This is a genomic window from Mycobacterium sp. UNC410CL29Cvi84, from assembly GCF_000686745.1.
Lineage (GTDB): Bacteria > Actinomycetota > Actinomycetes > Mycobacteriales > Mycobacteriaceae > Mycobacterium > Mycobacterium mucogenicum_B.
Window position 1 is genome coordinate 1 of record NZ_JMLM01000014.1, and the last position, 113,903, is coordinate 113,903.

Below are 113,903 nucleotides of genomic sequence, written 5' to 3' on the forward strand. Positions count from 1 at the left end.
GATCGCTCATGCCGGCAGCGCCGAGTTCGCGGTAGCGGCCGGCCCAGCGAGCCGCCGTGCTCACCGCGACCTGGAATCGCTCGGCAGCTCGCCGCAGCGGCCAACCATCCTCCACGACGCAGCGAGCCAGGCGCAGACGCCCGGTATCGGACAAAGGAGCATTACGGTGGGACATGAAGACCTCCGAGATGAGTTGGTGCGTTCCTCGACAGCTCGCACTTCACTCGGAGGTCTTCTTCATGTCACCACGCCACGCCGTACCTAACGTCCGTGGTCAGTACAGCTAGTCGGGTCGTCGCAGTACGTATCGAAGGAGGGTTGCCTCCGCGTCGCCCGAGCTCAACCCGTACTCGGAATGCACCGTGATACCGCGAAGCGGTTCGTTGATGATGCCGCAGTCGACGATCTCGAAGTCGGCTTGGGTGAAGATCGAATCCCACTGTCGCCGCTGTACCCGGTTCACGTATTGAACGGTGCTGTTGAACCACCGCTCCCAGGTACTCGGTGAATACCGCAGGTAGTTCTTGGCCGGCATCGCCGGATCGAAATACGACAGGTGATCGGCCAGGTCGATCTGGTGAATCGCATACCCACCAGGCCGCAGCAGCCGGTAGGTCTCCCGGATGACTTGCGGCAGTACGCCGCGGTCCACGTGCTCGAGAGTGTCGGCGCTGACCACCAGGCCATAAGACTCCGATGGGAGTGGAGCAAGGGAGGCGTCGCGCTGCAGACAGTACTCGGCCCCCAGCACCTGGTAGGCGCTGTCGAACGACTCCGCAGCCAGCAGATCGTCGATGAGTTCCGCCGCCAGCGGTCGGCGCCCATCCGGTAAGTTCAACCGGGGCAGCACCTTTCGGAGATTGACGAGGTAGTGCCGGAACACCGGCCACAACCTCATGTCATCGACGTCGAACATCGTGGGTCGAACGTCGGCGAGCAATCTGACGAGTACTGACTCGAAATGCACCCAGCCGGTGCCCAACTCGAGAACACGATCACCCGCGACGACGGGTTGGTGCACCGCGATGAGGTCCGACAGGGCGATCGCCCTGTCGAGATAGCGGTCGGGCAGGCCAGAGCGCATCCGCCGCCGGGTCTCGACGGCGTTCCCGAGGCGGCGGTACGCCGTCCGGGTCTGTGGGGTGAGCGAGAATCCCTTGGCCGCCGTGGCAACCAGCGCATACCTGATCATGTCGATGTCCCAACTCTCGCTCTGCGGGATCGCCAACGACTCACGCCATAGGCCAACGGACCGGACAACATGCCGAGCTTCTCCCAGCGAGCCAGTTCGACCGGCCAGTCGTCGGACTGTTTACGGTCGCGCGACGACATCGAGGAAGCGGCAAAGGCGACGCCCGCAGGCAGCTGACGCATCAGCGTTCCGAGCATCCTGGGCTCGTGCACGATCGCACTGGTCATGTACGCACCGAAACCGACGCCATACCGAAAAGCCTGCTGGCTCAAGGCCGACATCTCCCGTGGGTGCCGATGCCACACCACCGCGGCAGGCTGATACACCAGTTGGTGCCGCACGACCACGCGGAAGAACGAGGCCAGGTCGTCTCCGCCCTTGGCTGTCGTTCCGATCCCGATCGCCGGGTCGAAGCCGCCGAGCCGGCGAAGCACATCGGTATCGAAGGCCATATTGGCCCCCGATCCCAGCCGCCCGATCGCGAAGGGAAACAACGGATCGTCGGGGCGGTTGCCCCGCATGTCGTAGGTACGCCGCGCGAAACCCTTTGAGAATCCGCCATGCCATTCCAGATTCAACTGTGCGGGCGTTTCGAGTTCGGACGGCAGGATGAGACCCGTCACGCAGCCGACGTCCTCACCCGAAGCGAATCCCTCAGCGATGGCCGTCAGCCAGCCGGGATCGACGATGACGTCGTCGTCGGCGAAAGCAACGATGTCCGTTGTTGTTTCCTCGAGCCCCCGGTTGTGCGCCCACGACAGGCCGCGTCGATCTTCTCGTACGTAGCGCACTCGGCCGGCGAACTCGCCGGCGATGAGCGTCTGCGTCGCATCGCTGCTGGGGTCGTTGTCGACGACCAACACCTCGAATGTCGGGTAGTCGACCGCCAGCAAGGTCTGCAGGCAGGTTCGGAGCGTGTCCGGGCGGTCCCGAGTGGCCACGATGACGGTGATCGCCGGCGGATCGGCCAGAACGTCGGCGCGATCGCGGAGGCAGCGCGGCACCGCTGAGGTCTGCGCGCCGAGGGCCTCGATAGTGGCCACGCATGGCAGGCCGTCAGCGGCGAGATGAGCGTTGATCTGCTCGTGCAACGATTCCCACACCGCGGCGGTGTGCGCCTGCCAGGCAACGCCTTTCACACCGTCCAGGATCACCGTGCCAAGCGGATGCCCATGCAGACTGATCAGCGCGTAGATATTCTGGTGCGCTCGGCGCACGTTTGCCAGCAAGACCTCCGTCGGGGGATCACTCAGCTCAATCTCGGTGCGTGCCAGTGGAAGCTCGTCGATGCTGACGGCGCGCAGCGGAAGATGGTGGCCCCCCGGCACAGTCCCCGCGCCGTCGCGCCTGTCTTCACGCGTGGTCGCCTCGTCGTCGTCCGGCGACCGCAGCATCGCGTACCCGTAACCGATCGTCGTGACAAGCAGGCCGACCAGCACCACCGCACTGCGCGCACAGGCGGCGCGACGGCTGCCACGCCCGACCAGGGCATCCCGCAATCCGCCGAGGAATGCCGAAGGCAAAACACTTGTGACGTAACGACGTTCGGTGCTCAGCGCATCGGACGACCCGACCATGCCGCTCACCCGATGCTTCGACAGCCCCTCGGAGAAGCAGCGGTCCAGGAAGTATCGGAGTCGGGCGCGTTCCGGCGTGACCGAGTGCCGGACCGATATCGCAGGATCGAACAGCAGCCTTGCCGCGGGTCGTGCCTGCGACAGCCTGATACACAATTCCGTTTCTTCGCAGCCGACCGGACGTGACCCGAGCCGCCCGACGTCCACATTGAACTCCCCGACTTCCGCAAACACGGAATTGCGGAAGGACATGTTGCAGCCGATGAAATTACGGACACGGGTAACCGAGACCGGCAGACCGCGGTGACTGCAACCGACCACCCAGTCGTACTCGACGGGGAACCACTCCGGCCGACCGGCCGCGGGCCACACCGGTTCGGCATAGCCGCCGACGCCCGCGACCTCGGGGTCGCGGTAGTGCGCGCGCAGCTTGTCGGCCCAACCCGGTTGAATCTCGGCGTCATCGTCCACGAAAGCCAGTACGTCGCGGCTCGCACGAGCGATGCCACTATTTCGGGCACCGGACAGCCCGCGCACGCGCGTGTTCACAATGACGCGATCGCCGTATCGATCCGCCATGGTTTCGTACAGTTGAGTGTTGTAATCGATGACCACAATAATTTCATCGTCAGAATGCATCTGAAGCAGCAGCGCATCGACGCAATTGGTGAGTTGAGCAATTCTGTCATTCGTATAGGCGCAAACGATGATGGACAGCGATACGTCACGGACGCGCGAGCCTGCCTCAGATACTGGCAAATCAGGGTCGGCGCTCAGCATCGACGACCACCGCCGTCTTCCATCACAGCCATCCTCAACCGTCGCGCTACCGCTGCGTGCTGATCGGGACCCGTGGCCGTCACAACAACCTGGCTACTACTGCAGATCACATAGTAGCTACAAACAACGATAATCGGGAGATACTGGCAAATGTGACGGAAGATGCTCATGTGCATGTTCCACCGCCGTGCAGCCCTTCGTTACACCCCCTCGCGCGCCACGCTCGATGGTAAGGTCAGCCGCAACGCGATAACGGGGTCGGATGAGCACAGCAAACTCCAGGCAGCATCAGGCGGCACGGCGCCGCGGGACACGTACCGCGAGCGGAATCAGCCGCGGCAAATCGCGTTCATGCAATTTATTTACGGATTGGTTGTAATTAATGACCAGCCTGCGTGTGCAACTTCGCGACGTCGTCCGGCGGATTCCGGATACACACGTGGCCGTCCATTCCGCAGCATTGATCGCGACCTGGATCATTACCGCTGCCACCGGAATCATTTTCTGGTCCATCGCCGCGAGAGTGATGTCGCCCGGGCGACTCGGCGTCGACACCGCGCTGATTTCGTTGATCTCGACCGCTGGGATCGTCGCCGCGACCGGCACCGGAAACTCGTTCGTGGCCCTGCTGCCGACCCCGGGCTGCGACCGGCAGAAACGACTCGCTGACGGCTACTTCATCGTCGGGCTGCTTTCCACGGTGATCGGTGCGGCGATGGGCATCGTCGCCTCCGCGACACTTCATCTCGACCTCGCGACTGCCGTCTGCTGGACAACGATCGGTTCGGTGGCGTCGGCCACCTACATATTGAAGGACTCCGCCCTCGTCGGGCTCGGCGGAACACCGAAACTGCTCGGGCAGAACCTCGGAGCCAGCATCGCCAAGATCGGGTTGGTCATCCTGCTTGCGTCATACGTTTCGCATCCCACCGTCCTCGCAACCGTCGTGTCATCGGCCGTCGTCAGCGCGATGGCCCTGGGCATCGTGATTCCGCGCCTTCTCACGACTCTCACCGCCGACTCACCGGCCACGATGTCGGGTGGCCCGACCCGGAAGGACCTCGCGGTCTTCTCCATTCGGGACGGCGCCGGCAGCGCGATGGCAAACGGGGTGTTCCTGATCTTGCCGTTCCTCACGACGTGGATAGCCGGGGCGACGCAGGGCGCCGTTGTCGCACTGACACTTTCGTTTTCACTGTCACTCGAACTGGTGTCAGGCGGCGTCGGCACCGCGCTGACCGCGGGGCTGTCCGCTTCGCCCGAGCGGTTGTGGGAGCGTGGGCGCCGGGCGTGGCTCATCACACAGGCCATCGCGATCGTCACCGCCCTCGGGCTCATTGTCGCCGGGCCCGCGGTCGTGGCGATCCTCGGCTCGCAGTACCAGCATCTGCCTGTCGTTTCTGTGCTGATCATCCTCGCCGTTGGGTCCGTCGCGCGCGTCCCGTTCGTCATCTGGTCTTCGGTCGTGCGCGCCATGGGCCGCACGGGTTCGATCCTGATCACCAACGCCTTCGGGACCGCCCTGGCGATACCGCTCATCATGTGGTGCACCACGCAATGGGGCGCGGTCGGGGCCGCCGTGGGCTTGACCGTCGCTTCGACCGCAACAGGATTCATCGGCGCCGTCGGCATCCTCACCAACGGGCGGCCGACGTTTCATCCGTCGAAGAACAGCGCATGAAATGGGGCGGCCCGTGACCAAACCCAATCCACTCCGGCGGATGTGGAGCTTCTTCACGAAGCCGGATCCGCCGTGGTGGATCCCCGCCACGGCCACCGCACTTTTCATCGTGGTGGCAGTAGTCGGCGCGATGGCGATCGTCGATGATCGCCGGGCCGACCGCGACAACGTTCAGCACGAAGCCGACCAGAACCAAGCCCAAGTGCTCGAGAACCTCCGGTTCGTCCGCGAGTACGCCAATTCACAACGGCAATCGGCCGCCGCGACGAACGCAGGCGGTGGCCCGTGCCCACCGTCGCGTCATCTGAGTGCCGCTGTCCGACAATCGTTCGAGAGCATCAATCTCTCGGGGCAGAATCTAGCGTTCCTGCAGCTGCCCAATACGAACTTCGCGCGGGCCAACATGGACGGCGGCCGTCTCGTCGGTGTCGTGCTCACACCCAATGTCGACCTCGCCGGCGCCTCCCTGATCGAGGCGATCCTCGTCGATGGCGATCTCAGCGAAGCCAGCCTGGTCAACACTGACCTAACCAACGCCGATCTACACGGCGCGCGGCTGTGCGGGGCCAACCTCGCCGGGGCAAAACTGGCGGGGGCGAATCTGAGCAATGCCGTGCTGACCGGCATCGATTTCAGCGACGCAAACGGCACATGGATTGCGCAGGAGGGCACGCCCGACGTCGGTTTCGTCGTTCACGGGAAGGTGAACCTCAGCCGAGCCGACCTCGCCGGCGCCGATCTCACCGGTGCGTCGAACCTCGACGCCGCGATGCTCTACGACATCTACTACGACAACACGACGAAGTGGCCCGCCGGCTTCTCACCCCAGCCCAGTCGCGAAAAGCGCTGTGTCCGCGCCGATAAGTTCAGCAACCCTGACAGCCCGTGCCTCGAGGGCGAAGAGGGGGCTTCCCGTTAGCGCGGAACCCGACCAGATGCGCCGGCCGTCGTTGCGGCCGGGGCAGGGCCGACACCGCTCCATGCCGGCCGCGGCTCGCCAACCGCAGATACTGGCCCAATTGGCGGTGCTTGCCGGTGCCGCGGGAGCCCTGTCGTCGATACCGACCGCTCCGGTGCTACAGGCGATGCTGCTCACCGTCTTCTCCTTGGCGGGTATCGGGAGCGCGGCACTGTGCTGGCTGGCTCTGCCGGGACCGGCGGCCACCGCCAGCGTGATAGGGCTGAGCATGGCCGGCGTCATCGCGCTGGCGACCTCGATGAACTGGCTGAAGATCTGGGCGCCGACTCCGTCGTGTGTGATGATCTCGGTACTGGTCACCGCGGTCGGTCTGCTGCGCCTGTGGCAGCTGAGAAACGACAGCGACATCCCGACACCATCGAAAACCGTTGCGGCTCAAGATGTGAACTTCGGGCTGGGCGAATCGGTGCGGCCGCCGCGCCTGGGCGGGATCACCGGCCCATTTGTCGTGCCATCGATCTTGATTGTGGCGCTGTGCATTTGGGCGCTGGCACTACCGGGTTTACGCCGCGTGACCGCAGGACAGTGGGGACTCCTGTTTTCCCAGAGTGGCGTGCTGCTCCTGCTCGCGCTCATCCTCACCGTCACCGGCTTTGTCGTCGCGATCGTGGTGCATCGCGAAATCATGGCTGCCGTCGCCATCCTCGTCGCGCTCATCGTGGATCGGGTCACCGTTCCGATGATCACGGAAGTGCCCATCTACACGTGGACGTACAAGCACATCGGGATTGTCGACTACATACTCAAGAACCATGCGCTCCCGCCAACGGGCGTGGACGTCTACAACCAGTGGCCGGGCTTTTTCGCCGGAATGGCGTGGTTCAGTTCGATCACGAAGTCGGACCTGGATGTCACCGCGCACTGGTTCGGCATCGTCAGCGACGCCCTGCTGATCGTCCTGGTGGCAGCGCTGGCATTGAGTTTCAATGCCAGCATCCGCTCGGCGTTGGTTGCCGGGATGCTCGCGCTACTCGTCAACTGGGTTGGGCAGGACTACTACTCGCCGCAAGCCACTGCGATAGTCCTGTGCGCGTCGGTTCTCGTGCTGCTGTCCTGCTCCAGAAGCCTGCCCGCCGCCGGTTACGTGTCGGTGCCCGTCTTCGCGGTATTGGTGCCCACCCATCAACTCACGCCGCTGTGGGTGGTGGCCGTGACGGTTGCTCTTGCGGTGCTCAAACAATTGCGGCCCCGATGGCTCGCGCTCGTCTACCTCGCCATCTTGGCGGCGTACTTGATACCTCGGCACCACGTGATCCTCCAGAATGGTGGCCTCGCCAGCTTCAACCCGTTCAACAACACCAAAGCCGTTGGGCAGGGGCGTGGTTCAGATGGGCGTGTATTCAGCGTGATCATCGAGCAGGGCCTGTCGATGTCGGTCTGGGTGGGTGCCGCCGTCTGCTTCGTGCTGATCTGGCGGCGCGGCCGTCCGCCGTGGGAGTTGGCCCTGGTCGCGTTTTCGCCCCTCGCCTTGATCTTGGGACTCAACTACGGCGGCGAAGCGATTCTCCGGGTGTTCCTCTACTCATTGTTGGGTTCTTGCGCATTGGTCGCACCGTTCATCACCAGAGCGCTGGACTATCGGCCACCGCAGCGAATAGGTGTGCTGATCCTGGCATGGCTGGCAATGACCATTGCAGCAGCAGCCGGCATGCAGGGCTACTACGGCAGCTGGACGTACATCACCATCACCCGCCACCAGCTGGAACAGAGCCGCGAACTACTCGCTCGGAATGAACCCGGCATCACCGTTACAGTCATGGCGCCGCCCGCAGGCTGGCCGGAGCGCAGCAGCGCGGACTACGTCAGGTTCGCACTGGCACAAGGCAATTACGACAATCCGCTGGACGACCTCCGGACTTCACTGCTCAAGGGCCAACCGACTCCGGAGGCAATCGACAATCTCGAGGCAGTACCCACAAACGGTGCGCTCTACATTGTTCTGCCCGAACAGGTTTGGGCCTACAACGCGTACATCGGTCTCTTCCCTCCTGGCGCGCTCGAAAGCCTCGTCGAACAACTTTCCCAACGACCGAACTGGACTCGGGTGATCGAAGACGAAGATACGTTGGCATTCAAATACGCCCCGCCGCGCAGGTGAGCGTGTCCGCCGAGACGCACAAGGAGTCATCGATGAGTGGCAGAATTTCGAGAACCGCCTTGGTATCAACAGTTCTCATGTGGCTGTTGGTTGTGGGTTTCGTAGCGCTCGGCATCTACGACACCATCGTCGGACACTAGACGGCAGGAGACGCCGATGCTCTTTCGCGTTCTGGTGCTCGCCACGGTGACCATGCTGACGTCCTCGTGCCTGGCCGATTCAGCACCCAGCGACCCGAATACCACCAATCCGATCAACACCACAACGCTGTCGAGCCTCCTGCCGATGCTCAAGCTATCCACCGAGGACAATTTCGACGGACCAACGAACGCTCCACCGGATCCACGGGTGTGGAACACCGATGTGGGCAACCGATGGGGATACGGCAAAGAGACGCAGGCATATACGACCGACCCCGCCAACGTCCGTCAGGACGGCCAGGGCCACCTCGTGCTGGAGGCGACCACGACGGATGGGCACGTGACATCCGGTCGAGTGAACACGGAAGGCAAGGTTCAGCTGACGGACGGGTTGATCGCGGCCCGCATCAAAATGCCTGCGGGGCAGGGTCTTCACCCGGCATTCTGGATGCTCGGAAGTTCTCTGCGCAGTGCCGGCTGGCCGGCGTGCGGGGAGATCGACATCGTGGAGTTCGTCAACGACGGTTCGACCGCCTTTTTCACGATCCACGGGCCGCCCGGTGATCCAAAGCAAGCGGGACCGGATGGCGACGTCCAGTTGCAGTCGACGAAATCGACGCCCAACCTGGTCGGCGACTTTCATACGTACTGGCTGTACAAGCAGTCACAACGATTGATCATGGGCATCGATGACAATCAGGTGGCGGCGTTCAGCGCCAACCACCTGCGGCAGGGCTGGAAGTGGGTGTACGACGCCCCGTTCTTCGCCGTCCTCAACCTGGCCGTCGGAGGCGATTGGGCCGGCGCACTCGCACCCGGTGTACTGCCCAAGCAGATGCTCGTTGACTGGATCAAGGTCTATCAGTGAACACTGCCGATGCAAGCTGATCTGAAGTCGTTACACACCAAGCGAATTCAAGGCAGATGACTTCTTCCTGATGACGATGAGAGAATTGTCCCAGAGCGCGATACCGGGGCGGTGCAGCCTGACGATTTGGAAGACGAGGTCCTGACGGCAGTCCGAAAAGTACTCGTCGTAGGCCTGACGATCCCGCAGCGTGACGTCTTCAATGATGTAGACGCCATCGTCTTTCAAGAGATCAAAGGTGTTTTCAAAGAGGCATTTCCCGGCATGGAACTTGTGCAATCCGTCATCGATGATGACATCGACCGAACCGGCCGGGATGGCAGCGGCACTCTTGAATTCCTGAACGCTGCTGGCGTCCGTCTGGTCGCAGTAGTAGGTCCGGATCCGATCCTCGGTGAACAGGATGTCCTTGTCTATGTCGATGCCGACGACATCAGCGTGGGGGAAGTACTCGCGCCAGACCCGGAGGCTGGCACCCGGCGTGCCGGTGACGCCCATGCTGGACTCACGACTCGGGTTGTTTGTACCCAGCCCACATTCGATGACCGAACGGACGGCCTCGCGCTTCTGGCCGAAGAGCATTTCGTAGAAGTCGGTGTAGGTATGGGTCGGCCAGCTCCGCCGACGGGCCTTGCCACCCTTCTGCACTTCGCCCTTGTCGCTGCCATGCAATTCGCACAACCCTGCGAGCACGCTTGCATCGTCCCGCCCGTAGGAGATTTCCATCGCAAAGGGATTGCGCTTCCGGAGACGCGCGTCCTCGATACGCTCACGAATCGGCTCGCCCGCACCAACACGCCAAAAGATGCGGCGGAGTCTGCCCTGCAGCGCCTGATCGACCTTGTCGGCAACTCGCATAACCACTCGAACATCCCCTTACCGATCTAGCTAACCTATCTATGGACATCGCCGACGATTGAATGACCTTGCTGACGACGAGGACATAGCACCAAAAAGCTGGTCCATCGGAGAATTTCTGCATTAGCCTACCGCGACACGCTCCCTTCAGGGAAGAATCATGAGCAAACAACTAGCCAAACAGAATCGATGTTCCAGAATTCCGCCCGCATCAGTCCGGTCCGACTCCTGAAGCAGGCCGAGGGCGATAACATCGGACAGGAAACATCGGTCACCCGTGGCTCATGCAGCACTCCTGCAGAAAAGGGGCTCAATGACTTCCGATCCGCGGGCGCCACTACGAATCGGCATGGTGACCACGCGTGCCCTACCACTGATGGGCGGAATCGAGACCCACGTTCACGAGGTTTCCCGCCGACTGGCGACAGCCGGTTTGGAAGTAACAGTGGTTACGACCGACCCGATCGGGGACCAACTCGCTGACGACAGCCTGTCCGGCTACCGAATCCGGCGCTTCCCCGCGTACCCACGGTCCCGCGACTACTACCTTTCCCCAGGCTTGTACCAACACCTGATGCACGGCGATTACGACATCGTCCATGTGCAAGGCGTGCATTCGCTCGTCGCCCCAACCGCGCTCGCGGCCACCCGTCGCGCCGGTGTCCGCTCCATACTGACTTTCCACACCGGCGGCCACCCGTCGGCCCTGCGCGCGTCACTTCGTCCACTGCAATGGCGCCTGATGGCGCCGCTACTTCGGTCAGCTGCGGCGTTCGCCGCGGTTTCAGAGTATGAGCGTCGGCTCTTCGCGAAAGTTCTTGGTATCGAGGAGAACACGATTCGACTGATCAGAAACGGGTGCGAGCCCTTGCCGGTTGACCCAACGGCGGAAAGCATGACGGGCAGCCCCTTGATCCTGTCGGTCGGCAGGCTTGAGCGTCACAAAGGTCACCAACGCATCCTGCGAGCACTGCCGAACATCCTGGATCAGGCTCCAGACGCTCGACTCGTGCTCGTCGGCAGCGGCCCCTACGAATCGCGGCTGAGGACAATGGCCGGGGAACTCGATGTCGCCGAACGTGTTTCGATCTGTTCGTTTGGTCCCGATCGCCGTTCGTCGATGGGCAAGCTCATCTCTGACGCTGATGTGGTTTGCCTGATGAGCGAATGCGAGGCCCATCCAGTCGCGATCATGGAAGCCGTCGGCGCAGGCACACCTGCACTCGTCGCCGATACCTCTGGGCTCTCGGAGCTCGGCCGTGCGGGTTTGGTGACGACGATCCCGCTCGATGCGCCACCAGCGCAGCTGGCGGCCGCCACACTGGCCGTTGCCGCCACGCCCCGGTCTGACCCGCCCGCACTACCGACCTGGAATGACTGCGCGGACGAGCTACACCGGCTGTACCTGGAAGTCGCGGGTCTCGGATGAACCGCCATACCGACGAACCATTCAGACGGTGGCTTCGAGAATCAGCGACTCGACGCGGTTCGGGAGTTCACCGATCAAAGTGGCGTGGCGATCCCCGCCCAGCAACTCCGCGTGCTCGGATTCATTTGGTAGGCAACGTCGTATCCGCCGGAATCCCGTGAGCTGCAGCGCATGCCTGAGCGTTGTTTCGTCATAAAGATAGCTGTGGCCCCATGACCTCATCACGCGATTCAAGGCATGAACGGGGTTGTCCTCTTCCTTTCGTTCGGCAGGCGAACCGAAAGTGCGGTTGCTCCACCGGACGTACTCTTGCACGTCTGGGTCCTGCGAATCAGGCAGCAGGCGAACAACATCCAAGTCGGGTGTAGAGATGCGCAGAACTCCTGCCGGATGCAGCACACGCCGCGCTTCCGCGAGCAAACGTAGTCCAGCGTCATATGGCACCTGCTCGAACATGTGCTCGCACAGCACATATCGAAACGACGCCGACGGCACCGGCCAGCGCCGCACCGCGTCGAGATACATGACCGACGGTTTCACCGGAACCAGATCGGTGCACAGCCAGCCGGTCGAGGTCATGGCACCGGAGCCCAGTGCCAACTTCCGCTTGTCAGCAGGCGTATCCCGCAGGTAGCGGTTGAGCTGGCCGGCTCGGCGAACCCTCCCGACGGCCTGCAGCCCGACCGCCGCCGACCGATACACAGCCGGGACTCGCCGAAGCGCGTGTCCGGCCCTCTGCACTGCCGTCACCCGACCGTCGGTCGTCATCCGATCACCGTCCCCCGCCGGAGCGTTCGGACCGCGAATCGATCACCGCAAGGCCCGACAGCGGACCACTCAGACGGCGGCTCCAACGCCACAGCGTCGTTTGAATTCTCTCCGGATAGGGAGCTGTTCGCGCCCCTGATCCCGCCAGCCAGCCCTGCAGCTCTTCGGTTGTGGTGGTCGCTTTCACTGTCAATCTTGCGAGTGCGTAGATGTTGTCCGACTCCGAACTGAACGCATTCATGACCGCGCACGCTGAGGTGTGGCCGGCTGCCGCAACGACCTTGCGCGTCCGGTCGCTCTGGAACCCGTGTGGGTAGGCGAAGCTCGGGATCGCTCGACCACACGCCTGCTCGAGCAGTTCTTTCGAGTACCGGAGTTCCGCAGCGACGTCACCGGCCCGCATGGTGTCGAGCTGACGGTGCGTGTGGCTGTGCGCACCGATCTCGACATCGAGTTGCAGCAGGTGATTCAGCTGGGCCCAGCTCAGCATGGGAGCCGACGGGAGAGCCATTTTCGACGGCCGTGGGGCACGCCCCTCTAACGCGCCCGTCGTCACGTACAGCGTGCTTGGCAGGCGGTGCGTAGCCATCGCCTCTGCCGCACCGATGAAGTCGGCGAATCCGTCGTCGAAGGTGATGACCAGCGGTCGTCGTGGTAGCCGCGTCCGTCCTGCCAGCGCAGCAGTCAGGTCGGAAACCGTCAACGCGGTCCGCCCGCTTTCGGTAACAAGCTCCAAGTGGTGAGCGAACACCGTCGGCGAAACCGAGTAGGGCGCGATCCAGGGCGCCGGGTCGTCGGAGATCGAGTGGTACAGCAGGATAGGTATCACCGTCACGGCTCACCCCCGGACCTCTCCAGCAAATTCGGATACATGCGCGATCGTAGCGTGACAGCATGGCTTCTATCGCCGCCTCGGGCAATTGATGCGCCATGTCAACAGGCGCGGGCCACGATGGGAGGTCTTGTGGCACCGAGAGAAAGCCGCAGCGCAGGGCCGTCGGCCGCAGCCGTGCCGGTTATCGCGAGTCCGGCCCAGAACTCGACCGCTCAACGTGCGACGGGCTCCGGCACCTCCTCGTTCCGCAAAGACATCCACGGGATGCGTGCAGTGGCGGTGACACTGGTCGTCCTGAGCCATGCCCACGTTCCCGGTCTCGCGGGCGGCTTCGTCGGTGTCGACATCTTCTTTGTGATCTCAGGCTTCGTCATCACCGGAGTGCTGGTGCGCGACAGCGATTCGGGCGCGCGCACGTTGTTGGCGCGGTTCTATGCCAGGCGTGCACGGCGGATTCTGCCGGCCGCCGGCGTCGTCGCTGTGGTGACGGTGCTCGTCACCTACGGCGTCCTCGGATTCATCCGAGGTTTCGCGACCGGAAGAGATGCGGTATCAGTCGCGTTCTTCGCGGCGAACTACCATTTCATCTCCATCGGCACCGACTATGCCCTCGCACGAACTCCGCCATCTCCCCTGCAGAATTACTGGTCCCTCGCAGTCGAGGAGCAGTTCTACATCGTCTTTCCTGCGTTGTGCCTCATGGCGTTCCGTTTGGGCCGCCACCGCTTCACCAGCACGCTCTTCGGGGTCATGGTCGCGCTAACGTCCGCCTCATACGTATGGTCCATCCATCTGACAGCCGCAAATGGGACCGCGGCATTCTTCTCGAGCGCGACACGCGCTTGCGAGCTGGGCATCGGTTGCCTGACTTTTCTTCTCGGCCCTTGGGTGCGAGCCCGGATCAGCGCCCAGTCGGCTTGCACCGCGGGATGGCTCGGAGTTGGGTTGATCACCTGGGCCGCAATCAAATTCGACCCTGGCACGCACTTTCCGGGGGCTCTCGTCGCTGTACCGGCTCTCGGGACCGCCCTGGCCATCCTCTCTGGCCCGTCACCGGGGCCTCGCGGTGTAGCGGCTCTGCTGCACACCCGTTGTTTCCAGTGGATCGGTTCATTGTCGTACAGCCTCTACCTGATTCATTGGCCTCTGTTCACGATCGCCGAACAATATGCGACCACGCCGCTTTCTGCACTCACACGCGTCGGCTTGACCGGCGCCGCAGTGCTATTGGCGGCGATCAGCTACGTGTCAATCGAGAAGCCCGTGTGGAAATCTCGTTACCTGTCGACTCGCCCATTCCTATCGCTCTGCATCTTCCCGGTTTTCGTCCTCGCGATCCTCGCGGTGGTACTCGCGGAGCAGTCCCACGCAGGATTACCGCTGAGGCTCTTCTGACGCCGCAGCGGGCACAGGTCACCCCATCGCCGGACGCAACGCGCCCTCCAGCACGCCCGAAAGGTAACGGGCATAGTCGTGTGTGGTGTGGTAGATGCCGGCGTACGCGACAACGCCCGCGATCACCGCCGGGCACGTCTGTGCACAGAACCAACGGGTCACGTCGACGTACAAGGCGCCCGTGGCAGCAGCTGCGTCCCTGAGAGCATCATTCGCGTACACCGGAACCACGTCGCTCGCCTTCTGCGCACACCGTGAAATGTCGCCGGAATTCTGGGCTAGGCATTCGCCTGCCGGTTCAGTGATATGCGGAATATCCCCGAGCAACACTGTTTTGGCGTCAGACGGTATCTGCTGGACGGTGGTGACGAGGGCATCCCGCCACATCTCCGGCGTGAACGTTCTTGTGGGACCGGCGATCCCCTTGTCACCGTCGTACCAGCCGGATAACACCACCATGTCGGGTTTCAACAACTTGATCTGATCCATCCGCCACTGCTGCCATGCGTTGCACTCCGTCAAGTCGCGCTTGAGTTGCCACTGGTAGTACGTCATGGTTGCGGGCCCGCAGTTGTCCTTGGCCAGCACGATGATTCGCCAGTCCGTCCTGCGGCCGACGTAGTCCAGCCCACGTGCCCACATCGACGCATTCGAGTCGCCGATCACCACCATCGTATGTGCGCCCGCCGGTGCCCCTACGGTGCACGGATTGAGATCGGTGAGCGAACTGACTTCGTAGTCGGGATTGCAGTCAGGCAGCGCCCACAAACTGCTGTCGTCTTCTGCCGACTTGACGAGTTCGTTCGGCGTGATCCACGCCGGAAGGTGTTTCGAGGTCTCCGCCTCTTTCACCGCTGCGATGACCTGGGCCTCGGTTGCGGGCACGCTGTCGAACTCCAACGCAGGTTTCTCACCGTTGCCACCCGGGTGACCGCAGCCGGCAATCGCGATGATCACGGCGAAGAAGGCGATACACAGCGGCCCGCCCCGTCCTGCCGCACCAGACCTGCTCACGCCGTCCTCCCGTATGCGGATGGGCAGCAACAAATGCACGTGTAGTCATCACTTGTCCTGACGCACACCATCTTGACAGCCGCAGAGCCCGAAGCGAAGATTCCCTTGAGTTGGGGGTGCCTTGAATTCAGCGCAAAGCGGCGTCTGCATTTGCGGACATGACCGCGCCTGCCACGAACACTACCGAGCAGGCTCAGAATGTGCCTTGTGCAGTGACTGCCTCCGGTACCGCTCGACCGATGCCGGGAAGCAGCGGTGGAAGTGGGCGAAAATGCGCTCTCGACCTCGGCGCTGACTGCGCCCGCTTGGACGTCCTCACGCACCACGGACGAAGGCGAGATCACCCGCGTCCGGAGGCTGCACCGCCTGCAATCGCGCATGCCCGGCAGGCACGGAATTACGGATGGTGCGGCGGTTACGAAATTCCGAGCCGATTGTGCTGAGCACACGCAACCCATCAGATACGGCATTGAGATTGCTGATCCCATGGATTCGGCTGTACTCGTGGCTGCAGACTTCGATCACGTTCAGCTTGCTGTCGGCGACGCGCACGTTGATGAGAGTCTCGATCTCGAAACCGTCGCCCCACTGCGCGCATTGGCCGGCGATACTGGGCAACCGCATTGAGTCCAAGCAGCGACGCCAGAATGCGTTGTAGCCGTAGCACAGGTCGGTGTACTTGGTCCCGAACAGCAGGTTGACCAGACCATTGAGTGCCTTGTTACCGAGACGACGGAACCGGGTGATGTCCTCGCTCCCACCGCCCTGGATGAAACGCGAACCCTTCGCGAAGTCTGCTCCTGCGATCAAGGCACCCACATAGCTCGGAATCTCGGCCGGGTCGGTGCTGCCGTCCGCGTCGAGCATCACGATGATGTCGCCGGACGCAGCGGCAAACCCGCACGCCAACGCATTACCCTTGCCGGTCCGCGTTTGATCGATATGTACGGCGCCAGGCCATAATTCACGCGCCACCGCGGCAGTGTTGTCCATCGACCGTCCGTTCACGAAGACGATCTCATCCACGTCGAACGGCATCCGCGCCGCGACGTGCGGCAGGTTCTTCTCTTCGTTCAGCGCCGGTATGACGACCGAAACCGACGGCCGAACCGCGAGGGGTGATGATGCGTCGCGGATGCAGCTGACGTTATCCATCGAGATCTCCTGACCGATGTCGCGGGAACACGTTCCGAGGTGCGTGCATCAGGCCGTGCGGGTCCACAACCGCGCGACCGACCGCAGAGACTCCCACTCCACATGAGTTAGCTGAAGATGCAGTTTCAGTCCCCGCACCCACAGGACGGACCGGGACCACCACACGCCCATCGAATAGCGATGAGAGGAAGTCGATTTCAGTCATCATGAGACCTCTTTTTCCGACCACCCCGATGCAGTCGGTGACTTTATGGTGATCCTTTTATGCAGGTAAGTCAATGTTTGCCAAAACTAGGACGACCGAAAAAGAAGGACGAAGTGGCCGCGAAAATCACACCGGATTACAGGCAAAATATTCGGCAGAAATTTGTCTCACCAGAAGAATAGATCGACCGACAGGCGATGAAAACGCATCAACGAATGCCGATAATTCATCTATCTGAGCACGTCAGACCATATTTTTCTTGCCCAATTGACTACATGGATGCATTTCGACAGGCAACACAGAACCACCCACCTCACGCCGATTCGGCGCGCCAGCACCACCCCTGAACCAACAACGCGATGCCCGTATGTAACTATTTACGCATTTGCTGTATTTGCGGCGTCACAGAAATTCATACCTTCGGACTACCCCGGATTCAAAAAATCACGAGCCGGAAATCGAACCACAGCCGGCTTCGCGATACGGTCGACGCTCAGCGCGTCACCAGCGCCGCAAGCCACCATCCCGACGGCAAGAAAGCTGGCCGAAAGGTTGGCTGTATACGTTTGCTGCTGTTGCGGCTGCGGCAGGCGCGCGGACCGATCAGTCGCGCTGCGGGACCGGGAGGACCACGTTGCCGTTGACTCGATCAGGAGCGGCCGTAGCGTCAGCCGCGGCATGCCGGCCGCCAGACGAGGCATCGTTATTACCTTCGCCCGCAATCGATTCCGTAGGCAACACGGCATCGCCCTCCGGCGCGGCACCGACAGCAGGTTCAGGCGCGCCGGCATCGGCTTTGCGGCGAAGGACGCGTCGCGTCGCCGAACTGAGCCGCCTGTGCACCTCGTCCGCCAGTGCCTTCGACCGTTCCCACGGCACGAACGACAGGTACAGCACGAATATGGCCAGCGAGAAGAATCCCACGACCATGGTCAGGAGGATGGTCAGATGCAGGAACACGCCAGCAATCAAAACTCTTGTGCGCCAACGCTTGTTCCATACAAGAACACCGATGGAGAACTCGACCAACAGGGTGCCCCACGTCATTGCGTTGCCGATCAGTGGGCTGGTCGACACCCACGCAGGGCTCGGCAGCAGCAGCATGTCGTCGAGTCGCAACGTGTACGAAACGGCACTGCCGTTCTGCCACGTGTCACCGTGGAGCTTCGCGATGACCGTGGTGATGTAGATGATCGATATCTGCACCTGCATCAGGCGCAGCGGCCACACCTTGATGTCCTGCGCGGACCAGAAGGATCCGAAGTGACGACGCTGGTCCAGCGACAGCGCCGCACCGCATGGCGACAGCGCCAAATACAGTGACAGGATGCGGATCAACCCGTCTCCCGAGTTGAAGATCCAGGGATTGCGGCGCTCGAACGACATGATCATCAGAAACACCAGGAAGGTTGCCAACTTGGTGTGCCAGCCGACGATCATGACCAGCGACGCCACCATCAGCACGATCCAGCCGGCCAGCAAGGCCGTGTCGCCCGGCCAGCGGTAGAACACGCCCCACAGGAATTCGTACGTCGGTGGCTGCGGCACAATGCCGTTGACGCTGAACTTGTCGTACAGGTCCATCCCGAGCTCGAGTGACCACAGGAAAGCCAAGACGCCGAAGGCAATCCGAATGATCCCCAGCGTGTAGGCAGGCTCCGTACTGAACCAGAAGGTCCGCCAACCCTGCACCGCGCTGCGGCCCGATTCACGCAACATTGCCACCGGAGCGATCATGACGCGGGCCCAAACTTCCAGTCGTACAAGATCTTCTGCTCATGCTCTTCTGGAGCATTGGAACCCGGGGGCCGAAGCTTTCGGCTATCGGCAAAGATGGTCACGCCCACCGGATGCTCCCCCGGCTGCATCAATTTCCGGACGACCCACATCGCATATGCCGGACGGGTAACCGGCTCATTGATCAATGCTTCTTTGAACTTGCGCCACCGGTCCCAGTAGAACTGGCCCACCAGTGACCGGTCGCCTTCGAGTTTCCACACCCGCCGCGCACCACTGTCGTAGAGCACAGCCGTTTCCACTTCCGGCACCGACAGCGGCGGGTTCGGGGAGAACATTCCCCATGTCTGGTCCAGGCCGGTGAAGCGCGCTATCGGCTGCAGCTCCGGCATCATCACGTCCTTGATGGGCGAGGCGGGGATAGTCCAGACCACCGCCACCATCAGCACGATGATGATGCCGAAGCTGGCGAGTGCCTCCCGCAGGTTGGACCTGCGGGAGGCGTGCCGCCCCAGCGACTTTTCTGCCAAACGTCGCGAACGGGACATTCTCAGCATGGTAGAACCGGCAAACCCTAGATCTGGACGTTTCCGCCAGTCAGGATGCCCAAGACGCCGTTACCGACGTTCACCACGAAGTCCAGGATGCTCTGCAGGAGACTGAAGAGGAAGCTGAACAAGTTGCCCCCAGGCGCAGGGGTTCCCGTGGTTGAACTTGCCGTGGTCGAACTCGCGGTGGTCGAACTTGCCGTGGTCGAACTCGCCGTGGTCGTCGACGGGCCGGTGGTTGACGAGTTGCCGTTCGACGAGTTGCCATTCGAACTCGACGACTGACCGTTCGAGCTGGACGACTGACCGTTCGAGCTGGACGACTGACCGTTGGAACTCGACGACTGGCCGTTCGACGACGAGGACTGGCCGTTCGAACTCGACGACTGACCATTCGAGGAGGACGACTGGCCGTTCGAGGACGACGACTGACCATTGGAACTCGATGACTGACCATTCGAGCTGGACGACTGGCCGTTCGAGGACGAGGACTGGCCGTTCGAACTCGATGACTGACCGTTCGAGGACGAGGACTGACCGTTCGAACTCGACGACTGACCGTTCGAGGACGAGGACTGGCCGTTCGAACTCGACGACTGACCATTCGACGACGAGGACTGGCCGTTCGAGGACGACGACTGACCATTCGAGGACGTACCGCCAGTTGAAGTCGACGAAGACGACTGACCGTTCGAGGACGAGGACTGGCCGTTCGAGCTGGACGACTGACCATTCGAGGACGACGACTGACCATTCGTCGACGTACTGCCAGTCGAAGTCGACGAAGACGACTGACCATTCGAGGACGAGGACTGGCCGTTCGAGCTGGACGACTGACCATTCGAGGACGACGACTGACCATTCGTCGTCGACTGACCAGTATTGCCGGTCGTGGTCGACTGACCGTTCGAGCTCGACGACTGCCCGTTCGAAGACGACGACTGACCATTGGTACTCGTCGACGAAGTCGACTGACCACTCGAACCAGTCGAACTCGACGACTGACCGTTCGAAGACGACGACTGACCGTTCGAACTCGACGACTGACCATTGGTACTCGTCGACGAAGTCGACTGACCACTCGAACCAGTCGAACTGGACGACTGACCGTTCGACGAAGACGACTGACCATTCGAACTCGACGACTGACCGTTAGAAGACGACGACTGACCGTTCGTCGTACTCGGAGCCAAGGGAAGGTCGCCGACCGTCCCGTAGCCCACTGATGCAAGCTCCACTCTGTAGTCGTTGGTTGGCAGCTGGCAGTAGACGCCAGCGGTGATTGCTAGAGAGCCGGCGAGCAGCCTGGCTCCCGCTCGGCGAACCGGGTACGTCGGCCGCACCTTGGATCCCGCCGAAGTTGAATCTTTTTCACTCATCATCAGGCTCCTCTCCGGCCGCCCCGATGCCGCCGGAATTCCAATGTTGGACCTGCATTTGCCAATAGTCAACGTTCGCTGAGAAAGCAATGTGATATCTACCATGGTGGAATATTCCTCACGAACAGAGTCGAATTCAACGGTCTCGACTAATCAAGATCGAGAATCAAAAATAATTTACAGCAACAGATAATTAACGTACGAGCAGTATGTTCTGTACTCACTTTCCATCATATGAGCAGGTAGATGGCCCGTTTTTTGGGCTAAATAACACCAAAGAAGCATTTTCAGCAATCCCCCAGCTTCGCCAATGCTGACGCCCAGCCGATCTTGAACCACCCGGACTACGGCTCAGACCGCAGATTTAGAGGCAGTAATTGACCTGATTGCGTAAATGTTTGCCGTTCGCGAGAAATTAACCCGGAGGAGTCAGCTGTTACGTAAATCGGCTACTCGAATACGGGCTCCGGCACCACCGCGCGCCGCGCCGGGGAGACCTCCCGCCCCAAGGCGCCAAACGCCCAGACCCTGCCCATGAACCGATACGGGCCGTACCAAGAAAGAGAATTTGCTGAAACCGGCCGTTGCCTACGGATCGCGGCGGGTTACCGCCACGAGCGCCAGCAAGAACACCGCCGCCGCAACCGCGGCGAAGTAGAGGGCCGCGCCGGCGGGTCCCCACCACAACGAGAACGTCTGGAACCAGGGAGTCTTCGTGAAGGTGTACGCGTTCCCGAAGGGCAGCCACGGCCCGACTCGTGCACCGACCTGAGGCAGCGCACCGAGCACCGGCTCCACGACGAACGGCATCAGCAACACCACCGCGACCACCGCCGCGGCGTGCCGCAACAAGCCGCCCAGACCGACCGCCAGAACGGCTCCCAGCACGGCATACAGGGACATCGCACCGATGGCGCGCCACACCTCGGTGCTCGCGAAGGACAACTCATCCCCCTGCTCGGCGGTCACCAATGACGCCGCGAACGCGATCGAACCCGCCACCATGAGCGCGGTGACGACAGCGGAAAGCGCCGCCATCACAATCGCTTTCGCCGCCAGCGCCCACGCTCTGTTGGGGGTGGCCAGGAACGTCGTGCGGATCATGCCGGAGCGGTATTCACCGGTGACCGACATCGCGGACAGGATCATCAGCACCGGCACCCCGAAGACACTGACGCCGATGGCCGCCCGCTCCGGCTTGAGCACCCCGTGGGGACCCAGCGCGGCCGCCTGGATCGCGGCGAAACCCAGCCCCAGAACCACCACCGTCAGGATGAGCCAGATCGGCGATCGGGTGGTCTGCAGCTTGATCCGTTCGGCGTTGATGGTCATGGCGCACCCACTGCCCGGTAGTCGACGGCGTCGTCGGTCAGTCGCATGTACGCCTCCTCCAACGAGGCCTGCTGGGCGGCCAGTTCGTGCAGCACGATTCCGTGGCCGGCAGCCAACTCCCCCACCTGCTCCGTCGAGATTCCGCGAACCAGCAGCACGCCGTCCGCCAATTGCGCCGACGCGTCCTGCGCCGTCAGCAACTCTTGAAGACGCTCCAGCTGCGGGCTACGCACCCGAATGGTGTCGCTCCCGGAGCTGGTCAGGAACTCCGCCATGGTGCTCGAGCTGATCAACTGTCCCCGCCCGATCACCAGCAGCCGGTCCGCGGTGTTCGCCATCTCGGCCAGCAGATGACTGGACACCAACACCGTCCGGCCCTCAGATGCCAAGTCGCGCATGAGCGTCCGAATCCACCTGATGCCCTCGGGGTCCAGCCCGTTCACCGGTTCGTCGAACAGCAGCACTTCGGGATCACCCAACAGCGCCACGGCGATGCCCAACCGCTGCGACATCCCGAGCGAGAATGTGCCGGCCTGTTTACCCGCGACATCGGTCAATCCGACGATGTTCAGCACTTCATCGACGCGGGCCTTCGGCAGCTTGTTGCTGGCGGCCAGCCACCGCAGGTGAGCGCGCGCCGTGCGGTTGGGATGCACCTGCCGGGCATCGAGCAGGGCACCGACGCTGCGCAGCGGATGCTTCAGGTCGTGATAAGTCTTGCCGAGCACCGTCGCGGTGCCGGAGGTCGGTCTGTCCAGCCCGACGATCATGCGCATCGTGGTGGACTTGCCGGCGCCGTTCGGTCCGAGGAAACCGGTGACGAAACCGGGCTCGACGGAACAGGTCAAATCATCGACGGCACGTTTGCGCCCGAAAACCTTTGTCAATCCCGTCAGCTGGATCATCGCCGGACAACCCCCTTGCCTGATGGCACGGCCATCAGGCGCACGATACGCGTTCGATCACCATCTGCGCGACGGCGCGCATACCCGCGGCATTGGGATGTAATGGCGCCACCCGGCCCGGCAGCGGCAGGTGGAACGCCGTGGTCCAGGGATCGGCCGACCACGCGTGGTGTTCGCGGCTGGCATCGGCGACCGGCACCAGTTCACATCCCGTGTCCGCGGCGGCCACGGCCGTCAGCTCGGCCAGCCGGGCAGCGATGTGCCGGCCCAGATCGGCATCGGCCGCACCGATGGGTGGCGCAGGCACACCGGCCGGCGGCAGCAGCGTCAGGTAGTCGACGAACAGCACCCGGGCCTGCGGTGCACGTCGACGTACTTCTCGCCCAACGGTTTTCAACGACTCACCCACGGCTTCGAGGGCCTGGTCCCGCGCCGTCGCATCGAGTTGCCCGCGCAGCAACGCACCGATGAGGGGCACCGACCGCAGGAACCGGGGCAGGCAGGCGGCCCCGAGCATCGGCACATAACCGGCGTCGTTGCCGCCGATGGTGATGGTGATCAGCGACTCCGATCCGTCGAGCGCGTCCACCTGCGGCGGCTCGCCGAACTGCCGTTCGGTGAGCACGTGGGCGGTGGTGGCACCCGAAAACGTCACGTCGACAAGGTCGTAACCGAGGCGGTCGGCGACCAGGTGCGGGTAGTTGACCGCCGACCTGCCGGATCGCTTCGGCGCCCCGGGAGCGCCCGGCGCGATGCCGGGCCCGGCGGCCATCGAACTACCGAGGGCGACGTACCGCGCGGTCATAGCGCCGGGCTGGATGCCTGTGCCCAGAACCGCTTGGGCACGCGACCGGCCCGCGACGCCAGCCGGCCCGCGGTGACCGCGGCGGCCATGGCGGCGGCCATCATCGGAGGGTCGGCGGCCCGGGTCACCGCGGTCGCGAGAAGCACTGCGTCACAACCCAGTTCCATGGCCAAGGCGGCATCACTTGCCGTGCCGATGCCGGCGTCGAGCACCACCGGCACTCCGGCGGCCGCGACGATCATCTCGATGTTGTGCGGGTTGGAGATACCCAGCCCGGTGCCGATCGGCGCGCCCAACGGCATCACCGCGGCGCAGCCGGTGTCCTCCAGTCGCCGCGCCAACACCGGGTCGTCGTTGGTGTAGGGCAGGACGATGAAGCCGTCGTCCACCAATTGTTCTGCGGCGCGCACCAATTCGATGGCGTCGGGCAACAGGGTGCGCTCGTCGGCGATCACTTCGAGTTTCACCCAGTTGGTCTGCAACGCCTCACGCGCCAGCTGCGCCGTCAGTACCGCTTCGGCCGCACCGCGACAACCGGCGGTGTTGGGCAACGCCGCGATGCCGAGCTTGTTCAGCAGATCGAGTACACCGGTACCGGTTTCGGCGTCGACGCGCCGCATCGCGACCGTGGTCAGCTCGGTACCCGAGGCGACGAGCGCCTCCTCCAGGATCGACAGATTCGCCGCACCGCCGGTACCCATGATGAGCCGGGATGCGAATTCCCGGTCGGCGATACGCAAGACGTCGGCTGACGTACAGACCTCAGCCACCTTGCACCGCCGTCACGACCTCGATCTTGGCACCCTCGGCCAGGACGTCGTCCCATTCCGACCGCGGCAGCACCGTCCAGTCGACGGCGACGGCGATGCCCTTGTCCGGAAAGCCCAGTGTGCCAATCAATTCGGCTACCGTGGTGCCCTCGCGAATCTCCACGCTCTCGTTGTTGACCGTGATCAGCACAGTGCCACCTTCTCTCTCGCATCGCCGGCCAGCAGTTCCGAAACCCGTTGTGCGGTCCACGCGGACAGCAGAAAACCGTTGCGCCCGTGACCGGTGGCCGCCAGGGTGCGGTCATCGAGCCAGCCCACGATCGGCAGGCCGTCCGGGGTCATCGGCCGCAGTCCCGCAGCGCATTCGGCCAGTTCGTATTCGCCGAGCGCGGGTATCACCGCGCAGGCGTCATCAAGAATGTCCCGCACGCCGGTGACCGAAGGCGCGGTGTCGCGGCCGTGCTCGTACTGCGTGGCACCCGCGACCACACCGTCCGCACGGGGCACCAGATACACCTGCCGGCCGTGCACCCGAGCGCGAATCACCCGCTGCGGCACCGGCATACAGCCCTTGCGCCACCGCAGCCGCAGAATCTCGCCCTTCACCGGACGCACCGGCAGGCCGGGCCACAGTGCCGGGGCGTCGATGCCGTTGGCCAGCACGGTGATGTCGGCGTCGCGCGTCTCGTCCAGTGACGCGACCGGCCCGGCCCATTGCACACCCAGGCGGTCGCAGTGCGCGATCAGGCCCTCGACCACCAGCCGGTTGTCGACAGCAAGTTCGGTCTCCGCCCGGAAGCCGTGCCGAATCCCCTGCGCCAGCAGGGGTTCGACGTCACGGGCGGCGGTGGTCACCGTGACGGGATGCCCCTGCGCCGCCAGCCAGTCGGCGACGGTACGCACGTCGCTCGCGTCCGCCCGGTCGACCGCCACCACCAGCGAGTCGCGCGCCGTCACCACGTCGTCGGGCAGGCCGTCGAGAAAGCCGTCATGCCACAGCGCCAGGGAATCCAGTCCCAGCTGCAACTGGTCCTGCTCACCCGGCCAGCCCTCGGAGTGCGGCGCGAGCATGCCGCCGGCCACCCATGAGGCACCGGGCTCCTCGGCGCGGTGCACGCGCACGGACCAGCCGTCGAGTGCCGCGCGGCGCGCCACGGCCAGGCCGATGACGCCGCCTCCAATGACGGCAATGCTCGACGGCACGATCCCTTCCTCCCTTCGCCGGCATGATCCGGATCAGGTGTGACGGTAAGGGCTGGCGACCCCACTCTCAGCCCCCGGTCCTGGGACTCCCGTGTTGCGGCGTCCACGGTAGTCGTTACCGTCGCGCTGTGTCTAAAGCCACCCAGCGTCTGCAGTCCGCGTCCCTCTATCTGTGCACCGACGCCCGCCGGGAGCGTGGTGACCTGGCCGAGTTCGCCGACGCGGCACTCGCCGGTGGCGTGGACATCATCCAGTTGCGGGACAAGGGCTCGGCCGGTGAAGCGCAGTTCGGCCCGCTCGAGGCCAAGCAGGAGCTGGAAGCGCTCGAGGTGCTCGCCGACGCGGCACGGCGGCACGGCGCGCTGTTCGCGGTGAACGACCGGGCCGACATCGCCCGCGGCGCGCACGCCGACGTGCTGCACCTGGGCCAGGACGATCTGCCGCTGCCGCTGGCCCGCGAGATCGTCGGGCCGGATCCGTTGTTCGGCCGCTCGACGCACGACGAGCAGCAGCTGGCGGTCTCGGTGACCGAGGATGTCGACTACTTCTGCGTCGGCCCGTGCTGGCCGACGCCGACCAAGCCGGGCCGCACCGCGCCGGGCCTGGATCTGGTCCGGGCGGCGGCCGCCACCGGCACCGACAAACCGTGGTTCGCCATCGGTGGCATCGACCTTGCGCGTGTCCCCGAGGTGGTGGCCGCCGGTGCGCGGCGCATCGTCGTGGTCCGGGCGATCACCGCTGCCGACGACCCGGCCGCGGCGGCCCGGGCACTCAAGCAGGCGCTGCCTACGAACTGAGCGGGATACCCGCCGTCACGCTGCGCAGCTGTTCCCAGCTGGCGGCGAATCCGGGATGCAGCGGCAGCGACGCGACGTCGTCCTCGGAGACCCACCGCAGCTCGACGCTCTCCCGGTTGGGCACCGTCTCGAGTTGTTCGGGCGCGTCGGCGATCACCGTGGTGTAGGTCCACACCTCACCGAGCGCGATCGCGGTGACGACGGTGGTCCTGACCGTCAGCTGTTCGGCCAGCAGACCGGCCTCTTCGTAGGCCTCGCGGACCGCGGCCTCCTCGACCGTCTCGTGGCTGTCGCGCGCCCCACCCGGCAGTGCCCAGGTACCGCCTTGATGGCTCCACGGCGCGCGGTACTGCAGCAGCACCGCCGCTCCGCCACCCGGCTGCGGCGCCCGCAGCAGAAGTCCGGCCGCGCCGTGGCGACCCCAGAAGTGGGAGCCGTCAGCCGCGAGCACCCATCCGTCACCGTCGCCCTGCACGAAACCCACAATAAGGACTTCGCGGAAGATTTGGGCACCGGGCCGACCGGGAATCCACCCCCTACGCGCCGCAAGCTCTTAGACTTCTATTAAACGAGTTCGGCAGGGTCAACGGGTCAGGAAAGTTGAGGTCGGCGCACACGTGACGGTGGAGTTGGCGCACCCTTCGACCGAGCCCGTGGTGTCTCGGACGCCCGGGACCCCCGCGCACACTCGATGGTGGTTCATGTGGACCACGCCCGGCCGCATCCTGCTGATCGGGTTGATGCTCGCCAGCCTGGTCCTGGCCTGCGCCTTCGCGACCTCGACCACGATCCACGCCCGCCAGCAGGCCCTGACCACGGTGCTCGACCACACCGAGCCACTGGCGTTCGCGGCCGGCCAGCTCTACACCACGCTGTCGGTCGCCGACGCCGCCGCCGCCACCGCCTTCATCGCGGGTTCGGAGCCGGTGGATGTCCGGCAGCGCTACGAGCAGGCCATCACCGACGCCGCGGTCGCGGTCACCGCCGCGTCCAGCGGCCTGACCGACGAACCGATGGTGAAAGTGCTCGGGCACATCAATGCCGAGCTGGCGGTCTACACCGGCCTGGTGGAGACGGCCCGGACCAACAACCGTGCGGGCAACCCGGTGGGTTCGTCGTACCTGTCCGAGGCCTCGTGGCTGATGCAGACGCAGATCCTGCCCGACGCCCAGCGGCTCTACGAGAACACGTCGGCGCGCGTGAACTCGGAGACCAGCGGCTCGTCGCAGGTGCCCGCGCCGGTGATCCTCGTGGTCGCGGCGACGCTGATGTTCGGCTTCTTCTCGAACCGGTGGCTGGCCCAGCACACCCGCCGTCGCGTCAACATCGGTTTCGTCGCCGGCGGCATGGCGGTGCTGATCATGATCATCTGGATCGGGGCGACCCTCATCATCTCGACCACGGACACCCGGCATGCCCGCAACGCCGCCGCGTCGCTGCAAACCGTGACGAGCATGGCCATCACGGCGCAGCAGGCCCGCGCGGACGAGACGCTGTCGCTGATCCGGCGCGGCGACGAGAGCGTCCGCAAGCAGTCCTACTACCACCGCGTCGACGATCTCCAACGGCGGCTGGCGGAGTACATGCGGCGCCCCGACGCGATCGGCAAGAACGACCTGTCGGGCGCCGATCAGCTGATCCGCCGCTGGCGCGCCGCCGACGACCGGATCAACGCCTACATCTCCACCGGCAATTACCAGTCCGCCACCCAAGTGGCCCTGGGCACCAGCGAAGACGATTCGACGCCGGCCTTCGACAAGCTCGACGAAGCCCTTTCGAAGGCCATCGACGAAAGTCGCAAGCAGCTGCGCAGCGACATCCTGAACGGGCGCCAGGCTCTGTCCGGCGCGACGGTCGGCGCGGCGGCATTGAGCCTCGCCGCGGCACTCGCGGTGGCGCTCGGGCTGTGGCCGAGGTTGAGTGAATACCGATGAGTTTCACGATGCGTTCCCGGTTGGTCCTGGCGATGGTCGCGGTGCTGGTGGCCGCCGGCTGCGGCGAGGCCCCACCGCCCGTCGCGCCGCAGAACATCACCATCGCGCCGCCGACACCCGCGGGCATGGAGGTGCAGACCGCGGTTCCGGACCTGGGCCCGGAGGACAAGTCGGACTGCACCGCGAGCCTGCGGCCGTTCCCGACGCCCGAGGCCGCCGCGGCGGCCGTCACCAACATCAAGGAGCGCGGCCGGCTGATCGTCGGCCTCGACATCGGCAGCAATCTGTTCACGTTCCGTGACCCGATCACCGGACAGATCACCGGATTCGACGTCGACATCGCCGGTGAGGTGGCCCGCGACATCTTCGGCACCCCGTCCCAGGTCGAGTACCGGATCCTGTCGGACAACGACCGGATCTCGGCGCTGCAGCACAACCTCGTCGACATCGTGGTGAAGACCATGAGCATCACCTGCGACCGGCGCAAGCTCGTCAACTTCTCGGCCGAGTACTTCTCGGCCAAACAACGGATCCTCACCACCCGCACCTCCGACATCCGCCGAGCCACGGATCTGCCGGGCAAGCGGGTGTGCGTCGTGAAGGCCACCACCTCGAAGGCACGCCTGCAGCGCATCACCCCGCCGCCGGTCCTCGTGGAAGCGGTGACCTGGGCGGACTGCCTGGTGGCGTTGCAGCAGCGGCAGGCCGACGCCGTGTCGACCGATGACGCGATCCTGGCCGGCCTGGTGGCGCAGGACCCGTACCTGCACATCGTCGGCCCCAACATGGCCGAGGAGCCCTACGGCATCGGCATCAACCTCAACAACACCGGGCTGGTGCGGTTCGTCAACGGGACGTTGGAGCGGATTCGCCGCGACGGCACGTGGAACACTTTGTACCGCAAGTGGTTGACCGTGCTGGGCTCGACGCCGAACCCGCCCGTACCGAGGTACAGCGACTGATGTCCGAAAGCGAAGCGACGACAGGCCCGGTGGATTCGGGCCCCGACACCGACCCGGGCACCCAGGCCGTCGAGGTGACGTGGGATTCGCTGGCCACGATGCGGCCGATGGGCACGCAAGCGGTGTTCCGGCCACTGTTCGACGACTCGATCAGCATTCCGGTGGAGGCGCGATCCGTGCCCTCTCAACGGGATTCGGGAGCGACCAGCGTCGTCACCGCGACCACCCGGGTCTCCCCCGTCCGGCGCCTGGGCGGCGGTCTGGTCGAGGTGCCGCGGGTGGTGGACCAGGATCCGCTCGCCGCGTTGATGACCGATCCCGTGGTGGCCGAGGCCAAACGGTTCTGTTGGTCCTGCGGCAAGCCGGTCGGCCGCTCCGAGAACGGCGAACCCGGCCAGTCGGAAGGCTCCTGCCCGCACTGCGGCGCCGCGTATTCGTTTCTGCCGCAACTGAGTCCGGGCACCATGGTGGCCGACCAGTACGAGGTCAAGGGCTGCATCGCCCACGGTGGACTGGGCTGGATCTACCTGGCGCTGGACACCAACGTCAACAACCGACCGGTGGTGCTGAAAGGCCTGGTGCATTCCGGTGACGCCGAGGCGCAGGCCATCGCCATGGCCGAGCGACAGTTCCTGGCCGAGGTCACCCATCCGGCGATCGTGAAGATCTTCAACTTCGTCGAGCACGCCGACAAGCACGGTGACCCGGTGGGCTACATCGTGATGGAGTACGTCGGCGGCACCTCACTGAAGCCATCCAAAGGCGCCAAACTGCCGGTGGCACAGGCCATTGCGTACATGCTGGAGATCCTGCCGGCACTGGGCTACCTGCATTCGGTCGGGCTCGTCTACAACGACCTCAAACCCGAGAACATCATGCTCACCGAGGAGCAACTCAAGCTCATCGACCTCGGCGCGGTGTCGCGCATCAACTCGTTCGGATTCCTCTACGGCACACCGGGTTACCAGGCGCCGGAGATCGTCCGCACCGGGCCGACGGTCGTCACCGACATCTACACCGTCGGCCGCACCCTCGCAGCCCTGACGCTGAACCTCAAGACCGACAAAGGCCGCTACGTCGACGGGCTGCCCGAGGACGATCCGATTCTGCTCCAATACGATTCGTTCGCCCGGTTGTTGCGCCGCGCGATCGACCCGGACCCACGCCGGCGGTTCGGCAGCGCCGAGGAGATGTCCGGGCAGCTGCTCGGCGTGCTGCGCGAGGTCGTCGCCCAGGACACCGGGACGCCGCGGCCGGGGCTGTCGTCGGTGTTCAGCCCGTCCCGGTCGACATTCGGGGTCAACATGCTGGTGGCCCACACCGACGTGTACATCGACGGGCAGCCACACACAGAGAAGATCACGGCGCCAGAGATCGTCCGCGCGCTGCAGGTGCCCCTGGTCGACCCGGCCGACGTCGGTGCGGCCGTGCTGTCGGCCAGTCTGCTGAGCCAGCCGGTGCAAACCCTGGATTCGCTGCGCGCAGCCCGCGAGGGGTCCCTCGATTCGGAAGGTGTGGACCTGTCCACGTCTGTCGAGCTGCCCCTGATGGAGGTGCGCGCACTGCTCGACCTCGGCGATGTGGCCAAGGCCAACCGGAAGCTGGAGAACCTGGCCGACCGGATCGGCTGGCACTGGCGGCTGGTGTGGTTCCGCGCGGTGGGCGAACTGTTGACCGGCAACTACGAGTCCGCGACAAAGGATTTCACCGAGGTACTCAACACGCTGCCGGGCGAACTGGCGCCGAAGGTGGCGTTGGCGGCCACCGCCGAACTGTCCGGATCGGAGGCCGAGCGGGCCTTCTATCAGACGGTGTGGAACACCGACAACGGCATCATCTCAGCCGGTTTCGGCCAGGCCCGGGTACAGGCGCTGGCCGGAGACCGCGAGGCCGCGGTGCACACCCTCGACGAAGTTCCGGCCACCTCACGGCATTTCACCACGGCACGACTGACCAGCGCCGTCACGCTGCTGTCGGCGCCGACCACCGCCGAGATCACCGAACGCCAAATCCGTGATGCCGCACGGCGAGTGGAGGCGTTGCCGGAAACCGAACCGCGCGTGCTGCAGATCCGGACGCTGGTCCTCGGCACGGCTCTGGACTGGCTGGCCGACCACACCGCCAGCACCAATCACATCCTCGGTTTCCCGTTCACCGAGCACGGTCTCCGGCTCGGCGTGGAGGCCTCCCTGCGCGGGCTGGCCCGCGTGGCGCCGACCAAGGCGCACCGCTACGCACTCGTGGACCTGGCCAACAACGTGCGGCCGATCAGTACGTTCTAGCGTGCGAGCGGCGCGGCGGCGTGTCGCCGCGCGGGTGCCGTCTGTCCTGCAACACATTCGAACTGGCGCCGTCAGCTTTCATTGACGGTCAGGGAAAGTTGACGGCTCTGGATCGAACATGCCAAGAGAGGAGAGCCGGGTCAGCGATAGCGGTCCCGCAGCTGCGGATCGTTCTGCCACCAGAGGCCGCTCGACGGCGCCTCGAGTTCCGGCTCGGGAGCGTCCAACTCGGCATCGACCTCCGCCGCCTTGCGCCGCTCGTCAGAACCCAAGGCGCGCATCAGCAGCAGGATGAACGGCACGCCCACGACGTCACCCAGAATCCACAGGATCCCGGCACCGTAGCTCTGGTCCTGGCGAATGCTCGGGCCGAACCCACGATGCAGCCCCGCGTAGTAGTCGTAGGCGATCACCGGGCCCAGCCACAGCACCAGCCCGAGGATGCCATCCCCGAGACCCTCGGCCACACTGATGCCGATGGACAACAGCGGCGGGTACCGCCGCGGCACCGGGTCGACCTGCAGGCGGGCATAGAAGTAGCCGAAACCGATACCCAGCAGGACAATTCGCGTCAGCGACGCGAGCGGGCCGGTCATCGAGGCGACGTACCACGGCGTCAGGTACAGCAGCCATGGCGTCACCAGCATCAGCACGGAGGTCACCGGGGGTGACAGAAGTACGCGCGCGACAACGGAATTCAGCACGGGGTCGAGCGTTGCTCCCATCAGCGAGACCGGCCGGCTCAGCGCGAGGAAGAACGGCACGAGGTACAGCAGGAACAGGACCTGCAGCGCGCGCACCCAGAACAGCAATGGCGCATATAGCGCGATGGCGCTGAGGGTGGCCACCGCCCAGACCGCGATGGCGATGCCGAAGCACCACCGCTGGGCCCGCGACATGCGTCGGCGCAGCCGCACCAGCGCACCGATGCCGAGCAGCATCAGCACCACGGCTACGGGGTCGAACGTCCCGGTCAGTAAGGGCACGAGCGCAAGCTACGCCCCCACCCTGGCAGGTTCCTTCAGTCCACCTGGCAGACGTCGACGCAGGCCCGCGCGATGGCCAGTTCTTCATTGGTGGGAATGACCAGCACACTCACCGGTGAGGTGTCGGTGGAGATCCGCCGGGCACCGCGGTTCGCGGAGAGGTTCCGCTCCTCGTCGACCTCGATGCCGAGCGCCAACAACCCGGCGAGCGCGTCGCGGCGGACGGCGGCGTCGTTCTCCCCCACACCTGCGGTGAAGGTGATGACGTCGGCTCCGCCCAGCAGCGCCAGGTATCCGCCGATGTACTTGCGCAGCCGGTGGATGTAGACGTCGTAGGCCAGCTGGGCCGCTTCGTCACCGTCATCCATGCGCTTGTGCAGCTCGCGGAAATCGGTGGCGCCGCCCAATCCCGATACGCCCGAGCGGCGGTTCAGCAGGACGTCGATGTCCTCGACCGACATCCCGGCGGCGCGTGACAGATACATGATGATGCCGGGGTCGACGTCGCCGGAGCGCGTCCCCATCACCAGACCCTCCATCGGCGTCATCCCCATCGAGGTGTCGATGGGCCGGCCACCGGCGATCGCCGACGCCGACGCCCCGTTACCGAGATGCAGGACAATCTGATTCACCGATTCGAGGGGCAGGCCGAGGAACTGCGCGGCCTGCTCGCTGACGTACTGGTGTGACGTGCCGTGGAAGCCGTACCGGCGAATGTGCCACTTGTCGGCGACATCCCGGTCGATCGCATACTCGGCGGCCGCCGCGGGCAGGTTGTGAAAGAAGGCCGTGTCGAACACCGCGACATGCGGCACATCCGGCAGCAGCTTGCGGGCCGCGTTGATACCCAGCAGTCCCGGCGGATTGTGCAGCGGCGCCAGCGGCGCGAGCTCTTCGAGTTCGGCGATCAGCTCGTCGCCGATCAGAGTCGGCCGGTAGAACCGCCGGCCACCATGCACGACGCGGTGACCGACACACGGGATCTCGCCGGCCGACACCCCGGCCGCACTCACCGCATCGAAGACCTCCTGCAGTGCCTTCGGGTAATCGTCCACCCGCTCGATGACGCCGTCGGCCAACGACTCGCCCGAAGCCGGTTGCACCAGGCGGTATTTCACCGACGACGAGCCGCAGTTGAGTACCAGTACCGGCCCGCTCATTTCGCTCCTTGAGCCTGAATCGCCGTGATGGCAACGGTATTGACGATGTCCTCGACGAGGGCGCCGCGGGACAGATCGTTCACCGGCTTGTTGAGCCCTTGCAGGACCGGGCCGATCGCGATGGCCCCGGCGCTGCGCTGCACGGCCTTGTAGGTGTTGTTGCCGGTGTTCAGGTCCGGGAAGATCAGCACTGTCGCACGGCCGGCGACCGGCGAATCCGGCATCTTGGTCGCGGCCACCGACGGCTCGACCGCGGCGTCGTACTGGATGGGCCCTTCGACCAACAGCTCCGGCGCCCGCTTGCGGACCAATTCCGTTGCCGCCCTGACCTTGTCGACGTCGGCGCCCGTCCCTGAATCGCCCGTCGAGTAGGACAGCATGGCCACGCGCGGCTCGATGCCGAACTGCGCGGCGGTCTGCGCCGAGCTGATCGCGATGTCGGCCAGCTGCTCGGACGTCGGGTCCGGCACGATGGCACAGTCGCCGTAGGCCAGGACCCGGTCCGCCAGGCACATCAGGAAGATGCTCGACACCGTCGAGATGTCGGGTGCGGTGCGGATGATCTCGAATGCCGGGCGGACGGTGTGCGCTGTGGTGTGCGCGGCACCGGACACCATGCCGTCGACCATGTTGTTGTGCACCAGCATGGTGCCGAAATACGAGACGTCGTGGATGATCTCGCGGGCCTGCTCGAGGGTCACGCCCTTCTTCTTACGCAGTTCGGCGTACTGCGCCGCGAACTGGTCGCACAGCTCGCTGGTGCGCGGATCGAGCACCACGGCAGCCGACAGGTCCAGGCCCAGCTCGGCAGCCCGCGCCCGCACCGCCGACTCGTCGCCGAGGATCGTGAGATCGGCGACCGAACGGGCGAGCAGCCGGCTCGCCGCCCGCAGAATCCGGTCATCGTCGCCTTCGGGCAGCACGATGCGGCGGCGGTCCGCGCGGGCCCGGTCCTGAAGCTGGTGCGTGAACATCTGCGGCGTGACGACCGACGGGATCGGAACTGCCAGCTGGGCAAGCAGATCCGCGACATCGACGTGCTCGTCCATCAAGGCCAGCGCGGTGTCGACCTTGCGCAGCGACGCCGCCGTCACCCGGCCCTTCGCCGTCGACGCGGCGCGGGCGGTGTCATAGGTGCCCAGATCGGTGGCCACGATGGGCAGCCGCAGGCCAAGGCCCGCAACCAGTTTGGCGATCGACGGATGCAGCGGCAGGCCGCCGTTGAGGATGAGGCAGGAGATCGACGGAAAACCCTCCGCCGCATGCGCACTGGCGATGGCCAGAACCACATCGGAGCGGTCGCCCGGCGTGATGACGGCCATGGACTCCCGCAGCCGCTCCAGACAGTGTTCGGCCGTCATCCCGGCGACCATCATCCCCATGACCTCGCGGGTCAGCAGCTCCTCGTCACCGCTGATCAACGTGCCCTGCACCGCGTCGCGCAGCTCCGCCACCGTCGGTGCCGCCAGCAGCGGCTCCTCCGGCAGCACATAGCTTTTCGGCGTGAAGCGCTGCAGCGCGGTGGCGACGTCGGCGAGTTCGTCAGGGGCGCACCGGTTGGCGACCACCGCGGCGGTGTGGGCGTGCTGGGCCGCGAGCTCGGCCAGGCACAGCTCGACCACGTGGGCCACCTCGGCGGGTGTGCGATCAGCGGCGCGCACCGAGAGCAACACGGGCGCACCGAGATTCACGGCGATGCGGGCGTTCATCGACAGCTCGCTGGGCGAGGCGACGTCGGTGTAGTCGCTGCCGACGATCACCACCGCTCCGCACTTGTCCGCGACGCGGTGGTAGCGATCGACGATGTCGGCGATCGCCGCATCGGGGTCGTCGTGCAACTGCTGGTAGGTGACGCCGGCACAGTCGTCGTACTCCAAGCCTGCGGTGCTGTGTGCGAGCAACAGGTCCAGGATGTAGTCGCGGTCGGACCCCGCGCGCACGATCGGGCGGAAGACCCCGACATTGGCGACCGTGGCCGCCAGTCGGTGCAACAGCCCTAGCGCGATGGTCGACTTGCCGGTGTCGCCTTCGGGTGAGGCGATGTAGATCGCGGTGGCGTCTGGCACTGCGTCAGCCTATCGAGCCCGGCCGCGCGTCAGCCGAGTTTGCGGAGGCGCGGCTCCAGGTCTGTCTTGAACAGCTCCAGGAAGCGGCGCTGGTCCTGCCGCGGGTCGTGGAACACCAGGTGGTTCAGGCCCCAGTCGACGTACTGCTTGACCTTCTCGACGGCTTCGTCCGGGTCGGAGGCCACGATCCAGCGCTTGGCAACCTGCTCGATGGGCAGCGCATCGGCGGCCGCTTCCATCTCGATGGGGTCGTCGATGGAGTGCTTCTGCTCGGCGGTCAGCGACAGCGGCGCCCAGAACCGGGTGTTCTCGAGAGCCAGTTCGGGATCCGGGTCGTACGAGATCTTGATCTCGATCATCCGGTCGACGTCGTCGGGGTTCTTGCCCGCAGCCTCGGCACCCTCGCGCATGGCGGGGATGAGCTTGTCCTTGTACAGCTCCTCGCCCTTGCCCGAGGTGCAGATGAAGCCGTCGCCGGCGCGGCCGGCGTACTTCGCCACCTGCGGCCCGCCCGCGGCGATGTAGATCGGGATACCGCCCTCGGGCACGTCGTAGATCGAGGCGCCCTTGGTCTTGTAGTACTCGCCCTCGAAGTCGACGCGGTCGCCGAGCCACAGCTCACGCATCAGGCGCACCGACTCACGCAGCCGCGCGTAGCGCTCCTTGAATTCGGGCCATTCGCCTTCGTAGCCGGTGGCGATCTCGTTGAGCGCCTCACCGGTGCCGATACCCAGGAAGATCCGGTCCGGGTACAGGCAGCCCATGGTCGCGAACGCCTGCGCGATGACGGCCGGGTTGTAGCGGAACGTCGGGGTCAGGACCGAGGTGCCCAGGATCAGCCGCTCGGTGCGCTCGCCGACCGCGGTCATCCAGGCCAGGGAGAACGGGGCGTGGCCGCCGGTGTGACGCCAGGGCTGGAAGTGGTCGCTGACGGTGGCGCTGTCCATGCCCGCCGCCTCGGCGGCGACCGCCAGCTCGACGAGTTCACGCGGCGCGAACTGCTCCGCCGACGCCTTGTATCCCAGTCTGAGTTCAGCCATGAGTCCCGTTCCTGTTCGTCGCCTCTGCCGCGGCCCTTTTGCTCCTCGCGGGCGCAATTCCATTTCTACTCTGCCTACACTCGCGTCATGGCGGCAGCCCTGAGCGCGATCTCCGACAATGTCCACTTCGCCCAGACCGACCTCGTGAACTGGACGCTCGTCAGCGACGACAGCGGGGTGATCCTGATCGACGCGGGATTTCCCGGCCAGCGCGACGACGTCCTGCGTTCACTGCGCGACCTGGGCTTCGAGGCCGGCGATGTCCGGGCGATCCTGCTCACCCACGCGCACGTGGACCACCTCGGCGCGGCCATCTGGTTCGCCAAAACCCATGGCACGCCGGTGTTCTGCCACGGTGCCGAGGTCGGCCACGCCAAACGCGAGTATCTGGAACAGGTTTCACCGGCCGACCTGCTGACGCGGGCCTGGAACCCGCGGTACCTGGCGTGGTCGATGCACATCGTCGGCAAGGGCGCGCTGGTGCGCGAGGGCATCCCGACCGCGCAGGCCCTCACCGAGGACGTCGCGGTGACGCTGCCGGGCAGCCCGCAGGTGATCCCGAGCCCGGGGCACACCGGTGGGCACTGCTCGTACGTGTTCGGCGACGTGCTGGTCGCCGGCGACGCCGTGGTCACCGGTCACCCGCTCGTCACCAAGGGCGGCCCGCAGCTGCTGCCGCAGATGTTCAATCACGATCAGGCGGCGTGCGAACGCAGCCTGTCCGCGCTCGGCCTGCTCGATACCCAGGTGCTGCTGCCCGGCCACGGGCCGGCGTGGCGGGGCCCGGTGCGCCAGGCGGCTGAACTGGCGTTGCAGCGACGCTGACACCCGCCGGCGTCAGACGCCGTGTTTGACCAGTTCCAGGAACAGTACGAACAGCCCGGCCAGGAGCAGTCCGCCGGCTACGACGACGGCGGGCAGGAAGAGCATGTGATCGAGCTCTTCGTCGTCAAAGGTGTTGTTGCCCTGGGCATCACGGTTGATGGGACCGTAGAACACCTTGCCGAAAGTGGACCAGCGCACCGCGCGTGCGCGCCGGCGATGCGGGCTATCCCGGGGCGTCTTGGCGACGTACGTGCGCGCCGCCATACCGGCCCCCAACACCAGCACGGCGGCGATCAGCAGCAGACACCCGACGGTCCAACCGGTGAGCACAAATCAAGCGTATCCACCTGATCGCCGGCGCGACCTGGATTCTGCAGCCTCTGGTGAGCCGCTAGTGGATGTCCGGGGTCCGCACGTGCTCGGGACGGAAACCGCGGCCGACCAGCAGCGGCGGAATGTATTGCAGCGGGCCCTTTCCCACGAACGACGGCACCTTGATCGGTGACAGGTCACCGGCCAGGTTGGGTTCGATGAACTGGTCCTGCGCCAGCACCTGGCCGGCCTGGATGATGCGGGTCGGCAACTCGCGGCGGCGTTGCACCTTGGCCAGGTCGGAGTCGGCGAGCAGGCCGTTACGCAGTGGGCCGCACAGGATGTTGGCGGCGGCGACGGCGTCGGCCACCGCCAGGTTGATGCCGACGCCGCCGGCCGGCGACATCGCGTGCGCGGCGTCACCGATGCACAGGAGCCCCGGCCGCCACCAGGTCTTGAGCCGGTCCACGCGGACGTCGAGGTGGCTGGTGTCGTCCCAGGACTTCAGGTCCTCGACGTGCTCACGCAGTTGCGGCCGCACCGACACCAGCCGGGCCTTGAAGTCGTCGAGCGAGCCGCCCTGCGGATTGGTGCCCTTCGGCATGAGGTACGCGACCTGCCAGTAGTCGCCGCGATAGATCATCGCCATCAGCAGACCCTTGCGGATGACGCCGAACAGTTCCTGCGGATCACCCGGGCGCCAGCCCAGCCGGAACCACAGCACGTCCATGGGGCTGTGCGCGCTCGCCATGGCGAGCCCGGATGCCGCGCGCACCGCGGACTTGCGGCCGTCGGCGGCCACCACCAGATCGGCGCGCACCTCCAATTCGGGCGTGCGCACTCCGGCGACGCGGCCGTCCTCGATGATCAGGTCGGTCACCTCGGCGTTGCGGATCAGCGTGAATTCCGGGTAGGCGGAAGCCTTTTCCGCGAGGAAGTCCAGGAAATCCCACTGCGGCATGAGCGCGATGTAGGGCTCGGGGAACCGCAGCACCTTCAGCGCACCGAAACTGCCGAAGGTCCGCAGGGTGCCGTCGGCGTCCATGCAGACGCGGGTGATCTTGGTGTGCGGCAGCTTCAGGAACTCGTCGATGAATCCCAACTCGTGCATGACGCGCAGCGTGGTGGGGTGGACGGTGTCGCCGCGAAAGTCGCGGAGGAAGTCGTTGTGCTTCTCCAGCACGACGACGTCGATCCCGGCGCGGGCCAGCAGTAGTGCGTGCACCAGACCCGCGGGTCCACCACCGGCTACACAAACCTGAGTCCGCAGCACGCGCGTCATGCCCCGACACTAGCCCGCCGAGATGGCCGAATCAGGGCTTCATTTCAAAACTTGACACGTGTAAAGTTTGCGGCCATGGACAACATCCGCGGCAAGACCATCGCGATCACCGGGGCCGCACGAGGTATCGGCTATGCCACCGCCAAGGCCCTTCTCGCCCGCGGCGCGCGCGTCGTCATCGGCGACCGGGACGTCGCAGTACTCGAGTCGGCCGTCTCTGAGCTGGTCAAACTGGGCCCGGCCACGGGATACCCGCTCGACGTCACCGACCGCGAATCCTTCGAGGTGTTCCTGGACAAGGCCCGCAGCGACGGCGCCGGCCACCTCGACGTCCTGATCAACAACGCCGGCGTCATGCCCATCGGCCCGTTCCTCGACGAGACCGAGCAGTCCATCCGATCGGCGATGGAAGTCAATCTGTACGGCGTCCTCACCGGGTGCCAGCTGGCGCTGCCCGAGATGGTCGCGCGCCGGCGCGGTCACATCATCAACATCGCGTCGCTGTCCGGCCTCATCCCGTTGCCGGGGCAGGTCGTCTACAACGCGACCAAGTTCGGCGTCGTCGGATTGACCACCGCGCTGGCCGACGAGGTCGCCCCGCACGGCGTCGAGGTGTCGGTGGTCATGCCGCCGTTCACCCGGACCGAACTCATCTCGGGCACGTCCGAGACCATGGCGGTCAAGCCCGTCGAACCCGAGGAGATCGCCGCGGCGATCGTCAAGACCCTGGACAAGCCCAAGACGCACGTCTCGGTGCCGGCCGCACTCCGATTCACCGCCCAGGCCGCGCAGCTGCTCGGCCCGCGCGGCCGGCGCTGGATGAACAAGAAGCTCGGTCTCGACACCGTCTTCATGACATTCGACGCCGCCAAGCGGCAGAGCTACACCGAACGCGCGCACGCCGCGCAGGGTGTCATCGAGAAAGACTGACCACACCGCCGAGAGTGCGGTTGTGCGCCAATACCCTTGCGGTATTGACACATAACCTCACTTTCGACGTGCGCTGACGCATCCTGGGGCCACGGGGGCCAGGCTCGCCGGAACGAATTCTGCGAACGTGGTGCTCACGGAGCAGAACCCTGCGAGAGGAGCAGTCATGACAGAAACCACCGCACCCGCACCGGCACTCAGCCTGGCGGAGCTGAACAACGGCGGCCCGTTCCTCGCCGCCGCCGGCCTGCACGTGACCGAGGCGACGGGCCAACTCGTCGTCGGCACCATCGAGCTGGGCCCCGAGCACCACACGCCGTGGGGCGTCGTGCACGGCGGCGTCTACACGACCGCGGTGGAATCCGCGGCCAGTATCGGCGCCAGCGCCGCAGTGGCCGATCGCGGCCAGTTCGCGGTCGGGGTGCACAACAGCACAGACTTCGTCCGCTCCGCCACCGGCGGCACCGCCACGGTGCGCGCCGTCCCGGTACAACAGGGCCGCAGCCAGCAGCTGTGGGACGTGACGATCACCGACGCGAACGGCAGCCTCCTCGCGCGCGGCAGCCTGCGCCTGCACAACCTCGACCTGCGCCGCTGAGACCTACAACTCCCTGAGTGTCTCAAGGGCTTTCGCGGATTCGCTACCGGGGTCGGCACGGAATGTGATCACGTGCTGCCCACCGGAATGCGGCAGATTCAACCGATTGCGGCGCAGGAAGAGCTCCCCGACCACCGGGTGGCGCACGTGCGTGACACCGGCCCGGTAACCGACATCGGCCCGCGACCACAGCTCACGGAATCGCGCGCTGGCAGAAGACAGTTCACTGACCATGCGCTGCAGATACGGATCGTCGGGATGACCACCGGTCACCTCGCGCAGACCACCGACCGCGATCTCCGTCGCCTCATCCCAGTCGACGAAGAAATCCTTGGCCGCCGGGTCCAGGAGCCGCCACGCCAAGATGTTCTGTCCCGGACGGAAACCCGGCGCCAGCGCACAGGCGAGTTGGTTGGCGGCGAGCACAACCTGGTAGCGATTGGCCACGAACGCGGGCATCGGGAACTGATCGATCAACTCGTCCAGCTCGTCGGCGACCTGCTCCAATTCTGATTTATCCCAACGGATTCCGGTGGGATTGGCCAGCTTGTGCAGATACTCCGTGCCGTTGATGTCGAGCTGCAGCGCACGGGCCAAGGCATCGAGAACCTGCGGAGACGGGTTTGTGTCGCGGCCCTGTTCGAGTCGCAGATAGTAATCAGAACTGATGCCGGCCAGCAGCGCCAGTTCCTCACGGCGCAGGCCGGCCACCCGGCGGCGGCTGCCGGCGATCAATCCCACATCCTCGGGACGGACCTGTTCCCGCCGAGACCGCAGGTAATCGCCGAGCGCGTTCCCCTTCACCATCGCTCGAGCCTAACCCTGCCAATACCAGGATCACGGCGGCGTTCCCACAGAACTTGTCCCGGCCTGATGGTGGATATCAGCAGACAAGGAGCGTGGACCATGAAACGACAGGACGTCGAATTCACCGCGGCCGACGGAGTGACGCTGCGCGGCTGGCTGTTCGTTCCGCACGGCGCGGGTCCGCACCCCGCGATCACGATGGCCCATGGCTTCGCCGGCGTGAAGGAACACGGCTTGGCGCGGTTCGCCGAATTGTTCGCCGATGCCGGATTCGTCGTCCTGGTGCACGACCACCGGGGTTTCGGCGCCAGTGACGGCATGCCGCGCGGCGACGTCGACCCGTGGGTGCAGATCGCGGATTGGCGGCGCGCCATCTCGTTCCTGGAAAGCCACCCGTGGGTGGACCCGACGCGAATCGGCTTGTGGGGCACCAGCTACGCCGGTGGGCACGCGATCGTGCTGGGCGCCACCGACCGTCGGCTGCGGGCCGTCGTGGCGCAGGTCCCGACCATCAGCGGCTATCAGCAGAGCCTGCGGCGCGTGGCCCCGGAACACGTGGCAGCACTGGAGGCCGCGTTCATCGACGACGACCGCCGCCAGTTCCGCGGCGAAGCGCCCGCGGTGCAGGCCGTCGTCGGTGACGACCCGGCAGTGCCCGCCGCATACCGGTCCGCGGAGGCCATCTCGTTCTACACCCAGCCGGTGCCGGACGGGGTGTGGGACAACACGATGACGGTCCGGTCGTCGCGCGCCGCGCGCATGTACGAGCCGGGTACCTGGATCGCGCGGGTTTCGCCCACGCCGCTGCTCATGGTCGTCGGGCTGCGGGACACCGTCACCATGACCGATCTGGAACTGCAGGCCTACGAGCAGGCACTCGAGCCCAAGAGGCTCGTCACCGTCGCCGGCGGGCACTTCGCCCCCTACCTCGACCAGTTCCCGACGGCCGGCGGCGCCGCCCGCGACTGGTTCACCGAACACCTCGCCTGAAAGGACCTCAGCATGACCACCTTGAACTACAACGTGCTGGTGCACGACGGACTGCGCCGCCACCGCGAGCAGCGCCTGCCCGACGGCAGCCCCATCGTGTCCTCCCCGGTGTCGTCCACGCTCATCTTCGGCGAGCACGACGCCGTCCTCGTCGACCCGCCGTTCACCCACGAGCAGATCAGCCGCGTCGGCGATTGGATCGAGCACTCCGGCAGACGTCTGACCGCGATCTACGCCACGCACGGCCACGGCGACCACTGGTTCGGCACCGATGTTCTGCTGCAACGCTTTCCCGGTGCGGTTGCCTACGCGACCGCGGGCACCATAAGCAAGATGCACGAGCAGGCCGTGGCCGGCCGCGCCCAGATGTGGGACGTCGACTTTCCCGGCATGATCCCGCCCAGCCCCGTTGTCTACCAAGAGGTTCCCGCCGACGGGTTCGAGTTGGAGGGTCAGCGCCTCGTGCCGATCGAGGTGGGCCACACCGATACCGACGACACCACCGTTCTGCATGTGCCGTCGATCGGCCTGGTCGTCGCCGGTGACGTGGTCTACAACGGCGTGCACCAGTACCTGCTGGAAAGCGACCACGGTGGCATCCGCTCCTGGCTGCGCGCGCTCAACACGGTCGCGGCACTGCACCCCCGCGCCGTGGTGGCGGGACACAAGAACAAGAACCTGCCCGATGATCCCGCGGCCATCGACGAGACCCGTGACTACCTGCTCGACGCCCAGCGCCTGCTGGCCGGAAAGCCCAGTCCGCGTGAGTTTTTCGACTACATGATCCGTCTGTATCCGGACCGGCTCAACGTCGGGCCGGTCTGGTACAGCGCCCTGGCCCTCCTGTCCTGAAAGGCATTCCACCATGGTCATCGATCCCGCCGATCTCGATCCCACCTCGAGCTACAAGCTGCTGATCGGCAGCGTCCTGCCCCGGCCGATCGCCTGGGTCAGCACCGCCTCGACCGAAGGCGTGGGCAACATCGCGCCCATCTCGTTCTTCACCGTCGTGGGCCGCTTCCCGCCGGTGCTGTCCATCAGCCTGCAACCACGGTCCGATGGTGTGACGCTGAAAGACACATTCGTCAACATCCGCGACACCGGCGAGTTCGTCGTCAACATCGCGACCATCGACAACGCGGACATCGTGCACCGCTCCGCGTTCGAATTCGACCACGACGTCGACGAATTCGACACCCTCGGCCTGCACAAGGCCGCATCGGAGACCATCGCGGCGCCGCGTATCGCCGAGGCGCCGATCTCGTTCGAGTGTGAGGTGGACCGCATCATCCCGATGCCGCCCCTGCCCGACCACGTCGTGTGGGGACGGGTGACGAAGATCCACATCCGCGACGAGCTCTATCTGCCGAACGGACGCATCGACGTCGGTGCGCTGGGCGCGTTCGGCCGCCTGGCCGCCGAATACTCGCTGATCGACAACATCTTCACGACGCCGCTGCCCGACGACGTCGTGAAGACGCTCAGCACCCGGCGGGCCGCCCGCCTCGACGGGAAGCCGACCGACTTCTCCCCCATCGACACCGCGGCCTGGTCCGCGTCAGGAGCAACGAAATGAGCGGCTGGCAGGACGGTTTCGCGCAGCAGTCCCAGACCACGTTCGCGGCTGAGTTCGCCGACGACATCGTGCTGGACGCCACCGCCTTGGCGGCACCCGTCCAGGGCAGAGACCTCGTCGCCACGGTGATGGCCACCGCGAGCTCGATCTACGAAACCCTGGAGTTCACCGAATCCGCGCAGGCCGGCTCGACGAGCTATCTGCAGTGGCGGGCAACGGCTTTCGGCGGCATGCAGATCCGCGGCGTGACCATTCTGGACCGCGACGCCGCGGGAAAGATCACCAACGCCGCCATCCATCACCGGCCACTGCCGGCCGTGTTGCGGTTCTCCGCGGAGATCCAGGATCGGCTGTCCGGCGTCCTTTCGGCCGAACATTTCATCGGGCAGGCGCCGTTCCCGGCCGGCTGAGCCGTCTGCGAGGCAATTCCTCACAGCTGCAAGGAGACCGGTCCTGGCGAGCAAGAGCCGGAGCCACGCACCATGAGGCATGCCCACGTCCGCCTGGCTCTCGATCGCCCGCGCCGCGGCGGCCCTGGCCGCGGCGATGGGCATCGGCCGGTTCGCCTACACGCCGATTCTCCCGCTGATGACGGGCCACGCCGGCCTCACCGCGCAGGCCGCGGGGCAGTTGGCGACCGCCAACTACGTCGGCTATCTGATCGGCGCGGTGGGCGCCGCCGTCTCGCCGCGGCTGGCCCGGTCCGTCGCCGTGTGTAGGGCGTCCCTCCTGATCCTGGTCGTGACGCTCGCGGCGATGACGCTGAGCACCAACGTCGTCGAGTGGGAAGCCCTGCGGCTGGTGGCCGGCATCGCCAGCGCGCTGGTCTTCGTGATCGCCGTCAACACACTGATGGATCATGGGCATCCCGCCCACCACGCCGGCTGGGCGTTCAGCGGCGTCGGTATCGGCATCGCCTTGTCCGCGGCCCTGCCCGCCACCAAAGACTGGCAGGTCGCCTGGTGGGCGGCGGCGGGCCTGGCCGCACTGCTCAGTGCGTTCGCGTGGAACATGCATCCGGGCACCTCCGGTGACACCCCGAAAGCACCTGCGGGACAGAAGGGCAGCGCCCGCGGCCCCCTGGCGTTGCTGATGGCGAGCTACACCCTCGAAGGTGTCGGCTACATCATCGCCGGCACGTTCCTGGTCGCCGCGGTCGCACAGCAGTCACCCGGCGGACTCGGCAGTGCGGTGTGGCTGTTGGTCGGCCTGGCCGCCGCCCCGTCGGCCGCGCTGTGGGCGCGGTTCACCGGCCGCTTCTCGTATGCCGCACTGCTCGTCGCCGCGTTGCTGCTGCAGGCCGCCGGGATTGCTGGGGCGGGCCTAGGAAACGAGGCAACAGCACTATTCGGCGCCCTCCTGTTCGGTGGCACCTTCATCGGCATCAGCACCCTGGCGCTCGCCGCGGGCCGCGCGCTGCAGTTCCCCGGCGCCGTCGCGCTGCTGACGACGGGTTACTCCGTCGGCCAGATCGTCGGTCCTGTCGCGGTGGCGCCCCTGCTGCACAACGGTTTTCAGCAGGCGCTACTCGCCGGTGCTGCCGTCGTGCTACTGGCCGCCCTGGCCGCGCTGCTGATGTGGATCAGTGGACGGCAGCCACGCCGCGTCATCGATTCCCAGAGCGGCGGCGTCCCGCGTGAGCGCGTCGACGACAGCGTGAACGGCAGGGTTGTCTTCTCCCCGCCGCCACACGAGTGACCACGTCCACAACGGCGTCGGCTGAATCACCGGACGGCGCACCAGGTCTCGCGGCAGGGCATCGGTCTGCCCTCTGGGATTGTTGAGCACCGGACGGCCCAGCTGGCGGACATGCTCGAAGAACGTCGGACCCGTGACGCCGCCGTCGTCGGTGCGCATCACCCGCGCGCCGGTGTCCGCGGCGAACTGCTCGCCGTAGCGGTTCCACGACTCCCAACTCGCGGTGTCCGAATCCACCAGCACCAGGGTGTCTTTCGCGTGCACGGGCGAGTCGTCGGCGCCGACGCACAGCGCGAACAGCCGGTCCACCCCCATCAGCCGGGCTTCCAGTTTGAGGTCGGCCAGATCGTCGGTCTGCACCCAGCAGATGGCCAGATCGAGGATGCCCTCGGCGACCCGGGCGGCCTGCGCGTGCGACGGCATCACCCAGGTGTCCACACGCAACTGCGCGACGCCGGCCGCACGTTCGGCCAGGTCGGTCGGGCACCAGTTGACATAGCCGATGCGGATCGGCTCGGAGTTCGACAAACCGATTGCCCGCCTGCGGAATTCGTCGGCCTCTGCCACCAGGGACCGGGCATGTGGCAACAACGACGCGCCCGCCGCCGTGAGGCGCACCGACCGGCGGTCACGATCGAACAGTTCCACCTTGAGATCGCGTTCGAGCGCCTTGATCTGCTGGGACAGTGACGGACCCGCGATGTGCAGCCGCTCGGCCGCCCGCCCGAAATTCAGCTCATCGGCAACGGCGACGAAGTACCGAAGTTGCCGTAGCTCCATGTCGACAGCGTAGTAGGCAGAACCTCTCAGCAGAAAGCGAATAAGTCCCGCGGCAGCGGCATCGACGCGGGCCGGCCGCGGTTGTGAAGGGCAGCACCATCAACCGAGAGGAACCACCCCGATGAGCACAACAACCCGCGTCGCGATCGTCACCGGCGCGTCCCAGGGCATCGGCGAAGCGCTGGTGGCCGGCTATCGCAAGCTGGGCTACGCCGTCGTCGCCAACTCCCGGACCATCGCCGAGAGTGACGATCCCCTGGTCCTGACCGTCGCCGGCGACATCGGCCGGCCGGGCGTCGGACAGCAGCTCGTCGATGCCGCGGTCGAGCACTTCGGGCGGGTCGACACCGTCGTGAACAACGCCGGCATCTTCATCGCAAAACCGTTCACCGAGTACACCGACGCGGACTATGACGCCATCACCGGCGTGAACTCCCGCGGCTTCTTCGAACTGACCCGCGCCGCCATCAGGACCATGGAAGCCCAGGGCGACGGCGGGCACGTCGTCACCATCTCGACCAGCCTGGTGGATCAGGCCAACTCGCAGGTGCCCTCGGCCCTGGCGTCACTGACCAAGGGCGGCCTCAACGCGGCGACGCGAGCGCTGGCCGTCGAGTACGGCAGCCGTGGAATTCGTGCCAACGCCGTCGCTCTGGGCATCATCCGCACCCCGATGCATGCGCCGGAGACCCATGAGTTCCTGTCGGCGCTGCACCCGGTCGGCCACATGGGCGACATCTCCGACGTCGTCGACGGCGTTCTGTATCTGGAGAACGCCACGTTCGTCACCGGCGAGATCCTGCACGTGGATGGTGGTCAAAGTGCCGGGCATTGAGATGATCGACGCGGTTCATAGCGTTTTGGACCGGTGGCAGGCAGGCATTGCCGCCCACCGGCCGGACCAGGTCGCGGCGGTGTTCACCGAAGATGCGATATTCCAAGGACTTCGGCCCTACAGCGTCGGGCGGCAGGGTGTCTTCGATTACTACGACTCCCAGCCGGTCGGCCTGACGGTCGACTACCGCATCAACGAGATCCGCGAACCCGCGGCAGGTGTGGTGCTGGCCTACACCCGCGCCGACTTCACCCTCCCCGACGGTCAAGTGATCAGCCTGAACCTGAGTGTCCTTGTCACACAAGGTGTCAACGGCTGGCAGATCGCGCACTACCAGGTCTCGCAGATCGGCTGACGCGCAGATCAGAACTGCGGGACCGGCTCCCCGACTCGGTAGGCCTCGATGACATCGAGGTTCGCCATCAACTGCTCGACGGTGAAGCTGTAGATCTCGCCGTCCTCTTCGGTGCCGACGAGGATGAGCTGCGGCTGGTCCGGATCGGAGACCCAGATCCGCGTCACCAGCTCACGCGGATCGTCCTCCGTGGATTCGAACCCTGACGGCGGGTAGTACCAGATCAGGTACTCGTCGTTGGAGTAGTCCGAATCGAAAACCCAACCGCGCGGCAGGATTTCGCCTGCGAGCCGCCCGACGGCCTCGACCTCGGCGTGCACCTCGTCGGGCAGCCAGTTGGCATTACGCGTGGTCTGCCGCTTCTTGCGACGGGCCTTCTTGGCCGCCGTCTGCTTGGACATCTCCCAGCCCCCTAGCTCAGCGCCTGATCCAGGTCGGCGATCAGATCCTCGGTGCCCTCGAGCCCGACGGAAATGCGCACCACGCCGTCGCCCAGACCGATCGCGGCCCGGCCCTCCGGTCCCATCGCGCGGTGCGTGGTGGTGGCCGGGTGGGTGATCAGCGTCTTGGAATCGCCGAGGTTGTTGGAGATGTCGATGACCCGCAGCTTGTCGAGCACCTCGAACGCCCGGTCCTTGCCGCCGTCCAGTTCGAAGGTGACGACGGTGCCGCCGCCGCGCATCTGCCGCTTGGCCAGGTCATGCTGCGGATGGGACTGCAGGAACGGGTATTTCACCCAGTTCACGCCGCGCACGCCTTCCAGGAACTCGGCCACGCGCTGCGCGGAACGGTTCGAGTAGTCGACCCGAACAGCCAGCGTCTCAAGGCCTTTCAGCATCGTCCAGGCGTTGAAGGCGCTCATCGCCGGGCCCGTGTGCCGCATCAGCTGCTGCACCGGGCCGGAGATGAATTCCTTGTCGCCGAGGATCGCCCCGCCGAGCACCCGGCCCTGGCCGTCGATGTGCTTGGTGCCCGAGTACACGACGACGTCGGCGCCCAGCTCCAGCCCCTGCTGCAGCAGCGGTGTCGCGAAGACGTTGTCCAGCACCACCTTTGCGCCGGCGGCGTGCGCCAGCTCGGACACCGCGGCGATGTCCACCAGCGACTGCATCGGGTTGGACGGCGTCTCGAAGAACACCGCGGTGGTCGGCACCGACAGCGCCTCCTCCCACTGCGACAGGTCGTCACCGTCGACGAAGACGGTCTCGACGCCCCAGCGCGGGAGAATCTCGTTGCACACCACGAAGCAGGAGCCGAAGAGGCTGCGCGCCGCGACCAGCCGGTCGCCGGCGGCGAGCAGCGCACCCAGCGCGGTGAACACCGCCGCCATGCCGGTGGCCGTCGCGAAAGCGGCCGGCGCCCCTTCGATGAGCCGCAGCCGTTCCTCGAACATCTGGATGGTCGGGTTGCCGTACCGCGAGTACACGTACCGGTCGATCTCGCCGGTGAACGCCTGCTCCGCGGCCGCCGCCGACTCGTAGACGTACCCCGAGGTCAGGTACATCGCCTCGGCGGTCTCCTCGAACTCGGACCGCAGCAGGCCGCCGCGCACGCCGATGGTCGCCTGGCTGACGCCGTCGGGCAACGGTGCGGGGACCCGGACCGAGGGAACGCCGTCGGCGTTCACGCCTCTCACGACTGCACCCAGGGCAGTCCGATGGCGCGCCAGCCGCTGCCACCGCGGTGGCGGTTTTCGTCGAGGTTGCCCTCGAAGCCGTCGAGCACGTTGTACGACGGGCCGATGCCCGCCGCCGTCGCCGCCTCGGCCGCACCGATCGAACGATTACCCGAGCGACAGAGGAACACCACCGGCCGTTCGCCGGGCGTCACGCCCGCGGCCAGCAGGTCGTCGACGAAGCTGGTATTGCGCTTGCCGTCATTCGACACCCACTCGATGTACACAACGTCACGCCCGAGGCTGGAGATGTCGGGCACGCCCACCCAGCGCCATTCGGCGTCGGTCCGGCAGTCGACAAGCACCGCCTCGGGGTTCTCACTGAGCAGGTCCCAGGCCTGCTGCGGCGTGATATCTCCCGCGTAGCTCACGGATGCGAGTCTGTCACAAACTAGCTCGGGACCGGCGAGCACACCTTCCATGCGCCGTCCTCGTTCACCAGCACCACCGGCGCCGTGGGCTTCTGATCCGGCGTCTTGTCGAAGTGGTACATCAGCACGGCGGTGGCCTTCTGACCGTCGAACTTGATGTCGCGCACCTCGTCGACGTAGCGCTGCCCGTTCTTGGCTGCCGAATCTTCTTGCTTGGCAAGCACATCCGCCTCGGTGCCGGCCTGGGCCTTGCAGGTGTACGTCTGGAAGCGCGCGTAGTCCTTGCGCTGCAGCCCGTCGTTCTGGCCGACGACCGCGGTACGCACCAGCTGCTCCGGCGTCGGATCATTCCGGCCGAAGACCCCGATCGCGTTCAGGACGGCAATTATCACCACGAGGACCACAATCAGCGCCAGCGCGGCCAGGAACGGGCCCAGCGTCTGCCGCGGCTGCGATTCCGATTCGGTCATGGTGCCGTCCCTGTCTGGTTGATCGCGGCCGAGTGGTTGAGCACAGCGGCCACCTGGTGCGCGCGGTCACGCGCCCGCACGACGTCCGGCGCCGTCGCCAATGCCACGCACACCTCGCCGGAGAGCCGCACGTCGCTCTCGGCGATGGCCAGCGCATCCGGCAGTGCGCGCGCGAGCGCCGCGCGGTCCGACGACGGGCGGCTGACCTCACCGGCCGCCGGCGAGATCATGATGGTGTCGACCGGCAGTCCGAGGACCGCCCGCGCATGCAGGTCGAACTGCGACAGCCGCTGCGAGCGCGTCGTCACGAAGCCGGCGCCGGTCAGCATCGGGTGGACCGTCGCGAAGTACACCTCCTCGGCCCCCGACTCCGGGTCGGCGCCGAGCAGCAAGTCGACCGTGAACAGCCCCGTGCCGCCGAGCTTGCCCACGATCCGGGCGGCGATCGAGCGCGCCGCGTCCAGCGCCGACTCCGACAACAGCTGCGGCTGCCACAACTCCAGCGGGCCCCCGTTGTCGCGGCGGTGACCGATCGGCTCACAGAACTGCACCACCGGGCCCGCCTGGCCCTGCGTCCGCACCGTCAGCATCGTGAACTCGGCCGCCACGTCGACGGCCGTCTCGGCCATCACCCGCTCACCGCCCGCGGCCACCGCACGGTGCCACGCGACGTCGACGTCCTCGAGACGCGACAGCACCGAACGGCCCGCGCCCTCGGTTCCCGGATGCGTCACCGGCGTGATGGTCAAGGGCAGCCCCGCGTGCTCGGCCACCGCGGTCAGCTCGTCGACCGATCCGGCGAACCAGAACGGGGGCGTAGGCAGCCCGAGCTCGTCGGCCGCCAGGGTGCGCAGCGCCTCGCGATCGGAGGCGAGCCGCAGGGCAGCCGGCGTCGGGAACACCGCGACTTCATCGAGCCCGGCCAATGCCTGCACGACGTCGGCGCCGAGGTCCGCCGCCGGGGACTGCACCACCACCAGCTGCGGGGTGTGCCGGTCGATCAGGGTCCGCAATGCCTCCCCTCCCGTGGGCGCGGGCACCGCGGTCGCCCGCGTCCCCAGCCGCTGGAAGGACAGCACCAGTTCACTGCTCAGCTCACCGGTGCCGAGAACCAGAACCGTTGTCCGATCCACCAAGTCACCAACCTCCCCCGTCGCTCGCTCGCCCCGTCGACCACTCTCCCCGTCAACCCAACCTGATGTCGACGTAGCACCATCGCCAGCTCTCCCCCGGCTCGACCGACCGCATCACGGGATGGCCCGTGCGGCGATAGTGCTCGTTGGCGTGTTGGTGCGGACTGGAATCACAACAACTGACCTGCCCGCACGTCAGACACATCCGAAGGTGCGCCCACGTATCCTCCCCAAGTGCCGCACAGTCACCACAGCGGCCGGGCGTCTGCGGCTCCGGTTCAGGTTGGCCGACAGCGTCGGCGAGGTGCGTGCAGGTGGTCGGGGAATTTTCTTCACGCGGTCGCGTTGCCCGTGACTGCATCCATTTCCCCAGCATGTTGAACAAGGATAGGGCTGGCTGACCGAGGAGGTTCGAGGACGTGGGTGCCCCACTGCTGGCAGTGCTGGTGGCCTCGGTGTTGTTGGCCGCGCTGGCCCGCCGATACGACGTCTCCGCGCCGCTGGGACTCGTCGTCGCCGGACTGGCCGTCGGGCTGATCCCCGGCGTGCCGGCCATCGAGATGCAGCCGCAGTTGGTCATGTTCGTCGTGCTGCCGCCGCTGCTGTGGTCGGCCGGGCTGGAGAGCAGCTATCTGGCGCTACGCAAGAACGTCCGCCCCATCGGGCTGCTCGCCGTCGGGCTGCCGCTGGCCACCACGCTGGTAGTGGGGTTTGTCGCGTTTCACACCGTCCCGGAGCTGACGGTCGCCGCGGCCCTCACCCTGGGCGCCATCGTCGCGCCGCCCGACGCGGTGTCCGCCGCGGCCATCGGCCGCCGGCTGGGACTGCCGCGCCAGATCATGACGCTGCTCGGCGGCGAGAGCCTGCTCAACGACGCCACGGCACTGACCGCGTACAAGGTCGCGCTGGCCGCTGCCGTCGGCGCGGCCGCGACCTGGCAGGGCGCATTGGGCACCTTCGCGCTCGCCGCGGCGGGCGGTGTCGTGATCGGCGGCCTGATCGGCTGGCTCATCGAGTTCATCCGGACGTGGCTCGACGACCCGTTGGTCGAGAGCGCCATCGGACTCGTCGCACCGTATTTCATCTACTGGCTGGCCGAAGAGGCACACGGCTCCGGGGTGATCGCGGTGGTCGTCGCCGCACTGTTGCTCGGACAGCGCGCGACCCGGGCGTCGTACGCCACCCGGCTGCAGGACGACGCGGTGTGGAAGTCGATCCAGCTGGTACTGGAGTCGTTCGCGTTCCTGATGATCGGCCTGCAGCTGCCGACGGTCATCGACGAGCTGACCGGCATCCGCGCGGTCACCCTGATCGTGGCGTCGGCCGCGGTGCTGGCGACGGTCATCGGCATCCGCATCGTCTGGGTGTACGTCATGGCCTACACGCCGCGGATGCTGTTCCGCGGCGTCCGTGAGCGAGAACCCACGCCGACCCCGTCGCAGGTCTTCATCGTGGCGTGGGCGGGTATGCGCGGCGTCGTGTCACTGGCCGCGGCATTCGGTGTGCCGATGACGACACTGGCCGGTGAACCCTTCCCGGGGCGGCCGCAGCTGGTGTTCCTGACGTTCGTCGTGGTGGTCGGGACGCTGCTGTTGCACGGCCTGACGCTGCCGTGGCTGATCCGCGTGCTGGACGTGCGCAGCGAGGCCGAGGCCCACCAGGACGCCCTGGAACAGGCCGCGGCGTCGAGTCGTGCCGCGCAGGCAGCGGCCGACCGGCTCGATGAATTGCTGGCGCGCAGCAGCGATTCCAGCGCCCAACAGCACGTCGGCGAGATATTGCAGAACTGGAACGACCGGCGCCGCAACGCGGTGTGGGAGCGACTCGGCCGCAGTGACGACGACATCGGCGAGAGTCCGGCGTCGGCCATGCGTCGGCTGCGGCTGGAGATGCTGGCGGCCGAGCGCGAGACGTACATCGCCGAACGCGATGCCGGGAACATCGACGACGAGGTGCTGCGGTCGGTGCTGCACGGGCTGGATTTGGAAGAGGCAGCGCTCAACCGGGAGTAGGGCTCGGGTCCCGCGCCGAGAAGGACCAAATGGCTGCTGATCAGCCTACATAGCCGCCATTTGGTCCCTTTCGATCCACGATGGAGCCGATCAGCCCGCCCACACGTCTAGAAGACATGCTGATTCCCTTCGTCGGGGGCGACGCGATCGCCGCCGGCGTGTTGACCCGAGCGCAATTGCGCCACCGCTACCGACCGATCTTTCATGGCATCTACGTCCCTCGACATCATCAAGTGAAGTTGCGCGACCGGATTCGTGGAGCCGCCCTCGCGGTGCCACTCGGCGTCATAGGCGGGGTCGCTGCATCTGCAGTGCACGGCGCGAAGTGGGTGGATGACGATGTGCCCATCGATGTCGTCGCACTGTGCAAAGGCCAGAGTGGACTCGTCGTCCGGCACGACTCCTTGGCCGACGACGAAGTGGTCACCATCGGTGGCGTGCGCGTCACTTCCCGGGTGCGCACGGCTTTTGACCTGGCTCGCCACCTACCCCGGGACACCGCCGTCGCGCGGCTCGATGCATTGATGAACGCTGCCCCGTTCGGGTTCGAAGGCGTCCACTTGCTCGCGAAGCGGCACCCAGGGGCGCGGGGGTTGGCTCGCCTACGGAAGGCGTTGCCTCTGGTCGACGGCGCCGCTGAATCGCCACGTGAAAGCCGGCTGCGGTTGTTATTCATCGACGCCGGATTGCCCACGCCCACAACTCAGTACGTGGTTCGCAACGAGTTCGGGCGCTACGTCCGCCGGATCGACATGTGCTGGGAGGAATTCAAGGTCGGTGCCGAGTACGACGGCGTCCAGCACCTGACTGATCGACGCCAGTACTCGATAGACGTCTGGGCCAACCGGGAACTGCTGAGGCTGAAGTGGCACGTCATCCATGTCATCAAAGAGGACTCCGGGGTCGAGATTGTCGAAGACGCCCGCACTGCGCTGCTCGAGCGGGGATGGTCCGGGTTGCCCTAGCCCGAGAAGGACCAAATGGTCGCTATTGCAGCCAAAGAGCGACCATTTGGTCCTTCTCGGCGACAGACTCTTGACCCGCCTCACAACATCACCTAACCTACAACCAAATGGTTGTAAATACTTCCCCTGAGGCCTTCACCGATGCGGAGATCGACCGGATCTTCCACGCATTGGCGGACGCCACCCGCCGCGACATCGTCGCCCGCACGATGCGCAGCGACCAGTCGGTGAGCGCGCTCGCCCGCGGCTACGACATGAGCTTCGCCGCGGTGCAGAAACACGTCGCGGTACTGGCCGGTGCCGCGTTGGTGCATAAAGAGCGCCGCGGCCGGGAACAACTCGTACGTGCGGTGCCCGAAACCCTGCACCGCGCGGGCGTGCTCCTGGAGCGGTACGCGGCGCTCTGGCACGACCGTGCCGCGAGCATCGAGGCGATCCTCGCCGAAGACGGTTACCCACCACACGAAAAATCAAGCAGCACAAAACGAAAGGACCACCGATGACGGTGATCAGCAGCGCCGCCGACCCGCAAGCCCTCACCATGACCTTCGTGGCCGAGTTCGCCGCGCCGCCGGCGCGGGTCTGGCAGGTGTGGGAAGATCCGCGGCAGCTGGAACGCTGGTGGGGTCCGCCGACGTGGCCGGCCACCTTCACCCGGCATGAGCTCACCCCGAGCGGGCAGTCGCGCTATCACATGACGGGTCCCGAGGGCGAGAAGGCGCCGGGCTGGTGGACCACGCTCGAGGTCGACGCACCGTCGCGGCTTCTCATCGAAGACGGCTTCTCGCAGCCCGACGGCGAGCCCGACCCCGAAATGCCCACGATGCGCCTCGAGGTGTCGTTCGACGCGATCGGCACCGGCACCCGGATGACGATCGTCACCCGGTTCACCGACCTCGAACAACTCGAGAAGGTGACCGCGATGGGCATGGTCGAGGGCATGACCGGCGCCCTCGGCCAGATCGACGCGCTGCTGGCTGCCTGACCGAAAACGACTGAAAGACAAGGAGAACGACGTGCCGACAGCCATCCAGCCATGTCTCTGGTTCAACGACCAGGCCCGCGAGGCCATGAACTACTACGTCGAGGTGTTTCCGAACTCCCGGGTCATCTCGGTCGAGGAGTACCCGGACGAGGCCCTTGATGAACATTTCAAGGGCATGTCGGGCAAGGTGCTCAACGGCCGATTCAGTTTGAACGGCGTCGATTTCGTCTGCCTCGACGGCGGACCGCTGTTCACTTTCAACGAATCCATCTCGTTCGTCGTCGAATGCGCAGACCAGGACGAGATCGACCACTACTGGTCCAAACTCTCGCACGTGCCCGAATCCGAGCAATGCGGTTGGTGCAAGGACCGATTCGGGATCAGCTGGCAGATCATCCCCGCCAAGATGGATCAGCTACTGGGCCGCCCCGAGCAGATCCAGACGATGATGCGCCAGAAGAAGATCGTGATCGCCGAACTGGAGAACGCCTGACGCGACCCGGCCGCGAGGATCGCGCTATCGTGGAAAGTGCCCGCCGAGAACGAGAATCGAAGCGGGACAATACCTCTACGGTAGAAGGCGAGGATTCGCTATGAACGCGGCGGGCAAACCCGAAGCCCTCGGCGAGGTGTACGAGCAGGCGGGCGCGATCGCCACGGCGACGCACGATGCCGACGGTCGGTTGCAGTGGACGGTGCAGTCGCACGACGGATCCAGCGCCGACACAAAGGCTTTGGCGAGCACGACGAGCTGGACGCCGGTGAATCCGGAGACGGTACTGTGACGCTCTACGGACCGGACACGTCGAACAACAACTTCCGCTCGGCCGCCGATGCCATCGCCTTCGTCTCCCAGCTACCCGGCCAGGGTTTCTCCTGGATCGAGCAGAAGGTGTCCGAAGGCAGTTACTACCGGGATCCGTACTGGCCGGTGATCGCACAGTGGTGCCGGGACAACCACTTTCCGCACATCGGCTATCACTACGTCACCACCAACAGCCCGGCGGCGCAGGCCCAGACGTGGCTCAGCAATAACGGTGGCCAGTATGCGATGCTCGACTTCGAGGCGAATTCCGGTGACATCCACAACTTCTGGGCCGTGGTCAATGCCTTCAATGCCGTCGGGGTGACGATCTCGCTGTCGTACATCCCGCATTGGTACTGGCAACAGATCGGCTCGCCCGACATCTCTCAGGTACCGGGCCTCATCGCGTCGAATTACGTCAACGGCACCGGCTACGCGTCAAACCTCTATCCCGGCAACGACAATCAGCGCTACTGGTTCCCCTACGGTGGTGCCACGCCGCAGATCCTGCAGTTCACCGATGCCGCACTGGTCGGGAATCTGTCGGTTGACTGCAACGCATTCCAGGGCACGCTCGACCAACTCATCGCACTGCTGAACGGAGGAACCGTGACTCAGCCGGACCCGAACACCGCGACCCTCAATCAGATCCTGGCCATCGTGCAGGACATCCAGACCCAGTTGCGCGGCCCGAACCTGAAAGGCTGGCCGCAGCTCGGTCACAACGCTGCCGGGCAGAACCTGACAGTGGTGGACGCACTGGCCGCGCTCAGGGCGGACGTCGACGCCCTCAAGGCCTCGTCGGCCGTGTGATCAGCGCCCGCCGGGGGCGGGTTCGTCGCGGAACGCCCGCATCGCGCCGGTGAGCGCCACGAAGACCCGGTGCGCCGCCTCGAGGTCCGCGTCGGGCAGGTCGGCCAACGCCTGGGTGTTGAGCTGAGCCAGCGGGCTGAAGAAATCCCGGCCGACGGCCAGCCCCTTGTCGTCGTTGCGCAGGATCACCTTGCGCCGATCGGTGGGATCGGGATCGCGGCGCAGATGGCCCGAGCTGATCATCCGCTCGACCAGGTAGGTGATGGCCGCCCCCGAGGTGCCCATCAGCTTGCGCAGCTCGCCCGCAGTCAGCGGTGTGCCCGCGGACTCGGCGACCATGACGTGCAGCAGCGCACGAAAATCATTGGCGCCCAGATCGTTCTGTGCCGCGAACACCCGTCCGATCTGGTCGGATTCGGCCGTCAGTGCCCGCACGTCGACGGCGATCTGCGCCTCCAGGTCGGCACGGTCCAGCGGCGTTGGCACGCGGAGAGCATAGCGCCCATGAAGTTCATTTGCTTAATGTTTAAGTATCTGAAATATTTTGGGAGTGTCCACTCGAGTCGCATGGGCAGTGGCCCTCATCGTCCTGATGCTCTCCGGCGCAGCCATGGCCTTGCTCGGCGCCGGGGATTCGGCGTCACGGTCGCCGGTGGCCGTGCCGGCCGGCGCGGAATCCGCCCGCGCCGACGCATTGCGCGCACAGTTCCCCGGCGGCGAGACCGCGCCGGCGATCATCGTCGTCACCCGCACGGACGGCGCGCCCTTGAGTCCGGCCGACGTCACCGCGGCCGGAGCGGGCGCTCGAGTGTCCGAGGACGGTAAGGCAGCGGTGCGAGTGGCGCCGCTGGCGGCCGACCTGTCCGGCTTCGATCTTCGCGACGCGGTCCATGAGCTGCGATCGCAGGTATCGGCTGCGCTGCCCGACGGATTGCGGGCTCAGGTGACGGGCGGGCCCGCATTCGGCGCCGACATCGCGAATTCCTTTGCCGGAGCCAACTTCACGCTGCTCGCGGTGACCGCCACGGTCGTGGCGCTGCTGCTGATCGTCACGTACCGCTCGCCCATCCTCTGGCTGATCCCGCTGTTGGTCATCGGGTTCGCCGATCAGGTGGGCGCGGTCGTCGGCACCGCGGTGGCCGCGGCGACGGGGCTGAACCCCGACGGTTCGACGGCCGGCATCACGAGCGTGCTGGTGTTCGGCGCGGGGACCAATTACGCGCTGCTGCTGATCTCGCGTTACCGCGAGGAACTGTCCCGGCGCAGCGATCACCGGGACGCGCTGCGGGTGGCATGGCGCGCCGCGGCCCCGGCGATCATCGCCAGCAACGCCACCGTCGTCTTGGCCCTACTGACTCTGCTGCTCGCCTCGGCGCCGAGCAACCGCAGCCTCGGAGTACAGGCCGCGTCCGGCCTCGTGGTCGCCGCGGTGTTCGTCCTGCTGGTGCTGCCGCCGCTGCTCGGATTGTTCGGCCGCCGGCTGTTCTGGCCCTTCATCCCCGAAACCGGTTCGCACGCCATGCCGCTCACCGAGAGCGGCGTCTGGCACCGCGTCGCAGCCGGGGTGTCCCGCAGGCCGGGCCGCGTCGCCACCGTGGCGCTGGCCGGCCTGGCCACGCTGTGCGTCGGTCTGGTGAATCTGCCCATCGGGCTGTCCCAGACCCAGCAGTTCCGGGTGCAGGCCGAGTCCGTCGCCGGCTACGACACGCTGGCAGCGCACTTCCCCAGTGGCCTGACGAATCCCACGACCGTCATCGCATCGGACCCCGCGGTCGCCGACGTCATCACCCACTCCCCTGGCGTGGTGTCGGCGACGCCGGCCGGGCGCTCGGCGTCGGGCCTGACGCAGTGGTCGGTGGTCCTGGCTGCCGCACCCGCCTCGCCGGAAGCATTCAAAATGATTGACGCCCTTCGTGACTCGGTGCACCAGATCGATGCGCAAGCAGTCGTCGGCGGCCCCGACGCGCAGGCCCGCGATGCCGCGGCGGCAGCGCAACACGACCGGAAGATCGTCATCCCGGCGATCCTGCTGGTCGTCCTGGCCGTCCTGTACGTCCTGCTGCGCTCGGCCCTGGCCCCACTCCTGCTGGTGGCGGTGACCGTGCTCAGCGCGCTGGCCGCGCTGGGACTCGGCGGCTGGGCGAGCGTGCACCTGTTCGGTTTCCCCGCGCTCGACAACGGGACCCCCCTGTTCGCGTTCCTGTTCCTCGTCGCGCTGGGCGTGGACTACACGATCTTCCTGGTGACCCGGGCGCGCGAAGAGACGCCCGAGTTCGGCAACCGGCAGGGCATCGTGCGCGCCGTCTCGGCGACGGGCGCGGTGATCACCAGCGCCGGCATCGTGCTGGCCGCGGTGTTCTGCGTGCTCGGCGTCCTGCCACTGATCGTGCTGACGCAGCTGGGCATCATCGTCGGACTGGGCATCCTGTTGGACACCTTCGTGGTGCGCACCGTCATCATCCCGGCGCTGTTCACGCTCATCGGCCCCCGCATCTGGTGGCCCGCGCTGCGCGCCGAGCCCTAGGGCTGGCCGGGCAGCAGGCTGACCATCAGGCCATTGGCCTCGGCCAGCAGGTTGCCCTCGGGGTCGAACAATTCGGCCGCGACGAACGTCTTACGGCCTTCGACCTCGGTGACGTGGGCCTTGGCGGTCAGCACCGTGTCGATCGGCGTGACCTTGCGGTAGTCGACGTGCAGGTACGCCGTGCGACTCATCGGTCGATTGACGGCGTGGATCAGCATGCCGAAGGCCTGGTCGAACAGCAGCGGCAGCACCCCGCCGTGCACGGCGTAGTTGCCGCCCACGTGGTACCGGCTGAACTCGACCTCCATCTCGACGCCCTCGGGCGAGAACTTGGTGACCGTCCACGGCGGCATCAGCAGACTGCCGGCGCCCGGCAGCGACGGCACCCGGATGGCCGGGCCGACACCTTCGGCCGCCTCGAACGGCTTCAGCAGCTTGACGAGTTCCTCGACGCGGTCGGCGGCGTCGTCCCATGTGTCGCTGTCCGGGTTGGCCGAGACGGCCAGGTCCTGCAGCCGCCTCATGCCCTCGAGGAAGCGGCCGAAGCCGGGCCCCGGGTCGGCAACCTCGAATCGTGGGAATCCGCCGTGCTGGTCGATGAAACCTTCGCTTTTCCCCGTCGCTTCGCTCGCCCCTTCTGTCACCCGAGGATGTCCCGGCGCACGATCGTCTGGTCCCGGCCGGGACCGACGCCGATGCACGACACATGGGCGCCGGAGAGCTCCTCGAGCCGCAGCACGTAGTCCTGCGCCTTGGCCGGCAGGTCCGAGAACTCGCGGGCCCCGGAGATGTCCTCCCACCAGCCTGGCAGCTCTTCGTAGATCGGCTCGGCGCGGGCGATGTCGGCCTGCGTCATCGGCATCTCGTCGGTGCGCTTGCCGTCGACGGTGTAGCCGACGCAGATCGGCACCGTCTCCAGGCTGGACAGCACGTCGAGCTTGGTCAGGAAGTAGTCGGTGATGCCGTTGACGCGGGTCGCGTACCGGGCGATGACGGCGTCGAACCAGCCGCAGCGCCGGGCGCGGCCGGTCGTCACGCCGACCTCGCCGCCCGTCTTGGACAGGTAGGCGCCGTACTCGTCGAACAGCTCCGTCGGGAACGGGCCCGAGCCCACGCGGGTCGTGTAGGCCTTCAGGATGCCCAGCACCGTGGTGATGCGGGTGGGGCCGATGCCAGAGCCGACGGCCGCGCCGCCCGCCGTCGGGTTGGACGACGTCACGAACGGGTAGGTGCCGTGGTCGACGTCCAGCAGGGTGCCCTGCGAGCCTTCCAGCAGCACGGTCTCGCCGCGCTCGAGCGCCTGGTTGAGCAGCAGCCGGGCGTCGGCGATGCGGTGCTTGAAGCCCTCGGCCTGCTGCAGCAGGCTCTCGACGACCTCGGCCGGGTCCAGCGCCTTGCGGTTGTAGATCTTGACCAGCACCTGGTTCTTGAACTCCAGTGCGGCCTCGACCTTGGCGGCCAGCTGCTCCTCATCGAGGACGTCGGCCACCCGGATACCGATGCGCGCGATCTTGTCCTGGTAGCAGGGACCGATGCCGCGACCGGTGGTGCCGATCTTCTTGCTGCCCGCGTACCGCTCGGTGACCTTGTCGATGGCCACGTGGTACGGCATGAGCAGGTGCGCGTCAGCCGAGATCATGAGCTTCGAGGTGTCCACGCCGCGGTCCTCGAGCCCGGAGAGCTCACTGAGCAGCACACCAGGGTCGACCACGACACCGTTGCCGATGACGTTGGTGACCCCGGGCGTCAGGATGCCCGAGGGGATGAGGTGGAGCGCGAAGTTCTCCCCCGTGGGCAGTACCACCGTGTGCCCGGCGTTGTTGCCGCCTTGGTAGCGGACCACCCATTGCACACGTCCACCGAGTAGATCGGTGGCCTTACCTTTGCCCTCGTCACCCCATTGGGCCCCGATGAGCACGATTGCCGGCATCGTTTTGCCTCCCGCATTACCTGCCTGAATACAGTGGCAGCCGGTGAGCAACCTTATCCCAGCAGGACGAGAGGAGAGGCCTTGACCGCCAGAGAGGCCTCAGGCGATGTCGTGGCGCTGGTCTTCGGCGACCGTCGGACACCCCGCGCGCTGGCGGATCTGACGGCCATCCCGGTGCCCTCGGCCAGCGCCCCGACGATCCCTGACGGCGCTGTCCGGGTGATTGTCGTCGGCGACCACGCCGATCTGTCTGCCACTCTGGCCCGGCTGCTGCGGGACGACCGGCTCGACGTCGAGGTCGGCTTCGTCCCACCCCTGACGCACGGCGGGCTCGGTGCCGCGCGCCGCGCCAGAGACGGTGTCGCCCAACGCGTTCCACTCATCCGCGACGAGACCGGCGCGGTGATCGTCCGGTCCGCGCGCTGGCTGCCGACGGGCGGCGACGCCATCACCGGCGAGGCCGTCGTCGACGACACCGTGCTGTTCGACGGCGAGTCCGCCGGCGTCGTCATCGAGCCCCTGCCCGGCATGCCGGGGCTGCGCGCGCGGGCGTTCGGGGCCGGGCGTTCGGGGCCGGGACGGGGCTGGGTCGCCGGCCGCGCCGCCCAACTCGGCAGCACCGGAGTTTTGGTTGAGCGCGACGGCGTGGCGGCCGCCCGTCCGGCGCGGCGGTCGGCGTTCTACCGCCATATCCAGGGTTGGCTGCGGGTCGGCTAGTTTGCAGTCATGACCATGCCTGTGCGGCGCGCCGTCCGTCCCAGCCCCGTCTTCTGGGCGATCGTGGCCCTGACCGTCGCCGGTGGTGCCGTCGCGTGGTTCTGCGGCGCCGAGGTCCGGCCGCTGGCCTACGCCGGTGTCTTCGTGTTCGTCATCGCGGGCTGGACCGTGTCGCTGTGCCTGCACGAGTTCGGCCACGCGTACACCGCCTGGCGGTTCGGCGACCGCGATGTCGAGCTGCGCGGCTATCTCACGCTGAACCCCGCGAAGTACGCCAGCCCGCTGCTGTCGCTCGGCCTGCCGGCCCTGTTCATCGCTCTCGGTGGCATCGGCCTGCCCGGCGGCGCGGTGTACGTGCGCACCGAGTACATGACGCCGCGGCAGCGCACGCTGGTCAGCCTGGCCGGCCCGTTCGCCAACCTGGTGCTCGCCGTCATCCTGCTGGTCGCGACCGCGGTGCTGTTCGACAGCGACCATCCGGTGTTCTGGGCGGGCCTGGCCTTCCTGGGATTCCTGCAGGTGACGGCACTGTTCCTGAACCTGCTGCCCATTCCGGGGCTGGACGGCTATGGCGCACTGGAACCGCACCTGAGCGCCGACACGCAGCGCGCGCTGTTGCCCGCCCGGCAGTGGGGCTTCCTGATCCTGATGCTGCTGCTGATCGTCCCCGAGCTCAACCGGTTGTTCTTCAACGTCGTCTACTCGGCCGTCAGCCTGACCGGCGTGCCGCCGCGCCTGGCGATGATCGGCAGCGCCCTGACCCGCTTCTGGTCCGCCTGGTAGCAGGGATTTGTGCACGATTTTCCGCGCTGACCGCGGAAAATCGTGCACAAATCCCGGGGCGTCTTGCGACATATGCAGAGTTCTGCATATATTGCTGGCATGGGTGCCGGACACGACCACAGCCATGGCGCGAACACGCGCGCCAGCCGCATGATCATCGCCGCTGCCGTACTCAGCGTCTTCTTCGTCATCGAGCTGACGACCGCGCTGATGATCAACTCGATCGCGCTGCTGGCCGACGCCGGGCACATGCTGACCGACCTCGTCGCCATCTTCATGGGCCTGGGCGCCGTCATGCTCGCCCGCCGTGGGTCGACGTCCGCGGCCCGCACCTACGGCTGGCACCGCGCCGAGGTCTTCACCGCGGTCGCCAACGCCGCCCTGCTGATGGGTGTCGCGGCGTTCATCCTCTACGAGGCCTATGAGCGACTGGGTGCGGCGCCTTCGATTCCCGGCGTCCCGATGATCGTCGTCGCGGTCGCCGGACTGCTCGCCAACCTGGTCGTGGTGCTCCTCCTGCGCTCCGACGCCGACAGCAGCCTCGCCGTCAAGGGCGCCTACATGGAGGTCGTCGCCGACACCGTCGGCAGCATCGGCGTCCTGATCGCGGGCATCGTCAACGTCACCACCGGCTGGCCGTACGCCGACGTCGTCGTCGCCGTCCTGGTCGCGCTGTGGGTACTGCCGCGCGCCATCGCACTGGCTCGCGCCGCCCTGCGCATCCTGTCGGAGTCCTCACCCCGCCACATCGACGTCGACGAACTGCGTGAAGCGCTGGCCGCCGTCGACGGCGTCACCGACGTGCACGACCTGCACGTGTGGACCCTGGTGCCCGGCAAGGACATGGCCACCGCGCACCTGACGTCCGCCGGGGATTCGGCGCGCGTCCTCGAGTCGGCGCGCGCCGTGCTGGCCGCCCGCGGTCTGGACCACGCCACCGTTCAGGTGGAGCCGCCGGCCGACGGCGGCTGCCACTGCGAGATGGACTAGTCAGAGACCCAGCTCGGCACGCGCCGCGGGATCGCAGTCGTCCAGCAGATCCAGGCAGCGCAGGTACTCGTCCTGCTCGCCGATGGACTCCGCGGCCTTCGCGAGCACCGCAACGCAGCGCAGGAAGCCCTGGTTCGGTTCGTGCGCGAACGGCACCGGGCCGAAGCCCTTCCAGCCGTTGCGACGCAACTGATCCAGACCGCGGTGGTAACCGGTCCGGGCGTAGGCGTAGGCGGTGATGGTCTGACCGTCGGCCAGGGCGGCCTCGGCCAGAGCGGCCCACGCAACAGAGGCCGTCGGCTGCGCCGCAGCAACTTCGGTGGCGGATTTACCCGCGGCGAGAGCGTCCTCGGCCTCGAAGTTGGCAGGCAGCAACACCGGCTCCGGACCCAGCAGATCACCCATTCGCGTCATGGCGCCATTGTGCCGTGCGGCCGCTCGCTGAGATCCCGCAGGCGGGAGATTAAGCTCCAGGTAGGACGTCGCGGCCTGCTCCAGGACGCATCGGCCCCAGTGCGCGATCTGATCTCGGGAGGACAGTCACCCCCATGTCGAACCCAGCCGCCATGTCGAACCCGACGGGACCGGACGGCCGTCGCGATGCCGATCAGCGCGCTGCCTCGACAGGCGACGACGCCGCGGCGGCAACCGAAATCTTCGAGCCCGCCGATCCCGCGACCGACCCGACCATCCCGGTGCGGCGCTTCACCGCGCCGTCGGGCTTCGACGGCAAGACGCAGATCATCACGCCGCTGCCGGACCCGGAAACCGAACTGATGCCGCCGGCCGCGCCGCAGGTGATCCCCGGCGCCGTCAAGCCGCCGAAGGACCGGCGCAGCTGGGGCTGGGTCATCGCGCTGGTCCTGGTGATCGCGGCCATCGCCGCCGTCGCAGTGCTGGGCACGGTGCTTTTGACGCGCGGCCACTCGGCCATGAACGCCGAATGGCCGCTCACGACACAAGGTTTCGCGATTCCTGCGTCATGACCGGCCAGTCGGCGGTGTCCAGCTTCGGCTACTTGCCCAGCCCCGCGGAGACGCTGCGGCCGGTGCTGTGCAGGTCGTTGCACGCTTCGATGACGCGCTGGGTCATCGACGCCTCGGCCTTCTTCAGGTAGCTGCGCGGGTCGTAGACCTTCTTGTTGCCGACCTCGCCGTCGATCTTCAGGACGCCGTCGTAGTTGGTGAACATGTGCGCTGCCACCGGACGGGTGAACGCGTACTGGGTGTCGGTGTCGACGTTCATCTTCACGACGCCGTAGCGCAGCGAGTCCTCGATTTCGGACTTCAGCGAGCCCGAACCGCCGTGGAACACGAAGTCGAACGGCTTGGAGCCGGCGGGCAGGCCGAGCTTGGCGGCGGCCACCTTCTGGCCCTCGGCCAGCACCTCGGGCTTGAGCTTGACGTTGCCCGGCTTGTAGACGCCGTGGACGTTGCCGAAGGTCGCCGCCAGCAGGTACTTGCCGTTCTCGCCGGAGCCCAGCGCGTCGATGGTCTTCTCGAAGTCCTCGGAGCTGGTGTAGAGCTTGTCGTTGATCTCGGCCTCGACGCCGTCTTCCTCGCCGCCGACGACGCCGATCTCGACCTCGAGGATGATCTTCGCGGCGGACGCGAGCTTGAGCAGCTCCTGCCCGATGGTCAGGTTTTCATCGATCGGCACCGCGGAGCCGTCCCACATGTGCGACTGGAACAGCGGGTTCTGGCCGTTGGCCACGCGCTCGGCCGAGATGGCCAGCAGCGGGCGCACGTAGGTGTCGAGCTTGTCCTTGGGGCAGTGGTCGGTGTGCAGCGCGACGGTGATGTCGTATTTGGCAGCGACGACGTGGGCGAACTCGGCCAGCGCGACGGCACCGGTGACCATGTCCTTGACACCCAGGCCCGACGCGAATTCGGCGCCGCCGGTGGAGAATTGGATGATGCCGTCGCTACCGGCGTCGGCGAAACCTTTGATCGCCGCGTTGACGGTTTCCGACGACGTGCAGTTGATGGCCGGGAACGCGAAGGAGTGTTCCTTGGCGCGGGCCAGCATCTCCGCGTAGACCTCGGGCGTGGCGATGGGCATGTTTTTCCTCTCGGCGAACCTGCAGTCTGGGCCAGTATGTCAGTCACGCGAAGCTGAAGTGCGGCACCGGGGGACACCCGTCAGCTCATGTGGTCAGACGGTCAAGACCATCCGGTAGCGCGCGTGGCCGCTGTTCATCCGGTCGAACGCTTCGGCGGCCTGCGCGAGAGGCCGTTCCTCGATGACGGCGCGCACGCCCGTGAGCGCGGCGAAGTGCAACGTCTCCTCGACATCGCGCGCGGTGCCCGACGGATGCCCGACGACCGAGAAGCCGCCGTTGATGAGGTCGAGCGGGCTGATCGGCAGGGGCTCGGGGGTGACGCCGACCGTCACGAGCTGCCCCTCGGGTGCCAGCCCGCCGACCGTGGCGGCCATCGCCGTCGAGCTCGCGGCCGTCGCGAGCACGACGGTCGCCCCGCCGAGGCGCCGCAGTTCGGCGGCGACGTCCGAGGCGTTCGAATCGATGTAGTGGTGGGCGCCGAGTTCCTTGGCAGCGGCCTCACGCTCCGGCCCGCGAGCGATCGCGACGGTCTCGAAGCCCATCGCCCGGGAGAACTGCACGCCGAGGTGGCCGAGGCCACCGATCCCGATCACCGCGACCAGGTCGCCGGCCTTGGCGCGCGTCTTGCGCAACCCGTTGAACGTCGTCACACCCGCGCAGCCCATCGGGGCGGCCTCGGCGAACGAGAACTCGTCCGGGATTCGGGCCAGCGCGGTCGCTGGCGCCGTGACCGATTCGGCGTATCCGCCGGGGTAGTGCCAGCTCGGCACCTCCATGCGTATGCACTGCATGAAATGGCCCTGTCGACATGGGACGCACCGGTTGCAGTTGCCGCCGAACCAGCCCACCGCCACCCGGTCGCCCACGACGAAGTCTTCGACGCCGTCGCCCAGTTCGGCGACGGTGCCGGCGATCTCGTGGCCGAGGGTGATCGGCCACGAAAGTCCCGGGAAGTGCCCCGCGTGGAACTCGCGGTCGGTGCCGCACACCCCGCACGCGGCGACCTCGATGCGGACGTGGTCGCGCGGCGGCGAGACGGTGTCGACGTCCGCGAGTGCGAGCGGGCCGTCGGCTTGCGCAACGTGAACTGCCCTGTGAGTGGCCATGCGCCGACCCTACGAGGGATGTGCGGTTGACGGAACCACCTGCAGACACCGGTATCTTTGGGCCCCATGACGACCACCATCTCCGCCATGCCGGGTTTCCTGGACCCGATGACGCTGATCGGCTACTTCGGGACATGGGCTCTGGTCGGGTTGCTGGTGGTCATCTTCATCGAGTCCGGCGTGCTGTTCCCGGTGCTGCCCGGCGACTCTTTGCTCTTCGTCGCCGGCCTGTTCGCCGCCAAACTGGCCGCCGGCACCGCCGATGACAAGATGCAGGAGGCCAACTTCCAGCTCTGGCAGCTGCTCGTGTTCATCCCGATCGCAGCAGTTCTGGGTGGCCTCGTCGGCTATTTCGTCGGCCGGTTCATCGGCGTCGAGATGTTCAAGCCCGATGCGCGGTTCCTCAAGCAGAAGTATCTCGACGAGGCGCACGCTTTCTTCGAGCGGCGCGGTCCCTTCGCGATCGTCATCGCCCGGTTCGTGCCGATTGTGCGCACGCTGGCACCGCTGACGGCCGGGGCGGCAAAGATGAACTTCGCCGTGTTCACCATCTACACCGTCCTCGGTGCTGTGGTGTGGGGAGTCGGGCTGACGCTGCTCGGCTACTGGCTGGGCCAGTTCGCCATCATTCAGAAGCTCATCGAGCCGATCTTCATCGTCATCGTCGTCGCCTCGGTGACGCCGATGATCTGGCACTGGTACCAGCGTCGCAAGGCCGCCGCCGAGAGCTGATGCGGGCTGAGTGGCCCGGGGTTCGAAAATCTTTGGCCACTTTGTTTGCACTGGTCACGATGGTTAACTAGAGCCTCATTCGTCACGGTGCATTGTCGGTAGCTCGAACTAATGTTCGAATATGACTATCGGCCGTGACACGATCCTCACCGCGCACGCGGTGATCGAGGAAGCCGCGGCCACGCTCAACGGCCTCGACTACACCACCCTGACCGTCCACGAACTGCTGGACCTGCAATCCCAGCGGCACCGCCTCAAATGCGCTGCCGAAGCCGTCGACCACCAGATCCTCGCAGCCCTGAAAACCCAAACCACCCCGCGAGAGATCGGGGCGAAAAACTGGGCCGAGGTGCTACGCGTCCGGTTGCACATCGACACCACCGAAGCCAACCGCCAGGTCCGCGACGCCGAACATCTCGGACCCCGCACGGGGCTGACCGGGGAGCCGTTGCCGCCGCTGTGGGAGTTTGTCGCCGCGGCCCAGGCCGAGGGCGCGATCAACACCGAGCACGTGAAAGTGATCGGCCAGTTCATCAACAAACTCCCCGGGTGGGTGGACCCCACCACCAATGGACAGTTCGAGCAGTCCCTGGTTGCTGGTGCGCGGCACCAGACCCCCGAGGAACTGCGTGCGGCGGCTGAGGCGCTGCTCTACCTGCTCGATCAGGACGGCCCACTACCCGATGACGCCGAACGCGCCCGCAAACGCAGCTTCCGCATCGGCAAACAACAACCCGACGGCATGTCCAAAGTGGACGGCTGGCTCGACCCCGAAGCACGCGCCACCCTCGAAGCAGTCCAAGACAAACTCGGCGCCCCCGGCATGTGCAACCCCGCCGACCCCACACCCTGCCAATCCGGCACCCCCACCCAGGCCCAGATCGACAACGACACCCGCAGCACCGACCAACGCAACCACGACGCCCTCGCCGCCATGGGCCGCATCGCCCTCGGAACCGACCTCGGCGACCACAACGGCCTACCCGTCGCCATCGCGGCCACCTGCACTGTGACCGATTTGGAGCAGCGCACCGGGGTCGCGCTCACGCACACCGGCAGCAAGCTCCCCATCAAGGATCTGCTGCAGATGGCCGCCACCCATGGTGCCGATCACTACCTTGCTGTGTTCGACCAGCACGGTGAACAGCTGCTGTACATGGGCCGAGCACGTCGCACCGCCACTGTGGCGCAACGATTCGCCCTCTTCGCCCGCGACCTGGGCTGCACCAAACCCAACTGCACCGTCCCCGCCTCGCGTTCTCAGGCCCATCACGTCGACACTGACTGGCGCGATGATGGCCCCACCGACATCACCAACCTCGCCCTCGCCTGCGGGCCCGACAATCGCCTCGCCGACACCGGCGGCTGGCACACCACCATGGCCAACGGCCGCGCCCACTGGACCCCGCCACCACTACTGGACGTCGGCCAACCCCGAACCAACCACTACTGGCACCCCACGCACTACCCGCAGGAAAGTGAGGACGGCGAAAGTGACTGTGCAACAAACTGATTGGCCGACGCAGCAGAAACCCTTCGCTGCGGCGCTGATGGTCGCCTTACCGGGGACGGGCTGAAGCGCACCCTGCCAGGCTGGTCCGACCGGCAGCCGACCTACAAACCCAGGGCTGCAGCCAACTCTCGCAGGCCCGGCCGCGGGTCGGCGGTCGGATGCTCGCCGAGCACCTGCACCACGACGTGGTCCGCGCCGGCGTCGAGGTGCGCCGTCACCTTGGCCGCGGCATCTTCGACGCCGCCCATCCCGACCAGGGCACGGGCCAGTCGCTCGGACCCGCCGCGGACCAGATCGCTCTCATCGAAGCCCTGGCGCAGCCACGAGTTCCGGTAGTTGGGCAGGCCACTGTAGACGTTCAGGTGATCGTGGGCGCGGCGCAGCTGTTCGGCGTCATCACCACCGACGACGACGGCCTGCTCGGAGACGATCCACTTGTCCGGCCCGAGGATTTCCCGCGTCGTCGCGGTGGCTGACGGCAGGACCAGGTACGGATGCGCGCCGTCGGCCTGGCTGCCCGAGAGCTCGATCATCTTGGGGCCCAACGCCGCCAGCAGCCGGGGCGGTCGGCCCACCCCGGGTTCGATGGCCTCCGGCACGGCGGCCATGCGCTCCAGGTAGCTGCGCATCGTCGCGAGCGGCTTTTCATAGGTGCCGCCCATCCCCCGCTCCACCAGCGGACCATGACTGACGCCGAGGCCCAGCACGAACCGTCCCGGGTACAGCGCGGTCAGCGTGCGGGCACCGGCCTCGGCGGCCGACGGCAGGCGCACGTGAATGTTGGCGATACCCGTACCCACCACCAGCCGGTCGGTGGCCGCGAGGAACGCCGCCGACTCGGTGAGGCATTCCTTGCCGACGGTCTCGGGCAGGAACAGCGAGCCGTAACCCATGGCTTCGATGTCGCGGGCCACGGCCTGAGCGTCCGGCATGGCCCAGCTGTCGCTGGCCCACCAGACGCCGATGCGGGACGGAAAGTCGATGCGCGCGCGTTCAGTCACCAGTCCACCATCGCCTACCGCCACCGGCACGGCGACGCGGGGTCACCCCTGCAGCCGGCCCGACAGCTCGTGAGCCTGCTCGAGAAGGAGCCGCCCCAGTTCACGTCGACGTCCCGCGCGGAACCGGGTCTCGACACCAGTGAGGCTCAGTGCCCAGCCGGGCAGGCCGCGCCGGTCGAACACCGCGGCTGCCATGCCCCAGCTGCCTTCCACCAGCAGCGCGGGATTGACGGCGTAGCCGGCGCGCCTGGTCTGCTCGATGCGCTTGCGGATGGCAGCCTCGGAATGTGTTGGTCCCCAATTGGTTTCGGGCTGTTCGCGGGAGAAGTAGTCGTCGACGTCCGCGGCCGGAAGGTGACTGAGGATGGCCAGGCCGGCGCTGGCCACCCCGAGCGGAAACCGGATACCGACCTGCAGGACGTGCGAGCGCAACGGGAAGCTGCCCTCCTCGCTGAGCACGCACACCGTCTGATCGCCGCGGCGGGCGGAGAAGAACGCACTCTCACCGGTCTCGCGCGCCAGCCGCGTCACGACGGCACGCGCCTGATCGGTCACGTCGTGGTGCTGGGCCGCACCGACCCCGAGCAGATACAGCTCGGGACCGAGTGACCAGCGGCCGGTCTTCTGATCCCGGCTGACCAGGTGTTCGTCGGCCAACGCGGTGAGCAGTCGATGCGCCGTCGGCCGGGCCAATCCGGCCAGCTTTCCGAGCTCGGTGGTGGAGGCACCGTCGGGTTCGGCCGTGGCCACGGCCCGCAGCATCGCCCCCACGCGGGCGACGACATTCGGACCGGTCATCACCACATCCTAGGCGTTCGCTGAATGAACGCACGTGGCGTCGGCGCTCACCCTGTGAACACATTTGACCTGCTTCGAGCAGAGACTTGCCCTGTCAGCGACGTGCCGTGTTGAGTGGGTCACGCGTTTACTGGATGAACGGAGAGTCATGACCTCGAAGGTGTACGCCTCGGCCGCCGCAGCGGTCGCCGACATCGGTGACGGCGCCACGCTGGCTGTCGGCGGATTCGGTTTGTGCGGCATCCCCGACCAACTCATCGATGCCATCGCCGCGTCGAGCGCCACCGACCTCGAGGTGTTCTCGAACAACTGCGGCGTCGACGGCGTCGGCCTCGGCGTGCTGCTGGGCCTCGGCAAGGTCCGCCGGGTCACCGCCTCGTACGTCGGAGAGAACAAGGAGTTCGCCCGCCAGTACCTGTCCGGTGAGCTCGAGGTGGAGCTGACCCCGCAGGGCACGCTGGCCGAGCGGATGCGCGCCGGCGGCGCCGGTATCCCGGCGTTCTACACCCCGGCGGGCGTCGGCACCCCGGTCTCCGACGGCGGTCTGCCGTGGCGCTACGCGGCCGACGGTTCCGTCGCTGTTGCCTCGCCGCCCAAGGAGATTCGCGAATTCAACGGCAAGCGCTACGTGCTCGAGGAGTCGATCAACGCCGACTTCGCGTTGGTGCACGCGCTGCGCGCCGACACGGCGGGCAACCTGGTCTTCAACAAGACCGCACGCAACTTCAACCCGCTGGCCGCCATGGCCGGCCGGATCACCATCGTTCAGGTCGAGGAACTGGTGCAGCCCGGCGAGATCGACCCCGACGACGTCCACCTGGCGGGCGTGTTCGTGCAGCGCATCGTGCACACCGGGCCGCAGGACAAGCAGATCGAGAAGCGCACGGTGCGAGAGGATGCGAAATGACCGGCTGGAACCGTGACCAGATGGCCGCACGCGCCGCGGCCGACATGATCGACGGCGAGTACGTGAACCTCGGCATCGGCCTGCCCACCCTGATCCCCGGCTTCCTGACGGGCGACGTGCACGTCACGCTGCACTCGGAGAACGGCATCCTGGGCACCGGCCCCTACCCCACCGAGGATGCGGTGGATCCTGATCTGATCAACGCCGGGAAAGAGACCGTGACGGTGAATCCCGGTGCGGCGTACTTCGATTCGTCGCTGTCGTTCGGCATGATCCGCGGCGGCCACATCGACACCGCGGTGCTCGGCGGCATGGAGGTGTCGCGCACCGGCGACCTGGCCAACTGGATGGTGCCCGGCAAGATGGTCAAGGGCATGGGCGGCGCCATGGATCTGGTGCACGGCGCCTCGCGCGTCATCGTGCTCATGGAGCACACCGACAAGGCCGGCAATCCCAAGATCGTGCCGGTCTGCACACTGCCGCTGACGGGTCAGGGTGTCGTCGACCGGATCATCACCAACCTGGCCGTCATCGACGTGCCCGGTGACGGCACGCTGATCCTGCGCGAGACCGCCCCCGGCGTGAGCGTCGACGACGTCATCGCGGCGACCGGAGCCGAGCTCACGGTGCAGCTCGACTAGGTAGTCAATTACGCCGTTCGGCTGATGTGTTGTGCCCGGCTCGGCCCGATAGTGACTTCTATCGGAACCGAGGGAGACATCGATGACCATCGCCGCCAGCCACCCTGTCAGCGTCCTGGACGCGAGCCTGCCCGTCATCGATTACGAAGCCGTCGATGATCCGGCGACGGCGCACCGGATGATCAAAGAGGTCCGCCAACGGTCGTCCGTAGCCATCGGGCCGCACGCACCAGAGGTGCTCAGCTACGAACTGGTCCGTACGGTGCTGCGCGACTCGCGCTTTCATCAGCCGGGCGTGCGCGGGCTGGTCCCGCGCGGCGTCACCGGCGGCCCGTTGTGGGACCGCATCGGCAGTGCGCTGCTCAGTCTCGACGGCGACGAGCACACCCGGCTCCGGAAGTTGGTGTGCAAGGCTTTCACCGGCCGGGCCGTCGGCCGGCTGGATTCGCTGATCGACGCCGTCCTGGGCGAGTTGGTCGATTCCGTTGCCGCCGTGGGCAATTGCGACATTGTCGCCGACGTCGCCCAGCCGTATCCCATCCCGGTGATCTGCGCGCTGCTCGGTGTACCGCGCAGTGACTGGCGGATGATCTCGGATTGGACCGACGACGTCTTCAAGATGTTCTGGTGGGACGTGGCCGCACATGAATCGGAAATCCTCACGGCCTGGCAGAAATTCGATGACTACATCGATGCGATGATCGCCGAGCGTCGCACCACACTGACCGATGACCTGCTGTCCGCTCTCATCCGCGCCGAGGACGACGGCGACCGGCTCAGCCATGCCGAATTGCTCATGCTGTCCATGGGAATCCTTGCGGCGGGCACCGACACCACCCGCAATCAGCTGGCCGCCGCGGTGGACACCTTCTGCGATCACCCGGACCAATGGGCGCTCCTCGCAACACATCCCGAGCTGGTACCCCAGGCAGTCGATGAGGTCATGCGGTTCTCGCCGATCGTCCTCAACGTGCCGCGCTACGTCACCGAGGACGTGGAACTGGCGGGGTACTTCTTCCCGCGGGACTCGCTCGTCATCGCCAATACCGCTGCGGCGAACCGTGATCCGCAGGTGTACGACAACCCCGATCAATTCGATATCACGCGGCATGATGCACCGCCGATGCTCACGTTCGGCGGTGGTGTGCACTACTGCCTCGGCGCGCATCTCGCCCGGCTGGAACTGGTCAGAGCACTCACGGTGCTGACGCAACGGATGCCGAACATTCGCCGTACGGGTCCGGCGCCGTGGAAGCCCCTGATGGCGGTCAGCGGGCCCCGGACGCTGCCGGTCGAGTTCGACGCCGGGCATTGATTGGGTGAGTGGTTGCGATTCTTCCGCGCGGGTACCCCGAATTCGGCAGGCTGTCAGGAGCCGGAGTCGGGATCACGACGCAGAAGAGGAGCACTTCATGAGAATCGGCATCATCGTCGGATCGATTCGCGATGGGCGCAGCGGAGCCGGTGTCGGCAGCTGGGTGGCCGAACAGGCGACCCAACGCGACGACGCCCAGTTCGAACTCATCGACCTGAAGACCTTCGACGTGCCGCTGCTCACCGCGGCGACGGTTCCCGCCGCGGCCAAGAAGCAGTACGAGTCGGAGAACGTGCAGCGGTGGAGCGCGGCGATCGATGCCTGCGACGGTTTCATCTTCGTCACCCCTGAGTACAACCACGGTGTCCCGGGTGCATTCAAGAACGCTGTGGACTCCCTCGGTTCTGAATGGTTCGGCAAGACAGTGGGTTTCGTGTCCTACGGCGCCGACGGCGGAGTGCGTGCGGTCGAGCAGTGGCGGCAGATCGTCGCCAACTTCCAGATGCTCGACGTCCGCGCTCAGGTGTCGTTGTCGCTGTTCACCGAGTTCGGCGCCGACGGCTTCACCCCGCTGGAGCGCCGCGCCGGAGAACTGGCAGGGCTGCTGGACCAGCTGATCACGTTGACCGCGAAGGTGACCGGCTGAGCTCAGCCCGCGGCGCCCTGCAACACTTCTCGGCCCGGGGCCGTGCCGGCGATCAACGGCAGGTCCCGCCGGGGCCGCGACGGCCGGCGTGTGAACGTCCGGGACAGCACGCCGCGCACCAGCGGCACCGGCGACCACCAGAACCACCGCCCGAGCAGCCCCGCGATGCCGGGCACCACGAACGTTCGCACGATCAGGGTGTCGATGAGCAGGCCGACGCCGATGGTGGTGCCGACCTGTTCGATGCTCAGCACGTCGCTGGACAGCATGGCGAACATGGTGATGCCGAAGACGATTCCGGCCGTGGTCACCACACCGCCGGTACCGCCGAACGTCCGGATCATGCCGGTCTTCAGACCCGCGTCCGGCCGGGTCACCTCTTCGCGCAGCCGCATGGTCAGCAGCAGGTTGTAGTCCGCGCCGACGGCCACCAACGCGATCAACGCGATCGACGGCACCGCCCAGTGCAGGTCTTTGCCCAAGAGGTCCTGCCAGATGAAGCTGCTCACCCCGAGCGCCGACGCGTACGACACCACGACGGTGCCGATCACCACCGCGGCCGCCACCGGGCTGCGCAGCATGATGAGGACGATCAGGAACACGAGCACCAGGGCAACACCGGCCAGCAGCAGGAAGTCATCGGAGACATAGCCCCGAAGCTCTGCGGTGCCGGTGCCGAAACCGGTGACAAAGACGGTGTTTCGGACCAGCGTGCCCTCTTTCGTGGCCTCGCGGACCGCGGCCAGGATCTCGGGCGAGCGTAGCGCCCCGTCGGTGCCGAACACCTTGCCGTCGCCGTAGACGAGCAGCCGCGTCGACCGGCCGTCGGGCGCGAAGTACAGCCCGGCCGCGCGCTGGAAGCGCGGGTCCTGCCACGCGCGCTGCGGCAGATAGAAGCCGCCGGACGCGCTGTCCTGGAAATCTGCCCGCACCCCGCGCAGGTAGTCCGTGAGCCCGGAGAACATGCCGCGGGTCTCACCGACAGTCTTGGTCAATTGTGTTGTGACGGAGCCGAGTTGGTCGACGGCCGCGCGCATCGAGCGCACCGATGCCTGCGCACCGGTCAGCGATCGCGCCATCTCGATCGTGCCCGCGCTGAAACCCACTGTGCTGTCGGTCAGGGTGCCGGTGGCCGCCACCACGGAATCCATGGGTTCGACCACCTTGAGCACCAGTGAGCAGATGGCGTCGCCCGCGCAATTCGGGTTGGCGTTCGTGAAGCCGCGCAACGGATCCATGTACTGCGACACCGAGGTGACGTTGTCCCGCAGCTGCTGCATGCCGCCGTGCATGGCGTCGATCCCCGAGCCGAGCTGCCCGAGACCGCGGACGCTGCCGCCCAACCCGTTCTGCAATTGCGTTATCGCCGAGGAGAACTGGTCCAACGTCGCGGACAGCTGGTTGACCGCGCCGAGCCGCTTACTCAGCTGGGCCACCCCGTCGTCGAGCTGGTCGGCGATGGTGCCGGCCTGATCGGTCAGGGCCGCCTGCTCGGGCACCGAACCCGCCGGCCGCGACGCCGACTGCACCATACGAATGCCGGGAATCTCCATGATCTTCCGGGTCACCCTTTCGACCGCGATGACGCCCGCGGGGTTACGCAGGTCGTGGTCGGTCTCGATGGAGACGATCTCGGGCAACAGCCGGTTGGGCGGGAAGTGCCGGTCCATGGCCTGGTAGCCCCGGTTGGCGTGTGTCGAATCGGGTTGTGCGGCAAGCTCATCGAAGCCCAGCCGGATGCCGGCGATGGGGATGGCGCAGACCATGAGAATCACCGACGCGGCAACCAGCACGGGTCCGGGCCACCGGGCGACGACGGTCCCGACCCGGCGCCAGCCCCGGCCGGGCACCGTCGCCGCGGCCCGACGGCGCGGCTGCGCCAGACCGTGCCGGCCGGCCAGCCCGATGAACGCGGGCAACAACGTCAGCGATGCGAACATCCCGGTGAGAATGCCGATGGCACAAGGTAATCCAGCACTGCGCAGCATGCCGACCTGAGCGAACAGCAGGCACGACAGCGCCGCCGCGATGGTCAGGCCCGACGCGGCGATCACGGGCGCGACACTGCGGTTCGCGATCACCAGCGCGTCCTCGTGGTCGACGCCGGCGCGGCGCTGTTCGTGATAGCGGCCCAGCAGGAAGATGCCGTAATCCGTTGCCGCCCCGAGCACCATCGCGGCCAGCAGCGACACCGAGAAGATCGATACCTCGATGAGGTCCCGCTCCCCCAGGAACGCCACGACGCCCCGCGCGACCCCGAGTCCCAGCCCGACGGTCAGCAGCGGGATCGATGCCGTGATCACCGACCGGTACACGGCGAACAACAGCACCGCGATCAGCACCACCGTGACGCCCGTGATCATCAGCATCTGCTTGTCGATGGCGGTCAGCTCGTCGGCGATGGTGGCGCCGGGTCCGGTGACGTAGGCGTGCAGGCCCGCGGGCGCCGGCGCGGCCGCGACGATCCGCCGCACCGCATCCAGCGCGGCGTTCGCCTTGGCGGCGCCGAGTTCACCGCGAATCCGCAACATGGTGTAGACGGCCTTGCCATCGGTGCTCTGCGCGCCGGCTGCCGTCAACGGGTCGGACCACAGGTCCATCACCGAATCCAAGTTTTCGGTATCCGCGCGCAATGTGCGCAGCAGCTGGTCGTAGTAGGCGCGCTCCGGCGCACCGAGCGGGTGCTCACCCTCCAACACCAGGTAGTTGAGGTTGCCGCCGGAGCCGTCGTGGAAATGCCGGTCCATCTGAACGCCGGCGAGGTTCACCGGGGCGTCCGCGGGCAGGAAGCCGCGCGCGTGGTTGTGCGCCGTGCTTTCCACTTGCGGCACAAGCAGATTGCCCGCCGCTGCGGCCAGCACCCACAATCCGATGATCAGGACCGCGAAGCGGCTGCAGAATCTTGCGATGACGTCCCACATGGGTTCCGAAACTACGAGCGACCGGGGTCCGGAAACGTCGTGCTGCGGACGAGACCGGGCCTCCTACCGTGGTAGGAGGCCCGGTCTGTCCCGCGAATGATGTGTAAATCCCGGCACCGGCTCTACGCTGGCGGTATGGCCTGGCTGCGCGACTTCGCCCTGCGTCGGCGCGGGCTCGTGGCCTACCAGTACCCGTTCACGGTCCCGATCGTCATGTACACCGGCACTCTGATGGTCGCGGCGACTGCCGCGACGCAGCGGGATTTCACCGAGCCGTGGCTGCTGTTGGTGGCCGTCGGACTGGTTTTCGCGCCGATCGTCGCGTTCATCGTGGGCGGCTACAAGCCGTCGACGGCCGTGAGCGCGGCGTCCGTGCTCGCCGGGGTGGCACTGCTGTTGCTGTGCTGGCCGCCGGTCTTCCTGGACGCGGCGCCGTTCCTGTTGATGTTCATGCTCGGAGAGGTGTTCGCGCTGGGGCCGATGCGCATCGGCCTCGTGAGTCTGCTCGCCAGCGCGCTGCTGCTGATCGGCGCGTCCCGCACGGGACACCTCAGCACGTTCGTGCCCTACCTGCTGTTCTTCCTGGCCATCGCCGCGATGATGGGACACATCCTGCAACTGCAACAGCGTCTCGTCATCGAAGAACGCGCCCGCCAGGACGTCCTCGCCGAACAGGCCGCCTCCGACGAACGGCGCCGCATCGCCCGCGAAGTGCACGACGTGATCGCGCACTCCTTGTCGGTGACGATGCTGCACCTGACGGGCGCCCGGCGGGCGTTGCAGGAGGACAACGACGTCGACGAGGCGGTGGACGGGCTGCTCGACGCCGAGCGCCTCGGCCGGCAGGCCATGGCGGACATCCGCCAGACGGTCGGTCTGCTGGGCGCGCGCGACGCGGCCCCGCTGCGTCTGGCCCCCGAGCCTGGGTTGTCCGACATCCCCGACCTGGTGACGAGCTTCTCCGATGCGGGATTGCACGTGGAGTCGAGCATCGAGATCGATCCGGCATCGGTCACTCCGGGTATCGGCCTGGCGCTGTACCGAGTAGCGCAGGAATCGCTGGCGAATGTCGCCAAGCACGCCCCCGCGTCGGCGGCGCGGCTGCGGCTGTATGCGGAGAAAGACTCCGCCGTCCTGTCTGTCGACAATGAACTGCCGCGACCGGTCACCAGCGCAGCGGCAGGCGCCGGCCTACCGGGGATGCGCCAGCGAATCGCCTTGCTGGACGGCCAATTCCACGCTGGCCCCGGACCCCAGGGCTGGACCGTGCAGGCCCGAGTGCCGGTCGCACCCCCCACTACCGGACACTGCGCCATGCACCGAATACTGATGCCACGCAACGAGGTTCGCCATGACTGACGGGGCGGTCCCGAAAGACGGTGCCACCGTTGATGTCCTGCTGGTCGACGACCAGGAACTTGTCCGCTCGGGCCTACGCCGGATCCTGCGGCGCAAGGACGGCTTCTCGATCGTCGGCGAATGCGCCGACGGCGACGAGGTGCCACGCGAGGTGCTCCGGTGCCGTCCCGACGTGGTTGTGATGGACCTGCGGATGAAGCGCGTCAGCGGCGTCGATGCCATCCGGGCCCTGCGCACGGGCGGCGGCCCACCGGCCTTGGCGCTCACCACTTTCGACGACGACGACCTGTTGTCCGCCGCGCTGCGCGCGGGCGCGTCGGGCTTCGTCCTCAAGGACTCACCGGCCGAGGAGCTCATCCGGGCGGTGCACGCCGTCGCGCGCGGCGAGGCGTATCTGGACCCGGCCGTCACCGCCCGCGTGCTCAACGGTTACCGGCGCGCGCCCGGCGCACCGTCCGACGACGTGGCCGACCGGCTGACGGCCCGTGAACTCGACGTACTGCAGCTGATCGGATCGGGCGCGACCAACGCCGAAATCGCCGGCCGGCTGGTCATCTCGGAGGTGACGGTGAAGAGCCACATCGGACGGATATTCACCAAGCTCGACCTCCGGGACCGGGCGGCCGCGATCGTCTACGCCTACGACCACGGCGTGGTGGCGCCGAAGTAGCGGCTACTCGGCGAACACCCCGCGCATGGCGTCGGCGCCGAACATCGGCTCCATCATGGCCGAGAAGTCCGGGCCGCGGCGAAGCTTCTGACCGCCGTCGACGTTGATCAGCTGGCCGGTGATCCACTGCGATGCGTCACTGAGCAGGAACAGCGCCAGGTTGGCGACGTCCTCGACCTCGCCGGCCCGGGGCAGCGGCGTGCACTGCTTGTAATCCTCACGCAGCGGCTCGAATTCGAAGATGCTGGCCGCCACCAGATCGGTCCGGATCAGGCCGGGACGGATGCTGTTGGCCCGCACCCAGGACGCGCCGAGTTCGTCGGCGGCCAACTGCACCAGATGATCCAGCGCCGACTTGGTGACGCCGTACGGCCCGAACCAGCGGTGGGTGTTGCTCGCCGCGATCGACGAGATGCCGACGAACGAGCCACCGCCACCGCGGACCATTTCCCGCGCGGTGTGCTTGACGACGTACATGCTGCCGTTGACGTTGAGGTCGACGGTCTGGCGCCACATTTCCGAATCCAGGTGCGTGACGGGCCCGACGGTGAGCGAGCCACCGGCACAGTGCACGGCGCCGGAGAGCTTGCCGTTCCACGCGGCAGCGGCCGCGACGGCGCGGGCGACGTCGTCCTCGTTGGTGACATCGGCGGTCTGGAAGCGGATGGCACCCGGTCCCCCGGCGGCCGAGATCTCGTCGACGGCGGACTGCAACGTGGCCTCGGTGCGGCCGACGATGAGGGCGTTGCCGCCGGCGGCCACGACACCTTGTGCGATGGCCTTGCCGATGCCGCTGCCACCGCCGGTGATCAACACCGTCCGATCTGTCAGCCAACCCTGGACTGAAAACTGCACCGACGTACTCCTCTGGACAGATCAACGGGGAACACGTCCTGTATACACTTTTCAAAAGTTGTACACAATGCTGGTCGGGCGGACAATTTCCCCGATCTCGGCACAGCAACCGGGCGTACGCTGAAATTTTCGCCAACGAAAGCGTGACGCCATGAGCATCCAGATTCCTCGACGCCTCCTGGTGGCCGGCGGCGTCGCCTTCGCGACGGTCGCCGCACCCGCCGTATTCGCCCTCAGCGGGCCGGCGTCCACCGCATCACTCGGGGACACCAACTGTCCGCCCGGCATGACGGAAAATCCCGTCAGCGGCTCCTGTTTCGCGGGCGGCAACGACCAGGCACCCGGACCGGTGCAAGCGCCGACGAACCAACTCGGCCAAGTCGACGGCATTCCCTGCACCGGCCACAACACCGGCGAGTGCATCGGCCTCTCCGAGGAACAGGTGCCCCAGGTGCAGCCGCACTCGTCGGTGAGTTCCAGCCCGTAACAACATTCGCCTAAGGTTGTGTAATGCCTGCAAAAACTGATCCCGCCGATATCGGCGATGTGGAGCCCCTGGCCGACAGCACCGCCCGTCAGGCCCGCCGGGTCGTAGCCGCATACGCCAACGATGCCGACGAATGTCGGATGTTCCTGTCCATGCTGGGTATCGGGCCCACGAAGCTCGACGCGTGACGGCCCGCGGAGGCAACGACGCTTCTGCGGCGTCCACCGCGAGTCCCAAATCCTCCAAGGGCGGTAAGGCCGCCACCAAGTCCGTCGGCAACTGCGACTTCGTCGTGGTCGCCAACCGGCTGCCCGTCGACATGGAGCGGCTGCCCGACGGTTCCATCACGTGGAAGCGCAGCCCTGGCGGCCTCGTCACGGCGCTGGAGCCGCTGCTGCGCAAACAGCGTGGCGCCTGGATCGGCTGGCCCGGCGTCGCCGACAGCGACGAAGAGCCGATCGTCCAGGACGAGCTGACCCTCTGCCCGGTCAGCCTGTCGGCCGACGACATCGCCGACTACTACGAGGGCTTCTCCAACGCGACGCTGTGGCCGCTGTACCACGACGTCATCGTCAAGCCCATCTACCACCGGCACTGGTGGGACGCCTATGTCGCGGTCAACCGGCGCTTCGCCGAGGCCACGGCCCGCGTCGCGGCGAAGGGCGCGACGGTCTGGGTGCAGGACTACCAGCTACAGCTGGTCCCCAAGATGCTGCGGGAGCTGCGTCCCGATCTGACCATCGGGTTCTTTCTGCACATCCCGTTCCCGCCCGTCGAGCTGTTCATGCAGATGCCGTGGCGCACCGAGATCATCGAAGGCCTGCTCGGCGCCGACCTGGTGGGCTTCCACCTGCCCGGCGGTGCGCAGAACTTCCTGGTGCTGGCCCGTCGACTGCTCGACTCCAACACCTCACGCCACACCATCGGTGTCCGGTCCCGGCTCGGCGAGGTGAACCACGACGGCCGCATCGTGAAGGTCGGCGCGTTCCCCATCTCGATCGACTCCGCAGCCATGGACGCCCAGGCCCGCAGCCGCACCATCCGGCAACGGGCCCGTCAGATCCGCGACGAGCTGGGCAACCCGCGCAAGATCATGCTGGGTGTGGACCGGCTGGACTACACCAAGGGCATCGACGTACGGCTGCGCGCGTTCTCGGAGCTGCTCGCCGAAGGCCGGGCCAACCGGCACGACACCGTGCTGGTCCAGCTGGCTACGCCGAGCCGCGAACGCGTGGACAGTTACAAGGTCATGCGGGAGGACATCGAGCGCCAGGTCGGGCACATCAACGGCGAGTACAGCGAGGTCGGTCACGCGGTGGTGCACTACATGCACCGGGCGATCGGCCGCGACGAACTCATCGCCTTCTTCGTCGCCGCCGACGTCATGCTGGTGACGCCGCTGCGCGATGGCATGAACCTGGTCGCCAAGGAGTACGTGGCGTGCCGCAGCGATCTCGGCGGCGCTCTCGTGCTCAGCGAATTCACCGGCGCCGCAGAGGAATTGCGGCAGGCCTACCTGACCAACCCGCACCACCTGGACGGAGTCAAGGACGCCATCGCCGACGCCCTCACGCAGTCCCCGGAAGAGGGCCGGCGTCGCATGCGCGCGCTGCGTCGTCAGGTGCTGGCCCACGACGTCGACCGCTGGGCCCGGGCGTTCCTCGACGCCCTCGCCCACACTCGCGACTAGGGCCCGCCGGTCACACCGAGACGATCGGGGTGTTCGCCGGCGCTCCCGCGCGCACCAGCCGCGGCCCTTCGGGACCGAACGCGTCCGCCGGTTCCGGAAACGCGATCAGCAGGAGCGGGTAGAGCACAGCCGCGATGCCCAGGCCCAGTGGGATCGACAGGTCGATGCCGCCGGCCAGGTCGCCGAGGGGTCCGACGAACTGTCCCGGGATGTTGACGAAGCACACGCTCACCGCGGCTGAGATCAGCCAGGCGGCGAGGCCGCGCACGTTCCAGCCGTGGTTGAACCAGTAGCGACCGCCCCGTTGCCTGCGGTTGAAGACCTGCAGTGAGTCGCTGTCGTACCACCCGCGACGCACCACCCAGCCGATCGTCATCACGATCATCCACGGGGCGGTGCAGGTCACGATCAGGGAGGTGAACGTGGAAATCGACTGCACCACATTGAACGCGAACCGCCCGACGAAGATCGTCGCGATGGCGATCGCGCCGATGAACAGCGTGGCCTGCACGCGGCTGAAGCTCGGGAAGACGCTCGAGAAGTCGAGGCCGGTTCCGTACAGCGAGGTCGTGCCGGTGGACATCCCGCCGACGAGGGCGATCACGCAGACGGGGATGAAGTACCAGCCGGGCGCGATGGCGAGCAGACCCCCCGAGTAGTTGCCGGCGGCGATGAACTCGGGGTACTTCGTTGCGATGATCGTGGCCGTGACCAGTCCGAAGGCGAACGGGACCAGGGTCGCGAGCTGCGCGGCGAAGGTGGCGAACATCAGCCGGGTTCGCGGGGTGTCACGCGGGATGTAGCGCGACCAGTCTCCGAGGAAGGCGCCGAACGACACCGGGTTGGACATCACCACGACGATGGAGCCGACGAAGGCCGCGGCGAACCCGGCGTCCCCCGGCGACACCGTGCCGGCATAACCGGGGTCGAACGTGCCGCCGAACGCCACGATGCCCAACACGAACAGCACCGTGGCGGCGACCACCGCGATCTTGTTCACCAGCAGCATGAACCGGAAGCCGTAGATGCACACCACCAGAACGAGCAGCGCGAAAACGCCGTAGGCCCCGGCCAGCGTCAGGTTGTTTTCCGGCAGACCGACGGCGCGGTGCGCGGCCCCGACCAAGACGTCTCCCGACGACCACACCGAGATCGAGAAGAACGCGAAGGCAGTCAGCAGGGACAGGAACGATCCCACCACCCGCCCGTGGACACCCAGGTGAGCCGAACTGGACACCGCGTTGTTGGTGCCGTTACGGGCACCGAACAGCGACAGCGGCGCCAGGACGAGAGCCCCCACGAGCAGACCGGACACCGTCGCCAGCAGGGCGCTGTAGAAGGACAACCCGAACACGATCGGAAAGCTCCCCAGCACCACCGTGGCGAACGTGTTGGCTCCGCCGAAGATCAGCCGGAACAGATCCAGCGGCCGGGCGGTGCGCTCGGAGTCGGGGATCGGTTCGACACCGTGCGTCTCGATCGTCGTTGCGGCGGGTGGCGCCGCGGGCTCGCCGGCGACCGCATCTCGAATCGTCTCGGTCATTTCGTACCCGCCTCGGACAGATGTTCGTGCACGGCGATCAGTCCGTCGTCGGTGCGGCTGAAGACAATCGACTCCCGCTCGACAGTGGTGGTACGGGCGCCGTCGGCCTCGGTGGTGGTGGTCACGACATGTGCGAACACAGCGGTGTCGCCGACGCTGGCGACGGTGCGCTCGCTGCTCGTGCAGTCCACGACATGCCAGCCGTCCGCGACCCAGCCGGACCACAACGCCTGGTAGGAGCGTCGGTCCGGGAGCGTCGCGGGCTCGGTATGGAAGACGAAAGTGGCGTCCGGATGGAAGCAACCGAAGTAGGCGTCCGTGTCGGTCGCGGCAAACGCGGCGATCAGCCGGTCCGCGGCGGCAAGCACCTCGTCCTCGGAAATCGGGACGGTCGGGTCGGTCATGCAGGCTCCTGAGCAGGCTGTTCTGGCGAACGTGATGCAGAACACTAGAAGCCCGATCCGGTCCTAGCAAGCGGTTCGTTCACCACTACCCTGATGAGATGAGCGATTTATCGGATAAGCTCGCGCGATTTCGCCTAAATCGTGAAACAAGGCCAGTCTGGATGCAGGAAATGACGACGCCGACCGACGGAAAGAACTCGGCCGCACTTTCCGGGAGATCACGTGACTGACCTCGACGACAGGCTGGTCGACGCCCTCACGGCAGACGGACGTGCCTCCGCCAGCACGCTGGCCGAGGCGATCGGCGTATCGCGCTCCACCGTTGCCGGGCGACTGGATCGGTTGCTGGACTCCGGGCGGATCTCGATTCACGGCGTGGTCCATCCGGCGGTGCTCGGGCGCGGCGTCTGCGCATATGTACAGATGGCAGTGGCGGGTGCCGCCGCGCCGATCGCGCGCGCCGTCGCGGCACATCCCGACGCCACGCTGGTGTCGCTGATCAGTGGCGAGCGGGCCATTTCGGTGGAACTGCGGGTCGCCTCGCATCGCGAGGTGGACGTGGCCGTCAGCGAACTGCGGGCGATCGCGCCGGTGCAGCAGGTACGCACTCTCATCTACACCGACCTGGTGCGGGACGTCGTCGGCCCAGTGGGCGAACTGCGCGGCACCGCCGACGATGTCGACCGGTCACTGCTGCGCGGACTCGAGCGCGACGGCCGGGCGTCGTACGCGGACCTGGCGACCGCGACCGGGATATCCCCGGCGGCGGCCCGCAGACGGGTGCTGCGCCTACTCGACGACGGGGTCGTGCGCGTGGGTGCGGTGACGCACCAGACCGAAGTCGATCGCACCCGCGTTCACGGAGCCGCGCTCCATTTCTCCGGCCCGGGCCCCGACCTCGACGCGTTGACGAGCGGGATACCCGAGCTGTCCTTCGCGGCCCGCACGCTGGGGTGGTGCGATGCCCTGATCACCCTGCGAGCATCGACGTCATCAGCGGTGGCAGCCGCGTTGGACGTGCTTCGGGCGTGTCCGGACGTACGCGCGGTCGAGAGCTGGAGCCATCTGCGCGTCGTCAAGGAAACCTACGTCGGCCGCTGACGAGGCACTCGTCAACCGGGTCGGGCTAGAAGATCGGCGTCATCTCGTCGATCAACCACTTGCCGTCGATCTTGCGGTAGTCGACCTTCAGCCGGCTGCCCTCGTAGTTGGGCTGCTTGCGCTCATCGGTGATGACGCGGTTGACGAAAGCCAGGACCGTGCCGGTGTCGCGGTGCGACGAGATCATGCCCGCGCCAACGACATTCACCTGGCTGATCAGCTTGCGCTTCACCGCGTCGTTGAAGATGTTGTTCTTGGCCGTCAGTTCCTCGTACCGCTTGCGGAACGCCGGCGTCATCAACGTCAGCGCCTGCGTCGTGGAACGCTGCACACTGCTGTACTCGTAGCCGAGGATCTGCGGGATCTGGGACCTGGCCAGGCTGGGCAGCTCGTCGGCTGTCGCCTGTTCGCCGGACAGCTGCACATGGTTCCAGTACGTCGAGCCGCCGAGCGCCCCGAGCGCCACCACGGCGACCGCCAACAGGGCGCCGAGCGCTGCCAGCAACCGGTTCATCAGTTGCCTCCGTCCGGGTACTTGATGTCGTAGGCCGCCATGTGGCCGCTGTCGTCCTCGCGGATGAAGACACGCTGCCGGTACGGCGTCGACGGCTGGTTCACGCCGTTGAGGTCGGTCAGGGTCACCCGGACCGTCACGAGCACCTTCGCGATGTTGGAGGTGTTGTCGACGCTCTCCAGCGCCGCCGCGGTGATGACCGCCTCTGAATTGGCCTGCGTCTGCTTGAACAGGTACTTCAGGTTCTCGGCGTTGTTGCTCTGGTTCATCATGTCGCGCAGCGGGCCGGGGCCGATGCCGTTCACGAAGCGGTTCACGCTCTCGTCGACCGTGTTCTGCGTGTAACTGAACATGTTGACCACGGTCTGCTTCGCCGTGTCCACGAACCGCTGATCACGGTCCTGGGTCGCCTCGATCTGCCCGTTGCCGTGCCAAAGGAACCAGGTGCCGCCGGCCAGGGCCGCCACGAGCACGGCGACGACGGCCAGGCCGATGGTCATGACCAGCGACCGGTGCGGTTGCCGTCGCGGTACCTGGACCGCGGGCCGTGCCTTGGTGGTTACCGAATCGGTTGACGATGTCTTGCTCGTCGTCGACGGAATCGCCACGTCGAGCACTGTTGAAGCCTCTGCTGAACCGGCGGTGCCGGCGGGCCGTGAGGCCCGCCGGCGCACGCGGGTCACCGGCGGCTCCGACGTCTCGTCCGTCGCAGCCGGTTGGTCACTCATCAAACCTGCCTTGGATCCTTCATGAGGTCGACCCAGGACTCGCCTGCGTCGCCGTTACTCGAGCCGGCGTTGAACACTCCTGTACCGCCGGCAGGGTCAGCGAAGACCCCGGTATTCGCATCGTACGTCGTACTCTGCGGCCCCTTCGGCCCGCTTGCCTGCGGCTGGCCCTCGGGGCCGGGCGCCGGCGGGTTGTTGATCGCGTACGGCGGAGTCACCTGATCCGGCGGCGCGAAGAACGGCCAGGGCAGCGGCTGCGGACCCGGATCACTCGGCGGGTACGGCAGCGGGAACGGCGCATTGGGCGCAGGTCCCGGCCCGGCGGGCACGCCCGGCGGCAGCTGCACCGAGGGCGGACCCGGGTCGTAGTCGGCTCCCGGCGGGATGTTCGGGAACCGGTTCGGCGGCGTGATGTTCCGCGGGTCGGTGACCGGGGTGTCGTACGGCACCGGCGGACCACGCCACGGGTTGCTGCCGATCGGCACGTAACCACGCGGGTCACGGCAGATCTGGACGGTGGGGGCACGCTTGCCCGGGTACTCCATGCACGGGTAGTTGCGGGCACCGCGGACCGTGCTCGGATCGTTCTGCGCGGTCTTGCAGTACAGATCCTTCGGCAGGTCGCGCAACGTGGTGTCGGCCGGCGTGCGGATCTCCGGCGCCGGGACGAAGCCCGTCATGCACGGCGGCTGGCCCAGGCTGATCTTGAAGTCGAGCTTGCCGCCTTCGTCGATGGGCAACTGGCCTGCGTCGGTCAGCAGTGCCGCGATCAGCGCCGGGAAGATCACCAGGGCCTGCTCGATCGACTTGTGGTAGATCACGCCGATCCGGCCGAAGTTGGCGAGATTGGCGGCGAGGACCGGGAACGTCGGCCGGATGCCGTCGAAGGTCTCGTTGACGGTTTCGACGGCGCCCGGGACGGTCTTGAGCACCGACCGGATCTGCGGGTCGGCCTGGGCGGCTTCACCGGTCAGCGTCGCGAGGCTGCTGGCCATGGTCTTGAGATCGGCACCGGCGCGGATCTGCGCCTTCAGCAGCGGGCCGGCCTGATCGAGCAGCTTGTTGATCTCGTCGGTATTGGCATTGGCCTCGTCCACCAGCAGACGCGACGACTGGATCATCCGCGAGAGTTCCGGACCCGATCCGTTGAACGCCTTGAACGACTCGCGCAACAGGTCCTGCAAGCGGGTGTTGCTGATGCTGCTCACCAGACTCTGGGCCTGGTTGAGCAGGTCCACGATGTCTTGACCGACGGCGGTCCGGTCGACGCCGATGGTGGCGCCGCCCTTGAGCATGTTCTTCGACGGGTTGGCCGGAGGGACCAGGTCGATGTACTGCTCACCGATCGCGGACACGCTCTTGACCGTGGCGGTGACGTTGTCCGGCACCGGGGTGTCGGTGTTGAGCCGCATCTGGGCCGTCACACCGTTGTCGGTCAGGCCGACGTTCGTCACGCGGCCGACCGTCACGCCGCGGTAGGTGACGTTGGCGTTCTGGTAGATACCGCCACCGACGACGAACTTGGCGTCCACGTTGTAGACACCGAGACCGACGGCGGCAGGCAGGTGCAGGTAGGACGTCGTGATCAGCGCGAGGCAGATGACGGTGACGACACCGAAGATCGCCAGCTGGAAACGCGCAAGACGGGTCAACAACATTACGGCTTCACCCCTCCATGTTGCGTCGCTTGGCCTGCTGGAATCTTGAACGGATCGGCGGCCTGTCCGGACAGGTTCGCCAGCGCACCCAACAGGAAGTCCGGCGGGTTGACGATCTCGTCCAGGTGCCGCATGTTCGGGTCGAAGGCCCCCGAGGTGGTGAAGACCGTCTCACCGAGACGGCGCAGCGTCAGGTCGAACGTGACGTACACGTTCAGGTAGTCGCCACGCACCGCGTTGCGGAAGTACTTGTTGGAGAACGGGAACGTCGGCAACAGGTCCAGGTCGTGGATGAATTCGTCGGCGTTGTCGTTGAACGCCTTGATCACCGGGAAGATGTCCTTGAAGTCCGCCGCGAAGTCGTCCTTCGTGGCGGTCATGACCTTCGCGCCCACCACCGCGAGCTTCCGCAATGCGGTGAACGCATCGACGATGTTCTTGCGGTTGTCGTTGAGGACCTTGATCGCGCCCGGCAGCGTGTCCAGCGTGCGGCCCAGGCTGTCCTTGCTCTTCGCCAGGATCGAGGCGAAGCGGTTCAGCCCGTCCATGGCGCCGATGATGTCGGTGGTCTGCTTGTCCAGGGACTGGGTGAGCTCAGCCAACCGCGGGATGAAGTCGACGAACTGCCCGGCCCGCCCGGCGACCGCGGCGTAGGCCTCGTCGGTGATGTCCTGCAGCGCACCGAGATTGCCCTTGTTCACGACCAGGCCCAGCGACGACAGCACCTCTTCGGTGGTCGGGTACCGGCCGGTGTTCGCCAGTGGAATCTCCGAGCCCTGCTTGAGCCGGCCCTGCGGCGCCTCCCCGACTGGTTCCGACAGCTGCACGTGCTGCGAACCCAGCAGCGACGTCTGCGCGACCTTCGCCCTGGCGTTCGCCGGCAGCTTCACGTCGCCGTTGATCGACAGCTTCACCGCGGCATAGAACGTGCCGTCGGGGCGCTGGACTGCGTCCAGGCCCGAGACGCTGCCGACGGTGACGTCGTGGACCATCACCGGTGAGTTCTGCGGCAACGTCGCGACGTCGGGGAGCTGCACCGTCACGGTGTACGAACCGGCGCCGTGGCCCTGGGTGCCCGGCATGTCCAGCGAGTTCAGGCCGCCGAACTGGCAACCGGCGAGCACCACGGCACTCGATCCGAGTGCGAGTGCTTTAACAACCGTCTTCATCAGTTGCCACCTCCGGCTTCAGCGGGCAGCGGTGCGCCCACCGGCGCGGGCGCCGGCGCGGGTCCGGGCAGCGGGCCCGAACCGTTCAGCGGCGTCGAACCGGGTCCCATCGGCGGCGCGGCCGGCGAAATCTGGCCGACGACGGCCGGCGGCGGCAGGATCAGGTCGCTGAGCGTCCCGTCCGGCTGGACCTTCGGCGGCACCACGCCGGGCGCGGCGTTCCACTGCAGGTACGGCACCGGAGTCTGCGCCTTGGCCTCGGTCTGCGGGGTGTCGTAGATGACCTGACCCTTGTACGCCGTGATGCTGTTGATCGGGTGGAACAGCACCGGCGGGTAGTTCATCGCGATACGACGCAGCACGGGGCCCATGCGCTGACGGCAGATCTCCGACCGCTTGTAGTTGTCCGGAGTGGCGCCGACGTCGAAGTTACCGCCGCACAGGAACTGCACCGGGTTGGAGAAGTTCGGCAGCGACAGCAGACCGTCCAGGGAGCCCTGGGCCGGGTTGTAGATGTTGTAGAAGTTGGCCAGACCGTTCGGCGTCACGTGCAGAATCTGCTCGATGTTGTCGCTGTTGTCGGTCATGATCTGGGTGAACTCGGCCAGCTTGCCGACCTGGTCGATCAGGGCCTTGTTGTTGTCCTTCAGCAGGCCTTTGACGTCGCCGAGCGCCTGGTTGAGGGCACCGAGGGTCTGGTCGAGACCGGCCGAGCTCTCCGCGAGTACCTGCGAAACCGATGCGACGTGGTCGGTGAACTGCACGATCTGCTCGTTGCTGTTGGACAGCGCGTTGACCAGAATCTGCAGGTTCTTGATGGTGCCGAACAGGTCGCCACGCGAATCGCCAAGGCGCCCAGCGGTTTGCGACAGCTCGCGCAACGCGTTGCGGAACGAGTCGCCCTTGCCGTCGAGGGTGTCGGCGGCCTGGTTGATGAACGCACCCAGCGGACCCTGCGGCGCACCGTCCTGCGGACCGAGCTGCGCGCTGAGCTGGGTCAGCTGCTTCTTGACGTCGTCCCACTCGACCGGAACACCGGTCCGGCTCAGCGGCACCTCGGCGCCGTTGGCCAGTGCCGCGCCGCCGTCGTAGACAGGGGTGAACTGCACGAACCGGGCAGCCACGAGGTTCGGCGAGATGATGATCGCCCGGGCATCGGCCGGGATCTTCACGCCGTCCTTCACGGTCATGGAGACCTTGACCGAATTGGGCTGCGGCTCAACCGAATCGATGGTGCCCACCGGAACCCCGAGCACCCGCACATCGTCGCCGGCGTACAAGCCGACCGCATTGGTGAAGTAGGCCACCACCTTGTGGCCACCACGTGACGGCCACAGCAGGTAGGCGCCACCGGCGACGAGCGCCACCAGTGCGACCACCAGGGCGACAATCGCCCCGCGCGACTTCATGTTCTTCATCATGGCGACTTCGGCCTCACGACGATCCGTTCAGAGATGTAGCCCTTCAGCATGTCGCCGAGGCTGGCAGGCAGCTTGCCCGGCTGGAAGTACGTGTCGAGCAAGACTTCCGACATCGTCGCCGGCGGCAGGCCGTACAGGTTGATGTTGAAGCCCGGGCCGTTACCGACCACCTCGCCCAGCGCGGTGGCGTAACCCGGCAACCGCTTGAGCGCCTCGCTGATGTGCTCCTTGCGCTTCAGCAATTCGTCCAGCACCAGGTTCAGCTGCTTGAGGGCCGGGCCGAACTCCCGCTTGTTGTCGGCGACGAATCCGGAAAGCTGTTGCGAGACGCCACGGATACCGGAGATCAGCGTGCTGATCGACTGCCTGCGCTCATCGAGCGCGGCGAAGAGCTGATTGCCGTCGATCACCAGCTTGTTCACCTGGTCGGCGCGCTGCGCCAACGTGTCCGACACCTTCTTGGCGTGGCCCAGAAGTTGTTCGAGCGCCTGGTCGCGCTTGTTGAGGCTCCGCGACAGGGACGCCACGCCGTCGAGCGCGCCACGAAGCTGCGGCGTCGCGTCGTGCAACGTGTCGGTCAGCACCTTGAGGGCCTGCTCCATCTGGGGCTTGTCCAGCTCGCTGGTGTTCTGCCCGAGATCCTGCAGCGCGGTGTTGATCGTGTACGGAGTCGTGGTGCGGCCCAACGGGATAACCGTCGATTCCTTCGTCCCCTTCGGGGTCACCCAGAGGGACTTCTGGCCCAGCACCGTATCGGTCTTGATCGACACCAGCGACTGGTCGCCGACCCGGATCTGACGGTCGACGGTGAAGTTCACCTTCGCGGCCGTACCGGCGAGCTCCACGGTGCCCACCTTGCCGACCTTGATGCCCGAGACCCGGACATCACTGCCCGGCGTGATGCCACCGGCGTCGCTGAAGAACGCCGAGTAGTTCTTGCCCTGCGGGTAGAACGGCAGTCCGGTGTACCCGAACGAGATCAGCACGAGGCACGTCACGATGAAGACGCCGAGTATGCCCGTGCGGACCGGATCCTTTTCCGGCTTAGCCATTTTCGGAGCACCTGCCCTTCGACGGATCCGCCGGGCCACCGAACGGCACGATCAGGTCGCTGCCCGCGGGGCCGCTCATCTTGATCTTGACCGAGCAGTAGTAGATGTTGAAGAACGCGCCGTACGCACCAAGTGCGTTGAGCCGCAGGTAGTTCTCCGCGAGGTTCTCGATGACCGGGTTCACTTCAGCTCGGCGCTCATACATGCGCTGCGCGAACGGGCGGGCGTTCTCGATGACGCCCTGCACCGGGCGCCGCGACTTCTGCAGCATCTCCGTCAGGTCGTTCTCGGCCGAGGCCAGCGGGCCGATGGCACCGGCGATCGGGTCGCGTCCCTCTGCCAGGCCGGTGATCAGCTGCTGCAGCTGGTCGATGCTGGTGTTGAACTGGGACCCCTTGGAGTCGACCGTGGCGAGCACCGTGTTGAGGTTGGTGATCGTGTCGCCGATCAGCTGGTCACGGTCGGCCAGGGTCTGGCTGAACGAACCGGTGTTGGACAGCAGGTCGGAGAGCGCGCCGCCCTGCCCCTGCAGGGCCTCGATCATGGCGGCGGTGATCTCGTTGACCTTCTTGCCGTCCAGGCCCTTGACGACGGGCCGCAGACCGCCGAGCAGGGCGTCGAGGTCGAGCGCCGGCTGGGTGTTGGCGAGGACGACGGTGCCGCCGGCCGGCAGCTTGCGCAGCTCGCCCGGACCGGAGGTGATCTCCATGTACCGGTCGCCGACCAGGTTCTGGTAGCGGATGACGGCCCGGCTCGAGCTGTACAGCTGGTAGCGGTCGTTCAGCGTGAACTTGACGTCGACGGTGTTGTCGTTCTTGAGCTTGACGCTCTTGACCGAACCCACCTGCACGCCCGCGATACGGACGTCCTCACCGGCCTTGAGCCGGGACGCGTCGGCGAAGTTGGCGTGGTAGGTGTTCGACGAGGCGAACCGGAACTGGCCGAACACGACGACCAGACCGGCGGCGACCAGCAACATCACGACGGTGAAGATCGTGACGTTGATCATCTCGCGTTTGTGTCTCATGGGCGGCCCCAGTCACTCGCGGACATCAGAAGCGGTCCCTCTCTGCGTAGGCACCGGAGAACAGGAACTGCAGCGTCGAGGGAGCGTCGAACTGCAACTCGGTGTTCGGCTGGAACGGGATGTAGGCGTTGTCGGTCACCAGGAACGGCGAGTGGTACCAGGAGCCGCCGAACTGCTTGGACGGCAGGTCCGGAAGGCCACGGCAGTTCGGGCCACCGGAGGCGTTCACCATCGGCAGGCTCTCCGGGTAGGTGTAGTTGGGCGCGCCGGGGAAGAAGTTCGAGGACACGAACAGACCCGGCTTGACGCCACCGAACACCGGACCGAAGCGGTCCACGGCCTTCGACACACCTTGCAGCAGACACGGCAACTCGGGCGAGTAGTCGCCCAGGACCTTCAGCGGTGCGCGCAGTCGCTGGATGGCGGCGATGTAGTCATCGGCGGCCGGTGAGATGGTCGCGTAGGCGTTGTTGGCGAACCCGGCGGATGCGAGCAGCGCCGCGTTCAGGTCGTCCTTCTCGTCGATCAGCGTCTTGCTGACGGTCGGCGCGTTGTCGAAGACCTTGGCGAGGTCGGGCGCGGCGTCACCGTAGATGCCGGCGACCGTCGCGGTGTCCTTGAAGTCCTGCTGCAGGGTCGGCAGCTTGGGGTTGAAGTACTCCAGGTACTTGCTCAGCCCGGCCGCGGCGGCACCGGCGTCGTCGCCATGGCCACGCAGGCCTTCACCGAGCGCGGTCACCGTGGCGTTCAGGTTGACCGGGTCGATCTTGTCGAGCAGGTCCGTCAGCGTCTGGAAGACGGTGTTCATCTCCAGCTGGACGTCCTTGGCCTGCACCTGCGCGCCGGGACGCATCGATTCCTTCGACGGATGCTCCGGCGGGAGGAACTCGACCGACTTGGCGCCGAACACCGTCGTGCTGCCGAGCCGGACCCGGGCGTTCGACGGGATGTACCGCATCTGGTCGCTCAGGACGGCGAGCTTCAGCTTCGCCTGGTCACCGGCGTAGTCGATCTGCTCGACCTTGCCGACCTGGATGCCGCGGTACTTGACCTTGGCGTCGGGATCCATCACCAGACCGGCGCGGGGCGCCATCACCGAAACGGTGTCGGTGGGGGTGAATGCCGCGGTGTACGACAAATAGGTGAACACCACGGCGGCGACGATGATGCTGATCAGCACCGCCGCTGCGAGTCTCACATGACTGCGTTTGGGACCACCGGAGGACATCGTCTACACCCCCTATCCGGAGAGGTTGAAGTTGCCGGACGCGCCGTACACGGCCAGGGAGATGAGCAGGACGATGGTGACGACCACGATCAGCGAGGTCCGCACGGCCTGACCGACCGCGATACCCACGCCGACGGGTCCGCCGCTGGCGTTGTAGCCGTAGTAGGTGTGCACCAGCATGACCGCGACGGACATGACGATGGCCTGCAGGAATGACCACAACAGGTCGGTGGGCACCATGAAGGTGCTGAAGTAGTGGTCGTACAGACCGGCCGATTGACCGTTGATGTACACCGTGGTTGCCCGCGCCGCGAAGAACGAGGCGAGGACGGCCAGGGCGTACAGCGGGATGACGGCGATCAGGCCCGCGATGATGCGCGTGGACACCAGGTAGGACACCGAGTGCACGGCCATCGATTCGACGGCGTCGATCTCCTCGGCGACGCGCATGGCGCCCAACTGCGCCGTACAGCCGGCGCCGATGGTCGCGGCCAGCGCGATGCCGGCGATGATCGGCGCGACGATGCGCACGTTGAGGAAGGCCGACAGGAAGCCGGTCAGGGCCTCGATACCGATGTTGCCCAGTGAGGAGTAGCCCTGGACGGCGATGACGCCGCCGGAGGCCAGCGTCATGAACGCGGCGACACCGACGGTGCCGCCGATCATCACCAGCGCGCCGGTGCCCATCGTCATCTCGGCGATGAGCCGGATGGTCTCGCGGCGGTAGCGGGTCAGCGCGTTGGGGATGTAGCGGAAGGACTCCCCGTAGAACAGGGCCTGCTCGCCGATGCCGTCGACGATGCCGGGCAGTGCCCGGAACATGCGTTTGAAACGGAGTGTCGCGTCGTAGCTCATGGCCGGATCACCTCACCAGTACTCGGACGCCGATGGCGGTCATGATCACGTTGATGACGAACAAGCAGATGAAGGCGTAGACCACGGTCTCGTTCACCGCGATGCCGACGCCCTTGGGGCCGCCCTTGACGGTCAGGCCGCGGTAGCAGCCGACCATGCCGGCGAGCAGGCCGAACAGCACGGCCTTGATCTCGGCGAGCATCAGCTCACCCAGGCCGGTCAGCACCGTCAGACCGTTGATGAACGAGCCCGGGTTCACGCCCTGCAGGAAGACGGAGAAGACGTAGCCGCCGGAAATGCCGATGGCGCACACCAGGTTGTTGAGGAGCACGGCGACGAACGTCGACGCCAGGACGCGGGGCACCACCAGACGCTGGATCGGGTCGATGCCCAGCACTCGCATCGCGTCGATCTCTTCGCGGATGGTGCGGGCGCCGAGGTCGGCGCAGATGGCCGTGGCACCGGCGCCGGCGACGACGAGCACGGTGACGACGGGACCGAGCTGGGTGACGGTACCGAAGGCGGTGCCTGCGCCGGAGAGGTCGGCGGCGCCGATCTCACGCAGCAGGATGTTCAGCGTGAAAGCCACCAGCACGGTGAACGGAATGGCGACGAGCAGGGTCGGCACGAGCGATACGCGGGCAATCATCCAGGTCTGTTCGAAGAACTCCCGGAACTGGAACGGCCGGCGCCACATCTTGGTGAATGTGTCGAGGGCCATTTCGAAGAACCCGCCAACGGCCCTGGCCGGAGCCGCAAGCTGTTCGATCAACCTTCGACTCCATTCTCGGTCCTGATTCTGCAGTCACGGCGAAGAGTGGGATTTCCCTCGTTCGCAGCGGCCTGACAACCACGGTGTAATGCGTAGCTCTTGTGAGCCGGCTCATAGTAGCTAGAACACGTTCGCAGTGGCAAAAGAACAGCAAAATCACTGGGAAACGACATATAATCGCAGCTCAGCATATATTTTGACGTTGTCGTCACTGAAACAGGTTCTAGTGCTGACGCGACGCTTTCTGCGCCGCGTCAGCACTGAATCCGGGACGTTCAGTCCCTCGACTCCATCAGGGCAGTCGCAGAGAAATTCCGCTCCGGATCGCGGTCAGCAAAATATCCGCGCAACGTCGAACTCAGTTGTGTCATGTCCCACTCAGCGGACGGCGCTGTGAACTGGCTCTCTGCCGTCGGCGCTGCTACCAGGGTCACAGTCGGACCATAAACGATGAAGAGCTGGCCATTCACGTTTTCCGACGCGGGCGAGGAAAGGAAACGCACCAATTTCACAACGTGTTCGGGCGACAGCGGATCGACCTCACCCTCACCAGGAGCCGCACCGAACACATCGGCCGTCATCGCGGTACGTGCCCGCGGGGCGATCGCGTTGGCGCGCACGCCGTAACGCTCCAGGCCGCGGGCCGCGGTCAGGGTCAGCGCCGTGATGCCGGCCTTGGCGGCGCCGTAGTTCGCCTGGCCGACCGGACCGGCCAGACCGGCCTCGGACGAGGTGTTGACGATCCGGCCGTACACCTTGCCGTCGGCCGACTCCTTGGCCTTGGCGCGCCAGTAGGTGGCAGCGTTGCGGGTCAGCAGGAAGTGACCGCGCAGGTGGACCGCGATGACGGCGTCCCAGTCCTCGTCGGTCATGTTGAAGAGCATCTTGTCGCGGGTGATGCCGGCGTTGTTCACGACGATGTTCAGCCCACCCAAGCTGTCCGCGGTGGCGACCAGTTCGTCGGCGGTGCTTCGGGCGCTGATATCCCCGGCCACCGCAATGCCTTTGGAGCCGGCGGCCTCGATCTCGGCGAGCACGTCCGACTTGTCCAGCGCGCCGGCCATGTCGTTCACCACGACGGTGGCGCCGGCCTGCGCCAGGCCGATGGCCTCGGCGCGGCCCAGGCCCGCGGCGGCACCGGTGACCACGGCGACCTTGCCGGAGAGGTCGGTGGAGTCGATTTCGCTAGTCAATTTATGAATACCTCTAGTCTTTACGGAGAAGGGCTGCCCGGGGGCATTCGGCGATGGACTGCTCAGCCAGCGCTTCCTGGTCGGCAGGCACCGGATCGGCCTTGACTACCGCATAGTCGTTGTCGTCCAGATCGAAAAGGTCCGGCGCAATTCCCACGCAAACCGCGTTTCCTTCACAGCGGTCGTGATCAACTTCAACCCGCATGACACCCTCCTGACAGCCCGGATTTCGACGGTGAGGCCAACATAACGACCCCGCCATGGCGATGCCAGTGTGGCACGCTCTGGACCGCAAGACTAGAACGTGTTACAAGTTTGAGTAGGCATGGGTCGCCGAAAGCGACCTCAGCAACGTGACAAACGGACCGAAGACCTAGCCCAAATTCAACTGATAAAGGATGAGTTCGATGCGGATCGGCTACACGCCCGAGCAGGAGGAGCTGCGGCGCGAACTGCGCTCGTACTTCACCAAGCTCATGACCCCGGAGCGCGCCGAGGCCCTGGCGTCCAACGACGGTGAGATGGGACGCGGCAACGTCTACCGCGAGACCGTCGAGCAGATGGGCAAGGACGGCTGGCTGACGCTGAGCTGGCCGAAGGAGTACGGCGGCCAGGCCCGGCCCCCGATGGACGGCCTGATCTTCAACGACGAAGCGGCCATCGCCAACGTCCCGGTGCCATTCCTGACCATCAACTCGGTGGCGCCGACGATCATGCACTTCGGCACCGAGGAGCAGAAGAAGTTCTTCCTGCCCAAGATCGCCGCGGGCCAGCTGCACTTCTCCATCGGCTACTCCGAGCCCGGCGCCGGCACCGACCTGGCGTCGCTGCGCACCACCGCCGTCCGCGACGGCGATGACTACGTCATCAACGGCCAGAAGATGTGGACGTCGCTGATCGCCTACGCCGACTACGTCTGGCTGGCGGCCCGCACCAACCCCGACGCCAAGAAGCACCGCGGCATCTCGATGCTGATCGTGCCGACCACCGCCGAGGGCTTCTCCTGGACCCCGGTGCACACCATGTCCGGCGTGGATACCAGTGCCACCTACTACCAGGACGTCCGCGTCCCGACCTCCAGCCTGGTCGGCGAGGAGCACGGCGGCTGGAAGCTGGTCACCAACCAGCTCAACCACGAGCGCGTGGCCCTGGTGTCGGCACAGCCGATCTTCGTCGCGCTGGACGGCGTCCGGGAATGGGCCCAGAACACCAAGGACCACCACGGCAAGCGCCTGATCGACTCGGAGTGGGTGCAGCTGAACCTGGCCCGCGTGCACGCCAAGGCCGAAGTGCTGAAGCTCATCAACTGGGAGCTGGCCTCGGCCACCGACTCCGCGCCCTCCCCCGCCGACGCGTCGGCGGCCAAGGTGTACGGCACCGAACTGGCCACCGAGGCCTACCGGTTGCTCATGGAGGTGCTCGGCACCTCGGCGACCCTGCGCCGCGACACCCCGGGCGCGCTGCTGCGCGGCCGGATCGAGCGCTGGCACCGGTCCTGCCTGATCCTGACCTTCGGCGGCGGCACCAACGAGATTCAGCGCGACATCATCGGCATGGTCGCGCTCGGCCTGCCCCGAGTGAATCGCTAAGAGAGAGCGGCGAGAAATGGACTTCAAGACAACCGAAGCATCCGAGGACCTCGGCGGCCTGGTCCGGTCCATCACCGAATCGGTGGTGACCCCGGAGCGCCAGAAGGAACTGGACAAGCTCGACGAGCGGTTCGACCGTGACCTGTGGGCCAAGCTGATCGACTCCGACATCCTGTCCACCACCGCACCGGAGTCGGTGGGCGGCGGCGGTTTCGGTCCGCTGGAGCAGTCGGCCGTGCTGGTGGCACTGGGCCGTCAGCTCGCGGCGGTGCCGTACCTCGAGTCGACCATCCTGGCCGCCGGCGCCATCGCCGAGTTCGGTTCGGCCGCGCTGCAATCCGAGTGGGCCACCCCGGCGGTCGCCGGCACCAAGATCGTCGTGCCCGCGCTCGACGGTGAGATGGGTCAAGGCCCGGTGCAGGCCACCGGATCCGATGAGACCGGCTACAAGCTGACGGGCACGCGTACCCAGGTCGCGTACGGCCCGGTCGCCGACGCCTTCCTGGTGCCGGCCGAAAGCGATTCCGGCGTCAAGGTTTTCCTGGTCGCCGCCGCTGATTCCGGCGTCACCGTCACCTCGCTGGACACCACCGGGCACGGCAGCGTCGCGCACCTGGATCTGCAGGGCGTGGCCGTCGCCGCTGACCGCGTCGTCGGCGGCGCGGAGGTGCTCGCCTGGCTGCAGCTGCGGGGTGCCCTGGGCCGCAGCGCATTCCAGCTCGGCGTGGTGGAACGCGCGCTGGAGCTCACCGCGCTGTACGCGCGTGAGCGCGAGCAGTTCGACCGCCCGATCGGCAGCTTCCAGGCCGTGTCGTCCCGGCTGGCCGACGGCTACATCGACGTCAAGGCGCTGCGCCTGACGCTGACGCAGGCCTCCTGGCGCGTGGCCGAGGGTCTGCCGGCCGAGATCGACGTGAACACCGCGGCGTTCTGGGCCGCCGAGGCCGGCCACCGGGTGGCGCACACCGCGGTGCACGTGCACGGCGGTGTCGGTATCGACATGGATCACCCGGTGCACCGGTACTTCCTGGCGGCCAAGCAGACCGAGTTCGCGGTCGGCAGCGCCACCGGGCAGCTGCTGCAGATCGGGCGCGAACTGGCCGAGACGCCGGTCTGATCAGTTGATGTCCAACCGTCCCACCGTCAGCGACCTGCTACGTCCGCTCGTCGGCGTCACCGACCGCGGGTTGTACGACTGCGTTGCGGCGCCGGACGATTCCTCACCCGACGATGACGGCGGCCCGGCTGATCTGATCAGCTGGGCCGACCACATCGCCGCGGGCGCACAGTTGGCCGCGGCGTTGAAGGCGCGACTGGACCCGGCCAAGCCACCGCATATCGGTGTGCTGCTGAGCAATACGACGTTCTTCTCGTCGCTGCTGGTGGCCGCCGCGCTGGCGGGGCTGGTTCCGGTCGGCCTCAACCCGACCCGCCGCGGGGCGGCGCTGGTCGGCGATGCCGAGCGCTCCGACTGCCAGCTGGTGCTCGCCGACAATCCCGACCTGGTCCCGGCCGGGCTCGACGCCGCGGGCATCGACGTCATCGACGTCGAATCCGCTTCGTGGGCAACCGAACTCGCCGGTTTCGCCGGCACGCCCGTGCAGTTCGCCGATGTCGATCCCGACGACCTGTTCATGCTGATCTTCACCTCGGGCACCAGCGGTGACCCCAAGGCCGTCCGCGTCACGCACGACAAGGTGGCGTTCCCGGGACAGATGCTGGCCGACCGCTTCGGCCTCGGGCGCGACGATACGTTCTACCTGTCGATGCCGCTGTTCCACTCCAACGCGGTGATGGCCGGCTGGGCGGTCGCACTGGCGGCACAGGGCTCGATCGCGTTGCGCCGCAAGTTCTCCGCGTCGGGCTTTCTCCGGGACGTGCGCCGCTACGGCGCCACCTACGCCAACTACGTCGGCAAGCCGCTGTCGTACATCCTGGCCACCCCGGCCCGCCCGGACGACACCGACAATCCCCTGAAGTTCATGTACGGCAACGAGGGTGCCCCGCGTGACCTGAACCGGTTCGCACAGCGTTTCGGCGTCATTGTCGTCGACGGTTTCGGCTCCACCGAGGGCGGCGTCGCGATCGCCCGCACCCCGGACACGCCGGCCGGCGCGCTCGGTCCGCTGACCGACGAGGTGGCCATCGTCGACGTGGACACCGGCCTGCCGTGCCCGCCGGGCGTGGTCGGCGAACTGGTGAACCCGACGGGCCGCGGCTGGTTCCGCGGCTACTACAACAACGAGGCCGCCGAGGCCGAACGCATGGCCGGCGGCATCTACCACACCGGCGACCTGGCGTACCGGGACGAAGCGGGATACATCTATTTCGCTGGGCGCCTTGGCGATTGGATGCGCGTCGACGGTGAGAACCTCGGCACCGCACCCATCGAGCAGGTGCTGCTGCGGCACCCCGACGTGGTCGAGGCGGCCGTCTACCCGATCCCCGACCCTGCCGTCGGAGACCAGGTGATGTCGGCACTCGTCCTGCTCGACGACGCGACATTCTCCGCCGACGACTTCAGCGCTTTCCTTGCCGCCCAAGAGGATCTGGGCCCCAAGCAGTGGCCCCGGTTCATCCGTGTCGCCACGAACCTGCCGCGCACCGAGACCTTCAAGGTCATCAAGCGGCAGCTGTCGGCCGAGGGCACCGACTGCGCGGACCCGGTTTTCGCGATCGCCCGCTAGTCGTGGACCGGGACGGCCTCGACGAGCGACATCGGCCCGGCCGTCGGGACCACGCGGGTCTGCCGAAAGCCTGCGCGCGCCAACAGTTCCGCGTATTCCGAACCGGTGCGCTCCCGACCGCCGGCAGCCACCAGCATCTCCAGGTCCAGCAGCATGCCGGGGTGGTTCGGCGTGCCTTCCGGCAGCACCAATTCGACGAGGGCCAGGGTGCCGGCGGGGTCGATCGCCTTGCGGACGTTCCGCAGGATCACCAGCGCGCTGTCCTCGTCCCAGTCGTGGATGATCGTCTTCAGCAGGTAGGCATCCCCGCCTTCGGGGACCGCGTCGAAGAACGAACCGCCGCTGACGGTCACCCGGTCGGATACGCCGGCCGCGTCCAGCACCGGGCCGGCTCCGGCCACGACGGACGGTAGATCGAACAGCACACCGCTGGCGTCGGTGGCCTGCTGCAGCACCGCGGACAGCAGGGCCCCGTGCCCGCCACCGACGTCGACGATATTGCGGAAACGCGTGAAATCGTATGCGGGCATGAGGGTTTCGATCGCCATGGCGGACACCGCGGTCATGGCGTTGTTGAAAACCGCGGCCAGGTCGCGATCCTTCTCGAGGTACTCGAAGATGGGCATGCCGCGCAGCATCTCCGCGGACGTCTTGCCGGTCTGCACCGAGTACAGCAACTGGCCCCAGTGCTCCCAGTGCTTGGGATGGCCGATGAACAGCAGCATCGGTGCCAGCGAGCCCGGCGCATCAGATCGCAGGGCGTCCCCCAGCCGGCTCAGCGCGAACCGGCCGTCGCGCCCGTGCTTGAGCAGCGAGTTGCCCGCCAGTGCCCGCATGAGCCGTGCGGTGGCCCCGGGGTGCGAACCCACCCGGCGCGCAACGTCGTCGGCCGATGCGGGGCCGGCCGCCAGGGCGTCGAAGATGCCCAGCTTGGCGCCGACGTACATGGCCTGGGTCAGCCAGGCGCCCTGTCCCAGCTCGAAGAGCGCGACGTTCGCCGGGACGACGGACCGGCGCAACTGGCCCAGCCCGTCACGGACGCGGCCGATGCCGTCGATGAGCCAGGCGGGCGGTGGTTTCTGCGCGTTTGCCACGGGCACACAGTAATGCCACAGCTAACACCCACGCTAGAGCCGATTTCGCGACGGCCCCGGTGCGGCTCACAGGATCAGCCCGGGAATTGTGGATTAGTCTCGGCCGTATGAGATTGTCCGCGATCACCGGCCTCGTCGCGGCAGCGACCGCACTGTCTGTGGTGCTGGCCGGTTGCGACTCCGGCAGCGATGCGAGCGCGTCGTCCGACAACGCGACGAGCGCCGCGCCGACCGCGGCGGACGCGGGCAACAAACAGGCAGCCGACGGCCCCAACCCGACGATTGCCAGCTACATCAAAGACCACAAGATCACCGAACAGCAGGTGCACCGCACCGATCCGGGCGAGCCGAAGGTCGACCTGCCGAAGCCGGACGGCTGGCGGGCCACCGGCGACGACAATCCGCCGTGGGCCTACGACTCGATCATCTACAACGGACCCGTCGACGCGGCGAACTACGCGCCGAGCGTCGTCGCGCTGCTGTCGAAGCTGACCGGTGACGTCGACGCCAAGGCGCTGATGGCCACCGCGCCCGGGGAGATTCAGAACCTGCCGGGCTTCACGCCGTCGGGCCCCGGAACGGAAACCAAGGTGCGCGACTACCCCGCCTACCGGATCGCCGGCACCTGGGTGTCCGATGGCAAGACGAAATTCGTCGCGCAGCAGACGGTGATCTTCCCGTCTGACGGGGCAACCTATGTCCTGCAACTGAATGCGGACGGCGCGGCGGACCAGACGCCCATCATCCAGGCGGCCACCGATGTGGTGGCGCGGCAGGTGAAGATCACGCCGTCGCGCTGAAACTCACCTGCCGCGCGCGAAATCAGTTGTCGCGGATGGCATCCAGGCGCTTGGTGGCGGCCTCGAATTCGGCGACCAGTTCGGCGATGATGGTCTCGACCGGACGTATCTCGTTCATCCGGCCGACGATCTGACCGACCGGCATCGCGACCGCGGTCGGGTCACCGGACTCGTTCATGCGCTGATGGGCCTCGCTGACCAGGATGTTCTGCAGCGGCATCGGCAGCGGATCGGGCGCGCCCTCGGCGTCCCAGGCGTCGGTCCAGCGGCTCTTGAGCAGCCGGGCCGGCTTGCCGGTGTAGATCTTGCGGCGGACGGTGTCGGCCGAGGTCGCGTTCAGCATCGCCTGCTGCACAACGGAAACGCCCGACTCCAGACGCACACCGAGGTCGTATTCGGCCGACGTCAGGAACGCCGAGCCCATCCAGACGCCCTGCGCGCCCAGCGCCAGGGCGGCGGCCAGCTGCCGTCCCGTGCCGATGCCGCCGGCGGCCAGCACCGGGGCCGAACCACCAAGGGCATCAACGATTTCCGGCCACAGCACCATGGAGCCGATCTCACCGGTGTGGCCACCGGCCTCGTGTCCCTGGGCGACGACGATGTCGACGCCGTTCTCCACGTGCCGTGCCGCGTGCTTGGCCGAGCCGGCCAGTGCGGCCACTGGAACGCCCGCGGCGTGTGCCTGGTCGATGACGTCCTTGGGCGGCGAGCCGAGTGCGTTGGCGATCAGCTTGATCGGGTGCTTGAGCGCCACCTCGACGTGGCTGCGCGCCACCGAGTGCAGCCAGCCGAGCACGCCTTCGTTCTTCTCCTCGTCCGCCGGCAGCGGCGGCACCCCGAGCTCGGCGAGGGTCTTGGCGACGAAGTCCTTGTGCCCCTGCGGGATCAGCTTGTTGATGTCGACGCTGGTGCCCTCGGTGGGGACCTTGGCCGGCATCACGATGTCGACGCCGTACGGCTTGCCGTCGGTATTGGCGTCCATCCACTGCAGGACGTTCTCGAGGTCGTCGGCGTCGTTGAACCGGACGCAACCCAGCACACCCATGCCGCCGGCACGGGTCACGGCGGCGGCCACCTTCTCCGACGGCGTGAAGACGAAGATCGGGTATTCGATCCCGAAGCGTTCGCAGAGTTCGGTTTTCATTTCTCGTTCCTGACTAGGCTTGTGCGCCTGCGTGTTTCGCGTGCACCTCATCGGCGGGACGCGCCTCGGTCTGCTCCTTGGCCCAGCGGTAGTCGGGCTTGCCGGCCGGGGACCGCTTGACCTCGTCGACCAGCCACAGGCTGCGCGGCACCTTGTAGCCGGCGATCTCGCTGCGGACGAACGCATCCAGGTCGGCCAGCGCCGGCTTGGTGCCCTCGCGCGGCTGCACGACGGCCGCGACGTGCTGACCGAAGCGCGGGTCCGGAACGCCGACGACCAGGGCGTCGAACACATCCGGGTGCCCCTTGAGTGCGGCCTCGACCTCTTCGGGGTAGATCTTCTCGCCACCGGAGTTGATCGACACCGAGCCGCGGCCCAGCATCGTCACGCTGCCGTCGGCCTCGACCTCGGCGTAGTCGCCGGGGATCGCGTACCGGACCCCGTTGTAGGTGCGGAAGGTCTCGGCGGTCTTCTTCTCGTCCTTGAAGTAGCCGACCGGGATGTGGCCGCACTTGGCGATGATGCCGCGCACGCCCGAGCCCGGAACCACCTCGTTGCCGTCCTCGTCGAGGACCTTGGTGTTCTTGTCGATGGTGACGCGCGGTCCGCCGGTGTGCGACTGGCCCTTCGCCACGATGCTGGTGCCACCGAAGCCGGTCTCCGACGAGCCGATGGAGTCGGTGATGACGCGGTTCGGCAGCAGCTCGAGGAACTTCTCCTTGAGGCTGGTCGAGAACAGTGCGGCGGTGCTCGCGAGCAGGAACAGTGACGACAGGTCGTACTGGTTGCCGGCTTCCTGGTGCGCCAGCAGCGCGTCCAGCAGCGGCCGCGCCATCGCGTCACCGGTGAAGAACAGCAGATTCACCTTGTGCTCGTGGATCATTCGCCACGCGGCGTCGGCGTCGAACTCCGGCATCAGCACCACGGTGTGGCCGGTGAACAGCGCCATCCAGGTGGCCGACTGCGTCGCGCCGTGGATCATCGGCGGGATGGGGAGCCGGATCATCGGCGGGTTGGCGGCGGCCTGCTTGGACAGGTCGTATTCGTCGGCGATGGGCTCGCCGGTCGCGAAGTCGGTGCCGCCGAACAGCACTCGGTAGATGTCCTCGTGGCGCCACATGACGCCCTTGGGGAATCCGGTGGTGCCGCCGGTGTAGAGCAGGTAGATGTCGTCCTCGCTGCGCGGACCGAAGTCGCGCTCGGGCGAGCTGTCGGCGATGGCGGAGTAGAACTCGACGCCGCCATATCTGAGGTAGTCGTTGTCGCTACCGTCCTCCACGACCAGGATGGTCTTGAGCAGCGGCAGCTCGGGCAGCACGTTGGCCACCCGGTCGGAGTACTGGCGCTCATGGATGAGGGCGACCATGTCCGAGTTGTCGAACAGGTACTTCAGCTCGCCCTCGACGTAGCGGAAGTTGACGTTGACCAGGATCGCGCCGGCTTTGACGATGCCGAGCATGCCGATCACGATCTCGATGCGGTTGCGGCAGTACAGCCCAACCTTGTCGTCTTTCTTCACGCCCTGCGACTGGAGGTAGTGGGCCAGGCGGTTGGCCTTCTCCTCCAATTGGGCATAGGTCAGTTGTTCGTCGCCACAGATGAGTGCGACGCGGTCCGGCACAGCATCGATGGCGTGCTCGGCGAGATCTGCGATGTTCAGAGCCACGTTACATAAACTAGAACGTGTTACATTTTGTGACAAGTCTAACGATCTCGAGACCGGAAGTTGGTACCCGTGAGCGAACCCGGCGATAGCAAATTGGCTGGCCCCGACGCCCTCATTGAGCAGCGCGGACACACCCTGATCGTCACCCTGAACCGACCTGAGGCGCGCAACGCCCTCTCGTCCGAGATGCTCTCGATAATGGTCGAGGCCTGGGACCGCGTCGACAGCGATCCGGAGATCCGCACCTGCATCCTCACGGGCGCCGGCGGCTACTTCTGCGCGGGCATGGACCTCAAGGGCGCCGCCAAGAAGCCGCCGGGCGACTCGTTCAAGGACGGCAGCTACGACCCGTCGCGCATCGACGGTCTGCTCAAGGGCCGCCGCCTGACCAAGCCGCTAATCGCCGCGGTCGAGGGCCCGGCCATCGCCGGCGGCACCGAGATCCTGCAGGGCACCGACATCCGCGTCGCCGGCGAGAGCGCCAAGTTCGGCATCTCCGAGGCCAAGTGGAGCCTGTACCCGATGGGCGGTTCGGCGGTGCGCCTGGTGCGCCAGATTCCGTACACCATCGCGTGCGACATGCTGCTGACCGGCCGCCACATCACCGCGCAGCAGGCCCTGGACTACGGGCTGATCGGCTATGTGGTGCCGGACGGCACCGCGCTGGAGAAGGCGCTCGAGATCGCCGAGGTGATCAACAACAACGGTCCGCTGGCGGTGCAGGCCATCCTGAAGACCATCCGCGAGACCGAGGGCATGCACGAACTGGACGCCTTCAAGCCCGATACCGCCAACGGTATCCCGGTGTTCCTGTCCGAGGACTCCAAAGAAGGCCCGCTGGCGTTCAAGGAGAAGCGCGCGCCGCAGTTCAAGATGCGCTGATGCACATCGCGGTGACGGGCGGCACCGGCTACGTCGGTGCCCACACCGTCCGCGCCCTGCTGGCGGCCGGGCATACCGTCCGGCTGCTGGTGGTTCCCGGCGGCAGTGACGACGCGGCGCTCGACGCGCTGGGCAGTGTAGGTCCGCTCGAGGTCCTGACCGGCGACATCCGTGATCCCGCAACGGTTTCCGAGCTGCTGACCGGATGCGACGCCGCGCTGCACGCGGCCGGCGTCGTCGGCACCGACAGCCGGCGTACACAGCTGATGTGGGACATCAACGCCTACGCCACCGAGGCTCTGTTGACCCGGGCTTGTGAGCTCGGGCTGGACCCCGTGGTCTCGGTGTCGTCCTACAGCTCGCTGTTCCCGCCGACCGACGGTGTCATCGGCCCCGACACTCCCCCGGCACCGGGCCGCAGCGACTACGCCCGCACCAAGGCCTATGCCGACAACGCGGCGCGGCGGCTGCAGGCCGCGGGCGCGCCCGTCGTCGTGACGTACCCGTCGTCGGTCGTCGGCCCGGCATTCCACACGGCAGTCGGTGTGACACAACGTGGTTGGGACCCGATCGTGCGGTACCGCGTCGCGCCGCGGCTGCGCGGCGGCATGCAGATGATCGATGTCGGCGACGTGGCGCGGGTGCACACGGCGCTGATGCGGCCGGGTCGCGGCCCGAAGCGCTATGTCTGCGGCGGGGTGATGCTGACGTTCGATCAGATGGTCGACGCGCTGCAGTCGGCGCTGGGCCGCTCCATTCGGCGGATTCCACTGTCGCCCGGCATGTTTCGCGGCGTCGGCCGGGTATCGGACTTCGCCGGGCGCTGGCTGCCGCTGGCGGAGGGGCTGAGCTACGAAGCCGCCCTGCTGCTGACGGCCGCCGTCCCCACCGACGACAGCCTGACCTTGGCCGACCTGAGCCTGACCTGGCGCGACCCCCGAGAGTCGATCGTCGAATCTTTTGCGTGATTTGCGCACGATTTTCCGCGGTCATCGCGGAAAATCGTGCACAAATCACGAACGCCGGGGGGTCAGGATGCCAACCACCGACACCTCGCTGGTGCGTGGCCTGCTGCTGCAGTTCGCGCTACGGGTGCTGTTGGCGGTGTTCGTCGGGTTCGGCCTGCTGCTGGAGCCCCCGAACGCGAACCTGCCGCTGCACTGGGGCATCTTCGCGTGCTACCTCGCGATGGTCGCGGCATGGGGTTGGTGGGGACGACGCTCGGCCGACCAGTCCGACCGGCGCACCCAGCGCGTGGTGGCACTGCTCATGCTGTGCGCGGATCTGACTGTGGTGGCGGTCATTTCAGTGGACAGCGGGCTGAGTTCGCCGGAAACCTGGACGTCCGACGTCCTGCAGCACGGGCTGTTCCTGATCCCGCTGATCGCGGCGGCTCAGCTCGATCCCATGGTCAGCGCCATGATCGCCATTCCCACCGTCGCCACGTTCTTCGTCGTCAACTGGATCGACCGGGAAGCCAACGGTGACGAGCCCTGGGGCTCCATCCTGTTGCGGACCGCCATCGTGTTCGGTCTGGCCGCCGGTTCGGTCGCGCTGTCGTGGGTGCAGCAGTCCAAGACCAGGACCATCGCCGGGCTGGCCCAGGAGCGGACCCGTCTGCTCGAAGAGGTGATCAGCCTCGAGAAGCGCGAACGCCAGTCCCTCTCGGAGCGCCTGCACGACGGCGCGCTGCAGTACGTCCTGGTGGCGCGGCACGACATGGAGGACGTCCGCGACGGGTCGGTCGAGGGGATGGACCGCGTCGACTTCGCACTCGCCGAATCCTCCCGGCTGCTGCGCGACGTGGTGCGCGAACTGCATCCCGAGGTACTGGCCCGGTCCGGCCTCAAGGCCGCGATCACCGCACTGGCCGACGGCATTGCCGCACGGACCAGCATCACGGTTCATCTGGACGCCGACGGCTGGCCCGACAGCCTGCGCACCGCCGCCGACCACCTGCTCTACAGCGCGGCCCGCGAGTTCTCGACCAACGCGATCAAACACGCGCACGCCGACAACCTGCGATTCACACTGGCGCACAACGGAAGCCGGGCCGAGCTACGCATCGCCGACGACGGCGTCGGCATCCCGCCGGACCGGCTCGCCCAGAGCGTCGAGGACGGTCACATCGGGTTCGCGTCGATCTGCACGAAAGTGCTTGCGACGGGCGGCGAATTCACGGTCACGGGCTCGCCGGGCACCGTCATCTCGATGGCGGTGCCGGCGGCGAGCACGGTCAGCAGCTAGCTCAGAGCACCCGCGGGGCCGGGGTGAACACCACCGGCATGGCCTCGGGGCCGCTGACGAAGTTGGCGGCGCGCAGTGGGATCTCCGCGCCGTCGGCCAAGCGCAGGTCGGGCAGGCGCTGCAGCAGCCGCTCGGTCATCAGGCGCAGCTCCAGCCGGGCCAGCTGGTTGCCCATGCAGAAGTGGGTGCCGAAGCCGAAAGCCAAGTGGCTGTTGGGGTTCCGGTCGATATGGAACTCGTCCGGGTTCGGGAACTGGTCACCGTCGAAGTTCGCCGACTCGAACATCAGCATGACCTTCTCGTCTTTCTTCAGCTCAGTGCCGTAGAAGACCGTGTCCGCGGTCAAGGTGCGGCACATGTTCTTGATGGGCGAGGTCCAGCGCAGCATCTCCTCGATCGCGCCGGGCATCAGCGACGCATCCGCGGCCAAGCGGTCCCACTGGTCGCGGTTGCGCATCAGCTGCTCGGTGCCGCCGGACAGCGTGTGCCGCGTGGTCTCGTCGCCGCCGATCAGGATCAGCAGCGTCTCCATGACGATCTCGTCATCGCTCAGCCGCTGGCCTTCGACCTCGGAGTTGATGAACACCGAGAACAGGTCGTCGGTCGGGTTGGCCCGCCGGTCCTTGATGACGTCCATGGTGAAAGCGGTATATGCCGCAAAGGTTTCCATCAGCTTCTGGATCGACGTCTCGTCCAGGTGCGACGACAGCCCCGACACCAGCTCGTCGGACCAGTCGAGCAACATCTCACGCTCTTCGGGCACGACACCGAGCATGTCGCCGATGACGGCCATCGGCAGCGGGGCCGCCAGGTCGCGGACGAAGTCGGCCTCGCCCTTCTCACAGACGTTGTCGATCAGCGCGTCGACCAGACGCCCGATCGACGGCACCTTGTCCATGACGCGCTTGCGGGTGAAGCCGGCGTTGACGAGCTTGCGCCGCACCAGGTGTGCCGGATCGTCCATGTCGATCATGTACGGCATGCCCGGCTGGTCGGGGCGGATGCCGCCGGCGTTGGAGAACAGCTCGGCGTTGCGCTCGGCGTCGAGCACCGACTGGTAGGTCGTCACCGCGGCCTGTCCGGTGCGGTCCCGGAAGACCGGCTCGTTGGCCCGCATCCAGCGGTACGCCTCGTGCGCGGCTGCCCGGTCGGCATAGAACCGGCCGTCGGCCAGGTCAACGTCGGGGCGGGTGATAACACTGGTCACTTGATCTCCTGAGCATCGGCGAAGGTCATGTCTACGTTGTCAGCGGAACCCGAGAGCATGGCGCGTTTCGGCAATCCGAGGGCCGCCAATTCCTGGGCATACGGGTGGTCACCGAGGCGCACCGTCACGCCGCCGGGCCGGTAGCGCACCCCGGACGGTCTCATCACGCCGACGGTCTCCCGGGTGACACCGTCGAGGTGCGAATAGGTCGGGGGCGCCTGAGGTTTCGACGGCGCGGGCACCGGGAAGCCGGGCCGGAAGTCCATCCCGACGGCGAACCGGCCCTCGATGGTGACGTCGAAACCGAAGTTCTTCTCATCGCGAACGACAAAGTCCGCCATGACCTTCGGATATCCCCAGATCGATCGGCCGGCCTCCAGCGTGAAGGTCTGATCGACGGGCAGGTGATGGATGAAGGCACCGGCGGACTGCAGGGCGCGCAGGCCCGAGGCGTCCGAGCCGGGCGGGTTCACCATGATGTTGGTGCCGTACTCGTAGTACTCGCCGAGGTCGCTGTCGACGTAGTGCATGAGCATCAGCACGGCCACCGCCCGGCGCCGGCGATACCGGCGCACCTGCAGGCCGCTGTAGTCGATCATGCGCTGGGCGGCATCGGCGTCGACCGAGAACATCGCCATGTGCTGCGTCGCCTTGCGGACGCGCACGGGCATGGTCAGCACCGTGCCGGCAATGACATGCTGCGACGGTGCGGACTCGGTGGCGTCTGTCACAGCACAAATCTAGAACACGTTATAGACACTTTGCAATAAGTGTCTACTGCGGACTTCGCGAGCAGACGTAAAACTGCACGTCAGCCGTGCAAACGAACAGTTTTACGTCTGCTCGCGAGGGAAACTAGACCAATTCAGCCAGCTGGTTGATCTGCTCGACCGACTTGGCCCCGACGACCATCATCGTCACGCCCGAGGCCTCCCAGGCCTTGATCTGTTCCTTGACGTAGTCGAGGTTGCCGACGATCGCGGAGTCGTCGACCAACTCGTCCGGAATGACCTTGGCCGCCTCGTCCTTGCGGTCGCTGCGGAACAGCTTCGTGACGTCGTCGACGACCTCGGAGTAGCCCATGCGGCGGTACACCTCGGCGTGGAAGTTGGTGTCCTCGGAGCCCATGCCGCCCATGTAGAGCGCCAGGTGCGGCTTCATCATCTCCATGACCATCGGCCGGTCGTCGGTGACGATGATCTGCGCGGTCGCACAGATTTCGAACGTCTCGCGGGTGCGACGGGCACCGGCGCGGGCGAAGCCCTCGTCGAGCCATTCGTTGTACATGCCGGAGATGCGCGGCGAGTAGAAGATCGGCAGCCACCCGTCGGCGATCTCGGCGGCCAGCGCGACGTTCTTGGGGCCTTCAGCGCCCAGCATCACCGGGATGTCCGCGCGCAGCGGATGCGTGATGGGCTTCAGCGGCTTGCCCAGCCCCGTCGTGCCCTCACCCGAGAGCGGCAGCGGGTAGTGCGGGCCGGCGCTGGTCACCGGCGCCTCGCGAGCCCACACCTGGCGCAGGATGTCGATGTATTCGCGGGTGCGCGCCAACGGCTTCGGGAACTTCTGGCCGTACCAGCCCTCGACGACCTGCGGCCCCGAGACGCCGAGGCCCAGGATGTGGCGGCCGCCCGACAGGTGGTCGAGGGTCAGCGCTGCCATGGCACACGCCGTGGGCGTGCGCGCCGACATCTGGATGACCGAGGTGCCCAGGCGCATCCGTGTGGTTTCCCGGCCCCACCAGGCCAGCGGCGTGTAGGCATCCGAGCCCCAGGCCTCCGCGGTGAAGACGGTGTCGAAACCGGCTTCCTCCGCGGCGGCGACAAGCGTCGCGTGGTCGGTGGGCGCCTTGGCGCCCCAGTATCCGAGCTGCAAACCGAGTTTCATGGGGTCGCCTTTCCGAGGGTGCTTGCCACGATTGTTAGAACCTGTTCTACTCGATGCCGTGAGCGTTAGCCAAAGCAGCCCAGCCCAGATGGCAGGCCATGAGCCGCCCCTTTCGGCTCCGCTGAAACTGTCATTCGACTACACCCGTTCAGTCGGTCCGGTCCTGAGTCAGTTCTTCACCGCGCTGCGCGGACGACGCATCGTCGGCACCCGCGGTTCGGACGGCCGGGTACACGTCCCGCCCGCCGAGTATGACCCTGTCACGTACGAGGCCCTGACCGAGGTGGTTCCGGTTTCCAGTGTCGGCACCGTGGTGTCGTGGACCTGGCAGCCCGAGCCCCTGGAAGGCCAGCCCCTGCAGCGTCCGTTCGCCTGGGCGCTGATCAAGCTGGACGGCGCCGACACTCCGCTGTTGCACGCCGTCGATCTGGGCGAAGGCGCCGCGGCGGCCTCCCTCGAGTCCGGCGATCGCGTCCGCGCGCACTGGGTCGACGAGCCTGTCGGTGCCATCACGGACATCGCGTACTTCGTGCCCGGGGAAGACGCTGTAGAACCATTGCCGGCCGACGATCGCGACCCCGTGACCATGCTGGTCTCGCCGTCGTCCATCGAAATCCAGCACACCGCTTCACTTCCCGAGAGCACCTTCCTGCGCGGCCTGCAGGAGGGCAAGCTGCTCGGTGGCCGCACCAAGGTCGGCCGCGACGGCAAGCCGGGCCCGGTGCTGTTCCCGCCGAAGGAGGCCGACCCGGCCACCGGCATGGTCCTCGACGAGTTCGTCGAGCTGCCCGACCGCGGCACCGTCACGACCTTCGCGATCATCAACATCCCGTTCCCGGGTCAGCGCATCAAGCCGCCGTATGTGGCCGCCTACGTGCTGCTCGACGGTGCCGACATCCCGTTCCTGCACCTGGTCACCGAGATCGACGCGGCCGACGTCCGGATGGGCATGCGGGTCGAGGCGGTGTGGAAGCCCCGTGAGGAATGGGGCCTGGGCATCGACAACATCTCGCACTTCAAACCGTCCGGCGAACCCGACGCCGACTACGACTCGTACAAGCACCACCTGTAAAGGGCCACAATGACTTCCAGCGATGTAGCTGTCGTCGGGTTCGCGCATGCCCCGCATGTGCGCCGCACCGACGGCACCACGAACGGCGTCGAGATGCTGATGCCGTGCTTTGCCAAGCTGTTCACCGAATTGGGCCTGCAGCAGACCGACATCGGCTTCTGGTGCTCAGGTTCTTCGGATTACCTTGCCGGCCGGGCATTCTCGTTCATCTCGGCCATC

At 66.6% G+C, this 113,903-nt stretch carries 114 protein-coding genes and 1 pseudogene (1 of these 115 running past the window's edge); 54 read left to right on the forward strand and 61 right to left on the reverse strand.

What is annotated here, in order from left to right; translation table 11 throughout:
- The 3 genes from BR47_RS30945 to BR47_RS32185 all read right to left on the reverse strand — a co-directional run.
- Positions 1-175, reverse strand: a 175-nt coding sequence (locus BR47_RS30945; protein ID WP_036427614.1) for a helix-turn-helix domain-containing protein, incomplete at its 3' end; no start/stop codon positions are given.
- Positions 176-283: 108 nt separating this feature from the next.
- Complete coding sequence (locus BR47_RS0119750; RefSeq protein WP_131810329.1) at positions 284-1,228, reverse strand: class I SAM-dependent methyltransferase; 945 nt, start codon at positions 1,226-1,228, stop codon at positions 284-286.
- On the reverse strand, positions 1,189-3,549 hold the full coding sequence (locus tag BR47_RS32185) for a glycosyltransferase (RefSeq protein ID WP_081831350.1): 2,361 nt from the start codon (positions 3,547-3,549) through the stop codon (positions 1,189-1,191). The genes BR47_RS0119750 and BR47_RS32185 overlap by 40 nt, the downstream gene beginning before the upstream one ends.
- A gap of 382 nt (positions 3,550-3,931) precedes the next feature.
- Here BR47_RS32185 and BR47_RS0119760 point away from each other — a divergent pair, with 382 nt between their 5' ends.
- From BR47_RS0119760 to BR47_RS30965, 4 genes are all read left to right on the forward strand, one after another.
- Positions 3,932-5,230 carry a lipopolysaccharide biosynthesis protein gene (locus BR47_RS0119760; RefSeq protein ID WP_029120547.1) on the forward strand — a complete coding sequence of 433 codons (1,299 nt, stop codon included), beginning with the start codon at positions 3,932-3,934 and terminating at the stop codon, positions 5,228-5,230.
- A gap of 13 nt (positions 5,231-5,243) precedes the next feature.
- Complete coding sequence (locus tag BR47_RS32190) at positions 5,244-6,149, forward strand: pentapeptide repeat-containing protein (RefSeq protein WP_165606051.1); 906 nt, start codon at positions 5,244-5,246, stop codon at positions 6,147-6,149.
- A gap of 100 nt (positions 6,150-6,249) precedes the next feature.
- Positions 6,250-8,307 carry a hypothetical protein gene (locus tag BR47_RS30960; RefSeq protein WP_141772278.1) on the forward strand — a complete coding sequence of 686 codons (2,058 nt, stop codon included), beginning with the start codon at positions 6,250-6,252 and terminating at the stop codon, positions 8,305-8,307.
- Between the two features lie 156 nt (positions 8,308-8,463).
- A complete protein-coding gene (locus tag BR47_RS30965) occupies positions 8,464-9,315 on the forward strand; it encodes a glycoside hydrolase family 16 protein (protein ID WP_051634901.1) in 852 nt (283 codons plus the stop codon).
- A gap of 30 nt (positions 9,316-9,345) precedes the next feature.
- Here the strand turns inward: BR47_RS30965 and BR47_RS30970 are convergent, their stop codons facing one another.
- Complete coding sequence (locus BR47_RS30970) at positions 9,346-10,173, reverse strand: class I SAM-dependent methyltransferase (RefSeq protein ID WP_051634902.1); 828 nt, start codon at positions 10,171-10,173, stop codon at positions 9,346-9,348.
- Between the two features lie 313 nt (positions 10,174-10,486).
- Between BR47_RS30970 and BR47_RS0119790 the strand changes: the two genes are divergently transcribed.
- Positions 10,487-11,602 (forward strand): glycosyltransferase family 4 protein, encoded by a 1,116-nt coding sequence (locus BR47_RS0119790; protein WP_029120548.1) that lies wholly within the window; start codon positions 10,487-10,489, stop codon positions 11,600-11,602.
- A gap of 21 nt (positions 11,603-11,623) precedes the next feature.
- Here the strand turns inward: BR47_RS0119790 and BR47_RS0119795 are convergent, their stop codons facing one another.
- Positions 11,624-12,370, reverse strand: a complete 747-nt coding sequence (locus BR47_RS0119795) for a class I SAM-dependent methyltransferase (RefSeq protein WP_141772277.1) — start codon at positions 12,368-12,370, stop codon at positions 11,624-11,626.
- A gap of 4 nt (positions 12,371-12,374) precedes the next feature.
- Complete coding sequence (locus BR47_RS30975) at positions 12,375-13,205, reverse strand: polysaccharide deacetylase family protein (RefSeq protein ID WP_020100632.1); 831 nt, start codon at positions 13,203-13,205, stop codon at positions 12,375-12,377.
- A 273-nt stretch (positions 13,206-13,478) separates the two neighbouring features.
- Here BR47_RS30975 and BR47_RS30980 point away from each other — a divergent pair, with 273 nt between their 5' ends.
- Entirely contained in the window at positions 13,479-14,600 is a 1,122-nt protein-coding gene (locus tag BR47_RS30980) for an acyltransferase family protein (RefSeq protein ID WP_177127414.1), read from the forward strand.
- 18 nt (positions 14,601-14,618) lie between these two features.
- Here the strand turns inward: BR47_RS30980 and BR47_RS0119810 are convergent, their stop codons facing one another.
- The 4 genes from BR47_RS0119810 to BR47_RS0119825 form a co-directional block, all read right to left on the reverse strand.
- Entirely contained in the window at positions 14,619-15,653 is a 1,035-nt protein-coding gene (locus tag BR47_RS0119810) for an SGNH hydrolase domain-containing protein (RefSeq protein WP_141772276.1), read from the reverse strand.
- A gap of 276 nt (positions 15,654-15,929) precedes the next feature.
- On the reverse strand, positions 15,930-16,769 hold the full coding sequence (locus BR47_RS0119815; RefSeq protein WP_029120551.1) for a glycosyltransferase family 2 protein: 840 nt from the start codon (positions 16,767-16,769) through the stop codon (positions 15,930-15,932).
- 808 nt (positions 16,770-17,577) lie between these two features.
- Complete coding sequence (locus BR47_RS0119820; protein WP_029120552.1) at positions 17,578-18,711, reverse strand: HTTM domain-containing protein; 1,134 nt, start codon at positions 18,709-18,711, stop codon at positions 17,578-17,580.
- The gene (locus BR47_RS0119825) at positions 18,708-19,259 is read right to left on the reverse strand and encodes a hypothetical protein (protein ID WP_020100637.1); all 552 of its coding nucleotides are present in this window, start codon (positions 19,257-19,259) and stop codon (positions 18,708-18,710) included. Before BR47_RS0119825 ends, BR47_RS0119820 begins: the two co-directional genes overlap by 4 nt.
- A 156-nt stretch (positions 19,260-19,415) precedes the next feature.
- Between BR47_RS0119825 and BR47_RS34055 the strand changes: the two genes are divergently transcribed.
- Complete coding sequence (locus tag BR47_RS34055; RefSeq protein WP_286154348.1) at positions 19,416-19,544, forward strand: hypothetical protein; 129 nt, start codon at positions 19,416-19,418, stop codon at positions 19,542-19,544.
- Between the two features lie 1,682 nt (positions 19,545-21,226).
- Here BR47_RS34055 and BR47_RS0119845 read toward each other — a convergent pair.
- The 6 genes from BR47_RS0119845 to thiO are packed head-to-tail and all read right to left on the reverse strand — an operon-like array spanning position 21,227 to position 25,656.
- Positions 21,227-21,970, reverse strand: coding sequence for an ABC transporter permease (locus BR47_RS0119845; protein ID WP_029120553.1), 744 nt, complete (start codon positions 21,968-21,970; stop codon positions 21,227-21,229).
- Complete coding sequence (locus tag BR47_RS0119850) at positions 21,967-22,875, reverse strand: ABC transporter ATP-binding protein (RefSeq protein ID WP_029120554.1); 909 nt, start codon at positions 22,873-22,875, stop codon at positions 21,967-21,969. The genes BR47_RS0119845 and BR47_RS0119850 overlap by 4 nt, the downstream gene beginning before the upstream one ends.
- 34 nt (positions 22,876-22,909) lie before the next feature.
- On the reverse strand, positions 22,910-23,680 hold the full coding sequence (locus tag BR47_RS0119855) for an SGNH/GDSL hydrolase family protein (protein ID WP_029120555.1): 771 nt from the start codon (positions 23,678-23,680) through the stop codon (positions 22,910-22,912).
- Positions 23,677-24,420 carry a thiazole synthase gene (locus BR47_RS0119860; RefSeq protein WP_263863807.1) on the reverse strand — a complete coding sequence of 248 codons (744 nt, stop codon included), beginning with the start codon at positions 24,418-24,420 and terminating at the stop codon, positions 23,677-23,679. Before BR47_RS0119860 ends, BR47_RS0119855 begins: the two co-directional genes overlap by 4 nt.
- A 22-nt stretch (positions 24,421-24,442) precedes the next feature.
- Positions 24,443-24,640 carry a sulfur carrier protein ThiS gene (thiS, locus tag BR47_RS0119865; protein ID WP_020100644.1) on the reverse strand — a complete coding sequence of 66 codons (198 nt, stop codon included), beginning with the start codon at positions 24,638-24,640 and terminating at the stop codon, positions 24,443-24,445.
- Entirely contained in the window at positions 24,634-25,656 is a 1,023-nt protein-coding gene (gene thiO / locus BR47_RS0119870; protein ID WP_502685831.1) for a glycine oxidase ThiO, read from the reverse strand. Before thiO ends, thiS begins: the two co-directional genes overlap by 7 nt.
- A 125-nt stretch (positions 25,657-25,781) precedes the next feature.
- Here thiO and thiE point away from each other — a divergent pair, with 125 nt between their 5' ends.
- A complete protein-coding gene (gene thiE / locus BR47_RS0119875) occupies positions 25,782-26,450 on the forward strand; it encodes a thiamine phosphate synthase (protein ID WP_029120557.1) in 669 nt (222 codons plus the stop codon).
- On the opposite strand, the gene BR47_RS0119880 is transcribed toward thiE, so the two are convergent.
- Entirely contained in the window at positions 26,440-26,925 is a 486-nt protein-coding gene (locus BR47_RS0119880) for an NUDIX hydrolase (RefSeq protein WP_029105044.1), read from the reverse strand. The genes thiE and BR47_RS0119880 overlap by 11 nt on opposite strands.
- A gap of 142 nt (positions 26,926-27,067) precedes the next feature.
- On the opposite strand from BR47_RS0119880, the gene glnX reads away from it, so the two are divergent.
- Genes glnX through BR47_RS0119895 form a run of 3 tightly spaced genes read left to right on the forward strand, consistent with a single transcriptional unit; the run spans position 27,068 to position 31,628 of the window.
- A complete protein-coding gene (gene glnX, locus BR47_RS0119885; protein WP_029105045.1) occupies positions 27,068-28,384 on the forward strand; it encodes a protein kinase G-activating protein GlnX in 1,317 nt (438 codons plus the stop codon).
- Entirely contained in the window at positions 28,381-29,346 is a 966-nt protein-coding gene (locus BR47_RS0119890; protein WP_029120558.1) for a glutamate ABC transporter substrate-binding protein, read from the forward strand. Before glnX ends, BR47_RS0119890 begins: the two co-directional genes overlap by 4 nt.
- Positions 29,346-31,628 (forward strand): serine/threonine-protein kinase PknG, encoded by a 2,283-nt coding sequence (locus BR47_RS0119895; RefSeq protein ID WP_029120559.1) that lies wholly within the window; start codon positions 29,346-29,348, stop codon positions 31,626-31,628. The genes BR47_RS0119890 and BR47_RS0119895 overlap by 1 nt, the downstream gene beginning before the upstream one ends.
- A 140-nt stretch (positions 31,629-31,768) precedes the next feature.
- Here BR47_RS0119895 and BR47_RS0119900 read toward each other — a convergent pair whose 3' ends face one another.
- The 4 genes from BR47_RS0119900 to fgd form a co-directional block, all read right to left on the reverse strand.
- Positions 31,769-32,569, reverse strand: coding sequence for a cytochrome c oxidase assembly protein (locus BR47_RS0119900; protein WP_081633386.1), 801 nt, complete (start codon positions 32,567-32,569; stop codon positions 31,769-31,771).
- Positions 32,570-32,649: 80 nt separating this feature from the next.
- Positions 32,650-33,774, reverse strand: coding sequence for an acetate kinase (locus BR47_RS0119905; RefSeq protein ID WP_029120561.1), 1,125 nt, complete (start codon positions 33,772-33,774; stop codon positions 32,650-32,652).
- Positions 33,771-35,840, reverse strand: a complete 2,070-nt coding sequence (pta, locus tag BR47_RS0119910) for a phosphate acetyltransferase (protein WP_029120562.1) — start codon at positions 35,838-35,840, stop codon at positions 33,771-33,773. Before pta ends, BR47_RS0119905 begins: the two co-directional genes overlap by 4 nt.
- Positions 35,841-35,869: 29 nt before the next feature.
- On the reverse strand, positions 35,870-36,880 hold the full coding sequence (gene fgd, locus BR47_RS0119915; RefSeq protein ID WP_020100654.1) for a glucose-6-phosphate dehydrogenase (coenzyme-F420): 1,011 nt from the start codon (positions 36,878-36,880) through the stop codon (positions 35,870-35,872).
- A gap of 87 nt (positions 36,881-36,967) precedes the next feature.
- Here fgd and BR47_RS0119920 point away from each other — a divergent pair, with 87 nt between their 5' ends.
- Positions 36,968-37,705 carry an MBL fold metallo-hydrolase gene (locus BR47_RS0119920; RefSeq protein ID WP_029120563.1) on the forward strand — a complete coding sequence of 246 codons (738 nt, stop codon included), beginning with the start codon at positions 36,968-36,970 and terminating at the stop codon, positions 37,703-37,705.
- Between the two features lie 12 nt (positions 37,706-37,717).
- Here BR47_RS0119920 and BR47_RS30985 read toward each other — a convergent pair whose 3' ends face one another.
- A complete protein-coding gene (locus BR47_RS30985; protein ID WP_036427606.1) occupies positions 37,718-38,035 on the reverse strand; it encodes a hypothetical protein in 318 nt (105 codons plus the stop codon).
- Between the two features lie 61 nt (positions 38,036-38,096).
- A complete protein-coding gene (locus BR47_RS0119930; RefSeq protein ID WP_020100657.1) occupies positions 38,097-39,299 on the reverse strand; it encodes an FAD-dependent oxidoreductase in 1,203 nt (400 codons plus the stop codon).
- A gap of 75 nt (positions 39,300-39,374) precedes the next feature.
- Between BR47_RS0119930 and BR47_RS0119935 the strand changes: the two genes are divergently transcribed.
- Both BR47_RS0119935 and BR47_RS0119940 read left to right on the forward strand, forming a co-directional pair.
- A complete protein-coding gene (locus BR47_RS0119935; protein WP_020100658.1) occupies positions 39,375-40,229 on the forward strand; it encodes an SDR family oxidoreductase in 855 nt (284 codons plus the stop codon).
- Positions 40,230-40,395: 166 nt separating this feature from the next.
- A complete protein-coding gene (locus BR47_RS0119940; protein ID WP_051634906.1) occupies positions 40,396-40,827 on the forward strand; it encodes a PaaI family thioesterase in 432 nt (143 codons plus the stop codon).
- Positions 40,828-40,830: 3 nt separating this feature from the next.
- Here the strand turns inward: BR47_RS0119940 and BR47_RS0119945 are convergent, their stop codons facing one another.
- Positions 40,831-41,634 (reverse strand): helix-turn-helix domain-containing protein, encoded by an 804-nt coding sequence (locus tag BR47_RS0119945; RefSeq protein ID WP_029120565.1) that lies wholly within the window; start codon positions 41,632-41,634, stop codon positions 40,831-40,833.
- 99 nt (positions 41,635-41,733) lie between these two features.
- On the opposite strand from BR47_RS0119945, the gene BR47_RS0119950 reads away from it, so the two are divergent.
- The 5 genes and pseudogenes from BR47_RS0119950 to BR47_RS0119970 form a co-directional block, all read left to right on the forward strand.
- Positions 41,734-42,624, forward strand: coding sequence for an alpha/beta hydrolase (locus BR47_RS0119950; RefSeq protein WP_029120566.1), 891 nt, complete (start codon positions 41,734-41,736; stop codon positions 42,622-42,624).
- 12 nt (positions 42,625-42,636) lie between these two features.
- The gene (locus tag BR47_RS0119955) at positions 42,637-43,476 is read left to right on the forward strand and encodes an MBL fold metallo-hydrolase (protein ID WP_029120567.1); all 840 of its coding nucleotides are present in this window, start codon (positions 42,637-42,639) and stop codon (positions 43,474-43,476) included.
- 13 nt (positions 43,477-43,489) lie between these two features.
- Positions 43,490-44,200, forward strand: coding sequence for a flavin reductase family protein (locus BR47_RS0119960; RefSeq protein ID WP_029120568.1), 711 nt, complete (start codon positions 43,490-43,492; stop codon positions 44,198-44,200).
- Complete coding sequence (locus BR47_RS33555) at positions 44,197-44,610, forward strand: hypothetical protein (RefSeq protein ID WP_020100665.1); 414 nt, start codon at positions 44,197-44,199, stop codon at positions 44,608-44,610. Before BR47_RS0119960 ends, BR47_RS33555 begins: the two co-directional genes overlap by 4 nt.
- A gap of 178 nt (positions 44,611-44,788) precedes the next feature.
- Positions 44,789-45,709 (forward strand): annotated as a pseudogene (locus BR47_RS0119970) (YbfB/YjiJ family MFS transporter); the annotation flags it as partial.
- 39 nt (positions 45,710-45,748) lie between these two features.
- On the opposite strand, the gene BR47_RS32730 reads toward BR47_RS0119970, so the two are convergent.
- Positions 45,749-46,678, reverse strand: a complete 930-nt coding sequence (locus BR47_RS32730; protein WP_081831352.1) for a LysR family transcriptional regulator — start codon at positions 46,676-46,678, stop codon at positions 45,749-45,751.
- A 121-nt stretch (positions 46,679-46,799) separates the two neighbouring features.
- On the opposite strand from BR47_RS32730, the gene BR47_RS0119980 reads away from it, so the two are divergent.
- Positions 46,800-47,513, forward strand: a complete 714-nt coding sequence (locus BR47_RS0119980; protein WP_029120571.1) for an SDR family NAD(P)-dependent oxidoreductase — start codon at positions 46,800-46,802, stop codon at positions 47,511-47,513.
- Positions 47,500-47,868 carry a YybH family protein gene (locus BR47_RS0119985; RefSeq protein WP_029120572.1) on the forward strand — a complete coding sequence of 123 codons (369 nt, stop codon included), beginning with the start codon at positions 47,500-47,502 and terminating at the stop codon, positions 47,866-47,868. The genes BR47_RS0119980 and BR47_RS0119985 overlap by 14 nt, the downstream gene beginning before the upstream one ends.
- A gap of 8 nt (positions 47,869-47,876) precedes the next feature.
- Here the strand turns inward: BR47_RS0119985 and BR47_RS0119990 are convergent, their stop codons facing one another.
- Genes BR47_RS0119990 through BR47_RS32735 form a run of 6 tightly spaced genes read right to left on the reverse strand, consistent with a single transcriptional unit; the run spans position 47,877 to position 51,878 of the window.
- The gene (locus tag BR47_RS0119990; RefSeq protein ID WP_020100670.1) at positions 47,877-48,269 is read right to left on the reverse strand and encodes a hypothetical protein; all 393 of its coding nucleotides are present in this window, start codon (positions 48,267-48,269) and stop codon (positions 47,877-47,879) included.
- A gap of 11 nt (positions 48,270-48,280) precedes the next feature.
- Positions 48,281-49,495 carry an O-succinylhomoserine sulfhydrylase gene (locus BR47_RS0119995; RefSeq protein ID WP_029120573.1) on the reverse strand — a complete coding sequence of 405 codons (1,215 nt, stop codon included), beginning with the start codon at positions 49,493-49,495 and terminating at the stop codon, positions 48,281-48,283.
- 5 nt (positions 49,496-49,500) lie between these two features.
- The gene (locus BR47_RS0120000) at positions 49,501-49,914 is read right to left on the reverse strand and encodes a rhodanese-like domain-containing protein (RefSeq protein WP_020100672.1); all 414 of its coding nucleotides are present in this window, start codon (positions 49,912-49,914) and stop codon (positions 49,501-49,503) included.
- A 20-nt stretch (positions 49,915-49,934) separates the two neighbouring features.
- On the reverse strand, positions 49,935-50,384 hold the full coding sequence (locus BR47_RS0120005) for an Rv0361 family membrane protein (protein ID WP_020100673.1): 450 nt from the start codon (positions 50,382-50,384) through the stop codon (positions 49,935-49,937).
- A complete protein-coding gene (locus BR47_RS0120010; RefSeq protein WP_029120574.1) occupies positions 50,381-51,520 on the reverse strand; it encodes an ATP-grasp domain-containing protein in 1,140 nt (379 codons plus the stop codon). The genes BR47_RS0120005 and BR47_RS0120010 overlap by 4 nt, the downstream gene beginning before the upstream one ends.
- Positions 51,521-51,569: 49 nt before the next feature.
- Entirely contained in the window at positions 51,570-51,878 is a 309-nt protein-coding gene (locus BR47_RS32735) for a UBP-type zinc finger domain-containing protein (protein ID WP_081633387.1), read from the reverse strand.
- Between the two features lie 58 nt (positions 51,879-51,936).
- Between BR47_RS32735 and BR47_RS0120015 the strand changes: the two genes are divergently transcribed.
- From BR47_RS0120015 to BR47_RS30995, 7 genes are all read left to right on the forward strand, one after another.
- Positions 51,937-53,529 (forward strand): Na+/H+ antiporter, encoded by a 1,593-nt coding sequence (locus BR47_RS0120015; RefSeq protein WP_020100675.1) that lies wholly within the window; start codon positions 51,937-51,939, stop codon positions 53,527-53,529.
- Positions 53,530-53,609: 80 nt separating this feature from the next.
- Positions 53,610-54,494 carry a putative endonuclease domain-containing protein gene (locus BR47_RS0120020; RefSeq protein ID WP_081831353.1) on the forward strand — a complete coding sequence of 295 codons (885 nt, stop codon included), beginning with the start codon at positions 53,610-53,612 and terminating at the stop codon, positions 54,492-54,494.
- A 107-nt stretch (positions 54,495-54,601) separates the two neighbouring features.
- Entirely contained in the window at positions 54,602-54,997 is a 396-nt protein-coding gene (locus BR47_RS0120025) for an ArsR/SmtB family transcription factor (protein ID WP_020100677.1), read from the forward strand.
- Entirely contained in the window at positions 54,994-55,479 is a 486-nt protein-coding gene (locus BR47_RS0120030) for an SRPBCC family protein (RefSeq protein ID WP_029120576.1), read from the forward strand. The genes BR47_RS0120025 and BR47_RS0120030 overlap by 4 nt, the downstream gene beginning before the upstream one ends.
- A 31-nt stretch (positions 55,480-55,510) precedes the next feature.
- A complete protein-coding gene (locus BR47_RS0120035) occupies positions 55,511-55,972 on the forward strand; it encodes a VOC family protein (RefSeq protein ID WP_029120577.1) in 462 nt (153 codons plus the stop codon).
- A 100-nt stretch (positions 55,973-56,072) separates the two neighbouring features.
- Entirely contained in the window at positions 56,073-56,264 is a 192-nt protein-coding gene (locus BR47_RS33560) for a hypothetical protein (protein ID WP_020100680.1), read from the forward strand.
- Positions 56,261-57,097 (forward strand): GH25 family lysozyme, encoded by an 837-nt coding sequence (locus tag BR47_RS30995; protein ID WP_051634908.1) that lies wholly within the window; start codon positions 56,261-56,263, stop codon positions 57,095-57,097. The genes BR47_RS33560 and BR47_RS30995 overlap by 4 nt, the downstream gene beginning before the upstream one ends.
- On the opposite strand, the gene BR47_RS0120045 is transcribed toward BR47_RS30995, so the two are convergent.
- A complete protein-coding gene (locus BR47_RS0120045; protein ID WP_081831354.1) occupies positions 57,098-57,583 on the reverse strand; it encodes a MarR family winged helix-turn-helix transcriptional regulator in 486 nt (161 codons plus the stop codon).
- A 106-nt stretch (positions 57,584-57,689) separates the two neighbouring features.
- Here BR47_RS0120045 and BR47_RS0120050 point away from each other — a divergent pair, with 106 nt between their 5' ends.
- A complete protein-coding gene (locus BR47_RS0120050) occupies positions 57,690-59,621 on the forward strand; it encodes an MMPL family transporter (RefSeq protein WP_090562906.1) in 1,932 nt (643 codons plus the stop codon).
- Here BR47_RS0120050 and BR47_RS0120055 read toward each other — a convergent pair.
- Positions 59,618-60,265, reverse strand: coding sequence for a PaaI family thioesterase (locus BR47_RS0120055; RefSeq protein ID WP_020100684.1), 648 nt, complete (start codon positions 60,263-60,265; stop codon positions 59,618-59,620). The two genes, BR47_RS0120050 and BR47_RS0120055, sit on opposite strands and share 4 nt — an antisense overlap.
- A complete protein-coding gene (locus BR47_RS0120060; RefSeq protein ID WP_020100685.1) occupies positions 60,262-61,551 on the reverse strand; it encodes an adenylosuccinate synthase in 1,290 nt (429 codons plus the stop codon). The genes BR47_RS0120055 and BR47_RS0120060 overlap by 4 nt, the downstream gene beginning before the upstream one ends.
- An 81-nt stretch (positions 61,552-61,632) precedes the next feature.
- Here BR47_RS0120060 and BR47_RS0120065 point away from each other — a divergent pair, with 81 nt between their 5' ends.
- The 3 genes from BR47_RS0120065 to BR47_RS0120075 all read left to right on the forward strand — a co-directional run bounded on the left by BR47_RS0120065 (position 61,633) and on the right by BR47_RS0120075 (position 64,041).
- Positions 61,633-62,268, forward strand: a complete 636-nt coding sequence (locus tag BR47_RS0120065) for a hypothetical protein (RefSeq protein ID WP_051634909.1) — start codon at positions 61,633-61,635, stop codon at positions 62,266-62,268.
- A 9-nt stretch (positions 62,269-62,277) separates the two neighbouring features.
- The gene (locus tag BR47_RS0120070) at positions 62,278-63,051 is read left to right on the forward strand and encodes a site-2 protease family protein (protein ID WP_029120580.1); all 774 of its coding nucleotides are present in this window, start codon (positions 62,278-62,280) and stop codon (positions 63,049-63,051) included.
- A gap of 99 nt (positions 63,052-63,150) precedes the next feature.
- Entirely contained in the window at positions 63,151-64,041 is an 891-nt protein-coding gene (locus BR47_RS0120075; RefSeq protein WP_020100688.1) for a cation diffusion facilitator family transporter, read from the forward strand.
- Here the strand turns inward: BR47_RS0120075 and BR47_RS0120080 are convergent, their stop codons facing one another.
- Entirely contained in the window at positions 64,042-64,455 is a 414-nt protein-coding gene (locus BR47_RS0120080; protein WP_029105052.1) for a DUF3151 domain-containing protein, read from the reverse strand. It lies immediately after the preceding gene.
- Between the two features lie 134 nt (positions 64,456-64,589).
- On the opposite strand from BR47_RS0120080, the gene BR47_RS33825 reads away from it, so the two are divergent.
- Positions 64,590-65,027 (forward strand): hypothetical protein, encoded by a 438-nt coding sequence (locus tag BR47_RS33825; RefSeq protein ID WP_020100690.1) that lies wholly within the window; start codon positions 64,590-64,592, stop codon positions 65,025-65,027.
- A 28-nt stretch (positions 65,028-65,055) separates the two neighbouring features.
- On the opposite strand, the gene fbaA is transcribed toward BR47_RS33825, so the two are convergent.
- On the reverse strand, positions 65,056-66,102 hold the full coding sequence (gene fbaA / locus BR47_RS0120090; RefSeq protein WP_029120581.1) for a class II fructose-bisphosphate aldolase: 1,047 nt from the start codon (positions 66,100-66,102) through the stop codon (positions 65,056-65,058).
- Positions 66,103-66,195: 93 nt separating this feature from the next.
- Complete coding sequence (locus tag BR47_RS0120095) at positions 66,196-67,209, reverse strand: alcohol dehydrogenase catalytic domain-containing protein (RefSeq protein ID WP_029120582.1); 1,014 nt, start codon at positions 67,207-67,209, stop codon at positions 66,196-66,198.
- Between the two features lie 66 nt (positions 67,210-67,275).
- On the opposite strand from BR47_RS0120095, the gene BR47_RS0120100 reads away from it, so the two are divergent.
- On the forward strand, positions 67,276-67,941 hold the full coding sequence (locus BR47_RS0120100; protein WP_029120583.1) for a DedA family protein: 666 nt from the start codon (positions 67,276-67,278) through the stop codon (positions 67,939-67,941).
- Between the two features lie 121 nt (positions 67,942-68,062).
- On the forward strand, positions 68,063-69,454 hold the full coding sequence (locus tag BR47_RS31005) for an HNH endonuclease signature motif containing protein (protein WP_036427608.1): 1,392 nt from the start codon (positions 68,063-68,065) through the stop codon (positions 69,452-69,454).
- Positions 69,455-69,555: 101 nt separating this feature from the next.
- On the opposite strand, the gene BR47_RS0120110 is transcribed toward BR47_RS31005, so the two are convergent.
- Positions 69,556-70,455 (reverse strand): LLM class F420-dependent oxidoreductase, encoded by a 900-nt coding sequence (locus BR47_RS0120110; RefSeq protein WP_029120584.1) that lies wholly within the window; start codon positions 70,453-70,455, stop codon positions 69,556-69,558.
- Between the two features lie 42 nt (positions 70,456-70,497).
- The gene (locus BR47_RS0120115; RefSeq protein WP_036420446.1) at positions 70,498-71,253 is read right to left on the reverse strand and encodes an IclR family transcriptional regulator; all 756 of its coding nucleotides are present in this window, start codon (positions 71,251-71,253) and stop codon (positions 70,498-70,500) included.
- Positions 71,254-71,401: 148 nt separating this feature from the next.
- Between BR47_RS0120115 and BR47_RS0120120 the strand changes: the two genes are divergently transcribed.
- The 4 genes from BR47_RS0120120 (at position 71,402) to BR47_RS0120135 (ending at position 74,762) form a co-directional block, all read left to right on the forward strand.
- Positions 71,402-72,160 carry a CoA transferase subunit A gene (locus BR47_RS0120120; RefSeq protein WP_020100731.1) on the forward strand — a complete coding sequence of 253 codons (759 nt, stop codon included), beginning with the start codon at positions 71,402-71,404 and terminating at the stop codon, positions 72,158-72,160.
- On the forward strand, positions 72,157-72,801 hold the full coding sequence (locus BR47_RS0120125) for a 3-oxoacid CoA-transferase subunit B (RefSeq protein ID WP_020100732.1): 645 nt from the start codon (positions 72,157-72,159) through the stop codon (positions 72,799-72,801). The genes BR47_RS0120120 and BR47_RS0120125 overlap by 4 nt, the downstream gene beginning before the upstream one ends.
- An 82-nt stretch (positions 72,802-72,883) precedes the next feature.
- Entirely contained in the window at positions 72,884-74,116 is a 1,233-nt protein-coding gene (locus BR47_RS0120130) for a cytochrome P450 (RefSeq protein WP_029120585.1), read from the forward strand.
- 97 nt (positions 74,117-74,213) lie between these two features.
- On the forward strand, positions 74,214-74,762 hold the full coding sequence (locus tag BR47_RS0120135) for an NADPH-dependent FMN reductase (protein WP_020100734.1): 549 nt from the start codon (positions 74,214-74,216) through the stop codon (positions 74,760-74,762).
- A gap of 2 nt (positions 74,763-74,764) precedes the next feature.
- Here BR47_RS0120135 and BR47_RS0120140 read toward each other — a convergent pair whose 3' ends face one another.
- Positions 74,765-77,683 carry an MMPL/RND family transporter gene (locus tag BR47_RS0120140; protein WP_029120586.1) on the reverse strand — a complete coding sequence of 973 codons (2,919 nt, stop codon included), beginning with the start codon at positions 77,681-77,683 and terminating at the stop codon, positions 74,765-74,767.
- A 135-nt stretch (positions 77,684-77,818) separates the two neighbouring features.
- On the opposite strand from BR47_RS0120140, the gene BR47_RS0120145 reads away from it, so the two are divergent.
- Positions 77,819-79,042 carry a sensor histidine kinase gene (locus BR47_RS0120145; RefSeq protein WP_029120587.1) on the forward strand — a complete coding sequence of 408 codons (1,224 nt, stop codon included), beginning with the start codon at positions 77,819-77,821 and terminating at the stop codon, positions 79,040-79,042.
- Complete coding sequence (locus BR47_RS0120150) at positions 79,035-79,712, forward strand: response regulator (RefSeq protein ID WP_036427609.1); 678 nt, start codon at positions 79,035-79,037, stop codon at positions 79,710-79,712. The genes BR47_RS0120145 and BR47_RS0120150 overlap by 8 nt, the downstream gene beginning before the upstream one ends.
- 3 nt (positions 79,713-79,715) lie before the next feature.
- Here BR47_RS0120150 and BR47_RS0120155 read toward each other — a convergent pair whose 3' ends face one another.
- Complete coding sequence (locus tag BR47_RS0120155) at positions 79,716-80,567, reverse strand: SDR family oxidoreductase (protein ID WP_029105063.1); 852 nt, start codon at positions 80,565-80,567, stop codon at positions 79,716-79,718.
- Positions 80,568-80,718: 151 nt separating this feature from the next.
- Between BR47_RS0120155 and BR47_RS0120160 the strand changes: the two genes are divergently transcribed.
- From BR47_RS0120160 to BR47_RS0120170, 3 genes are read left to right on the forward strand one after another with little or no spacing between them, the layout of a single operon-like run.
- The gene (locus tag BR47_RS0120160) at positions 80,719-81,054 is read left to right on the forward strand and encodes a hypothetical protein (protein ID WP_020100739.1); all 336 of its coding nucleotides are present in this window, start codon (positions 80,719-80,721) and stop codon (positions 81,052-81,054) included.
- Positions 81,055-81,077: 23 nt separating this feature from the next.
- Entirely contained in the window at positions 81,078-81,242 is a 165-nt protein-coding gene (locus BR47_RS33240; RefSeq protein ID WP_090562895.1) for a hypothetical protein, read from the forward strand.
- Positions 81,239-82,744, forward strand: coding sequence for an alpha,alpha-trehalose-phosphate synthase (UDP-forming) (locus BR47_RS0120170; protein ID WP_020100741.1), 1,506 nt, complete (start codon positions 81,239-81,241; stop codon positions 82,742-82,744). Before BR47_RS33240 ends, BR47_RS0120170 begins: the two co-directional genes overlap by 4 nt.
- Before the next feature lie 10 nt (positions 82,745-82,754).
- On the opposite strand, the gene BR47_RS0120175 is transcribed toward BR47_RS0120170, so the two are convergent.
- Together BR47_RS0120175 and BR47_RS0120180 are read right to left on the reverse strand one after the other, a co-directional pair.
- A complete protein-coding gene (locus BR47_RS0120175; protein ID WP_051634910.1) occupies positions 82,755-84,287 on the reverse strand; it encodes a purine-cytosine permease family protein in 1,533 nt (510 codons plus the stop codon).
- Positions 84,284-84,691 (reverse strand): nuclear transport factor 2 family protein, encoded by a 408-nt coding sequence (locus tag BR47_RS0120180; protein WP_029120589.1) that lies wholly within the window; start codon positions 84,689-84,691, stop codon positions 84,284-84,286. The genes BR47_RS0120175 and BR47_RS0120180 overlap by 4 nt, the downstream gene beginning before the upstream one ends.
- A gap of 222 nt (positions 84,692-84,913) precedes the next feature.
- On the opposite strand from BR47_RS0120180, the gene BR47_RS0120185 reads away from it, so the two are divergent.
- Positions 84,914-85,792: an Lrp/AsnC family transcriptional regulator gene (locus BR47_RS0120185; protein ID WP_029120590.1), complete on the forward strand. Its 879-nt coding sequence runs from the start codon at positions 84,914-84,916 to the stop codon at positions 85,790-85,792.
- Positions 85,793-85,817: 25 nt separating this feature from the next.
- On the opposite strand, the gene BR47_RS0120190 is transcribed toward BR47_RS0120185, so the two are convergent.
- The 12 genes from BR47_RS0120190 to BR47_RS0120245 form a co-directional block, all read right to left on the reverse strand.
- On the reverse strand, positions 85,818-86,306 hold the full coding sequence (locus BR47_RS0120190; protein WP_036427610.1) for a mammalian cell entry protein: 489 nt from the start codon (positions 86,304-86,306) through the stop codon (positions 85,818-85,820).
- Positions 86,306-87,034 carry an Rv1363c family protein gene (locus BR47_RS0120195; protein WP_029120592.1) on the reverse strand — a complete coding sequence of 243 codons (729 nt, stop codon included), beginning with the start codon at positions 87,032-87,034 and terminating at the stop codon, positions 86,306-86,308. Before BR47_RS0120195 ends, BR47_RS0120190 begins: the two co-directional genes overlap by 1 nt.
- Positions 87,034-88,689 (reverse strand): MCE family protein, encoded by a 1,656-nt coding sequence (locus BR47_RS0120200; RefSeq protein ID WP_029120593.1) that lies wholly within the window; start codon positions 88,687-88,689, stop codon positions 87,034-87,036. Before BR47_RS0120200 ends, BR47_RS0120195 begins: the two co-directional genes overlap by 1 nt.
- A 2-nt stretch (positions 88,690-88,691) precedes the next feature.
- Entirely contained in the window at positions 88,692-89,861 is a 1,170-nt protein-coding gene (locus BR47_RS0120205; protein ID WP_029120594.1) for an MCE family protein, read from the reverse strand.
- Complete coding sequence (locus tag BR47_RS0120210; protein ID WP_029120595.1) at positions 89,861-91,279, reverse strand: MCE family protein; 1,419 nt, start codon at positions 91,277-91,279, stop codon at positions 89,861-89,863. The genes BR47_RS0120205 and BR47_RS0120210 overlap by 1 nt, the downstream gene beginning before the upstream one ends.
- Positions 91,279-92,334, reverse strand: a complete 1,056-nt coding sequence (locus BR47_RS0120215; protein WP_020100747.1) for an MCE family protein — start codon at positions 92,332-92,334, stop codon at positions 91,279-91,281. The genes BR47_RS0120210 and BR47_RS0120215 overlap by 1 nt, the downstream gene beginning before the upstream one ends.
- The gene (locus BR47_RS0120220; protein WP_020100748.1) at positions 92,327-93,361 is read right to left on the reverse strand and encodes an MCE family protein; all 1,035 of its coding nucleotides are present in this window, start codon (positions 93,359-93,361) and stop codon (positions 92,327-92,329) included. Before BR47_RS0120220 ends, BR47_RS0120215 begins: the two co-directional genes overlap by 8 nt.
- A 25-nt stretch (positions 93,362-93,386) precedes the next feature.
- Positions 93,387-94,589, reverse strand: coding sequence for an MCE family protein (locus BR47_RS0120225; RefSeq protein ID WP_029120596.1), 1,203 nt, complete (start codon positions 94,587-94,589; stop codon positions 93,387-93,389).
- Between the two features lie 12 nt (positions 94,590-94,601).
- Positions 94,602-95,444, reverse strand: a complete 843-nt coding sequence (locus BR47_RS0120230) for an MlaE family ABC transporter permease (protein ID WP_020100750.1) — start codon at positions 95,442-95,444, stop codon at positions 94,602-94,604.
- A gap of 7 nt (positions 95,445-95,451) precedes the next feature.
- Positions 95,452-96,216, reverse strand: coding sequence for an MlaE family ABC transporter permease (locus BR47_RS0120235; RefSeq protein WP_029105067.1), 765 nt, complete (start codon positions 96,214-96,216; stop codon positions 95,452-95,454).
- 275 nt (positions 96,217-96,491) lie between these two features.
- The gene (locus BR47_RS0120240; RefSeq protein WP_020100752.1) at positions 96,492-97,409 is read right to left on the reverse strand and encodes a 3-oxoacyl-ACP reductase; all 918 of its coding nucleotides are present in this window, start codon (positions 97,407-97,409) and stop codon (positions 96,492-96,494) included.
- A gap of 13 nt (positions 97,410-97,422) precedes the next feature.
- Positions 97,423-97,614 carry a ferredoxin gene (locus BR47_RS0120245; protein WP_029105068.1) on the reverse strand — a complete coding sequence of 64 codons (192 nt, stop codon included), beginning with the start codon at positions 97,612-97,614 and terminating at the stop codon, positions 97,423-97,425.
- Between the two features lie 202 nt (positions 97,615-97,816).
- On the opposite strand from BR47_RS0120245, the gene BR47_RS0120250 reads away from it, so the two are divergent.
- The 3 genes from BR47_RS0120250 to fadD17 are packed head-to-tail and all read left to right on the forward strand — an operon-like array spanning position 97,817 to position 101,685.
- Positions 97,817-98,998: an acyl-CoA dehydrogenase family protein gene (locus tag BR47_RS0120250; RefSeq protein WP_029120597.1), complete on the forward strand. Its 1,182-nt coding sequence runs from the start codon at positions 97,817-97,819 to the stop codon at positions 98,996-98,998.
- A 16-nt stretch (positions 98,999-99,014) separates the two neighbouring features.
- Entirely contained in the window at positions 99,015-100,115 is a 1,101-nt protein-coding gene (locus BR47_RS0120255) for an acyl-CoA dehydrogenase family protein (protein WP_029120598.1), read from the forward strand.
- 7 nt (positions 100,116-100,122) lie between these two features.
- Positions 100,123-101,685, forward strand: coding sequence for a long-chain-fatty-acid--CoA ligase FadD17 (gene fadD17, locus BR47_RS0120260; protein WP_020100756.1), 1,563 nt, complete (start codon positions 100,123-100,125; stop codon positions 101,683-101,685).
- Here fadD17 and BR47_RS0120265 read toward each other — a convergent pair.
- On the reverse strand, positions 101,682-102,785 hold the full coding sequence (locus BR47_RS0120265; RefSeq protein WP_029120599.1) for a methyltransferase: 1,104 nt from the start codon (positions 102,783-102,785) through the stop codon (positions 101,682-101,684). The two genes, fadD17 and BR47_RS0120265, sit on opposite strands and share 4 nt — an antisense overlap.
- Positions 102,786-102,886: 101 nt before the next feature.
- On the opposite strand from BR47_RS0120265, the gene BR47_RS0120270 reads away from it, so the two are divergent.
- Positions 102,887-103,579 carry an LpqN/LpqT family lipoprotein gene (locus BR47_RS0120270; protein ID WP_029120600.1) on the forward strand — a complete coding sequence of 231 codons (693 nt, stop codon included), beginning with the start codon at positions 102,887-102,889 and terminating at the stop codon, positions 103,577-103,579.
- A gap of 22 nt (positions 103,580-103,601) precedes the next feature.
- Here BR47_RS0120270 and BR47_RS0120275 read toward each other — a convergent pair whose 3' ends face one another.
- Entirely contained in the window at positions 103,602-104,723 is a 1,122-nt protein-coding gene (locus tag BR47_RS0120275) for an NAD(P)H-dependent flavin oxidoreductase (RefSeq protein WP_029120601.1), read from the reverse strand.
- Between the two features lie 13 nt (positions 104,724-104,736).
- Complete coding sequence (locus BR47_RS0120280; RefSeq protein ID WP_020100760.1) at positions 104,737-106,389, reverse strand: acyl-CoA synthetase; 1,653 nt, start codon at positions 106,387-106,389, stop codon at positions 104,737-104,739.
- Between the two features lie 93 nt (positions 106,390-106,482).
- Between BR47_RS0120280 and BR47_RS0120285 the strand changes: the two genes are divergently transcribed.
- The 3 genes from BR47_RS0120285 to BR47_RS0120295 all read left to right on the forward strand — a co-directional run bounded on the left by BR47_RS0120285 (position 106,483) and on the right by BR47_RS0120295 (position 109,518).
- Complete coding sequence (locus tag BR47_RS0120285) at positions 106,483-107,271, forward strand: crotonase/enoyl-CoA hydratase family protein (RefSeq protein ID WP_090562900.1); 789 nt, start codon at positions 106,483-106,485, stop codon at positions 107,269-107,271.
- The gene (locus tag BR47_RS0120290) at positions 107,271-108,239 is read left to right on the forward strand and encodes an NAD-dependent epimerase/dehydratase family protein (RefSeq protein WP_029120602.1); all 969 of its coding nucleotides are present in this window, start codon (positions 107,271-107,273) and stop codon (positions 108,237-108,239) included. The genes BR47_RS0120285 and BR47_RS0120290 overlap by 1 nt, the downstream gene beginning before the upstream one ends.
- A 67-nt stretch (positions 108,240-108,306) precedes the next feature.
- A complete protein-coding gene (locus BR47_RS0120295; RefSeq protein WP_029120603.1) occupies positions 108,307-109,518 on the forward strand; it encodes a sensor histidine kinase in 1,212 nt (403 codons plus the stop codon).
- A gap of 1 nt (position 109,519) precedes the next feature.
- On the opposite strand, the gene BR47_RS0120300 is transcribed toward BR47_RS0120295, so the two are convergent.
- The 3 genes from BR47_RS0120300 to BR47_RS0120310 form a co-directional block, all read right to left on the reverse strand.
- Positions 109,520-110,725, reverse strand: a complete 1,206-nt coding sequence (locus BR47_RS0120300; protein WP_029120604.1) for a cytochrome P450 — start codon at positions 110,723-110,725, stop codon at positions 109,520-109,522.
- The gene (locus BR47_RS0120305) at positions 110,722-111,396 is read right to left on the reverse strand and encodes an acetoacetate decarboxylase family protein (protein ID WP_051634917.1); all 675 of its coding nucleotides are present in this window, start codon (positions 111,394-111,396) and stop codon (positions 110,722-110,724) included. Before BR47_RS0120305 ends, BR47_RS0120300 begins: the two co-directional genes overlap by 4 nt.
- Positions 111,397-111,580: 184 nt before the next feature.
- On the reverse strand, positions 111,581-112,612 hold the full coding sequence (locus BR47_RS0120310) for an LLM class F420-dependent oxidoreductase (protein ID WP_020100766.1): 1,032 nt from the start codon (positions 112,610-112,612) through the stop codon (positions 111,581-111,583).
- A gap of 58 nt (positions 112,613-112,670) precedes the next feature.
- Here BR47_RS0120310 and BR47_RS0120315 point away from each other — a divergent pair, with 58 nt between their 5' ends.
- Positions 112,671-113,684, forward strand: a complete 1,014-nt coding sequence (locus BR47_RS0120315; RefSeq protein WP_029120606.1) for a Zn-ribbon domain-containing OB-fold protein — start codon at positions 112,671-112,673, stop codon at positions 113,682-113,684.
- Positions 113,685-113,693: 9 nt separating this feature from the next.
- Positions 113,694-113,903 carry the beginning of a thiolase family protein gene (locus BR47_RS0120320; protein ID WP_029120607.1) on the forward strand. 855 nt of this gene lie beyond the right edge of the window, so 210 of the gene's 1,065 nt are visible here — the first part of the coding sequence; the start codon lies at positions 113,694-113,696; its stop codon lies beyond the right edge, outside the window.

Excerpts from the sequence above, each read along its gene's own strand:
- BR47_RS32185 (WP_081831350.1), bottom strand. The coding sequence starts at position 3,549 with ATGCTGAGCGCCGACCCTGATTTGCCAGTATCTGAGGCAGGCTCGCGC.
- BR47_RS0119760 (WP_029120547.1), top strand. The coding sequence starts at position 3,932 with ATGACCAGCCTGCGTGTGCAACTTCGCGACGTCGTCCGGCGGATTCCG.
- BR47_RS30965 (WP_051634901.1), top strand. The coding sequence starts at position 8,464 with ATGCTCTTTCGCGTTCTGGTGCTCGCCACGGTGACCATGCTGACGTCC.
- BR47_RS30970 (WP_051634902.1), bottom strand. The coding sequence starts at position 10,173 with ATGCGAGTTGCCGACAAGGTCGATCAGGCGCTGCAGGGCAGACTCCGC.
- BR47_RS0119790 (WP_029120548.1), top strand. The coding sequence starts at position 10,487 with ATGACTTCCGATCCGCGGGCGCCACTACGAATCGGCATGGTGACCACG.
- BR47_RS0119795 (WP_141772277.1), bottom strand. The coding sequence starts at position 12,370 with ATGACGACCGACGGTCGGGTGACGGCAGTGCAGAGGGCCGGACACGCG.
- BR47_RS0119815 (WP_029120551.1), bottom strand. The coding sequence starts at position 16,769 with ATGGATAACGTCAGCTGCATCCGCGACGCATCATCACCCCTCGCGGTT.
- BR47_RS0119820 (WP_029120552.1), bottom strand. The coding sequence starts at position 18,711 with ATGATCGCTCCGGTGGCAATGTTGCGTGAATCGGGCCGCAGCGCGGTG.
- BR47_RS0119825 (WP_020100637.1), bottom strand. The coding sequence starts at position 19,259 with ATGTCCCGTTCGCGACGTTTGGCAGAAAAGTCGCTGGGGCGGCACGCC.
- BR47_RS0119845 (WP_029120553.1), bottom strand. The coding sequence starts at position 21,970 with ATGACCATCAACGCCGAACGGATCAAGCTGCAGACCACCCGATCGCCG.
- BR47_RS0119850 (WP_029120554.1), bottom strand. The coding sequence starts at position 22,875 with ATGATCCAGCTGACGGGATTGACAAAGGTTTTCGGGCGCAAACGTGCC.
- BR47_RS0119855 (WP_029120555.1), bottom strand. The coding sequence starts at position 23,680 with ATGACCGCGCGGTACGTCGCCCTCGGTAGTTCGATGGCCGCCGGGCCC.
- BR47_RS0119890 (WP_029120558.1), top strand. The coding sequence starts at position 28,381 with ATGAGTTTCACGATGCGTTCCCGGTTGGTCCTGGCGATGGTCGCGGTG.
- BR47_RS0119895 (WP_029120559.1), top strand. The coding sequence starts at position 29,346 with ATGTCCGAAAGCGAAGCGACGACAGGCCCGGTGGATTCGGGCCCCGAC.
- BR47_RS0119900 (WP_081633386.1), bottom strand. The coding sequence starts at position 32,569 with ATGCTGCTCGGCATCGGTGCGCTGGTGCGGCTGCGCCGACGCATGTCG.
- BR47_RS0119905 (WP_029120561.1), bottom strand. The coding sequence starts at position 33,774 with ATGAGCGGGCCGGTACTGGTACTCAACTGCGGCTCGTCGTCGGTGAAA.
- fgd (WP_020100654.1), bottom strand. The coding sequence starts at position 36,880 with ATGGCTGAACTCAGACTGGGATACAAGGCGTCGGCGGAGCAGTTCGCG.
- BR47_RS0119920 (WP_029120563.1), top strand. The coding sequence starts at position 36,968 with ATGGCGGCAGCCCTGAGCGCGATCTCCGACAATGTCCACTTCGCCCAG.
- BR47_RS0119930 (WP_020100657.1), bottom strand. The coding sequence starts at position 39,299 with ATGACGCGCGTGCTGCGGACTCAGGTTTGTGTAGCCGGTGGTGGACCC.
- BR47_RS0119935 (WP_020100658.1), top strand. The coding sequence starts at position 39,375 with ATGGACAACATCCGCGGCAAGACCATCGCGATCACCGGGGCCGCACGA.
- BR47_RS0119940 (WP_051634906.1), top strand. The coding sequence starts at position 40,396 with ATGACAGAAACCACCGCACCCGCACCGGCACTCAGCCTGGCGGAGCTG.
- BR47_RS0119945 (WP_029120565.1), bottom strand. The coding sequence starts at position 41,634 with ATGGTGAAGGGGAACGCGCTCGGCGATTACCTGCGGTCTCGGCGGGAA.
- BR47_RS0119950 (WP_029120566.1), top strand. The coding sequence starts at position 41,734 with ATGAAACGACAGGACGTCGAATTCACCGCGGCCGACGGAGTGACGCTG.
- BR47_RS0119955 (WP_029120567.1), top strand. The coding sequence starts at position 42,637 with ATGACCACCTTGAACTACAACGTGCTGGTGCACGACGGACTGCGCCGC.
- BR47_RS0119960 (WP_029120568.1), top strand. The coding sequence starts at position 43,490 with ATGGTCATCGATCCCGCCGATCTCGATCCCACCTCGAGCTACAAGCTG.
- BR47_RS33555 (WP_020100665.1), top strand. The coding sequence starts at position 44,197 with ATGAGCGGCTGGCAGGACGGTTTCGCGCAGCAGTCCCAGACCACGTTC.
- BR47_RS32730 (WP_081831352.1), bottom strand. The coding sequence starts at position 46,678 with ATGGAGCTACGGCAACTTCGGTACTTCGTCGCCGTTGCCGATGAGCTG.
- BR47_RS0119980 (WP_029120571.1), top strand. The coding sequence starts at position 46,800 with ATGAGCACAACAACCCGCGTCGCGATCGTCACCGGCGCGTCCCAGGGC.
- BR47_RS0119990 (WP_020100670.1), bottom strand. The coding sequence starts at position 48,269 with ATGTCCAAGCAGACGGCGGCCAAGAAGGCCCGTCGCAAGAAGCGGCAG.
- BR47_RS0120005 (WP_020100673.1), bottom strand. The coding sequence starts at position 50,384 with ATGACCGAATCGGAATCGCAGCCGCGGCAGACGCTGGGCCCGTTCCTG.
- BR47_RS32735 (WP_081633387.1), bottom strand. The coding sequence starts at position 51,878 with ATGCAGTCACGGGCAACGCGACCGCGTGAAGAAAATTCCCCGACCACC.
- BR47_RS0120020 (WP_081831353.1), top strand. The coding sequence starts at position 53,610 with ATGGAGCCGATCAGCCCGCCCACACGTCTAGAAGACATGCTGATTCCC.
- BR47_RS0120025 (WP_020100677.1), top strand. The coding sequence starts at position 54,602 with ATGGTTGTAAATACTTCCCCTGAGGCCTTCACCGATGCGGAGATCGAC.
- BR47_RS0120030 (WP_029120576.1), top strand. The coding sequence starts at position 54,994 with ATGACGGTGATCAGCAGCGCCGCCGACCCGCAAGCCCTCACCATGACC.
- BR47_RS33560 (WP_020100680.1), top strand. The coding sequence starts at position 56,073 with ATGAACGCGGCGGGCAAACCCGAAGCCCTCGGCGAGGTGTACGAGCAG.
- BR47_RS0120050 (WP_090562906.1), top strand. The coding sequence starts at position 57,690 with ATGCTCTCCGGCGCAGCCATGGCCTTGCTCGGCGCCGGGGATTCGGCG.
- BR47_RS0120060 (WP_020100685.1), bottom strand. The coding sequence starts at position 61,551 with ATGCCGGCAATCGTGCTCATCGGGGCCCAATGGGGTGACGAGGGCAAA.
- BR47_RS0120070 (WP_029120580.1), top strand. The coding sequence starts at position 62,278 with ATGACCATGCCTGTGCGGCGCGCCGTCCGTCCCAGCCCCGTCTTCTGG.
- BR47_RS0120075 (WP_020100688.1), top strand. The coding sequence starts at position 63,151 with ATGGGTGCCGGACACGACCACAGCCATGGCGCGAACACGCGCGCCAGC.
- BR47_RS0120080 (WP_029105052.1), bottom strand. The coding sequence starts at position 64,455 with ATGACGCGAATGGGTGATCTGCTGGGTCCGGAGCCGGTGTTGCTGCCT.
- BR47_RS33825 (WP_020100690.1), top strand. The coding sequence starts at position 64,590 with ATGTCGAACCCAGCCGCCATGTCGAACCCGACGGGACCGGACGGCCGT.
- fbaA (WP_029120581.1), bottom strand. The coding sequence starts at position 66,102 with ATGCCCATCGCCACGCCCGAGGTCTACGCGGAGATGCTGGCCCGCGCC.
- BR47_RS0120095 (WP_029120582.1), bottom strand. The coding sequence starts at position 67,209 with ATGGCCACTCACAGGGCAGTTCACGTTGCGCAAGCCGACGGCCCGCTC.
- BR47_RS0120100 (WP_029120583.1), top strand. The coding sequence starts at position 67,276 with ATGACGACCACCATCTCCGCCATGCCGGGTTTCCTGGACCCGATGACG.
- BR47_RS31005 (WP_036427608.1), top strand. The coding sequence starts at position 68,063 with ATGACTATCGGCCGTGACACGATCCTCACCGCGCACGCGGTGATCGAG.
- BR47_RS0120115 (WP_036420446.1), bottom strand. The coding sequence starts at position 71,253 with ATGACCGGTCCGAATGTCGTCGCCCGCGTGGGGGCGATGCTGCGGGCC.
- BR47_RS0120120 (WP_020100731.1), top strand. The coding sequence starts at position 71,402 with ATGACCTCGAAGGTGTACGCCTCGGCCGCCGCAGCGGTCGCCGACATC.
- BR47_RS0120125 (WP_020100732.1), top strand. The coding sequence starts at position 72,157 with ATGACCGGCTGGAACCGTGACCAGATGGCCGCACGCGCCGCGGCCGAC.
- BR47_RS0120130 (WP_029120585.1), top strand. The coding sequence starts at position 72,884 with ATGACCATCGCCGCCAGCCACCCTGTCAGCGTCCTGGACGCGAGCCTG.
- BR47_RS0120135 (WP_020100734.1), top strand. The coding sequence starts at position 74,214 with ATGAGAATCGGCATCATCGTCGGATCGATTCGCGATGGGCGCAGCGGA.
- BR47_RS0120140 (WP_029120586.1), bottom strand. The coding sequence starts at position 77,683 with ATGTGGGACGTCATCGCAAGATTCTGCAGCCGCTTCGCGGTCCTGATC.
- BR47_RS0120145 (WP_029120587.1), top strand. The coding sequence starts at position 77,819 with ATGGCCTGGCTGCGCGACTTCGCCCTGCGTCGGCGCGGGCTCGTGGCC.
- BR47_RS0120150 (WP_036427609.1), top strand. The coding sequence starts at position 79,035 with ATGACTGACGGGGCGGTCCCGAAAGACGGTGCCACCGTTGATGTCCTG.
- BR47_RS0120160 (WP_020100739.1), top strand. The coding sequence starts at position 80,719 with ATGAGCATCCAGATTCCTCGACGCCTCCTGGTGGCCGGCGGCGTCGCC.
- BR47_RS33240 (WP_090562895.1), top strand. The coding sequence starts at position 81,078 with ATGCCTGCAAAAACTGATCCCGCCGATATCGGCGATGTGGAGCCCCTG.
- BR47_RS0120175 (WP_051634910.1), bottom strand. The coding sequence starts at position 84,287 with ATGACCGAGACGATTCGAGATGCGGTCGCCGGCGAGCCCGCGGCGCCA.
- BR47_RS0120180 (WP_029120589.1), bottom strand. The coding sequence starts at position 84,691 with ATGACCGACCCGACCGTCCCGATTTCCGAGGACGAGGTGCTTGCCGCC.
- BR47_RS0120190 (WP_036427610.1), bottom strand. The coding sequence starts at position 86,306 with ATGAACCGGTTGCTGGCAGCGCTCGGCGCCCTGTTGGCGGTCGCCGTG.
- BR47_RS0120195 (WP_029120592.1), bottom strand. The coding sequence starts at position 87,034 with ATGAGTGACCAACCGGCTGCGACGGACGAGACGTCGGAGCCGCCGGTG.
- BR47_RS0120205 (WP_029120594.1), bottom strand. The coding sequence starts at position 89,861 with ATGAAGACGGTTGTTAAAGCACTCGCACTCGGATCGAGTGCCGTGGTG.
- BR47_RS0120210 (WP_029120595.1), bottom strand. The coding sequence starts at position 91,279 with ATGAAGAACATGAAGTCGCGCGGGGCGATTGTCGCCCTGGTGGTCGCA.
- BR47_RS0120215 (WP_020100747.1), bottom strand. The coding sequence starts at position 92,334 with ATGGCTAAGCCGGAAAAGGATCCGGTCCGCACGGGCATACTCGGCGTC.
- BR47_RS0120220 (WP_020100748.1), bottom strand. The coding sequence starts at position 93,361 with ATGAGACACAAACGCGAGATGATCAACGTCACGATCTTCACCGTCGTG.
- BR47_RS0120225 (WP_029120596.1), bottom strand. The coding sequence starts at position 94,589 with ATGTCCTCCGGTGGTCCCAAACGCAGTCATGTGAGACTCGCAGCGGCG.
- BR47_RS0120230 (WP_020100750.1), bottom strand. The coding sequence starts at position 95,444 with ATGAGCTACGACGCGACACTCCGTTTCAAACGCATGTTCCGGGCACTG.
- BR47_RS0120245 (WP_029105068.1), bottom strand. The coding sequence starts at position 97,614 with ATGCGGGTTGAAGTTGATCACGACCGCTGTGAAGGAAACGCGGTTTGC.
- BR47_RS0120250 (WP_029120597.1), top strand. The coding sequence starts at position 97,817 with ATGCGGATCGGCTACACGCCCGAGCAGGAGGAGCTGCGGCGCGAACTG.
- BR47_RS0120255 (WP_029120598.1), top strand. The coding sequence starts at position 99,015 with ATGGACTTCAAGACAACCGAAGCATCCGAGGACCTCGGCGGCCTGGTC.
- fadD17 (WP_020100756.1), top strand. The coding sequence starts at position 100,123 with ATGTCCAACCGTCCCACCGTCAGCGACCTGCTACGTCCGCTCGTCGGC.
- BR47_RS0120270 (WP_029120600.1), top strand. The coding sequence starts at position 102,887 with ATGAGATTGTCCGCGATCACCGGCCTCGTCGCGGCAGCGACCGCACTG.
- BR47_RS0120275 (WP_029120601.1), bottom strand. The coding sequence starts at position 104,723 with ATGAAAACCGAACTCTGCGAACGCTTCGGGATCGAATACCCGATCTTC.
- BR47_RS0120290 (WP_029120602.1), top strand. The coding sequence starts at position 107,271 with ATGCACATCGCGGTGACGGGCGGCACCGGCTACGTCGGTGCCCACACC.
- BR47_RS0120295 (WP_029120603.1), top strand. The coding sequence starts at position 108,307 with ATGCCAACCACCGACACCTCGCTGGTGCGTGGCCTGCTGCTGCAGTTC.
- BR47_RS0120305 (WP_051634917.1), bottom strand. The coding sequence starts at position 111,396 with ATGCCCGTGCGCGTCCGCAAGGCGACGCAGCACATGGCGATGTTCTCG.
- BR47_RS0120310 (WP_020100766.1), bottom strand. The coding sequence starts at position 112,612 with ATGAAACTCGGTTTGCAGCTCGGATACTGGGGCGCCAAGGCGCCCACC.